The 113835-nt window shown below is 46.9% G+C and carries 112 protein-coding genes and 1 tRNA gene (2 of these 113 only partly in view); 75 read left to right on the forward strand and 38 right to left on the reverse strand.

Going from position 1 to position 113835, the window contains the following annotated elements:
* The 4 genes from lysS to ICN14_RS00920 form a co-directional block, all read right to left on the reverse strand.
* Positions 1-1186, reverse strand: the 5' portion of a protein-coding gene (gene lysS / locus ICN14_RS00905) for a lysine--tRNA ligase (protein WP_216224178.1). It extends 371 nt beyond the left edge of the window; only the first 1186 of its 1557 coding nucleotides appear in the window; its start codon is at positions 1184-1186; the stop codon falls past the left edge of the window.
* A gap of 34 nt (positions 1187-1220) precedes the next feature.
* Positions 1221-2325 (reverse strand): peptide chain release factor 2 gene (prfB, locus tag ICN14_RS00910; protein WP_216180522.1). Its coding sequence is split into 2 segments (ribosomal slippage): positions 1221-2243 and positions 2245-2325, totalling 1104 coding nucleotides; the frame shifts between segments, so codons are not numbered across the junction.
* 28 nt (positions 2326-2353) lie between these two features.
* A complete protein-coding gene (gene recJ, locus ICN14_RS00915) occupies positions 2354-4099 on the reverse strand; it encodes a single-stranded-DNA-specific exonuclease RecJ (RefSeq protein WP_216224180.1) in 1746 nt (581 codons plus the stop codon).
* On the reverse strand, positions 4096-5055 hold the full coding sequence (locus tag ICN14_RS00920) for a hypothetical protein (RefSeq protein WP_255535909.1): 960 nt from the start codon (positions 5053-5055) through the stop codon (positions 4096-4098). Before ICN14_RS00920 ends, recJ begins: the two co-directional genes overlap by 4 nt.
* Positions 5056-5125: 70 nt before the next feature.
* Between ICN14_RS00920 and ICN14_RS00925 the strand changes: the two genes are divergently transcribed.
* The 6 genes from ICN14_RS00925 to ICN14_RS00950 all read left to right on the forward strand — a co-directional run bounded on the left by ICN14_RS00925 (position 5126) and on the right by ICN14_RS00950 (position 11470).
* Positions 5126-6385, forward strand: a complete 1260-nt coding sequence (locus ICN14_RS00925) for a lipoprotein-releasing ABC transporter permease subunit (RefSeq protein ID WP_216224943.1) — start codon at positions 5126-5128, stop codon at positions 6383-6385.
* Positions 6378-7073 carry an ABC transporter ATP-binding protein gene (locus tag ICN14_RS00930; RefSeq protein WP_216224184.1) on the forward strand — a complete coding sequence of 232 codons (696 nt, stop codon included), beginning with the start codon at positions 6378-6380 and terminating at the stop codon, positions 7071-7073. Before ICN14_RS00925 ends, ICN14_RS00930 begins: the two co-directional genes overlap by 8 nt.
* Entirely contained in the window at positions 7070-7930 is an 861-nt protein-coding gene (locus ICN14_RS00935) for a TatD family hydrolase (protein WP_216224186.1), read from the forward strand. Before ICN14_RS00930 ends, ICN14_RS00935 begins: the two co-directional genes overlap by 4 nt.
* A 4-nt stretch (positions 7931-7934) precedes the next feature.
* On the forward strand, positions 7935-10424 hold the full coding sequence (locus ICN14_RS00940; RefSeq protein ID WP_255535910.1) for a DNA internalization-related competence protein ComEC/Rec2: 2490 nt from the start codon (positions 7935-7937) through the stop codon (positions 10422-10424).
* Positions 10425-10503: 79 nt separating this feature from the next.
* Positions 10504-10776 (forward strand): hypothetical protein, encoded by a 273-nt coding sequence (locus ICN14_RS00945; RefSeq protein ID WP_216224187.1) that lies wholly within the window; start codon positions 10504-10506, stop codon positions 10774-10776.
* 58 nt (positions 10777-10834) lie between these two features.
* On the forward strand, positions 10835-11470 hold the full coding sequence (locus ICN14_RS00950) for a DUF6803 family protein (RefSeq protein WP_216224189.1): 636 nt from the start codon (positions 10835-10837) through the stop codon (positions 11468-11470).
* Between the two features lie 62 nt (positions 11471-11532).
* On the opposite strand, the gene ICN14_RS00955 is transcribed toward ICN14_RS00950, so the two are convergent.
* Complete coding sequence (locus ICN14_RS00955) at positions 11533-11745, reverse strand: hypothetical protein (RefSeq protein WP_216224191.1); 213 nt, start codon at positions 11743-11745, stop codon at positions 11533-11535.
* A gap of 166 nt (positions 11746-11911) precedes the next feature.
* A tRNA-Met gene (locus ICN14_RS00960) sits at positions 11912-11988 on the reverse strand.
* Positions 11989-12246: 258 nt separating this feature from the next.
* Here ICN14_RS00960 and ICN14_RS00965 point away from each other — a divergent pair.
* Genes ICN14_RS00965 through radA form a run of 3 tightly spaced genes read left to right on the forward strand, consistent with a single transcriptional unit; the run spans position 12247 to position 16000 of the window.
* Positions 12247-14088 (forward strand): potassium transporter Kup, encoded by a 1842-nt coding sequence (locus tag ICN14_RS00965; RefSeq protein ID WP_255535947.1) that lies wholly within the window; start codon positions 12247-12249, stop codon positions 14086-14088.
* On the forward strand, positions 14085-14594 hold the full coding sequence (locus ICN14_RS00970; RefSeq protein WP_216224193.1) for a hypothetical protein: 510 nt from the start codon (positions 14085-14087) through the stop codon (positions 14592-14594). Before ICN14_RS00965 ends, ICN14_RS00970 begins: the two co-directional genes overlap by 4 nt.
* A 41-nt stretch (positions 14595-14635) precedes the next feature.
* Positions 14636-16000 (forward strand): DNA repair protein RadA, encoded by a 1365-nt coding sequence (radA, locus tag ICN14_RS00975; RefSeq protein ID WP_216224194.1) that lies wholly within the window; start codon positions 14636-14638, stop codon positions 15998-16000.
* 13 nt (positions 16001-16013) lie between these two features.
* On the opposite strand, the gene prmB is transcribed toward radA, so the two are convergent.
* From prmB to dapD, 3 genes are read right to left on the reverse strand one after another with little or no spacing between them, the layout of a single operon-like run.
* On the reverse strand, positions 16014-16910 hold the full coding sequence (gene prmB, locus ICN14_RS00980; RefSeq protein ID WP_216224195.1) for a 50S ribosomal protein L3 N(5)-glutamine methyltransferase: 897 nt from the start codon (positions 16908-16910) through the stop codon (positions 16014-16016).
* A 33-nt stretch (positions 16911-16943) separates the two neighbouring features.
* Positions 16944-18095, reverse strand: a complete 1152-nt coding sequence (dapE, locus tag ICN14_RS00985) for a succinyl-diaminopimelate desuccinylase (RefSeq protein ID WP_216224196.1) — start codon at positions 18093-18095, stop codon at positions 16944-16946.
* 9 nt (positions 18096-18104) lie between these two features.
* Positions 18105-18932, reverse strand: a complete 828-nt coding sequence (dapD, locus tag ICN14_RS00990; RefSeq protein WP_215333495.1) for a 2,3,4,5-tetrahydropyridine-2,6-dicarboxylate N-succinyltransferase — start codon at positions 18930-18932, stop codon at positions 18105-18107.
* Positions 18933-19106: 174 nt separating this feature from the next.
* Here dapD and smc point away from each other — a divergent pair, with 174 nt between their 5' ends.
* The 6 genes from smc (at position 19107) to ICN14_RS01020 (ending at position 29130) form a co-directional block, all read left to right on the forward strand.
* Positions 19107-22628, forward strand: coding sequence for a chromosome segregation protein SMC (gene smc / locus ICN14_RS00995; protein WP_216224197.1), 3522 nt, complete (start codon positions 19107-19109; stop codon positions 22626-22628).
* An 18-nt stretch (positions 22629-22646) separates the two neighbouring features.
* Entirely contained in the window at positions 22647-23699 is a 1053-nt protein-coding gene (locus tag ICN14_RS01000; protein ID WP_216224198.1) for a cell division protein ZipA C-terminal FtsZ-binding domain-containing protein, read from the forward strand.
* A gap of 9 nt (positions 23700-23708) precedes the next feature.
* Positions 23709-25724, forward strand: a complete 2016-nt coding sequence (gene ligA / locus ICN14_RS01005) for an NAD-dependent DNA ligase LigA (RefSeq protein ID WP_216224199.1) — start codon at positions 23709-23711, stop codon at positions 25722-25724.
* Positions 25725-25797: 73 nt separating this feature from the next.
* On the forward strand, positions 25798-27450 hold the full coding sequence (locus ICN14_RS01010) for an FAD/NAD(P)-binding protein (RefSeq protein ID WP_216224200.1): 1653 nt from the start codon (positions 25798-25800) through the stop codon (positions 27448-27450).
* Complete coding sequence (locus ICN14_RS01015; protein ID WP_216224203.1) at positions 27440-28657, forward strand: multidrug effflux MFS transporter; 1218 nt, start codon at positions 27440-27442, stop codon at positions 28655-28657. The genes ICN14_RS01010 and ICN14_RS01015 overlap by 11 nt, the downstream gene beginning before the upstream one ends.
* On the forward strand, positions 28657-29130 hold the full coding sequence (locus tag ICN14_RS01020; RefSeq protein ID WP_216224205.1) for an NUDIX hydrolase: 474 nt from the start codon (positions 28657-28659) through the stop codon (positions 29128-29130). Before ICN14_RS01015 ends, ICN14_RS01020 begins: the two co-directional genes overlap by 1 nt.
* Here the strand turns inward: ICN14_RS01020 and ICN14_RS01025 are convergent.
* Both ICN14_RS01025 and map read right to left on the reverse strand, forming a co-directional pair.
* A complete protein-coding gene (locus ICN14_RS01025) occupies positions 29127-31730 on the reverse strand; it encodes a [protein-PII] uridylyltransferase (RefSeq protein ID WP_216224207.1) in 2604 nt (867 codons plus the stop codon). The genes ICN14_RS01020 and ICN14_RS01025 overlap by 4 nt on opposite strands.
* Positions 31731-31752: 22 nt before the next feature.
* Positions 31753-32589, reverse strand: a complete 837-nt coding sequence (map, locus tag ICN14_RS01030; RefSeq protein ID WP_216224209.1) for a type I methionyl aminopeptidase — start codon at positions 32587-32589, stop codon at positions 31753-31755.
* A gap of 256 nt (positions 32590-32845) precedes the next feature.
* Here map and rpsB point away from each other — a divergent pair, with 256 nt between their 5' ends.
* The 17 genes from rpsB to ICN14_RS01115 all read left to right on the forward strand — a co-directional run bounded on the left by rpsB (position 32846) and on the right by ICN14_RS01115 (position 49266).
* On the forward strand, positions 32846-33595 hold the full coding sequence (rpsB, locus tag ICN14_RS01035) for a 30S ribosomal protein S2 (RefSeq protein ID WP_015421433.1): 750 nt from the start codon (positions 32846-32848) through the stop codon (positions 33593-33595).
* Entirely contained in the window at positions 33595-34473 is an 879-nt protein-coding gene (tsf, locus tag ICN14_RS01040) for a translation elongation factor Ts (RefSeq protein ID WP_046330462.1), read from the forward strand. Before rpsB ends, tsf begins: the two co-directional genes overlap by 1 nt.
* A 189-nt stretch (positions 34474-34662) precedes the next feature.
* Positions 34663-35373 (forward strand): UMP kinase, encoded by a 711-nt coding sequence (pyrH, locus tag ICN14_RS01045; RefSeq protein ID WP_015421431.1) that lies wholly within the window; start codon positions 34663-34665, stop codon positions 35371-35373.
* An 11-nt stretch (positions 35374-35384) separates the two neighbouring features.
* Entirely contained in the window at positions 35385-35945 is a 561-nt protein-coding gene (gene frr / locus ICN14_RS01050; protein WP_216224211.1) for a ribosome recycling factor, read from the forward strand.
* 30 nt (positions 35946-35975) lie between these two features.
* A complete protein-coding gene (uppS, locus tag ICN14_RS01055; protein WP_216224213.1) occupies positions 35976-36749 on the forward strand; it encodes a polyprenyl diphosphate synthase in 774 nt (257 codons plus the stop codon).
* A 17-nt stretch (positions 36750-36766) separates the two neighbouring features.
* A complete protein-coding gene (locus ICN14_RS01060; RefSeq protein WP_216224215.1) occupies positions 36767-37594 on the forward strand; it encodes a phosphatidate cytidylyltransferase in 828 nt (275 codons plus the stop codon).
* A complete protein-coding gene (ispC, locus tag ICN14_RS01065) occupies positions 37594-38784 on the forward strand; it encodes a 1-deoxy-D-xylulose-5-phosphate reductoisomerase (RefSeq protein WP_216224216.1) in 1191 nt (396 codons plus the stop codon). Before ICN14_RS01060 ends, ispC begins: the two co-directional genes overlap by 1 nt.
* 11 nt (positions 38785-38795) lie before the next feature.
* Positions 38796-39929 (forward strand): RIP metalloprotease, encoded by a 1134-nt coding sequence (locus tag ICN14_RS01070; RefSeq protein WP_216224218.1) that lies wholly within the window; start codon positions 38796-38798, stop codon positions 39927-39929.
* Positions 39930-39982: 53 nt separating this feature from the next.
* Complete coding sequence (bamA, locus tag ICN14_RS01075) at positions 39983-42274, forward strand: outer membrane protein assembly factor BamA (protein WP_370624807.1); 2292 nt, start codon at positions 39983-39985, stop codon at positions 42272-42274.
* A gap of 18 nt (positions 42275-42292) precedes the next feature.
* Complete coding sequence (locus ICN14_RS01080; protein WP_216224222.1) at positions 42293-42820, forward strand: OmpH family outer membrane protein; 528 nt, start codon at positions 42293-42295, stop codon at positions 42818-42820.
* Between the two features lie 5 nt (positions 42821-42825).
* Complete coding sequence (gene lpxD / locus ICN14_RS01085; protein ID WP_216224224.1) at positions 42826-43881, forward strand: UDP-3-O-(3-hydroxymyristoyl)glucosamine N-acyltransferase; 1056 nt, start codon at positions 42826-42828, stop codon at positions 43879-43881.
* Positions 43882-43930: 49 nt separating this feature from the next.
* On the forward strand, positions 43931-44380 hold the full coding sequence (gene fabZ, locus ICN14_RS01090; protein ID WP_015421422.1) for a 3-hydroxyacyl-ACP dehydratase FabZ: 450 nt from the start codon (positions 43931-43933) through the stop codon (positions 44378-44380).
* Positions 44380-45177 (forward strand): acyl-ACP--UDP-N-acetylglucosamine O-acyltransferase, encoded by a 798-nt coding sequence (gene lpxA, locus ICN14_RS01095; RefSeq protein WP_216224227.1) that lies wholly within the window; start codon positions 44380-44382, stop codon positions 45175-45177. The genes fabZ and lpxA overlap by 1 nt, the downstream gene beginning before the upstream one ends.
* 17 nt (positions 45178-45194) lie before the next feature.
* Complete coding sequence (gene lpxB / locus ICN14_RS01100) at positions 45195-46397, forward strand: lipid-A-disaccharide synthase (RefSeq protein WP_216224228.1); 1203 nt, start codon at positions 45195-45197, stop codon at positions 46395-46397.
* The gene (gene rnhB / locus ICN14_RS01105) at positions 46394-46987 is read left to right on the forward strand and encodes a ribonuclease HII (protein ID WP_216224231.1); all 594 of its coding nucleotides are present in this window, start codon (positions 46394-46396) and stop codon (positions 46985-46987) included. The genes lpxB and rnhB overlap by 4 nt, the downstream gene beginning before the upstream one ends.
* Positions 46988-47001: 14 nt before the next feature.
* A complete protein-coding gene (locus ICN14_RS01110; protein ID WP_255535911.1) occupies positions 47002-47820 on the forward strand; it encodes an RNA methyltransferase in 819 nt (272 codons plus the stop codon).
* 126 nt (positions 47821-47946) lie between these two features.
* Positions 47947-49266: an alpha/beta fold hydrolase gene (locus ICN14_RS01115; protein WP_216224233.1), complete on the forward strand. Its 1320-nt coding sequence runs from the start codon at positions 47947-47949 to the stop codon at positions 49264-49266.
* Positions 49267-49356: 90 nt separating this feature from the next.
* On the opposite strand, the gene ICN14_RS01120 is transcribed toward ICN14_RS01115, so the two are convergent.
* Positions 49357-50184, reverse strand: coding sequence for a pyruvate, water dikinase regulatory protein (locus ICN14_RS01120; protein ID WP_216224234.1), 828 nt, complete (start codon positions 50182-50184; stop codon positions 49357-49359).
* Positions 50185-50291: 107 nt separating this feature from the next.
* On the opposite strand from ICN14_RS01120, the gene ppsA reads away from it, so the two are divergent.
* Positions 50292-52694, forward strand: a complete 2403-nt coding sequence (gene ppsA / locus ICN14_RS01125) for a phosphoenolpyruvate synthase (RefSeq protein ID WP_216224235.1) — start codon at positions 50292-50294, stop codon at positions 52692-52694.
* Between the two features lie 80 nt (positions 52695-52774).
* Here ppsA and ICN14_RS01130 read toward each other — a convergent pair whose 3' ends face one another.
* The 5 genes from ICN14_RS01130 to smpB all read right to left on the reverse strand — a co-directional run bounded on the left by ICN14_RS01130 (position 52775) and on the right by smpB (position 57493).
* A complete protein-coding gene (locus tag ICN14_RS01130; RefSeq protein WP_216224237.1) occupies positions 52775-53656 on the reverse strand; it encodes a proteasome-type protease in 882 nt (293 codons plus the stop codon).
* 61 nt (positions 53657-53717) lie between these two features.
* Positions 53718-54515 carry a transglutaminase family protein gene (locus ICN14_RS01135; protein ID WP_216224238.1) on the reverse strand — a complete coding sequence of 266 codons (798 nt, stop codon included), beginning with the start codon at positions 54513-54515 and terminating at the stop codon, positions 53718-53720.
* Positions 54516-54523: 8 nt separating this feature from the next.
* Complete coding sequence (locus tag ICN14_RS01140; RefSeq protein WP_216224239.1) at positions 54524-55504, reverse strand: alpha-E domain-containing protein; 981 nt, start codon at positions 55502-55504, stop codon at positions 54524-54526.
* 15 nt (positions 55505-55519) lie between these two features.
* Positions 55520-56932, reverse strand: a complete 1413-nt coding sequence (locus ICN14_RS01145) for a circularly permuted type 2 ATP-grasp protein (RefSeq protein WP_216224240.1) — start codon at positions 56930-56932, stop codon at positions 55520-55522.
* Positions 56933-57040: 108 nt separating this feature from the next.
* A complete protein-coding gene (smpB, locus tag ICN14_RS01150) occupies positions 57041-57493 on the reverse strand; it encodes an SsrA-binding protein SmpB (RefSeq protein WP_046330447.1) in 453 nt (150 codons plus the stop codon).
* Positions 57494-57519: 26 nt separating this feature from the next.
* On the opposite strand from smpB, the gene ICN14_RS01155 reads away from it, so the two are divergent.
* From ICN14_RS01155 to ICN14_RS01215, 13 genes are read left to right on the forward strand one after another with little or no spacing between them, the layout of a single operon-like run.
* Positions 57520-57951, forward strand: a complete 432-nt coding sequence (locus ICN14_RS01155) for a type II toxin-antitoxin system RatA family toxin (RefSeq protein ID WP_216133814.1) — start codon at positions 57520-57522, stop codon at positions 57949-57951.
* Positions 57944-58294, forward strand: a complete 351-nt coding sequence (locus ICN14_RS01160; RefSeq protein ID WP_216224241.1) for an RnfH family protein — start codon at positions 57944-57946, stop codon at positions 58292-58294. Before ICN14_RS01155 ends, ICN14_RS01160 begins: the two co-directional genes overlap by 8 nt.
* Before the next feature lie 26 nt (positions 58295-58320).
* Positions 58321-59787, forward strand: a complete 1467-nt coding sequence (gene guaB, locus ICN14_RS01165) for an IMP dehydrogenase (RefSeq protein ID WP_216180643.1) — start codon at positions 58321-58323, stop codon at positions 59785-59787.
* A gap of 13 nt (positions 59788-59800) precedes the next feature.
* On the forward strand, positions 59801-61408 hold the full coding sequence (gene guaA, locus ICN14_RS01170) for a glutamine-hydrolyzing GMP synthase (RefSeq protein ID WP_216224242.1): 1608 nt from the start codon (positions 59801-59803) through the stop codon (positions 61406-61408).
* A 29-nt stretch (positions 61409-61437) separates the two neighbouring features.
* On the forward strand, positions 61438-62262 hold the full coding sequence (locus ICN14_RS01175) for a ferritin-like domain-containing protein (protein ID WP_216224243.1): 825 nt from the start codon (positions 61438-61440) through the stop codon (positions 62260-62262).
* Positions 62259-64154 carry a radical SAM protein gene (locus ICN14_RS01180; RefSeq protein WP_216224244.1) on the forward strand — a complete coding sequence of 632 codons (1896 nt, stop codon included), beginning with the start codon at positions 62259-62261 and terminating at the stop codon, positions 64152-64154. The genes ICN14_RS01175 and ICN14_RS01180 overlap by 4 nt, the downstream gene beginning before the upstream one ends.
* 46 nt (positions 64155-64200) lie before the next feature.
* Positions 64201-64899 carry a hypothetical protein gene (locus ICN14_RS01185; RefSeq protein WP_216224245.1) on the forward strand — a complete coding sequence of 233 codons (699 nt, stop codon included), beginning with the start codon at positions 64201-64203 and terminating at the stop codon, positions 64897-64899.
* Positions 64900-64922: 23 nt separating this feature from the next.
* Positions 64923-65603: a hypothetical protein gene (locus ICN14_RS01190; RefSeq protein WP_255535912.1), complete on the forward strand. Its 681-nt coding sequence runs from the start codon at positions 64923-64925 to the stop codon at positions 65601-65603.
* Between the two features lie 28 nt (positions 65604-65631).
* A complete protein-coding gene (queE, locus tag ICN14_RS01195; RefSeq protein ID WP_216224247.1) occupies positions 65632-66285 on the forward strand; it encodes a 7-carboxy-7-deazaguanine synthase in 654 nt (217 codons plus the stop codon).
* A gap of 37 nt (positions 66286-66322) precedes the next feature.
* Complete coding sequence (gene queD / locus ICN14_RS01200; RefSeq protein WP_216224248.1) at positions 66323-66787, forward strand: 6-carboxytetrahydropterin synthase QueD; 465 nt, start codon at positions 66323-66325, stop codon at positions 66785-66787.
* Positions 66788-66795: 8 nt separating this feature from the next.
* Positions 66796-67251, forward strand: coding sequence for a tRNA adenosine(34) deaminase TadA (gene tadA, locus ICN14_RS01205; protein ID WP_216224249.1), 456 nt, complete (start codon positions 66796-66798; stop codon positions 67249-67251).
* Positions 67248-68186 (forward strand): LD-carboxypeptidase, encoded by a 939-nt coding sequence (locus ICN14_RS01210; RefSeq protein WP_216224251.1) that lies wholly within the window; start codon positions 67248-67250, stop codon positions 68184-68186. Before tadA ends, ICN14_RS01210 begins: the two co-directional genes overlap by 4 nt.
* A gap of 9 nt (positions 68187-68195) precedes the next feature.
* Entirely contained in the window at positions 68196-68846 is a 651-nt protein-coding gene (locus ICN14_RS01215) for a heme-binding protein (protein ID WP_255535913.1), read from the forward strand.
* On the opposite strand, the gene ICN14_RS01220 is transcribed toward ICN14_RS01215, so the two are convergent.
* From ICN14_RS01220 to ICN14_RS01240, 5 genes are read right to left on the reverse strand one after another with little or no spacing between them, the layout of a single operon-like run.
* A complete protein-coding gene (locus ICN14_RS01220) occupies positions 68843-69709 on the reverse strand; it encodes a 23S rRNA (adenine(2030)-N(6))-methyltransferase RlmJ (RefSeq protein ID WP_216224252.1) in 867 nt (288 codons plus the stop codon). The genes ICN14_RS01215 and ICN14_RS01220 overlap by 4 nt on opposite strands.
* Positions 69710-69711: 2 nt before the next feature.
* On the reverse strand, positions 69712-70509 hold the full coding sequence (locus ICN14_RS01225) for a phosphatase PAP2 family protein (RefSeq protein ID WP_216224254.1): 798 nt from the start codon (positions 70507-70509) through the stop codon (positions 69712-69714).
* A 5-nt stretch (positions 70510-70514) separates the two neighbouring features.
* Positions 70515-71774 (reverse strand): glycosyltransferase family 9 protein, encoded by a 1260-nt coding sequence (locus tag ICN14_RS01230; protein ID WP_216224256.1) that lies wholly within the window; start codon positions 71772-71774, stop codon positions 70515-70517.
* Between the two features lie 18 nt (positions 71775-71792).
* Positions 71793-72836 (reverse strand): lysylphosphatidylglycerol synthase transmembrane domain-containing protein, encoded by a 1044-nt coding sequence (locus ICN14_RS01235; protein ID WP_216224257.1) that lies wholly within the window; start codon positions 72834-72836, stop codon positions 71793-71795.
* Positions 72837-72884: 48 nt separating this feature from the next.
* On the reverse strand, positions 72885-74384 hold the full coding sequence (locus ICN14_RS01240; protein ID WP_255535914.1) for a glycosyltransferase family 39 protein: 1500 nt from the start codon (positions 74382-74384) through the stop codon (positions 72885-72887).
* A 44-nt stretch (positions 74385-74428) separates the two neighbouring features.
* On the opposite strand from ICN14_RS01240, the gene ICN14_RS01245 reads away from it, so the two are divergent.
* A complete protein-coding gene (locus tag ICN14_RS01245; RefSeq protein WP_216224259.1) occupies positions 74429-75235 on the forward strand; it encodes a DUF3047 domain-containing protein in 807 nt (268 codons plus the stop codon).
* 1 nt (position 75236) lies between these two features.
* Here the strand turns inward: ICN14_RS01245 and ICN14_RS01250 are convergent, their stop codons facing one another.
* Entirely contained in the window at positions 75237-77525 is a 2289-nt protein-coding gene (locus tag ICN14_RS01250; protein WP_216224261.1) for a cation-translocating P-type ATPase, read from the reverse strand.
* Between the two features lie 73 nt (positions 77526-77598).
* Between ICN14_RS01250 and ICN14_RS01255 the strand changes: the two genes are divergently transcribed.
* The 12 genes from ICN14_RS01255 to ICN14_RS01310 all read left to right on the forward strand — a co-directional run bounded on the left by ICN14_RS01255 (position 77599) and on the right by ICN14_RS01310 (position 88596).
* Positions 77599-77793, forward strand: coding sequence for a heavy-metal-associated domain-containing protein (locus ICN14_RS01255; RefSeq protein ID WP_216224262.1), 195 nt, complete (start codon positions 77599-77601; stop codon positions 77791-77793).
* A 127-nt stretch (positions 77794-77920) separates the two neighbouring features.
* Complete coding sequence (apbC, locus tag ICN14_RS01260; RefSeq protein ID WP_216224264.1) at positions 77921-79009, forward strand: iron-sulfur cluster carrier protein ApbC; 1089 nt, start codon at positions 77921-77923, stop codon at positions 79007-79009.
* A gap of 6 nt (positions 79010-79015) precedes the next feature.
* Positions 79016-79555 carry a DUF3305 domain-containing protein gene (locus tag ICN14_RS01265; RefSeq protein WP_216224265.1) on the forward strand — a complete coding sequence of 180 codons (540 nt, stop codon included), beginning with the start codon at positions 79016-79018 and terminating at the stop codon, positions 79553-79555.
* The gene (locus tag ICN14_RS01270) at positions 79555-80115 is read left to right on the forward strand and encodes a DUF3306 domain-containing protein (RefSeq protein ID WP_216224267.1); all 561 of its coding nucleotides are present in this window, start codon (positions 79555-79557) and stop codon (positions 80113-80115) included. Before ICN14_RS01265 ends, ICN14_RS01270 begins: the two co-directional genes overlap by 1 nt.
* Before the next feature lie 10 nt (positions 80116-80125).
* Positions 80126-82216: a 4Fe-4S binding protein gene (locus tag ICN14_RS01275; protein ID WP_216224269.1), complete on the forward strand. Its 2091-nt coding sequence runs from the start codon at positions 80126-80128 to the stop codon at positions 82214-82216.
* A complete protein-coding gene (locus ICN14_RS01280; protein ID WP_216224271.1) occupies positions 82213-82857 on the forward strand; it encodes a molecular chaperone in 645 nt (214 codons plus the stop codon). Before ICN14_RS01275 ends, ICN14_RS01280 begins: the two co-directional genes overlap by 4 nt.
* Positions 82858-82982: 125 nt before the next feature.
* A complete protein-coding gene (locus tag ICN14_RS01285) occupies positions 82983-83204 on the forward strand; it encodes a formate dehydrogenase (RefSeq protein WP_216224273.1) in 222 nt (73 codons plus the stop codon).
* 62 nt (positions 83205-83266) lie between these two features.
* Positions 83267-86251 carry a formate dehydrogenase subunit alpha gene (locus ICN14_RS01290; RefSeq protein WP_216224275.1) on the forward strand — a complete coding sequence of 995 codons (2985 nt, stop codon included), beginning with the start codon at positions 83267-83269 and terminating at the stop codon, positions 86249-86251.
* A gap of 27 nt (positions 86252-86278) precedes the next feature.
* Positions 86279-86938 carry a formate dehydrogenase FDH3 subunit beta gene (fdh3B, locus tag ICN14_RS01295; RefSeq protein WP_216224278.1) on the forward strand — a complete coding sequence of 220 codons (660 nt, stop codon included), beginning with the start codon at positions 86279-86281 and terminating at the stop codon, positions 86936-86938.
* Positions 86935-87171, forward strand: a complete 237-nt coding sequence (locus ICN14_RS01300; RefSeq protein WP_216224279.1) for a hypothetical protein — start codon at positions 86935-86937, stop codon at positions 87169-87171. Before fdh3B ends, ICN14_RS01300 begins: the two co-directional genes overlap by 4 nt.
* A 47-nt stretch (positions 87172-87218) precedes the next feature.
* Positions 87219-88274, forward strand: a complete 1056-nt coding sequence (locus tag ICN14_RS01305; RefSeq protein ID WP_216224280.1) for a formate dehydrogenase subunit gamma — start codon at positions 87219-87221, stop codon at positions 88272-88274.
* Positions 88275-88284: 10 nt separating this feature from the next.
* The gene (locus ICN14_RS01310; protein ID WP_216224281.1) at positions 88285-88596 is read left to right on the forward strand and encodes a hypothetical protein; all 312 of its coding nucleotides are present in this window, start codon (positions 88285-88287) and stop codon (positions 88594-88596) included.
* Here ICN14_RS01310 and ICN14_RS01315 read toward each other — a convergent pair whose 3' ends face one another.
* Together ICN14_RS01315 and ICN14_RS01320 are read right to left on the reverse strand one after the other, a co-directional pair.
* On the reverse strand, positions 88597-89307 hold the full coding sequence (locus ICN14_RS01315; protein WP_216224282.1) for an ABC transporter ATP-binding protein: 711 nt from the start codon (positions 89305-89307) through the stop codon (positions 88597-88599). It abuts the gene before it with no gap.
* Positions 89300-89995 (reverse strand): ABC transporter permease, encoded by a 696-nt coding sequence (locus ICN14_RS01320; RefSeq protein ID WP_216224283.1) that lies wholly within the window; start codon positions 89993-89995, stop codon positions 89300-89302. Before ICN14_RS01320 ends, ICN14_RS01315 begins: the two co-directional genes overlap by 8 nt.
* 65 nt (positions 89996-90060) lie before the next feature.
* On the opposite strand from ICN14_RS01320, the gene ICN14_RS01325 reads away from it, so the two are divergent.
* From ICN14_RS01325 to cls, 3 genes are read left to right on the forward strand one after another with little or no spacing between them, the layout of a single operon-like run.
* Positions 90061-90261 carry a hypothetical protein gene (locus ICN14_RS01325; protein WP_215333433.1) on the forward strand — a complete coding sequence of 67 codons (201 nt, stop codon included), beginning with the start codon at positions 90061-90063 and terminating at the stop codon, positions 90259-90261.
* On the forward strand, positions 90261-91013 hold the full coding sequence (locus ICN14_RS01330; protein WP_216224285.1) for an endonuclease/exonuclease/phosphatase family protein: 753 nt from the start codon (positions 90261-90263) through the stop codon (positions 91011-91013). The genes ICN14_RS01325 and ICN14_RS01330 overlap by 1 nt, the downstream gene beginning before the upstream one ends.
* A complete protein-coding gene (gene cls / locus ICN14_RS01335) occupies positions 91010-92485 on the forward strand; it encodes a cardiolipin synthase (RefSeq protein ID WP_216224287.1) in 1476 nt (491 codons plus the stop codon). The genes ICN14_RS01330 and cls overlap by 4 nt, the downstream gene beginning before the upstream one ends.
* Here cls and ICN14_RS01340 read toward each other — a convergent pair.
* Positions 92482-93666, reverse strand: a complete 1185-nt coding sequence (locus tag ICN14_RS01340) for a CaiB/BaiF CoA-transferase family protein (protein ID WP_216224289.1) — start codon at positions 93664-93666, stop codon at positions 92482-92484. The two genes, cls and ICN14_RS01340, sit on opposite strands and share 4 nt — an antisense overlap.
* 42 nt (positions 93667-93708) lie before the next feature.
* Positions 93709-94878 (reverse strand): acyl-CoA dehydrogenase family protein, encoded by a 1170-nt coding sequence (locus tag ICN14_RS01345; protein WP_216224291.1) that lies wholly within the window; start codon positions 94876-94878, stop codon positions 93709-93711.
* Positions 94879-95075: 197 nt separating this feature from the next.
* Between ICN14_RS01345 and ICN14_RS01350 the strand changes: the two genes are divergently transcribed.
* From ICN14_RS01350 to ICN14_RS01365, 4 genes are all read left to right on the forward strand, one after another.
* Positions 95076-95570, forward strand: a complete 495-nt coding sequence (locus ICN14_RS01350; RefSeq protein WP_255535915.1) for a YqaA family protein — start codon at positions 95076-95078, stop codon at positions 95568-95570.
* 52 nt (positions 95571-95622) lie between these two features.
* Positions 95623-96399 carry a 3-hydroxybutyrate dehydrogenase gene (locus ICN14_RS01355; protein WP_216224293.1) on the forward strand — a complete coding sequence of 259 codons (777 nt, stop codon included), beginning with the start codon at positions 95623-95625 and terminating at the stop codon, positions 96397-96399.
* Positions 96400-96528: 129 nt separating this feature from the next.
* Complete coding sequence (sodB, locus tag ICN14_RS01360) at positions 96529-97107, forward strand: superoxide dismutase (protein ID WP_216224295.1); 579 nt, start codon at positions 96529-96531, stop codon at positions 97105-97107.
* Positions 97108-97144: 37 nt separating this feature from the next.
* The gene (locus ICN14_RS01365) at positions 97145-97738 is read left to right on the forward strand and encodes a urate hydroxylase PuuD (protein ID WP_216224297.1); all 594 of its coding nucleotides are present in this window, start codon (positions 97145-97147) and stop codon (positions 97736-97738) included.
* 100 nt (positions 97739-97838) lie between these two features.
* Here ICN14_RS01365 and ICN14_RS01370 read toward each other — a convergent pair whose 3' ends face one another.
* Together ICN14_RS01370 and ICN14_RS01375 are read right to left on the reverse strand one after the other, a co-directional pair.
* Entirely contained in the window at positions 97839-99008 is a 1170-nt protein-coding gene (locus ICN14_RS01370; RefSeq protein WP_216224301.1) for an NAD(P)/FAD-dependent oxidoreductase, read from the reverse strand.
* 71 nt (positions 99009-99079) lie between these two features.
* Positions 99080-99247, reverse strand: a complete 168-nt coding sequence (locus ICN14_RS01375) for a rubredoxin (RefSeq protein ID WP_216180761.1) — start codon at positions 99245-99247, stop codon at positions 99080-99082.
* A 138-nt stretch (positions 99248-99385) separates the two neighbouring features.
* Between ICN14_RS01375 and ICN14_RS01380 the strand changes: the two genes are divergently transcribed.
* Together ICN14_RS01380 and ICN14_RS01385 are read left to right on the forward strand one after the other, a co-directional pair.
* Complete coding sequence (locus ICN14_RS01380; protein ID WP_216224303.1) at positions 99386-100333, forward strand: hydrogen peroxide-inducible genes activator; 948 nt, start codon at positions 99386-99388, stop codon at positions 100331-100333.
* A gap of 77 nt (positions 100334-100410) precedes the next feature.
* Positions 100411-101511: an alkene reductase gene (locus tag ICN14_RS01385; protein WP_216224305.1), complete on the forward strand. Its 1101-nt coding sequence runs from the start codon at positions 100411-100413 to the stop codon at positions 101509-101511.
* A 43-nt stretch (positions 101512-101554) separates the two neighbouring features.
* Here the strand turns inward: ICN14_RS01385 and ICN14_RS01390 are convergent, their stop codons facing one another.
* From ICN14_RS01390 to ICN14_RS01405, 4 genes are all read right to left on the reverse strand, one after another.
* Positions 101555-101731, reverse strand: a complete 177-nt coding sequence (locus ICN14_RS01390; RefSeq protein ID WP_216224307.1) for a hypothetical protein — start codon at positions 101729-101731, stop codon at positions 101555-101557.
* A gap of 21 nt (positions 101732-101752) precedes the next feature.
* Positions 101753-101944: a hypothetical protein gene (locus tag ICN14_RS01395; RefSeq protein ID WP_216180772.1), complete on the reverse strand. Its 192-nt coding sequence runs from the start codon at positions 101942-101944 to the stop codon at positions 101753-101755.
* Positions 101941-102675, reverse strand: a complete 735-nt coding sequence (locus ICN14_RS01400; protein WP_370624791.1) for a hypothetical protein — start codon at positions 102673-102675, stop codon at positions 101941-101943. The genes ICN14_RS01395 and ICN14_RS01400 overlap by 4 nt, the downstream gene beginning before the upstream one ends.
* A gap of 67 nt (positions 102676-102742) precedes the next feature.
* Entirely contained in the window at positions 102743-103888 is a 1146-nt protein-coding gene (locus ICN14_RS01405; RefSeq protein WP_216224309.1) for an L-lactate dehydrogenase, read from the reverse strand.
* A gap of 148 nt (positions 103889-104036) precedes the next feature.
* On the opposite strand from ICN14_RS01405, the gene ICN14_RS01410 reads away from it, so the two are divergent.
* Both ICN14_RS01410 and ICN14_RS01415 read left to right on the forward strand, forming a co-directional pair.
* Positions 104037-104945 (forward strand): DMT family transporter, encoded by a 909-nt coding sequence (locus tag ICN14_RS01410; RefSeq protein ID WP_216224311.1) that lies wholly within the window; start codon positions 104037-104039, stop codon positions 104943-104945.
* Between the two features lie 104 nt (positions 104946-105049).
* Positions 105050-106198: an aminotransferase class V-fold PLP-dependent enzyme gene (locus ICN14_RS01415; RefSeq protein WP_216133639.1), complete on the forward strand. Its 1149-nt coding sequence runs from the start codon at positions 105050-105052 to the stop codon at positions 106196-106198.
* A 43-nt stretch (positions 106199-106241) separates the two neighbouring features.
* Here the strand turns inward: ICN14_RS01415 and ICN14_RS01420 are convergent, their stop codons facing one another.
* Complete coding sequence (locus tag ICN14_RS01420) at positions 106242-106892, reverse strand: FABP family protein (RefSeq protein ID WP_216224313.1); 651 nt, start codon at positions 106890-106892, stop codon at positions 106242-106244.
* Between the two features lie 81 nt (positions 106893-106973).
* On the opposite strand from ICN14_RS01420, the gene ICN14_RS01425 reads away from it, so the two are divergent.
* Complete coding sequence (locus tag ICN14_RS01425; protein ID WP_216224315.1) at positions 106974-107258, forward strand: protein tyrosine phosphatase; 285 nt, start codon at positions 106974-106976, stop codon at positions 107256-107258.
* Positions 107259-107269: 11 nt separating this feature from the next.
* On the opposite strand, the gene ICN14_RS01430 is transcribed toward ICN14_RS01425, so the two are convergent.
* Together ICN14_RS01430 and ICN14_RS01435 are read right to left on the reverse strand one after the other, a co-directional pair.
* Positions 107270-108250, reverse strand: coding sequence for a DMT family transporter (locus ICN14_RS01430; protein WP_216224317.1), 981 nt, complete (start codon positions 108248-108250; stop codon positions 107270-107272).
* A 6-nt stretch (positions 108251-108256) separates the two neighbouring features.
* A complete protein-coding gene (locus tag ICN14_RS01435; protein ID WP_216224319.1) occupies positions 108257-109138 on the reverse strand; it encodes an NAD(P)H-hydrate dehydratase in 882 nt (293 codons plus the stop codon).
* A 62-nt stretch (positions 109139-109200) separates the two neighbouring features.
* Between ICN14_RS01435 and ICN14_RS01440 the strand changes: the two genes are divergently transcribed.
* Positions 109201-110616, forward strand: coding sequence for an MBL fold metallo-hydrolase RNA specificity domain-containing protein (locus ICN14_RS01440; RefSeq protein WP_216224321.1), 1416 nt, complete (start codon positions 109201-109203; stop codon positions 110614-110616).
* Between the two features lie 145 nt (positions 110617-110761).
* On the opposite strand, the gene ICN14_RS01445 is transcribed toward ICN14_RS01440, so the two are convergent.
* Positions 110762-110962: a hypothetical protein gene (locus ICN14_RS01445; RefSeq protein ID WP_216224323.1), complete on the reverse strand. Its 201-nt coding sequence runs from the start codon at positions 110960-110962 to the stop codon at positions 110762-110764.
* Positions 110963-111171: 209 nt separating this feature from the next.
* Here ICN14_RS01445 and ICN14_RS01450 point away from each other — a divergent pair, with 209 nt between their 5' ends.
* The 3 genes from ICN14_RS01450 to ICN14_RS01460 are packed head-to-tail and all read left to right on the forward strand — an operon-like array spanning position 111172 to position 113801.
* Positions 111172-112029, forward strand: a complete 858-nt coding sequence (locus ICN14_RS01450) for an LOG family protein (RefSeq protein WP_216224325.1) — start codon at positions 111172-111174, stop codon at positions 112027-112029.
* Between the two features lie 35 nt (positions 112030-112064).
* Positions 112065-112580, forward strand: coding sequence for a hypothetical protein (locus tag ICN14_RS01455; RefSeq protein ID WP_216224328.1), 516 nt, complete (start codon positions 112065-112067; stop codon positions 112578-112580).
* Between the two features lie 3 nt (positions 112581-112583).
* On the forward strand, positions 112584-113801 hold the full coding sequence (locus ICN14_RS01460) for an aminoacetone oxidase family FAD-binding enzyme (protein WP_216224330.1): 1218 nt from the start codon (positions 112584-112586) through the stop codon (positions 113799-113801).
* A gap of 27 nt (positions 113802-113828) precedes the next feature.
* Here ICN14_RS01460 and ICN14_RS01465 read toward each other — a convergent pair whose 3' ends face one another.
* A protein-coding gene (locus ICN14_RS01465; RefSeq protein WP_216224332.1) for a group II truncated hemoglobin crosses the window boundary here: on the reverse strand, positions 113829-113835 show its 3' portion. 383 nt of this gene lie beyond the right edge of the window; the window shows 7 of its 390 coding nt (coding positions 384-390); its start codon lies off the right edge, out of view; its stop codon occupies positions 113829-113831.

The following is a 113835-nucleotide window of genomic DNA, read 5'->3' on the forward strand; positions in this document are numbered from 1 at the left end:
GGTGTGACTCGGCAACCAATTCAAATAAGGCTAATTGAAGGGCGCCAATACCAGCATTCTTTAAAGTAGGGGAATCTGGATTCTCACCACCTTTTTTCAGCTCAGCACGAATAAATGCTGCATTTTCTAATTGGGCTGGCTCATAGCTCTTATTGGACTGGCCGCAATACTTCAGAATTGCTTCGGTAATAGTTAAGCGCTGAAATGGCTTGCTCAAATCCAGTTCACGACCTTGGTGGGTCAATACAGCAGTGCCTTGGGCATCCATTGCGGCAGAACGAATTAAGCTTTCCGTAAAATCCATCAACCAACGGTAATCCGTATAGGCCGCATAGAACTCCATCATCGTGAATTCTGGGTTGTGACGTGGGCTAACGCCCTCGTTACGGAAATTGCGGTTAATTTCAAAGACACGTTCAAAGCCGCCAACTACCAAGCGCTTCAAATATAGCTCTGGTGCAATACGCAAGAACATCTGCATATCTAAAGCATTGTGGTGTGTGATGAAAGGTTTTGCTGTAGCGCCACCAGGAATCGGGTGGAGCATTGGTGTTTCGACTTCCATGAAGTCTGCATCCAGCATGTGGCGACGCAAGGAAGCGATCGTATTGCTACGCGCTCTGAAAGTATTGCGACTCTCGGGATTCACAATCAAATCAACATAACGTTGACGGTACTTGGTCTCTAAATCTGAGAGGCCATGAAATTTATCTGGAAGAGGGCGCAAGGATTTGCTTAGGAGACGTAGATTGCTACATTCAACTGAGAGCTCACCCTTATTGGTTTTAAATAGATTCCCTTCAGCAGAGATAAAGTCACCCATATCCCAGTGCTTAAAAGCACCATGGGTATCTGCACCACTGATTTCATCGTTGATGTAGAACTGAATCTGACCACTGCGATCTTGAATAGTCGCAAAGCTGGCCTTACCCATCACGCGCTTCAGCACCATGCGGCCGGCAACTTTGACATGTACCTTTTTGGCAGCCAATTCTTCTTTGGTGAGGCTGTCGTAGTGGGTGTGGAGATCAGCCGCTAAGTGGGTTGGCACGAAGTCATTTGGAAAGGCTACTCCGCCTTCGCGTAACTTGGCTAATTTCTCGCGACGCTCAGCAATGATGTGGTTTTCATCAACAGCTTCAGTAGCTGCAGCTTGGTTAGGATTGGAGTTCACTTGATCGTTCATATGGAATATTAATAACTGGAATAGAGGTAATGAATCAAACGCCTTGCTTCAGGCTAGCTTCAATAAAGGCATCGAGATCACCATCCAATACCTTTTGTGTATTGGAGATCTCAACGTTAGTACGCAAGTCTTTAATGCGACTTTGATCCAGAACATAGGAGCGGATCTGATGACCCCAACCCACATCGGTTTTGCTGGCTTCAAGCTTGTCCTGTTCAGCGCGACGCTTTTGCATCTCGTGCTCATATAGACGTGACTTCAACATCGTCATGGCTTCAGCTCTATTACGGTGTTGGCTTCGGTCGTTCTGACACTGAACCACAATTCCGGTTGGAAGGTGGGTTAAACGAACCGCTGAGTCAGTTTTGTTAATGTGCTGACCACCTGCACCGGAGGCGCGGTAGGTGTCGGTACGAATGTCTGCTGGATTAACGTCAATCTCAATCGAGTCATCAATCTCTGGATATACATAGATGCTGGCAAAAGAAGTATGTCGACCATTGGATGAGTCAAATGGTGACTTACGGACTAAACGGTGAACACCAGTCTCTGAACGGAGATGGCCGTATGCATACTCACCATCTACCTTGATAGTCGCGCTCTTAATGCCCGCGACATCGCCATCAGATTCTTCTAAGATTTCTGTCTTGTAGCCTTTGCGCTCGCAATATTTAAGGTATTGGCGCAGGAGAATGCTAGCCCAATCACAAGCCTCTGTTCCGCCAGCACCTGCTTGAACATCAATAAAGCAACTGCATGAATCCATTTCGTTATGGAACATACGGCGAAACTCAAGATCATGGATGATCTTGCTATAGCTCTCAACGTCTTGTTCGATCGCACCAATCGTTTCAAAATCACTTTCTTCTTTAGCCATGTCGAATAATTCGAGGGCACCAGTGATGTTGCTATTTAAATCGGTGAGGGTGGCAACAACGCCATCGAGCAATTTCTTTTCTTTGCCGAGGGCTTGTGCTTTCTTTTGATCATCCCAGATAGTGGGATCTTCAAGAATAGAGTTAACTTCAGTAAGGCGTCGTGACTTTACTTCGAAGTCAAAGATACCCCCGAAGTGCTTGCTCACGAGTGAGCAGATCGGACAGGGTATTTGAAATAATATTGAGTTGTTCGGCTTCCATCCCCTAATTATAAGGGGGTTATTGCGACTCAGCCCTCGTCGTGGGCCTCAATCATGAGTTGCACACGTGCCTGCCCTTGAAAGCGGTCTGTCACTAGGCGATAGGCCAGCTTGGCCTTGGCTGGTAAGGGCTGGGTCCGATTGAACCAAACCCCTGTAAATGGTTTGCTAGCCAGTTGACCATCTCCAATGGGGCGAAGCTGCAAACGCAGATGTTTTTCTTTCATGAGGCTTTGTTGCCCAACTTCGAATTCCCCATAAAAAATCGGCTGAGGAAAGCCTTGGCCCCAGATTTCTTCAGCAAGGAGGTCCCCAGTTTCGGGTGTGAATTCAGAAAGATCGAGCGAGCCATCATGAATGTGGCGACGCACTAACAATTCATCGTCCAGTAAGTCATTAGCAACTTGCTGAAACACCGTATCAAACTTTTCAAAATCGGCTTTTCTAATGCTCAGACCTGCCGCCATAGCATGACCACCAAATTTAAGAATCAGACCTGGCTCACGCTTGGAGACAATATCCAAGGCGTCGCGTAGATGAAAGCCTGTTAGCGATCTACCGGAGCCGCGTAATTCTTCTCCACTAGCGCCATCAGCGGGAGCAAAAACAATTGCAGGGCGATTGAAGCGCTCCTTAAGGCGTGAAGCTACGATGCCAACAACGCCTTGATGCCATTCTTTATTCCAAAGACAAATGCTCGAACGCTCTGCCATTGTTCCTGCCAACTGATCCTCAGCAAGGTGGGCGAGAGCGGCTTCTTGCATACCACCTTCAATCACGCGTCGCTCGCGATTAATGCGATCAAGCTCATAAGCCAGCTCGACGGCTTCTTCTGTCTTATCGCTCAGCAAGAGACGAATACCCAGAGTCATGTCCGCTAAGCGTCCAGCAGCATTCAGGCGAGGTCCAATAGCAAAACCTAAGTCAAAGGTATTAGCTTTGCGAGGATCTCGTACAGCCGCTTGAAACAGTGCTTGAATACCTGCTTGTGAAACTCCGGCACGAATGCGCTTCAAGCCATTGGAAACCAAAATGCGATTATTACGATCGAGCTGCGCCACATCTGCGACGGTTCCCAAGGCTACAAGATCGAGTAGGTTCTCAATTTTGGGTTGAGTCTCTGCAGTGAATTTGCCGCGCTGACGAAGCTCTGCACGCAGAGCAACCAATAAATAGAACATTACCCCCACACCCGCAAGCGCTTTGCTTGGAAAAGTGCAGCCAGGCTGATTAGGATTGACGATTGCAGTAGCTTTGGGTAATCGATCACCAGGCAGATGATGGTCAGTCACAATCACTTCCATTCCTAGCTCGCGAGCTCGATCTACACCAGCTTCACTAGCAATGCCGTTATCCACTGTGATGAGATATTTCGGTTTGGGGATTTGTTGAGCGGCCAGCTCTACTACCTCTGGAGTTAAGCCGTAGCCCATCGTAAAACGGTTTGGCACCAAGAACTGAATCGGGGTATCTACACCACCCAGCATCTTCAAGCCGCGGAGCGCAACAGCGCAAGCAGTAGCGCCATCGCAGTCATAGTCAGCCACTACCAGCATCGACTCCTTACGCTCCAGAATATCGGCTAGCAGGGCTGCAGTGCTGATGCAGTTCTTTAACTCCACTGGGGAGAGTAGTTGCTTCAGATCTAAAGAGAGTTCATCTGGTTTATCAATGCCACGGGCTGCATACAGCCTGGCTAGCAATGGATGTAGGCCACTTTGCTGTAACCAGCTAGCCGTCCTATCAGAGAAGGGGCGCTTGGAAAATATGCTCATGCTGAAATGATTTCTTTCCAAGTTAAAGGCTCTGATTTTTTCCAGAATGCCCATGACTTTTTATTCAAGTCTTTGGCCGTAAAGATTCTGTGGCGAGTCTGACCCTTAGGAAAATCGATGATTTCAATTTCTTCTAACTCACGACTCAAAAGAGTTCTTCTTAAGTCATCCCAAATACTTTCGGGTCGATCAATCCACGCAAAGGTATTTTGCAGTTTTGAAAAATCAATTTCATTCTGTTGTGGGACTTCAAGGTAATTAGCCAACCCAGTTAGGAGGGGATGATTTCCATATATCTGATTTACATTCTTCAGTAATGTAGGAATCTGAATATCAGCCAGCTTGCCAATACCGCTAATCCAAAGGGAGTTAATACTTGGCAGTCCGCGTTGTGCACGTTCTTCATTCACAGGATCAATGTGCCAGAGCATTTGAATTTCATTTTGAAGTTTGCGCCAAATCTTAGCGATACCAACTTCGCTAGTATCGCGCGGCATCCACCAATCAATATTGCGACCATGCGCCTGATCAATAGAGTGTGTTGCTAAGCTAACAAATGGCCCCGCTGGAATGAACCAATCACGTTGTCCTTGGAATATGACTTTGTTACCAAAATCCTCTTCGATAAAAGGGAGTGCAACCTCTAGCAACTTGGCGGATTCATTTGCTGTCAGATCAATCTGACTTTGAGCCATTAGGATTAAATGATCTCTGGTAGCGTGAAAATGGATCGGCTGGAGGCAGGCAATAGTTTCATTTGGGTTGACTGCTAAATCACTCTGACCTAAGAGCAAGACTGGGGCTATTGGTAAACGATCACCCAATAGAAAGCGCTCTTGCGGTAATCCGCTGGGCGGAGCATTCTGCTCAAATCCAGCGTCAAGAGCATCTTCCCCTGACACCATAAGGGTAAAGCGTCGCGAAGCGCTTGTTTGGGAGGTCAAATTAGCAGTCATTCCCCTGATTTTAGGTGGCATTTACAGAATCCATCGGTTTGCTCATTTAATTCACTAAACTGTAGCTATGTTGAGACTTCCTATTGAGCTAGAAATTGGCCTGCGCTATACCCGATCCAAGCGTCGTAAGACAGTGGGTAAGCGTGATGGCTTTCTCTCTTTTATTTCCGGAATCTCTACCGCAGGCATTGCTTTAGGCGTTGCAGCCTTGATTGTGGTTCTCTCAGTCATGAATGGCTTTCAGAAGGAAGTGCGCGACCGCATGCTGTCCGTACTCTCCCATATTGAAATTACCGCCCCAGATGGTTTGGCTAATTGGCAGCCGATTGCGCTGAAGGTGGCTGCTCAGCCCCACGTAGTTGGTGTCGCCCCAATGGTGAGTTCCCAAGGCTTGTTGAGCCGGGAGAACGTCATGCGTGGCGTGGCTATTCGCGGTGTATTGCCAAGTGAAGAGGGTAAGGTTTCTGATTTACCAAAGCAGTTCGTTGCTGGCAGTATTGAAGATCTCAAGCCGGGCGCTTTCGGGGTTGCCTTGGGTGCACAGCTTGCCAATATTGTTGGTGCGCGTGTGGGTGATCGTATTAATTTGATCGTGCCAGAAAGTGATCTCACACCTGCAGGGGCCATGCCCAGAATGCGAACACTGCAAGTGGTTGGCATTGTGGATAGCGGCCATTATGAATATGACAGTTCCTTGGCGATCATGCATTGGAAAGATGCCGCTGCTTTATTACGCTTGCAAGACCCATCCGGTTTACGAGTGAAGGTGGATGATATGCAGCGTGCCCCAGAAATTGCCGCTGAATTAGCCCAGGTAGTTCCGCAAGCTTTATGGGTCAGCGATTGGTCACGTTCTAACCGAAATTGGTTTGCTGCTGTTCAAACCGAAAGAAAGATGATGTTCATCATCCTCACATTAATTATTGCTGTAGCTGCATTTAATTTAGTCTCTACCTTAGTGATGACCGTAAACGAGAAGCAAGCCGACATTGCGATCTTAAGAACTATGGGTGCAAGCCCAGGACTTATTCAGCGGATCTTCTTAGTGCAAGGCTTAGCGATTGGCTTGCTAGGCTCTCTAGCAGGTGTTGGCCTGGGTCTTCTAATTGCATTAAATATCGATGTGATCGTTCCGGCCATTGAAGCGATCTTCCGCGTGCGCTTCTTGCCACGCGATGTGTACTTTATTAGTGAGTTACCTTCGGATGTTCGCTTGTCTGATGTGGTTACGGTTGGCTTGATGGCCTTTGGTCTCTCTGTATTGGCCACCTTGTATCCAAGTCGCCGTGCCGCCCAAGTTCAGCCTGCGGAGGCATTGCGCTATGAGTAATTCCAATCCAATCATTCTGAGTGCTTCAGGTCTAGCAAAGACCTATGGCAAAGGTACAACAGCGGTTCATGTCCTTCAGGAAATTGATTTGCAGGTGAGTGCTTCTGAGAAAGTTGCCATCGTAGGGTCTTCTGGTTCAGGAAAAAGCACCTTATTGCATCTATTGGGTGGTTTAGATACACCGAGCGCAGGCACAGTGATATTGGCCGGAGAGAATCTCCATAAGCTGCCCGTTAGAAAATTAGATCAACTGCGTAACCACAGTCTAGGATTTATTTATCAATTCCATCATCTCTTAGATGAGTTCAGCGCCGTTGAGAATGTAGCATTACCTTTACGTATTCGTGGACTGAGCAACGAAGAGTCTATGGAGCGAGCAAACACAATGTTGCATGCAGTTGGCTTAGCAAAGCGAGTTCAGCACACACCAGGTGAGCTATCTGGTGGCGAACGTCAACGTGTTGCAGTCGCCCGCGCATTAGTGGGAAATCCCTCTTGCGTCTTGGCTGATGAGCCAACGGGTAATCTCGATACTGAAACTGCCGATGGCGTATTTGACTTGATGTTGGATATTGCTCGTGAGCAGGGCACCGCTTTTGTGATCGTGACCCATGATCCTATTCGCGCAAAGCGTTGTGACCGGATTTTGCATTTAGAGCGCGGAGTATTAAAGACATTCGCGCAATGAGCGATGCCAGTACAGGGCTCGCATGGGTTGATACCCATTGCCATCTAGATGCGCCAGAATTCAGAGATACTCTTTCAGAAATCGTTTTAAGAGCATCGAGTAAGGGTGTTAAAGCCCTATTGATGCCCACGGTTCAAGCTTCTGATTGGGATCAAGCTAAAAAATTAGCAAACCAATACGGCAATCAAATTCCAGGTTTGGTCTATACGCTAGGCATTCATCCTTTGTATATCAATCAAGCCCAAGACAGTGATGTTGATATTCTTAAAAATCAAATCGAGCAATCATTGGATGATCCGCGATTTGTAGGTATTGGTGAGATTGGTTTAGATTATTTTGTTGAGGGCCTAGATCCTCAGCGCCAAGAGTATTTCTTCCACAAGCAACTCGATTTGGCTCAGCAATTTCAGTTGCCAGTGATTTTGCATGTGCGTCGTTCACAAGATGCCATTCTCAAGGCTCTGAGTAAAAGAAGAGTCCCCAGTGGCATAGCGCATGCTTTTAATGGTAGTCATCAGCAAGCTGAGCAATTTATTGAGCTAGGTTTCAAGCTGGGTTTTGGTGGCGCTGCAACCTATGATCGTGCGTTACAAATTCGCCGACTCTTACAAGATCTGCCATCGGACAGCATTGTTACCGAAACTGATGCGCCGGATATTCCGCCGGCTTGGCTTAAGGAGGAGGGCGGTCGATTTAATGAGCCAGCCTTACTCCCCAGAATAGCTCGGCAATTGGCTGGCATTCGGGGCATTGGTGAAAAAGAGTTTTCAAAGGCAGTTTGGCAAAATGCCATGCAAGCATTACCCCGTTGGTCATCTCTAATGACTGGCAACCCAAACCCACAATCCGCTTCCTAAGAACTTGCGCATCAATATTGCGGCGTTCATCGCCGGGGGATCGCTTCTTCTATTTTTGCCTGCCGTACCGGAGTATTGGGCTTGGCTATGTATAGCTAGCACTTTTATCTCCCTAGTCGGCGTTTACATCAACTACTCCGTAATCCAAAATCGCTATGCGAGCAGTGTATTGCTAGTGGTCTGTTGCTTCACTCTGGGATTTTCTTGGAATGCACACTACGCACAAAGTCGTTTAGCTCATATCCTGCCCACGGAATATGAAGGCAAAGATCTTATTCTTGAGGGCAGAGTTAATGCCTTGCCACAGAGCTCTCCCAGCGGTGCAAAGTTTTCTTTTGGGGTGGATAAAGCCTTTTTGGGTAAGGAACGGATTGAATCATTTCCACCGCAGGTGTATCTGAGTTGGCAGCCAGCATGGCGTAATCCTCAAGATGTTCCCGAGGTCATTCCGGGTCAGCGCTGGGAATTCAAGGTCAAAATCAAAAGACCTTATGGATCCCTCAATCCCTATACCTTTGATTTTGAGCGTTGGTCTTTTCATCAGGACTTTGGTGCCAGTGGATCGGTGCGATCTGGAATATTAATTACTGAGAAAGATATTCGTTTTACTGAATTTGCTTTAGCCATGGAGTATCAGCGCTGGAAATTAAGGCAAAAGATTCAGCGTTTACTACCAAAGGATGCGCGCTATGGCGGTGTGATTGCAGCGCTCGTGATGGGCGATCAGAATGCGATCGATCAAGAAGATTGGCGTGTATTTAATGCCACTGGTATTGGGCATCTTATTTCCATCTCAGGACTCCACGTAACCATGCTGGCTGGATTTGGTGCCATGCTTGCCTCATTTTTATGGCGTCGCAATACTCTCCCGCTATTAATCCCCGTCAGTAAGGTTGCTGCAGCTGTGGGATTCCTAACGGCATTTGTGTATGCCTGGTTAGCAGGATTTCAGATTCCGGCTCAGCGAACTATGTATATGGTGGGCGTAGTTGCCTTTGCACTTTGGTCTGGCAGAAATCCGCGGCCATTTGATATTTGGTGGTGGGCGTTAGCTTTTGTACTTCTCATCGATCCAATGGCGCCCTATACGCCAGGGTTCTGGCTCTCGTTTGGGGCGGTAGCAGCAATTTTGTATGCCATGCAGGAATCAGATGGTTTGTTGGGGCTACCTACTGGCAGGGAGCTAGAGCTTGATTGGCAACATAGAGTGACTCAAGCCCTAAGGGAGGCTTGTCGAGTGCAGGCGGTTGTTACCATCGCGCTTTTGCCGTTGACTTTGTATTGGTTTTATCAAGTCTCGGTAGCCTCTCCTTTGGCAAATGCTGTTGCTATTCCGGTGGTGAGTTATATCGTGACGCCACTAGCCATAGCTGGTGCTTTATTGCCTGACTTCATTGGTAAATGGTTGTTGATACCAGCGCATGCCACGATGGACTATTTAGCCATTATGCTCACTTGGATGGCGAGTTGGAAGTGGGCAATTGCCTGGTCAAGTCAGCCCGCTTGGTGGGCAGTAGCGCTATCCACGATCGGTATTGCAATAACCATTCGTCCGGGATCTATTCGGGAGAGTTGGCCATCCAGGGTGATTGGCCTTGTATTGTGTGCAACTTTATTTATTCAGCCGCTGAGCAATAGCAGTTTGGCAAAAGGCGAGTTTCGGGCAATTGTTCTTGATATTGGCCAGGGTACGGCAGTACTTATCGAAACCAAAACAAAACGATTGCTATACGACGCTGGACCGATTCAAGGAAAAGATAATGCTGGCCAAAGAATTATCTTGCCCTACCTGAGAGGGCAAGGAATCAGTCATGTTGATCGCATGGTAATTAGTCATAGTGACAGTGATCACATTGGAGGCGCTGCAAGCTTGCTGAAAGAAATTAGCTTCGATTCCATGATGGGGTCCTTGCCAAGCACTAATCCATTACTCGTCAACTTAGAGGAAAGAGGAGTCTCCGCCATTCCCTGTCGCTTTGGTCAGCAATGGGCATGGGATGGAGTGGAGTTTCATGTATGGCATCCAAATGAGCTGACAGTCTTTGAGGATCAGCACCCTAGAAAACCTAATGAGGGGAGTTGCGTACTGGAAGTCCGTAATCAATCAACTTCATTCTGGTTGACGGGGGATGTAGAGAAGCAAGGTGAGGCTGAGATCGTTGAGCGACTAACTCAAGATGCTCTCAATGGTTTAAAAGATAGAGCGCTGATATTCATGGCGCCACATCACGGTAGCAAAACATCTTCATCTCAAGAGCTCTTAACGGCATTAAGTCCTGATGAAGCATTTGCACAAAATGGGTATCGCAATCGATATGGTCATCCACATCCAACAGTCACAGCCCGATACGAAGGTATGGATATTCCGTTTTATCAAACACCAGCTACCGGCGCACAGGTTTGGGAATTTCCAGTCAAATCGGACCCGCAAGAAAGGAAGCCCCTATTTTGGCGACAGCACAGCAAGCGCTTATGGCATAGGAAGTCTCAATAGAGCGTAAACTTTAATTATGATGAAATTCATTACGCTACTTTTTTGCAGCCTCTTCGTCAGCCAAATTAATGCTGCGATGATGCCTGTCGATTTAAATGTGGCAAATAGCACGGCTTCTGTCGTTAGCCACGATCATTGCCAGGTGGTCGAGCCGGCCAGCCTAGCTGAAAATGGTAAGTTGAGCGGTAATGCAAGTACAACCCATTATTGCTGTGCTGTGTTGGCGATCTTGGCAATTTCACCCGCATTCTCAGTATCCAAACAAGTCGATATCTATTTGCAGGGCAATCTTTCAACGCCCGACTCTAATGTTCTCGAGTCTATTTATAAGCCCCCCAGAAATTATCTGTAATCAGTTTTGCTTGTGGCATCTAAATGCCCTTAGATAATTTTCGCTTTGGAGAATAACAATGAACATGACTCACTACATGCAGTTATTGGCTGATAACCAGCCCTGGAATTTATTGATTTTTATGGCTATACCAATAGTGCTAGCCGAGACTTTGGCAATCACAGAGTTGTACATTCTTTTTACCCGCAAGTTTGATGGCTTTGTTTATCACCTGAATCGATTTTCAGGAACGACAGTGGGTTTGTATTTCATTGGCGTCATTGTCTATTTAATGACAACTGCCGTGCTACCGATTACCAGAAATAATGAATGGCGCACTGCAATTGATGTGATAGCGGTTGGTAGTTATTTGATTGGCGGCCTGCCTTTAATTTGGATAGCCTTGCAGGAGTTTGGTTTTGTGAACAAGGCTTTAGACCAAATGGGTAAGCTCAGGATTCATGCGATCTGCGTTGCATTGTTTTTGGTGTTTGGGCATATCGCTATGATTGCCGGCATGCTTGACCCTTCGCTATTGGGTTATCAGGGTGCTGATACTCATCAAATGGGTAGCAGTAGCGCTAATCATGAGTATTGCGATCCAGCGATGCATGAAGGGATGAAGGCCATGCATCAGCAAATGATGAATGGCGGAAATATGCCCAACGGTAATCCCAATAAAATGCCAATGAACTCACAAGGCCATTCGCATTAAGTAAAAATTTAAGAGTGTAAAAAAACCGCCTCCGGGCGGTTTTTCATTGGGTGATTCAGAAGTTACTCTTCCCAGGGAAACCGTTCGCGACTTAACTCTTCCATAATTTCTCGCTTACTCTTAGCGGCATTTGTTGGGCGATTGGCCCCGTGCTTTTCACCTTCTGTCGTACATGAATCGGTATTACCCAGCCCATTGATTGAGTCATCAGTTAAAGAAGTTGGCTTCTCGGTCTCGACTTTTTCTAAGTGCTCTGGATTAGATTTATCTGTCATGGCTAAGTTCCTTGATTGGGCTTGCTCTGATTAGAGCATTTAGTCGTGACCAGTGAAAGCAGGGGGTTTGGAGAGCTCAAACTCATTAATTTGATGCTTATGCATATTTAATTGAAACCCAGAAAAGCAAAAAGCCCTTAAAAATAAGGGCTTAAAGCATAAATCTTGGTTGCGGGGGCAGGATTTGAACCTACGACCTTCGGGTTATGAGCCCGACGAGCTGCCAGACTGCTCCACCCCGCGTCTGAAGCTGAGATTCTACCATTTTTTAGGGGTCCCTGTCGAGGTATACCTTCAAATGGAGTTGAAATAAGCGGTTTTGAGAGGTAAATATCACTCCTGAGTCATGCTGCATAAGGAGTAACATATTGCCACGCAACATTGTTATGAGGCCCATTAATGTCAGTCAGTAACCAAGAGTTTTCCCAATCCTCTTTATTGAGGCCGGTTGAGATTTCTCGGCAAGAGCATGGTCACCCAAAGGGGGCCTCATTTTCTCTCATGCTTGCAGCAATTGGAGTTGTCTTCGGAGATATCGGAACAAGTCCGCTTTATGCGCTTAAAGAATGTTTCAGCCCAGAGCATGGCATCCCTTTTTCTAATGAGGCTGTCTATGGTGTGATTTCGATGGTTTTTTGGGCCTTCACCATTGTGGTTTCACTCAAGTACGTGATGTTTGTGATGCGTGCAAACAATCATGGTGAGGGCGGCATTCTGGCTTTGATGGCCTTAGCTTTGCGAACAGCACCTACTGGCTCGAAGCGTTCCCTGTTGATCATCATGGCTGGAGTTTTTGGCGCCTGTATGTTTTATGGGGATGCCATCATTACACCAGCGATCTCCGTTCTCTCCGCGGTGGAAGGTTTAGAGGTGATTTCACCGGAGTTAACGCGCTTTGTTATTCCGGGCACGATTATTATTTTGGTGGCGCTATTTTTCATTCAGAAAACGGGTACCGCTGTAGTGGGTAATTTATTTGGGCCGGTGATGTTGGTCTGGTTTTTGGCTATTGGTCTGATGGGGCTTTATCAAGTGATTGAGAATCCCCAAATTTTTGCAGCTATCAACCCTCTGTATGCCATTCGATTTATGGGGGAGCACGCGCTCCAGGGATTTATTGTTCTTGGCGCAGTCTTCTTAGTGCTTACAGGTGCTGAAGCGCTATATGCGGATATGGGGCACTTTGGTATCAAGCCCATCCGAATGGGTTGGTTCTTATTTGTGATGCCTTGCTTGCTTTTAAATTATTTCGGTCAAGGCGCAATGTTTTTGAGTCATCCCGAGAACATCACCAATCCATTTTTCTTAATGGTGCCTGATGCCTTTGTAATTCCCTTGGTGATCTTGGCCACACTTGCTACCGTCATTGCCTCCCAGGCTGTAATTTCTGGCGCGTTTTCTATGACGAGTCAGGCTATCTTGCTGGGCTTTGTACCGCGCATGAAAATTCGCCACACATCTGATCGTGAAATTGGGCAGATCTATATGCCGCTGGTGAACTGGACCTTATTGGTTTTAGTGATTGCCGTGGTTCTAGCATTTAAGCAATCCGCTAATTTAGCTGCTGCCTACGGTATTGCAGTGACTACCACCATGATCGTGACGACATTCTTGGCTGCTATTGTCATGCGCGTTGTGTGGCGCTGGAATACGCTACTCGTTACTCTAGTGATTAGTGCTTTTCTGATTGTTGACCTCGCCTTTTTGGCTGCCAACCTCTTGAAGATTATGGAAGGTGGTTGGTTCCCGCTGCTACTAGGCGCAGCTTGCTTCTTGTTGCTAATGACTTGGTATCAGGGAAGAAAGTTGCTGCGTCAACGCGCCATGGAAGAGGGTATTGAGCTCAAAGGATTCATTGATGTATTGATGAAAAATCCTCCTCATCGTGTTGAGGGTACGGCTATCTTTTTGACTGCTCATGTTGACTACCTGCCAGTTTCTTTCTTGCATAACCTCAAGCACAACCACGTTCTGCATGAGAGGGTTTTCTTTCTTAAGGTGAGTATTTGGGATGTCCCTTATGTCAAGGATGAAGAGCGCATCACTTTGCGAGACTTGGGAAATAATATTTTCGTAGTACGCGCGGTATACGGCTTTAATGAGACTCCAGATATGGGTAGGATCATTGAGTTGATTGAGAAATCATCCGGTCTTAAATTTAACTTGATGGACACTTCCTTCTTTTTATCTCGTGACACTATCGTTGCTACTGATGCTCCTGGAATGGCTTTGTGGCGCGAGCGCCTGTTCTGCTGGATGTATCAGAACGCGGGTCGCCAATCTGACTTCTTCAAGATTCCTGCCAATCGTTTGGTTGAGCTTGGTGCAAAGGTAGAGATTTGAGAAAGCCGATTACTTTTCGTTCACTGCTTTCATTGGGGGCATTCCTACTGGTTTGCTCCTTTAGCAGTCTGGTGCTCGCTACGCCTGCTGAAGAGGCGCAGCTAGAGCAACTGGACAAGATTGAAGGTGAATTAGAGTTACAGCGCGATTGGGCTAAATATCGTTGGGATAAAAAGAACTCTGAGTGTTATCAAAACTACTGGGTCAATAGCTGCCTCAGGGACTCTCGTGCTGAGTATCGTAAGGAGATAGATCCTATTCGTGTGCAAGAAGTAGAGTTGCATGAAGTGCAGCGTAAGTTACGCGCAAGTATTAAGGATCAACGTGATGCGGCGAAGATTGCTGAGCGGGCCTCTGCTGAAAAAGCAGCTGAGCGTATAGCCAATCAAAAAGAATTTGAAGAGAAGCAAAAGGCAGCCGCTGCCCGTGCAGCAGATGTTGAGCAACGCCGTAAAGATGCGCCTAAGCGTGCTCAAGAGAATAAAGCGGGCACACAGCTCGATTAACTGATTTTTACTGCTGCACTCACTAATTACTAGGTAATACTTTGGCCAAGATTAAAACAATCTATATCTGTCAGTCATGCGGTGGAACCTCTGCCAAGTGGCAAGGACAGTGCCCTTCATGCCAAGCATGGAATACGCTTGAAGAGGGCTTACCTGAGGTGAGCTCGAATACCCGCTTTCAAGGCCTAGCTCAATCTCTCCCACGTCAAAAGCTCTCAGCAATTAGCGCGGAAGATCTCCCACGTTTTAGTACTGGCGTAGAAGAGTTTGATCGCGTACTGGGTGGTGGATTAGTCCCTGGAGGCGTAGTGCTCTTGGGCGGTGATCCAGGCATTGGTAAATCCACTTTATTGCTACAGGCGCTCGCTGAAATGAGTGCTGCAGGTATGAACGTCCTCTACAGTAGCGGTGAAGAATCTGCTGCTCAAATTGCACTCCGAGCAAAACGTATTGCATTGGATGCTCCTCAATTAGAAGTACTGGCTGAGATTCAATTGGAAAAGCTGTTGTCCATTATGGATACGGTAAAGCCCCAGGTCTTGGTAGTCGACTCTATTCAGACTTTGTATTCAGAAGTGTTGAGCTCTGCTCCGGGCTCAGTTGCGCAAGTACGAGAGTGTGCTGCGCAATTAACTAGGGCTGCTAAATCTAGTGGTATTTGCGTCTTAATGGTGGGTCACGTGACGAAGGATGGTCACTTAGCTGGTCCTCGCGTGCTTGAGCATATTGTGGATACTGTTCTCTACTTTGAGGGTGATACCCATTCTTCATTTAGATTGGTGCGCTCGATTAAAAACCGTTTTGGCGCAGTCAATGAGCTCGGCGTATTTGCCATGACTGAAAAAGGTCTTCGTGGAGTTGCCAATCCTTCAGCTATCTTCTTATCGCAACATGCCGAGATGGTGCCTGGTGCTTGCGTATTGGTTACGCAAGAGGGCAGTCGTCCACTCTTGGTAGAGATTCAGGCGCTCGTAGATACTGCGCATATCCCCAATCCTCGACGCTTGGCTGTCGGCTTGGAGCAGGCGCGTTTGGCTATGCTTTTGGCGGTATTGCATCGTCACGCTGGTGTTGCCTGTTTTGATCAAGATGTCTTCTTGAACGCAGTAGGTGGCGTGAAGATCTCAGAGCCAGCTGCCGACTTGGCAGTGTTATTGGCAATCCAATCTTCGATTCGCAATAAGGCCCTACCAAAAGAATTGATTGTCTTTGGTGAGGTTGGTCTTGCTGGAGAGATTCGTCCATGCCCACGTGGCCAGGAGCGCCTGAAAGAAGCCGCTAAGCTTGGCTTCACAGTCGCAATTATTCCAAAGGCCAATATGCCGAAGACGAAGATTCCGGGATTAAGAGTGATACCAGTAGAGCGGATTGATGAGGCTATCTCTGCAGCAGCAGAGCTAAGCTAAGGCGACGCTAAACTTAGCGTAAGTCTTCCGCTTGAATCAGTAACACTTGCTCATCGCCCGCAGATACTTCCATCCAAATAACGGGGATCTGCGGAAACGCTCTTTTAAAGTGCTCATACTCGTTACCAATCTCAATCAGAATGGCACCACGTTCAGATAGGTAGTCAGGAGCACCAGCAATAATCTTGCGAATAAGATCCATGCCGTCATCGCCACCTGCTAATGCAAGAGCAGGCTCCGCATGATATTCAGCAGGAAGGACATTCATGGAATTAGCGTTGACGTAAGGCGGGTTGCAAATGATGAGATCAAAGAGATTATCTTCATGCGGTTCTGGAAGTGCATCCCAAAGATCGCCCTCAAAAAGTTCCACTTGAGAAGTAAGGCTATGTCGATCAAGATTGCGAGATGCCACTGCTAATGCGGGTAAGCTGATGTCACAAGCACTCACACGAATATCTGGGCAGGCTAAGGCCAGCAAAATCGCTAGAGAGCCGTTGCCGGTACAGAGATCTAGAGCTTTGCCATCTGCCGGCAGCCAAGGCTCGAGAGAGCCATCAACGATAAGTTCGGCAATCCAGGAGCGGGGAACAATGCTTTGCTCGCTGGAGAAAAAAGGCACACCCATTAGCCAGGCTTCACCCAAGATATAGGCCAAAGGCTTGCGTGAAGAGATGCGAATTTCTGCAACCTCAAATGCCTTCGCAATTTGCTCAGCACTCATTGTTTGTTCTAAGTGATCCAGCGCATCAGCAGGGCTGAGATCGAACTGTTTGCTGGCAATCCACAGAGCTTCACTCCGAGCATCGATGGCGCCATGGCCATAATGTAAATCTGCTGCTTCTAGTCGTTGTGCAATTTGATCAATACATTGATCAAGCGTCAGAGATTGCTGGGGCGAAGGGTCCATTAATTTTTAGGATAAGTAATTGGCTAAATATTCTTAAGCAACAAGTTGCTCGAGAGTCTTGCGGAAGATATTTTTGAGTGGCACAACATCATCCACAATCACGCACTCATCAATTTTGTGGCTGGTTGCATTGAGTGGGCCAAACTCAACCACCTCTTTGCAGATCTTAGCAATGAAGCGACCGTCGCTTGTGCCGCCAGTGGTAGACAGCTCTGTATCAATTTTGGTTTCAGCTTTGATAGCTTTGCGTAATGCGCCAGCAAGGGCGCCATCACCGGTAATGAATGGGCTACCGCCTAAGACCCAATCAATCTCAAAGTCGAGACCTGCAGCAGTGAGAATTCCCTCTAGACGACTACGCAACTCTTCTGGCTTGCTCTCGGTGGAGAAGCGGAAGTTGAAATCAATTGCCAGCTCGCCAGGAATGACGTTGTTTGCGCCAGTGCCCGCATGAATATTGGAAATCTGAAAGCTAGTAGGTTGGAAATACTGATTACCTTTATCCCATTCAGTCTCAACTAGCGCTTGAATTGCTGGTGCTGAAAGATGGATGGGATTTTTGCCTAGGTGAGGATAGGCGATATGTGCCTGAATACCTTTAACCCGAAGCTTGCCTGAAAGTGACCCACGACGACCATTCTTAATCATGTCGCCCAATTGGTCGACTGAGGTTGGCTCGCCAATGACGCAGTAATCTAAACGCTGCCCTTGTTTTTGCAAGCGCTCGCACATGATGACGGTGCCATCATTGGCTGGACCTTCTTCATCACTGGTAATCAAAAAGGCAATCGAGCCTTTGTGATTTGGATGGGTGATTACGAATTCTTCTGTAGCAACAACGAATGCAGCAAGAGAGGTTTTCATATCCGCAGCGCCGCGGCCATAGAGCATGCCGTCACGAATGGTTGGGGTAAATGGATCATTAGTCCATTTTTCGAGCGGGCCAGTAGGTACTACGTCAGTGTGACCGGCAAACACCAATACTTCACCTTGATCACCTGCTACACCTTTTTTAATAGCCCACAGATTGGTTACCTGAAAACTCTCAGGACCACTGACAACACTCTCAGTATGAAAGCCAATAGCTTGCAAGCGTTTAGCAATGAGCTCCTGACAGCCCCCGTCCGCTGGGGTTACCGAGCGGCAGGAGATAAGGGCTTCAGTAAGCTCAAGGGTAGCGCTCATAAATTCAGCTTAATCGCGTAAGAGTTCGTTAATGGCAGTCTTGGCTCTAGTTTGAGCATCGACCTTTTTCACGATGATCGCAGCGTACAGGCTGTACTTGCCACAAGCAGAAGGGAGTGAGCCGGGAACCACAACAGAGCCTGCTGGTACACGTCCGTAATGGATCTCACCAGTTTCACGGTCGTAGATCTTGGTGCTTTGACCAATGTATACGCCCATAGAGAGAACGGCGTTTTCTTCAATAACCACGCCTTCAACGACCTCAGAACGGGCGCCAATAAAGCAGTTATCTTCAATAATCACCGGGCCAGCTTGGATTGGCTCTAAAACACCACCAATACCAACACCACCAGAAAGGTGAACGTTTTTACCGATTTGGGCACATGAACCTACAGTTGCCCAGGTATCAACCATGGTGCCTTCGCCTACATAAGCGCCAATATTGACGTATGAAGGCATTAAAACGGCATTTTTGCCAATAAATGAGCCACGGCGAGCCATTGCAGGCGGAACTACGCGGAAACCGCCATTGGCGAAGTCTTCAGCGGTGTAGTGCTCAAACTTACTTGGCACCTTGTCGTAGAACTGGGTATAGCCGCCAGCACCCATGGGTTTGTTATCTTCCAGGCGGAAAGAGAGCAAAACTGCCTTCTTTACCCACTGGTTTACTTCCCATTTGCCGACGCTGCGGCGTTCTGCTACGCGAATACTGCCCGTATTAAGGCCTTCGAGTACGGCGTTGACGGCGTTGCGGATTTCCCCAGAAACGGCCTCAGGAGACAGGTTTGCGCGGTTTTCCCAGGCTTGTTCGATGATGCTTTGTGGTGATTGGCTCATGCTTTTCAGTTAACTATCAGATTGTTAAGGGGTTTTGCCCCTGGAAGTAGATTAGTCATTATATCGGTGGGGCAAAAACCCGTGTGAGGAGCCTTAAGCTTGCTATCATCTTCCCACTTTAGTAATAATTTTTACCCCCTTATTTGAACCCCTTTTTTCCCTGCAAAGTACGCCGTGCAACTGAAATCCATCAAACTTTCCGGCTTTAAGTCCTTCGTCGATCCAACCCACTTTGAAATGCCAGGTCAATTGATCGGTGTTGTGGGTCCTAACGGTTGCGGAAAGTCGAATATTATTGACGCTGTGCGCTGGGTTTTGGGTGAGTCTCGCGCTAGTGAATTGCGTGGCGAATCCATGCAGGACGTTATTTTTAATGGTTCTGGTTTACGTAAACCATCTGGTCGTGCCAGCGTAGAACTCATTTTTGACAATTCTGAAGGACGTGCTCAAGGTCAGTGGAGTGCTTTTACAGAATTAGGTATCAAACGTGTTCTGACGCGTGATGGCAATTCTAGTTATTACGTAAACAATCAAGTTGTACGTCGCAAAGATATTCAAGATATTTTCTTGGGTACCGGTATGGGTCCAAGAGGTTACGCGATCATCGGGCAAGGCACGATCAATCGCATCTTAGAAGCGAAGCCAGAAGAGCTACGTGTTTTCTTAGAAGAAGCTGCAGGCGTTTCTAAATATAAAGAGCGTCGTAAAGAAACTGCTTCCCGTCTTGAGGACACAAAAGAAAATTTAGTGCGCGTAGAAGATATTCTGCGTGAGCTTGATCAGCAGGTAACTCGCTTAGAGAAGCAGGCTACTGTTGCTGAGCGCCATGCTGAACTGTCTACTGAGATGAAGTCTCAGCAACAGTTACTCTGGTTCGTGCGTCAGACCGAGGCTGGTAAAGAGCAGGAACGTCATGCCAACGGTATTCGTGACACACAAGTGAGCTTAGAAGAGCAAACAGCCAAAATGCGTCATGTAGAGACTGAGCTCGAGACAATGCGCACTGAGCAATACGCTTTGCAAGATAAAGTTTCTCAAGCCCAAGGCGATTTGTATCAAACGAATGCTGATGTTAGCCAAGTAGAGTCACAGATTCGTTACGTGCAAGAAGCACGTCAGCGCCTACAACAGCAATCTCTAGATTTACAAGCTCAATTACAACGCTGGACTGTTCAAGAAACTGATGCTGCGCAAGCGCAGCGTACGGCAGAGCAAGAGCTCAGCCTAGCCGCAGAAAGAGAGCAAACATTAATCGCGGATTTATCTGGCTTGCAAGAGCAAATGCCATCTCGCGAAGAGGCTTATCAAATTCACGCACGTGAACTCAATGATGCCCGCGAGAACTTGGCCACGATTGATCAGCGCTTAGCTAGTTTAGGTGAGCGCGTTAAAGCCATCACTACACAAGTTGAAGAGCTCAAAGGGCGCGATAGCCGCCTTGAGGCTGAACTTGCTGGTATGCGCAGACCCGATGCCGAAGCTTTACAAATGGCGATTGATCGTCATGCGATGGCGCAACGCAAAGTAGATGAAGCAAGACAAAAAGCAGGTGAGGCGCAACAACGTGTACCGGCTGCCGATGAAGCTCGCAACACTGCACAACAACAGATTCAGTCGGCTAACCAAGAGTTAGCTCAAACCGAAGCAAAACTCACAGCGCTGACTGCATTGCAAGCCAGCGTTCAAGCCCAAGGAAAAATTGGTCCATGGCTTGAGAGTAAGGGCTTAAAAGAGAGCAAGCGTTTGTGGCAAGAGCTCAAGGTGGAGAGTGGTTGGGAAGCAGCCTTGGAGTCCGTCTTACGTGAGCGCTTAGCCGCGGTTACAGCGAAGAGCGTTCAAGAAACTTTAGCCTTGGCGAATGATGCCCCTCCAAGTCGTTTAGCGATTTTGTTAACGGAAGATATTTCTCCTGCGCACACGACTGTGCCAGCGGATTTCATTCCATTGTTGACTCGTGTTCAGAGCGCAGGCGCACCTCGCGTTGCCGCTGTATTACAAGAGTGGTTAGACAACATCTATATTGCTAATAGCTTGGAAGATGCATTGCATCGCCGTGAGAAGTTACCTGCTGGCGGTGCTTTTGTTACCCAACAAGGTCACTTAGTTAGCCGTGTAGGTGTGCAGTTATATGCAGCCGACTCTGAGCAGGCTGGTATGTTGGCGCGCGCTCAAGAGATGGAAGGTCTCGAGAAGCAATTGCGTGCACAGAAACTCATTCAAAGTGAGTTGCAAGGTGAGTTGGATCAATGTGCTGCCAACTATCAGGCCGCACACCAAACTGCTGAGCAAACTCGTATTGCTGCTGAGCAAGCCGTTCAAGAAGTGCATGGTTTTGAAGTAGAAAGAATGCAATTAACTCAGGCTGAAGAAAAGTACAGTCAACGCGCTGAACAAATTCAGGGTGAGCTAAGTGAGTTGCGTCAGCAAATGGAGCAATTGATTCAGACTCAGGAACAATCAGCAGAAGAGTTTGCTCAGTCAGAAGAGTCCAAGCAAGGTTTACAAGAAAACCTTGCCATCGCTCAGGAGAAGCTTGAGTTGGCTACCCAAGAGCGTGATCGCCTCCGTGAAGCCTTGCGTTCATCTGAGATGTCCGCTCAAGAAGCTGCATTTGCAACTCGCTCTCTACAGCAGCGCATTGCTGACTTACAGCGTGATCAAAGTACTGCACGTGTGCAGATCATGGAAATTCAGGATAAGCAGGCTACTTCCGAGCAAGAGCTTGAAACGCTTAGCGATGAAGAAGCGCAAGATAAATTACAAGGTCTCTTATTGGCCCGCAGTGCTCGTGAAGCCGCATTGGCTAATGCCCGTACTGAACAAGACGCTTTATTGCATCAATTGCGTGAAGCGGATGAAGTGCGTTTACAAATTGAGCGTAGCCTCCAGCCGATGCGTGACAAGGTTGTGGATTTGCAATTGCGTGAACAGGCTGCCCGTTTGAACTTTGAGCAATTTGCAACCTTACTCTCGGATGCCGAAGCAGACTTAACTGCATTGGAAGCAAGCTTTAGTCCTGACCTTAAGGTCGGTGCATTGCAAACTGAAGTCAATCGCCTCAACTCAGAGATTCAGTCTTTGGGTCCGGTCAATATGGCTGCCTTGGATGAACTTTCAAGTTCACGTGAGCGTAAGCAGTTCTTAGATGCGCAATCTGCTGACTTGAATGAAGCAATGCAGACTTTGACGGATGCCATTGCCAAGATTGATGCGGAAACCCGTGATCTCTTGCAAGGTACTTTTGATCAGGTCAATACCCACTTCGGAAAACTGTTCCCTGAGTTATTCGGTGGCGGTCATGCTGAGTTGGTAATGACTGGTGAGGAGATTTTGGATGCTGGCGTTCAAGTGATGGCTCAGCCTCCAGGCAAGAAAAATAGCTCGATCTACTTACTCTCCGGTGGTGAAAAGGCCTTGACTGCGATTGCCTTGGTTTTCTCTTTGTTCCTTCTCAATCCTGCACCGTTCTGTTTACTCGATGAGGTTGATGCACCGTTGGATGATGCGAACACCTTGCGTTATGCGCAGATGGTTGCCAAAATGTCTAACAAGACTCAATTTGTATTCATCTCACATAACAAGATCACTATGGAAATTGCTCATCAGCTGATTGGTGTCACCATGCAAGAGCAGGGGGTTTCTCGTATTGTGGCGGTGGATATTTCTTCTGCGGTATCTATGGTGGAGGCAGCTTAAGTGGATCTAGAGCAATTCATGACAATGTTAGGTTTGTCTGACTTGCAGTTCGCTTTGGCTGTTATTGGCCTACTGATTCTCATTTCAGTCGCCATTCTGAATCTCAAATACGCCCGCGCTCGCCGTAAGGCAAGAGCTGCTGGCGAATACTCTGCTGATGATCGTTTTACAAAGGAACCTTCTTTTGGCCCAGGCTTTGCTGAGGCTGAAGAGCGTTCGGAGCCATCTTTTGGTGACATTGTAGTTTTAACGCCATCTACCCCAGAAAGTTTTTCTATTGATCCCCGCATTGATTGCGTTATCACTCTGCGTTTTGACGAAGGCATTAGTGGCGCTGAAATCTTAGAAGAAATCAATGCTTGGAATGATGTACCTGCAACTTCAACAGCGCGTTGGATGTGCGAAGGCTTAAACGCCGATGTTAATGCTGCTGAAGATTGGGAAGCATTGCGCCCAGAAGCGTCTTATTCCGAGTTACAGCTGGCAATTCAGTTAGCTAGCCGCCGTGGCCCGATTGGTGTTTTGGAGTTATCCGATTTTTGTTCTCGCGCTCAAGCACTTGCAGAAACTTTGGGTTCTCAGATTGATATGCCAAGCGTAAGCACCATGCTTGATAGTGCTAAAGAGCTCGATGCCATGGCTGCGGAGAGCGATATTCAATTGAGTATCAACGTTCTATTTGACGAAGCAACTCCTGGCGCTAACTTTGATGCTTTGATGCGTAAGCGCGGTTTTAGACTTTCCCGCAATGGCCGCGCTTATGAATTCTTTAGTAATGGCGCCCTGATTTTTACTAGCGCAGAAATCGATCCTAATGCGCCTGTTAAGCAAGTGACCTTATTACTTGAAGTGCCTCTGGTATCTCAGGATGAGCGTGCTTTCGAGCGCATGCTGGGAGAGGGTATTGAGATTGCTCAAGCTGCCCACGGTCGCTTGGTCGATGACAACGGTATTAATTTGACTGAAGCTGCAGTGATTAGTATTCGTCAGCATCTCGATGTCTTGTATGCCAATCTTGAGAAGGGTGGCGTTCCAGCTGGCTCTTCTACTGCCAGCAGACTCTTTAGCTAAGGAATCGCTTTGTCGTCCTCTAGTCCGACAAATTTAGCGGATCGCTACGCATTCTTGCAGGCTGAGCTAGCTCGCTTAGAGCATGCTTACTATGTTCTTGATAATCCAATAGTTCCTGATAGTGAATACGATCGCCTCTATCGAGAGTTGCTCGATATTGAGGCTGTCCATCCCGAATGGGTAACTTCTGATTCACTCTCGCAGAGAGTAGGCGGCACCGCTCTCAAAGAATTTGATTCGGTAACTCATGCAGTACCGATGCTTTCCTTAAATAATGCATTTGAAGACACTGAGCTGATTGCCTTTGATCGTCGTTGTCGTGAAGGTCTACACGTTGACCAGGTAGATTACGCGGGAGAACTCAAATTTGATGGCCTAGCAATCTCACTACGCTATGAGCATGGCTCATTAGTGAGGGCAGCCACTCGTGGTGATGGTGCTAGCGGTGAAGATGTCACTGCTAACATCAAAACGATTCGGGCTATTCCACTAAAACTGATAGGTGAGAACATCCCAGCTGTATTGGAGGTGCGCGGTGAAGTCTTTATCTACCTCAAGGACTTCCAGAACATGAATGCACAAGCTGCTGCCCAGGGTGAGAAGGAGTTTGCTAACCCCCGTAATGCTGCAGCAGGTAGTCTGCGCCAATTAGATTCTAAGATCACCGCTAAGCGGCCATTGTCATTCTTTGCCTATGGCCTAGGGGCGCTAGAGCCACAATCTTGGCTTCCAAAAACCCATGAAGAGTTACTTAACGCGTATGCAAAGCTCGGCCTGCCAGTTTGCTCAGAACGCCGTGTTCTCAAATCAGTAGAAGAGATATTGGCTTTCTATAACGAGGTTGGTGCAAAGCGAGATTCTTTACCTTATGACATCGACGGCGTGGTCTATAAGGTCAACTCTTTTGCAGAGCAAGCTAAGCTGGGCTTTGTATCTAGGGCCCCACGCTTTGCTTTAGCCCATAAGTTCCCAGCGCAAGAAGCCTTAACTACTGTTCTCGGAATTGATGTCCAAGTAGGGCGCACTGGCGCCATCACTCCTGTTGCAAGACTCGCTCCTGTAGAAGTAGGCGGAGTAACTGTTACCAACGCTACCCTTCACAATGAAGACGAAGTAAAGCGTAAAGACGTACGTATTGGCGATACCGTTTCTGTTAGAAGAGCGGGGGATGTGATTCCGGAAGTAGTGTCGGTTGTTAAGGAGCGTAGACCAGCCAACACATCAGAATTTGTCATGCCAACAAATTGCCCCGTATGTGATTCCCATATTGAGCGCTTAGCTGATGAAGCAGTTGCCCGTTGTAGTGGCGGCTTGTTCTGCGGCGCACAGCGTAAGCAAGCCTTAATTCATTTTGCCCATAGAAGAGCATTAGATATTGAAGGTTTGGGTGAGAAGATCGTCGATCAATTAGTCGATCACAATCTGGTTCGAACACCTGCTGATCTCTATCGACTTGGCTTTGCGGCTATTGCGAACCTGGAACGCATGGGCGAGAAGTCTGCCGACAACCTTATCGCGGCAATCAATCAATCGAGAAATACCACGCTAGCGAGATTCATCTTTGCATTGGGCATTCGTCATGTGGGAGAGACTACTGCCAAAGACTTAGCAAATCACTACCAAACTATGCACGCCCTGATGGACGCCACTCTCGAAGACTTGCTGACAGTCAAAGATGTTGGCCCCGTTGTAGCCGACTCCATCACGAGCTTTATGGGAGAAGCCCATAACCGTGAAGTGATCGAGCAACTCTTAGCCTCTGGGATGCAGCTATCCGTTGAGGAAAAAGTCATCAGCGCAGCCGTAGCAGGAAAAACCTTTGTACTTACAGGCACATTCCCGACCCTGACAAGGGATGAAGCAAAAGATCTTCTTGAAAAAGCTGGCGCTAAGGTAGCTGGATCAGTCTCCAAGAAAACCGACTACGTAGTTGCGGGATCAGACGCCGGCAGTAAGCTAACTAAAGCTGAAGAGTTGGGTGTTCCAGTGATTGATGAGGCGGCTATGGTGGATTTGCTCAAGTAGGTCATTTCCTACACAAACATCAGGTAGGCATTTTTGTTTCCCGTCGATAAGCTTAAGGCTTTGAGAGGGAAGCATGCATCAAAATAGCGTAAGCAAGTTCTTGGAGATCTCGGATTGTTTGGAGGTGGAGAGCTATTTATACTCAAGTGAATCAATCACTAGCATCGCAATCATTGGGTGCGGAGCCTCGGGCGTTGCAACTCTAGCAAGCCTAATTGAATGCATAAAAAATTCAAATTATCAAAAATACAAAATAAATATTTTTGAGAAAAGTTCAAACTTTGGATCAGGACTGGCGTATCAATACGATAGCGATGATTTATTGATGAATATGGTGAGCTCAACTACTTCCATATTTGAAAATCGAGAAGCTGATTTTTGGGAATGGATAGTTGATAGGGGTCATGGGATAGGCTCAGGTCAAGTTATGCCTGGTTCTGGGGTTTCCCCCGATGGTTATATCTCACGACAATTCTTTGGTTTATATCTCAAAGACCGTCTTTATGATGCTATCTATGAAGCTAAAAAAATTAATGTGTCAGTCGAATTGGTAAATCATGAAGTGCTTGATATTAAGAATAAAAATCAACACTTTCAGGTGGTTGATTGTGCAGAACATGTAAGTCAGTTTGATTATGTAATTTTATGTACAGGAAACATTGACCCGCATGACATATTTAATCTTAAGGGAAAAAGCCAGTACATCAATAACCCATATCCGATTAATCGTTATGCCATGAGTATTGGCAAGAATGATTGTGTTGGCATTATTGGTGGCCAACTGACAGCAGCCGATATAGCTGTAGTACTGGTCCAGAAAGGACATGTTGGACCAATTCATTTTTTTACTAGAGGGTTAAATCACCCTTTGGCTAGATGTCCCAAGGAAAAATTTGAGTTGATGCATTTTAATCTTGAAAATTTAGAGGCTATAAGGTTCAGGCAGTTCGGAGAAATCTCTTTAAGGCAGGCCTTAAGACTTGCTAGAAAGGATTTTATAAGGACCGGAATTCAGTGGAAAAAGTTCTTTAATCCAGCTGAGCTCTCCTATGAAGATTGGATGTTGCATCTATTCTCAAAAGGCCATATGTATGCGGAATGGCAGAATTTTGCCGTTGCAAGTGATGCCGTTATTAGTAATTATTGGGACGCTCTGGATATGACTGGAAAAAAGGTGTTCATGAGTAAATACCACCGATTGTGGATGTCTAAGAGGGTTCCTCTCCCAGTACATACCTGCTTAAAACTATATTCACTCTTTAAAACTGGAATTCTTAAGCATCACGCACAATTAATAGATATTAACTTTAAAGCCCATAGCAATTTTGTTGCCTCAATTTCTGCTGATGGTAGCCCAGAAAAATCAACCCAAGTTGAATGCGATTGGATAATTAACGCAACAGGGCCAGCCCGCTCTATTGTTGGCAATACTGGATCGCCGCTGTTAAAAAAACTCATGAAATCGGGATTAATTAGAGCCAACTCATTTGGTGGCATTCAGGTTGATTATGAAACTTCGATGGTTAAAAGAGGCGGAGATAAAGTGGAAAATTTTTACGCCATTGGGCACCTTACTTCAGGTACCTACTACTTTGTCAGTTCCTTGGATATGGTTTCAATGGGAGCCAAAAGAGTTGCTCGGAATGTGGTTAATTCCTCGCAGCAGTCCATTAAACCAATAGAGTCTGTTAAGGAAAGGCAATTGGGAATAGAAAATGCAAACTAAAGCTCCTTTTCTAATCCCGCTTATGATGATTTTGGTTGTAATTCCTATGTTAGCAACAGACATATATTTGCCTGCCATTACATCCATGGGTGAAGATCTTCGTGCTAGTCACTCTGCGTTAATGTTGACCTTGACCTCTTATATGGCTGGCTACTCCATTAGCCTGCTGCTTTCAGGGGTGCTTTCAGATTTGCTTGGTCGAAGAATGATTGTTCTGTGCGGGATCTTTACATTTGCCTTAGCTAGCCTTGTGAGCTGTTTTGTAACTTCAGTCGAACAGCTAACCTGGTGTCGATTTTTTCAGGCTTTAGGTGGAGGGTGCAGTACTCTTTTGGCTAGAGTGATTGTTAGGGATTTGTATGACTTTAAATCTCAAGTACGAGTTTTAAGTTATTTGGCGGCAGGACTAATAGCATCTCCAATTTTGGGGCCAATAATAGGTGCCTTTCTGACCATTAATTATGGCTGGAGATCCATATTTTATGCCCTCACATTCTTTGCTTTCATTTCGTTTGGCCTTATGTATTTTTTTATGAGGGAGTCTCTTGCGAGCACTCTCCCTAATGATTCCATATCTTTTATTAATATCTTAAAGAAGTATTTAAAGTTGCTCACCCACCGAGAGTTTTTATTCCATACGCTAGTTATCAGTTTTGCTTGGACTGTGTACTTTTCTTTTATCTCTTCTTCTCCAGGATTAATTCAACAAATTTATAAATTGAGCCCTTTGGAATATAGCTACCTTTTCTCACTATCGATTAGTGGCTATATCTTCGGAACAATTTTCATTCGTCGAAATATTGAGCGCATGGATCTTAAGGACTTAATTTACTTTTCAGGGTTAATTATTTTAATTTCCACATCTTTTCTAGTGATGTTCTCTCTGTTGGGTATAGATTCTCTCTTTATGTTGTTACCTTGTATTTTTCTTTCATTATTTGGGGTTGGAGTAATTTTTCCCGCCACTCAAGCAGGTGTGACACGTTCATTTAATTCAGATATCGGGTTAATTTCAGGGCTTTTTTATTCCATTGAAATGATGTTCGGAGCATTTGCTAGCTTTATTCTTTCAAATTTTTCTAAAGCCTCGTGGGTTTCTACCTCTTTGCTTCTGTTGTGTGCTGCCGTTGCCATCTTTACTCTATCTTGCTTTGACAGGCTCTTTAGCCGTAGGCTTATTGATCGAAGGGCAAAGAGGTTTGTGTAATGAGCTCCCCATTAGCTTTAGTTTCACTCTCGCGGAAAATATTGAACTCAGAGAGCCCGCTTTCAAGATCTAACCAACTTGGCCACATCACGGCAAGTGGTTTAGTGATTCAAGATGACAGGGTTTTACTCATCTTTCACCCCTTCATTAAGAAATGGTTCCAGCCTGGTGGTCACATTGATGATGGTGAGTATCCTATTGATGCCGCAATAAGAGAGGTTTACGAGGAGACTGGAGTTCTTTGCAGGTCTATTGAGGGTCAATTAAATCCAATTGATGTTGATCTGCACGAAATTCCCGCAAATCTAAAGAAAGCTGAAGGCGTGCATTTGCACATCGATCTCTTGTTTGTTCTGAAGGCGCTGAAAGAGGAAGAATCTTCTGAAAAGATTGAAAAGGCATGGGTTCCTTTTGATCAAATTACCAGCCCTCGTATTCAGCGAGCATTGCAAAAGCTACAAGATCAGGCTTAAGCCCCTAGTGCCTCTAGCAAATCCGTCTCCAGCAAAATCTGCAGTTTTGGATTCTTGCTCAAGTTCGCCGCATCCAGTAGGAATACGTCTTCCACTCGTTCGCCTAATGTATTAATCCGTGCTGTATGTAATGAAACCTGATGCTTGGCCAAGACCCTGGAGATGGCATAGAGTAAGCCGGTGCGATCACTTGCCGATAGTGAGAGTGCGTAGTAGTGACCTCGCTCATCCGGAATCATGTGCACACGTGGCTGAATAGGGAAGGTGCGAGACTGTCTTGAGAGTCTTCCCATGCTTGGTGATGGTAAGGGATCATTGATTTGCAGTGCTGCTGTCAGCTCGTATTCCACTAACTGAATAAGGTCGCGGTAGCTTCCACCTTCATCAACTAAATTACTGCCTGAGATTTGGAACGTATCGAGTGCATAGCCATGTTTTGTCGTATGAATGCGGGCATCCCAAATTGAGAAGCCATGGCGTTCAAAGTAAGCGCAAATTCTGGCGAATAAGTCTTCTTGGTCTTTGACGTAGACCGCAATTTGCAATCCTTCGCCAACTGGGGAGAGTCGAGCGCGTACAACTGGCGTATCGCTATCCACTTTATTAAATAAATGCCGTGTTAACCAAGCAATATCAGCAGCATCTTGGCGCAGGAAGAAGGCAACGTCTAATTTCTTCCAGAGATTATCGTAAGCAGCATCTTCAATGCCATAAAGCCTTAGTTTGGCGCGGGATTCTTCTTGATGCTGTGCGAGCTCTGAAGAGGCGTCTGGCTTTGCACCACCTAATACACGCAAGGTTACGCGATAGAGATCTTCTAGTAGCTTACCCTTCCAGGCATTCCATACTTTAGGGCTGGTTCCACGGACATCGGCAACCGTTAATAGGTACAGTGCTGTGAGATGGCGCTCATCACCCACCTTATTGGCAAATGCTTGCACTACTTCTGGATCGGTAATATCTTTTTTCTGAGCAACTTGACTCATGTTCAGATGCTCTGCAACCAACCAAATCAAGAGCTCGGTATCCGCTTTGTCTAAACCATGGTCTTTTGCAAACTTGCGCATGTCTGCTTTGCCAAGTTCAGAATGATCACCACCACGTCCTTTGGCAATGTCATGAAAGAGTGCAGCAATGACTAATAGCCAAGGCTTTTCAAAATGGGCAATCAGACTGCTGCAGAAAGGAAACTCATGCGTATGCTCGACCACCATAAAGCGGCGCACATTACGCAGCACCATCAGGATATGTTGATCAACTGTGTAGACATGAAATAAGTCATGCTGCATCTGACCAACGATTTTTCTGAAGGCGGGTAGGTAGCGGCCGAGTACGCTCGTGCGATTCATAAGCTGGAAGGCGCGACTAACTCCTTCTGGCTCTTTCAGAATCTCAATAAAGAGTGCACGGTTCACTGGATCTTTACGCCATTTGCTATCCATCTTCTGGCGCGCGTTATACAAGGCTCTGAAGATCGTCGCAGATAGACTCTTGACGTTGGATGTTTGCGCAAACACTAAGAAGGTTCGCAAAATTTGTTCTGGGTGCTTCTGAAATAGCTCAGGATCAGTAATGTCCAAAACACCTTGGCGCTCGATAAAGCACTCGTTGCCTTCGCCGGCGATGGCATGAGTCGTTTTGGATTCTTGAGGAAAAAGTAGTGCTTCAATGTTTTGCAGTAGTACGTCATTTAATTGGCTGACGGCTTTAGCTGCCCAATAGTAGCGACGCATAATCGCTTCACTAGCTAGCCTGGAGGAGTCCTCTTTAACCCCCATTGCTGCGGCAAGCGGCGCTTGTAAATCAAAGGCCAATACATCTTGCCTGCGCTTAGCCAGCAAATGTAAGTTGGCGCGCAGGGTTTCTAAAAAACGCTGGTTGCGATTGAGTTCAGTTAACTCGCGTTGAGTTATGAGGCCAGCAAGACTGAGATCTTTAAATGTATTGCCTAGGTGCGCTGCTTTACTGACCCAGGAAATTACCTGTAAATCACGTAAACCACCCGGACTCTCTTTGCAATTGGGCTCTAAAGAGTAAGGGGTGTCTTGGTATTTGTAGTGACGCTGAATTTGCTCAGCCAACTTGGCTTGAAAAAATGACTTTGGATCCAAAGTCTTTGCATAAACAGATTCAAATTCTTTGAAGAGTGCCTTCTTGCCGCAGATCAGTCTAGACTCGAGTAGAGATGTGCGAACGGTAATATCCTGCTCCGCCTCAGATACACATTCGGCAACAGTGCGAACGGAAGATCCAATCTCTAAGCCAGTATCCCAGCATTGCGCTACAAACTTTTCAATCTTGCTTGCCAATACTTCTTCAAAGTATTTTTTATCCGCAGGCAGCAAAATCAAAATATCAATATCAGAATAAGGAAACAGCGCGCCTCTACCGAATCCGCCTACTGCTACCAGGGCGGCATCTGCGTTTAATTCACATGAGTTCCATAGGCTGATGAGGAGTTCATCACTGAGTTTGCTGAGTTGCTTGGTTAATCGCCCAACAACTTGATGCTCGCGAAAATCATCATAGGCCAATTCTCGCGCAGCTCTTAAGCTGGCAATATCTACAACAGGTTGAATAGCTGCGAGAGTTTGACCCATTGCGCTTGAACTAATTGAGTAATTAAGCGTTAGCTAGGTTTGGTCTAAATGAAAGACCTTTAACGCAATCTGGAATCGGATTGCTGCCCTCGGACCAAGTTAATACCTCAACGCCAGTGGCCGTTACCAAGAGCGTGTGCTCCCACTGTGCAGAGAGGCTACGGTCTTTAGTCTTCACAGTCCATTGATCCGGCATCGTGCGAATATCTCGCTTACCAGCATTAATCATTGGCTCAATAGTGAAGGTCATGCCTTCTTTTAATTTCTCACCGGTGCCAGGTCGACCATAGTGAAGAATCTGTGGATCTTGATGAAACACTTTGCCAATGCCATGTCCGCAATATTCACGAACAACGGAGTAGCCAGCTTTTTCAGCATGAGTCTGAATGACGTGGCCAATATCACCTAGTGATGCACCAGGTTTCACTTGTGCAATGCCAAGCCACATACATTCAAAAGTAATTTGAGTCAGGCGCTTCGCCAATACCGAAACTTCACCAACCATAAACATACGGCTGGTATCACCGTAGTAGCCATCTGGGGTAATGACAGTGATATCGAGGTTTACGACATCACCGGTTTTCAGAATCTTCTCACCAGGAATGCCATGACAAATCACATCATTGACCGAAGTGCAGATGGATGCTGGAAAGGGTGGGTAACCGGGCGGCTGGTAATTGAGCGGGGCGGGAATGGTTTTTTGGACATCACGCATGTATTCATGGCAGATGCGGTCCAACTCAGCTGTACTGACGCCAGCTTTGACGTGCGGAGCAACGTGGTCAAGAACTTCGCTGGCTAAGCGGCCAGCTTCGCGCATCCCTTGGATGTCTTTTTCGGCGGTAAATACACTATTCATGCCTTGATTATCAACGACTTGGCAGTTTTTGGCAGATCTGTAATGCTCAAAAATTGGGCAAATAGCCTATTTGAAGGCATTTCCCAGGGGATCTAGACTGCTTGAGTGGGGTGTGAAGGGTCTAGGTGATTGATATTTAAGCTATAATTTCGTTCTCAGGTCAATTTTGATCTGAAATCGCGGGTTGAGCCTTCCAGGGTGGCGCTTTTTAGCGCAGCTAGGACTCAATCTTAGAAATTAACCCTTAGGAGAAGTTATGTCAGTAACTATGCGTCAAATGCTGGAAGCCGGTTGCCACTTTGGTCACCAAACCCGTTTCTGGTCCCCAAGAATGGCCCCTTATATTTTTGGCCATCGCAACAAAATTCACATCATCAACTTAGAAAAAACATTGCCAATGTTTCAGGACGCCCTGAAATTTGCAAAACAAGTTGCTGCTAATCGTGGAACTATCTTATTCGTTGGTACTAAGCGTCAATCACGCGAGATCATTGCTGAAGAAGCTGCTCGTGCTGGTATGCCTTACATCGATAGCCGCTGGTTGGGCGGTACGCTCACCAACTTCAAAACTGTTAAAGGCTCCCTTAAGCGTTTGAAGGATATGGCAGTTGCTAAAGAAGCTGGTGACTGGGAAAAGCTTTCTAAGAAAGAAGCTTTGACTAATGATCGCGATCTCGACAAGTTGCAAAAAGCGCTTGGCGGTATTCAAGATTTGAACGGCGTTCCTGATGCGATTTTCGTGGTGGACGTTGGCTATCACAAGATTGCTATTACCGAAGCTAACAAGCTTGGTATTCCTGTTATCGCTGTAGTGGATACCAACCACTCACCAGAAGGTGTTGATTACATCATCCCTGGTAACGATGACTCCAGCAAAGCTGTTCTTCTCTACGCTCGTGGTATTGCTGACGCAATCCTCGAAGGTAAATCAAACTCTGTTCAAGAAATCTTGACCGCTGTTAAAGAAGGCGAAGAAGAGTTTGTTGAAGAAGGGAAAGCTGAATAATGGCCGCTATTACCGCTGCAATGGTTGGCGAGTTACGCGCCAAGACTGATGCTCCGATGATGGAGTGCAAAAAAGCATTGACTGAAGCTGATGGCGATATGGCTCGTGCAGAAGAAATTCTGCGTGTAAAGCTCGGTAGCAAAGCTGGTAAAGCTGCATCCCGCGTTACTGCTGAAGGTATTGTTGCTTCAGCGATCAATGGCACTACAGGCACTTTGCTTGAAGTGAACTGCGAGACTGACTTCGTTTCAAAGAACGATGATTTCTTGGCATTTACACAAGCCTGCGCAAATCTGATTTCTGAAAAGAATCCAGCTGACGTTGCAGCATTACTTGCATTGCCGATGAATGGTCAAACTGTTGATGAAGTTCGTAGCGCCTTGATCGGTAAGATCGGCGAGAACATCATGCCGCGTCGCTTCAAGCGTTTCGCTGGTAGCAACAAGTTAGTTTCCTACCTCCACGGTACTCGTATTGGCGTTATGGTCGAGTTCGAAGGTGATGAGACTGCAGCTAAAGACGTAGCAATGCACATTGCTGCAATGAAGCCAGTGGCTTTATCGATGGCTGATGTTCCTGCTGAAGCAATTGCTGTTGAGCGTAGTGTTGCTGTTCAAAAAGCTGCTGAATCTGGTAAACCACCAGAAATCGTTGAGAAGATGGTTGAAGGTTCTATTCAGAAGTACCTCAAAGAGGTTTCTTTGTTGAACCAAACTTTCGTTAAAAACGACAAGCAATCTGTTGAGCAAATGCTCAAAGCTGCAAATACAACAATCAAGGGTTTCACCATGTTTGTTGTTGGTGAGGGCATTGAGAAGCGTCAAGACGACTTTGCGGCTGAGGTTGCTGCTCAAGTGGCTGCTGCCAAAGGCGCTTAATTAGCTCCAAAACTGCTGGGCTTGCCCAGTAAGGCTGTAATACCCAAAAGGGCATGGAAATCTCGGTTTCCGTGCCCTTTTGTTTGATCTTTCCCAAGCCCTTTATAATTTGGGCAGGATATTAAAAAGTACTTAAAGATCAATAAGCTAAGCAAGTAAATTGCTTAGCAAATTACGGAAAATAAAACGATGCCAGCCTACAAACGTGTTCTCTTAAAACTCTCTGGTGAAGCCCTCATGGGGGATGATGCTTTTGGCATCAATCCAATCACCATTGATTCCATGGTGAAAGAAATTGCCGATGTAGTGAATAGCGGCGTTCAGTTAGCCATCGTGATCGGCGGCGGAAATATTTTCCGCGGTGTAGCAGGCGGGGCAGCTGGTATGGATCGTGCAACAGCTGACTACATGGGAATGCTAGCCACCATGATGAATTCACTGGCACTACAAGATGCTTTGCGTCAAAAAGGTGTTGAAGCTCGTGTTCAGTCCGCCTTAAGAATGGATCAAGTGGTTGAGCCTTACATTCGTCCTCGTGCGATTCGTGCATTGAGCGAAGGCAAAGTCGTCATTTTTGCCGCAGGTACTGGTAACCCGTTCTTTACTACTGATACCGCTGCTGCCTTGCGCGGTGCTGAGATGGCGGCAGAGATCGTTTTGAAGGCCACCAAGGTTGATGGCATTTACAGTGCCGATCCAATGAAAGACCCAACAGCCACTCTTTACAAAACAATTACTTTTGATGAGGCAATCATCAAAAACTTGCAAGTGATGGATGCAACTGCTTTTGCATTGTGTCGTGATCGCAAATTACCAATCAAAGTGTTTTCGATTCTCAAGCCAGGCGCTTTGATGCGCGTAGTGCAGGGTGAATCTGAAGGTACTTTAGTACACGTTTAATAGGAGGCTTGATGTCCGCAGCAGAAATTAAAACCACTACCGATCAAAAGATGCAGAAGTCTCTTGAGGCTTTGAAAACTAATTTGGCGAAGATTCGTTCTGGTCGTGCAAATCCAGGAATTTTGGAGCACATCCAGGTTGATTACTACGGCAACCCAACACCATTAAGCCAAGTGGCTAGCCTAGGTTTGGCTGATGCCAGAACGATTAACGTCCAACCATTCGAAAAGACCATGGTTGGCGCAATTGAGAAGGCGATTCGCGATTCTGATTTGGGGCTTAATCCAGCATCCCAGGGTACTGTGATTCGCGTACCAATGCCTGCGCTGACTGAAGAGCGTCGTCGTGATTTAACTAAGGTTGTTAAAAACGAAGGTGAAGAAACTAAGATCGCTGTGCGTAATTTACGTCGTGATGCAAATGAGCACCTCAAGCGCCTTACTAAGGATAAAGAAATTTCCGAGGACGATGAGCGTCGTGCAACGGATGACATCCAGAAGATGACTGATCGTGCAGTGGTTGATATCGACAAGATCGTCTCTGAAAAAGAAAAAGAGATCATGACGGTTTAATCGTCAGGTCGATTTCTTATCATTCGATTTATGTCACAGCACACTAGCTCTACCTTAGTAGTTCCAGAGGTTAGCGCTGTTCCTCGCCATGTTGCCATCATCATGGACGGCAACGGGCGCTGGGCAAGTAAGCGTTTCATGCCGCGAGTAGCGGGGCACTCAGAGGGATTGGGTGCCGTGCGTAAGATTGTTCAAGAGTGTCGCCGTCTTGGCGTCGAATACCTCACTGTATTTGCATTCAGCTCAGAAAATTGGCGCCGCCCACCAGAAGAGGTGGGCTTCTTAATGAAGTTATTCCTCAAATCATTAAAGAGCGAAGTTTCTCGTCTTGCCGAAAACGATATCTCTTTACGCCTTATCGGTGACCTCAGTCGCTTTGATTCTGCGATTCAGGAGATGGTGCAATTCTCTGAAGAAAAAACTGCTGGCTGCAAAGGACTCACTTTTACGATTGCAGCTAACTACGGTGGCCGTTGGGATATCTTGCAGGCAATGCGCCAATGTTTAGCCGCTAATCCTGGCTTGCAGCCGGAGCAAGTATCTGAAGAGTTATTGCAGTCACATTTATCGATGTCCTATGCACCAGAGCCTGATTTATTTATTCGTACGGGTGGTGAGCAGCGCGTAAGCAATTTCTTATTGTGGCAACTAGCCTATACCGAGTTGTATTTCACGGATACCCTCTGGCCTGATTTTAATGAGGCCGAACTACACAAAGCGTTTGACTGGTTTAGCCAGCGCGAGCGTCGCTTTGGACGCACAAGTGCTCAGTTGGCCTCCGAGCCTTTGAGCGACGCAGTCTAAGTACTTCAGACCCCCATATGCTAAAAACTCGAATCATTACTGCCGCTATTTTGATGGCAGTGCTATTGCCAATCTTGTTTCTATTGCCACCAATCTATTTAGGCGGATTCTTTCTGGTGGCATTAGTTGCTGCTGCTTGGGAGTGGAGTCGTATGATTGCCCCAGAAGCTAAGAAGGCTGCATGGCTCTATGCTGCATTTTGCTTAATGATCATTTTATTTTTATTGGGTATGCAGGCGATTTCATGGCAGTTCTCTTTACTCATGATGGCCGTCTTGTTTTGGTTTTTCTTGGCTCCATTCATTTTGGCAAAGGGCATGAATCTTTCCCTTCAAAAATTCAAACCTTTTTATAGCATTCTGGGCTTAATCATTCTGCCAGCAACTTGGTTTGCATTGGTTTTCTTGCGTGAGCTTGGCCTCATCTTTTTATTAAGCAGCATGGCCCTAGTTTGGGTTGCCGATATTGGCGCTTACTTTGTTGGCAAAGCCTTTGGCAAGCATAAGCTGGCCGTGAACATCAGCCCTGGGAAGTCGATTGAAGGAGCATTGGGCGGTCTAGTGCTTTGCTATCTGTACGCATTCTTATGCGTCATGTATTTACCTCTTGGTGACACGCTCTTTGGTGCTTGGGCTATTCGTTTTGGTTGGGTGCCCATGTTCTTAATGGTTACTGTATTGGCTGCGTTTAGCGTCTTTGGTGATTTGTTTGAGTCTCAGTTGAAGCGCTTAGCTGGCGTTAAAGATAGCAGTCATTTATTACCCGGTCATGGCGGCGTACTCGATCGGGTTGATGCTCTCATACCAACGATGCCGATTGCCGCATTATTAGCTGGATTGATTTGATGTCTGTTAAGCGGGTTGCCATCTTAGGGTCTACGGGATCGATCGGTGTTAATACCTTAGATGTAATCCGCGCACATCCTGACCGTTTTAAGGTGGTGGCGCTAACTGCCGCAAAACAAATTGATCGTTTAGCTCAGCAATGTATTGAGTTCAAGCCGACTATTGCAGTGGTGGCTGACGCTGATGGCGCCGCCCAACTGACGCGCCTCTTGCAAGAAAAAAAGATTGTTACTCAGGTGCTCTATGGGCCACAGGCCTTAGTTAGTGCAGTAACTGAATCTGGATGCGATACCGTGATGGCGGCGATTGTTGGTGCAGCCGGACTAGTTCCAGCTTTGGCTGCAGCGCAAGCTGGAAAGAGGGTATTGCTAGCTAACAAAGAAGCGCTAGTGATGTCAGGCAATTTATTTATGCAGGCTATGAAAGTGGGTGGCGGTGAGCTACTCCCAATCGATAGCGAGCACAATGCGATTTTTCAATGTCTCCCAGATCGCTTTGCAAAAAATCCATCCGACCATTTAGGCGTTGAAGAGCTTTGGTTAACTGCTTCAGGTGGACCCTTCAGAGATAAACCGCTTGCCGATTTAGCGGGCATTACTCCGGAACAAGCTTGCGCCCATCCAAACTGGGTTATGGGTAGAAAGATATCTGTTGATTCGGCAACGATGATGAATAAAGGTCTTGAGGTGATCGAGGCTTTTTGGTTGTTTGGCTTACCGCTAGAAAAGATTAAGGTGCTAATTCATCCGCAGAGCGTAGTGCACTCTATGGTGCGCTACCGGGATGGCTCAGTGCTGGCACAAATGGGTCAGCCTGATATGCGTACACCGATTGCTTATGGCCTGGCTTGGCCTGAACGCATTGATGCTGGTGTCGCCCCCTTGAATCTGACGCAATTAACCGGTCTGAGTTTTACAGAGCCCAATTTCATCCAATTTCCTTGTTTGAGTTTGGCCTTTGCTGCCGCAAAAGCAGGGGACACTGCTCCAGCCGTACTAAATGCTGCTAATGAAATTGCTGTTGCCGCTTTCTTGGATGAAGGCTTGCCTTACTTAAGTATTCCAAATGTAGTGGAGCACTGCTTAAATGCTCTGCCTCCAGTAGCGGCCGATTCGCTTGAAACGATTCTTGAGGCTGATGCTCGAGCTCGTCAGGCCGCGAATCAGTTCATTCACGCAATTCAGAAATAGATCGGTAGATTTTGCAGGCTTTAATAACTCTTGGCGCATTCTTAGTCACGCTAGGTGTGCTGGTTAGCTTTCATGAATATGGCCATTTTCTGGCGGCTCGCTTGTGCGGGGTCAAAGTCCTTCGCTTTGCTCTTGGATTTGGCAAGCCGCTGTTTACTTATCACGCCAGCAACGGTACTGAGTGGGTCCTAGCTTCCATTCCTCTAGGCGGCTATGTCAAATTATTGGATGGTCGCGATAGTCAGCAAACTATTTCGGCAGAAGATCGCCCCCAGTCTTTTGATGTAAAGCCACTATGGCAGCGTTCTTTGATTGTGGCTGCAGGACCATTTGCTAATTTTCTATTAGCCGTTATTTTATTTTCAGTGATTTATGTCTCGGGTGTGCCTCAATTGCCGGCTCGACTCCAGGCTCCCCCCGAGCAATCGATTGCTGCAAAATTGGGGATTGCGGCAGGTGATCAGGTTGTTGGTTGGCAATCTTTATCATCCGACTACAGCGCTACCCCAGTTCTCGAAGAGTTTGACCCCGTTCCGAGTTGGAATGCCTTACGTTGGCTCCTCTTGGATGCGATTACTGGAGAGGAGGGATTTGCTCTGGAGATGCAGGATGCTTCTGGTGCTCGCCTTATTAAATCCTTCCGAAAGGGCGATTTACCCCTAATTTCACCAGAATCCGATCCATTTCAAGCTTTGGGCCTGCTTCCGCAACTTAGCCCACCCTCAGAGTGGAAAGAGCTCAAATTAGGCCCTATGGATGCACTGGGTTTTGCAACCCAGAGGGTCTATTTGATAACCAAGGTCTCCACCAGGCTAATGCTTGGTTTGTTTACCGGTAAAACGACCCTAAAACAGCTTGGCGGGCCATTGAGTATTGCGGATATGGCAGGGAAGTCTGCTCAGGTTGGTTGGCAGCCATTTGTAGCCTTCTTAGCTCTCATGAGTATCAGTATTGGACTCTTGAATTTAGTGCCTTTACCAATGCTAGATGGGGGTCAGCTCCTGTATGATGCATGGGAGTTGGTTGCTGGTAAGCGAATTTCTTTATCTCTGCAGGAAAAGCTCCAAAAAGTGGGTTTTTTGCTGCTGATATCTCTTTCCTTGCTAGCCTTGTTTAACGATTTGCAACGCTACCTTTCACCTTGAATTTTTTAAATCCATCTTTTCGCTCCTTAACTCGATTTGTTGCTCAAGTCGCCATCATTCTCGCGGCTGGTTTTTGTGTAAGTGCACAAGCAGCTGAATCCTTTGTCATTAAAGATATTCGCATTGAGGGTTTGCAGCGAGTAGAACCAGGTACCGTATTTAGTTACTTACCAGTTCAGGTTGGAGATACCTTTACCGAAGAGAAGAGTGCTGACGCTATTAAGGCTCTGTACAGCACTGGTTTTTTCCGGGACGTGCAAATTCAAGCGCAAGGTAACGTCTTAATCGTAATCGTTGAAGAGCGCCCCACGATCTCCCGTATTGAATTTACTGGGATGAAAGAGTTTGACCAGGAAACTATTCGTAAGTCACTGAAGGCAGTTGGCGTAGCTGAAGCCCGCTTTTATGACAAGGCCTTGGTTGATAAGGCTGAACAAGAGCTGAAACGCGCTTACGTTGGTAAAGGTATGTACGCTGCTGAGGTGGTTGCAACCGTTACTCCGCTTGAGAGAAACCAGGTTGCTGTGTATTTCAATATTGATGAAGGTCCTGTAGCCAAGATTCAAGAAATTAATTTTATCGGCAACAACGTGTTCAGCGACGGCACTCTTAAAAGTGAGATGCAACTAAAGACTGGTGGTTGGCTATCTTGGTATAGCAAAGACAATTTGTACTCAAAGCAAAAGCTCACAGCTGACTTAGAGAATATTCGCTCCTATTACCTCAATCGGGGCTACCTTGAGTTCGTGATTGAATCCACTCAGGTTTCTATTACCCCCGATAAAAAAGGTATTTACCTAACCATCAGTATTCGTGAGGGGAATAAGTTTACGGTTAAGGATGTGCGTTTGGCTGGTGATTTATTGGGTAAAGAGTCTGAATTGATGCAGTTGGTAACACTCAAGCCGGGAGATACCTTCTCATCTGCCAAGCTAACTGAGAGTACTAAGGCGATTGCGGAAATTTTAGGCTCCTATGGATACGCCTTCGCAAACATTAACCCGCAACCAGATATTCGTCGTGAATTGAGTGAGGTTGACCTTACTTTGGTTATTGATCCAGGCCGTCGTGTTTATGTGCGTCAAGTGAATATTTCTGGAAACGCTAAAACTAGAGATTTAGTGATTCGTCGTGAAATGCGTCAGTTTGAAAGTTCATGGTTCGACAGTGAGAAGATTGATTTATCCAAAAAACGTTTAGGTCGTTTGGGTTACTTCACGGAGACTGATGTCTCTACGCAAGATGTTCCTGGATCCCCAGATCAAGTGGATGTGGGTGTTAAAGTAACCGAAAAACCAACCGGCGCTGTGACTCTTGGCGCAGGCTTCTCTTCAACGGAAAAATTAATTCTCTCTGCGGGTATCAATCAAGAGAATGCTTTCGGTACGGGTACGGCTGTTGGCTTGAATATGTCGCTTGGTAAGATCAATCAAAGTTTGGCCTTATCCAACTATGACCCTTACTTCACGGAAGACGGTATTAGTCGCTACACCGATTTGTACTACCGTTCATCCAAGCCGCTCTACTATGTAGGCGACCCAGATTATCAAATTAAGTCTGTGGGCTCAAACATTAAATTTGGCGTTCCATATACCGAGGTGGATCGAGTCTTCTTCGGAACGGGCATTGAGGCATTCCAGATTAAATCTACCTCCAATACGCCACAGCCTTATCTGAATTACATGATTGATTATGGTGTTGCTGCCCCTGGCTACCCTTCAAGCCTAAATACTTACAATATTCCAGTTACTGTCGGTTGGTCGCGCGATGGCCGTGACAGTGCATTGATTCCATCTACTGGGTCATTGCAGCAATTGAACGCCGAGGTAGGAACGCCCCTTGGCAACATGATGTTCTACCGTATCTTTGGCCAATATCAAAAGTATCACTCCTTCTCAAAGGGCAACATCCTATCCTTTAACGGGGAAGTTGGTTATGGCGAGGCTTACGGAAAATATCCATTCCCGATCACTAAAAACTACTATGTTGGCGGTATCGGATCCGTTCGTGGTTACTCTCCAGGATCTCTTGGACCCACTTTCTATAATGCCAACACCGGTCTAAATCAGCCGACTGGTGGCCAATCCAAGATTGTTAGTAACGTTGAGTACACTGTGCCGGTTCCGGGATCTGGGGTTGATAAAACCTTGCGCGTATTTGGATTCGTGGATGGTGGTAATGTCTACGGTGAGAATATCAATCTCGTCTTGCGATATTCTTATGGCTTAGGTTTATCATGGATATCACCACTTGGACCACTAAAATTCAGCTACGGTATTCCGATCAAGTCGTTACCAACGGATAATATTCAGCGTTTGCAGTTCCAAGTTGGTACAGCGTTTTAATTGTTTAAGGAAAGTTTTATGAAGCTTCATCAATCTTCTAAATGGATTCAATACGGCTTAATTGCTGTTTCTTCACTAATCGTATTGCCACAGGCAATCGCGCAAGATGCTGGAACTCGGGTTGCAGCTGTGAACGTTGAAAAAGTTTTCAACGAATCCAATATGGCCAAAGCAAGTCAAACTAAATTGCAAAATGAATTCATGAAGCGTCAGAACGAAATTCGTGACAGCGCTCAAAAAATTAAGTCTGCCGCTGAAAAGCTAGACCGTGACTCAGCTGTAATGTCTGAGGCAGATCGCGTTCGTCGTCAACGTGAGTTGTCGGATCAAGATCGCGAACTGCAACGCAAACAACGTGAATACACTGAAGACCTGAACCAGCGCAACTTTGAAGAGCGTGCGAAGATTGCTGAAAAGGCAAATCAAGCCCTCAAGCAAATTGCTGACCAAAGAAAAATTGATGTCATTATTCAAGATCCAGCCTATGCCAATCCAAAGGTTGACGTTACTGATGATGTCATCAAGGCTTTGAATAGTCTTAAGTAAGTTTTATGCCCACCGCCATCGAGCTGGCCGAACAGTTTCAAGTAAGCTTGGTGGGGGATGGCTCCCTCGCGCTTCAGGGTCTCGCTCCTCTCGAGCGAGCTCAGTCAAGCCAGATCTCCTTTCTTTCTAATCCGCTATATCGTCAGCAAGCTAGCGATAGTTCCGCTGGTGGATTAATTGTTAGTCAGGCTGATCTCGATTTTCTTCAAGCAAATCCGAGTGTGAATTCTGCGCGGCGCGTATATTTCGTTTCTAAAAATCCCTATGCTATTTTTGCCAGAATGGCACAGCACTTTGCTAAGGCATCCGCACCTATCTATACCCCTGGTGTACATCCTAGTGCAGCAGTAGACCCATCCGTAATTATCCCGGCCTCATGTCATATCGGACCATTTGTGCAAATCGGCCCTGGTGTCAAATTGGGTGAGCGTGTAACTGTATTGGGCAATACCTCCATTGCTAGAAACTCTAGCATTAGTAGCGATACTTTGATTTATCCCAACGTTTCCCTTTATTCAGAAACTACCATTGGTGAGCGATGCATTATTCATAGTGGTGCCGTTATTGGTGCTGATGGTTTTGGTTTTGCTCCTGATTTTTCTGCTACTGGTGCCGAGTGGGTCAAGATCCCGCAAACTGGTGCCGTTGTTATTGGTAATGATGTTGAAATTGGCGCTTCAACCACAATTGATCGTGGCGCAATGAGTGACACCATCATAGGCAATGGAACTAAGATTGATAACCAAGTGCAAATTGCACACAACGTAGTAGTTGGCAATTGCTGTGTGATTGCTGGTTGTGCAGCGATCTCAGGAAGCACCAAGATTGGAAGCTTCTGCATTATTGGTGGCGCTGCTAACTTTGCAGGTCACCTCAGCATTGCTGACAGAACCACCGTGTCCGGAAATACTTCGATTATTCGCTCCATCACCGAACCAGGTCAGCACTACACGGGTGTTTACCCGTCAATGCTCCATAGTGCCTGGGAGAAAAATGCAGCTATTTTGCGTGGCCTCGATAAAATACGTCAACGCCTACGATTGTTAGACAAGTCTAAATAAATCATCATCACATTAAAAAAATTAGAAACTTTATTCAGCAGGTAAATACATGAGCAAACCTATCGCCATCGACATCAATCAAATTTTGAAGTTATTGCCACACCGTTACCCATTTTTATTGGTTGATCGGGTATTAGAGATTGAGCCTCGTCAAAGTATTACTGCTTTAAAGAATGTCACCATGAATGAGCCATTTTTCCAGGGGCACTTTCCAGATTTTCCAGTAATGCCTGGCGTCTTAATTATTGAGGCGTTAGCTCAAACTGCTGCCTTGCTAACATTCTCTGAGGTTAGAGAAGAGAATGCGATTTATTACTTTGCTGGTATTGATGGTGCTCGTTTTAAGAAGCCAGTATTACCTGGCGATCAACTTATCATGACCGCAAAGCTAGAGCGTGAGCGTGCTGGCATCTATAAATTTCAGGTGCAAGCTACTGTAGACGGTGAGTTGGCTGCAGAAGCCAATATCACTTGTGCTGTTCGTACGAAAGGTGCGTAATGACTCGGATTCATGCATCTGCAGTAGTAGATAGCAAAGCTGAGCTTGCTAGCGACGTAGAGATTGGTCCATATTCGGTTATTGGACCAAACGTGAAAATTGGCGCTGGTAGCAAGATTGGTTCTCATACTGTGATTGAGGGTTACACCACAATCGGTAAGGAAAATATATTTGCTCACTTTGCTGCAATTGGTGGCGCCCCTCAGGATATGAAATACCGCGGCGAACCAACTCAACTGATTATTGGCGACCGCAATACGATTCGTGAGTTCACGACTATTCATACTGGTACATCTCAGGATGAGGGTATTACCCGGATCGGTAATGACAACTGGATCATGGCTTATGTGCACATTGCACATGACTGCCAAATCGGTAACCACACGATTTTCTCAAGCAATGCACAAATTGCTGGCCACGTACAGGTGAGTGACTGGGCAATTATGGGCGGCATGTCAGGCGTTCATCAATTTGTTCGTATTGGCCAACATGCCATGCTGGGTGGTGCCTCTGCATTAGTGCAAGACATCCCACCATTTGTGATTGCAGCGGGAGATAAGGCTTCTCCACACGGCATTAATGTGGAAGGCCTCAAGCGTCGCGGCTTCTCAAGCGAAACGATTTCAGCATTGCGTCAGGCATATAAAGTCCTTTATAAAGACGGTCTCAGCTTCGAAGAGGCTAAGGTAGAGATTCAGAAGATGGCGCAAGCTAGTACATCTGATGCTGCTACCGCAGAAAAGCTGACAGAGTTTCATGACTTTATTGCCGCTTCCACGCGCGGCATTATTCGATAGAGTAGATCGAGTGTCTAGTGTCTAAGCTTGCTTGTGTTGCCGGAGAGCCTTCGGGCGACTTGCTGGCAGCGCCAGTACTCAGTGCGCTAAAGCAGATTCTGGATACTTCTAATTTGGAGGTTTACGGCATTGGCGGTCCGCGTATGCAGGCGGAGGGTCTAAGGTCTGATTGGCCTATGGAGACCCTCAGCGTTCGTGGTTACGTTGAGGCCATCAAGCAGCTGCCCGCTATTCTGAAGCTGCGCAAGGAGCTCATTAGCAATCTTACAGGTGACGGGCGTCCGGATGTCTATCTCGGTATTGATGCCCCTGATTTCAATTTAGGTGTCGAGTTAGCTTTGCGTAAAGCGGGCATTCCAACCCTGCATTTTGTTTCTCCATCAATTTGGGCCTGGCGAGCAGGGCGCATTACCAAGATCAAGCAAGCAGTTGAACGCATGCTCTGCATCTTCCCCTTTGAAACCGAGATCTATGAGCGCGCCGGGATTAGTGCGACTTATGTTGGGCACCCACTGGCTAGCGAGATTCCGCTTGAGCCAAATCCAGCCACAGCCAAAAAAAGAATCGAGCAAGTATTAAATCTATCTACCAATGCATTAAATGGAATTGTTGTCTCCGTCCTGCCGGGCAGTCGTGGTTCAGAAATTGAACTAATTGCACCAGTCTTTTTTGAAACCATGGCCGAGCTTGTGAAGCGCATGCCAGGCCAGCCTCTACATTTTGTGATCCCAGTAGCAACCCCACGCTTGCGAGCACCGCTTGAGGCTTTACTGAAAAACACGCTAGAGAAAAATCCAAACCTGAATATTAATTTGATCGATGGTGAGGCCGATGCAGTTCTTGAGGCTGCAGACGTTGTGCTGATTGCCAGTGGTACTGCAACCTTGCAAGCTGCACTCTGGAAAAAGCCCATGGTGATTTCCTACAAGGTACCTTGGTTGACCGCGCAGATTATGAAACGACAGGGCTATTTGCCTTATGTAGGTTTGCCGAATATCCTCTGCGGCGAGTTCGTTGTCCCAGAGCTTCTTCAGGATGATGCGACTCCAAGTAAATTGGCTGATGCTTTATTGACTTGGTTAAATAACCCCAACAAAGTTTCCCAATTAAAAACACGCTTTGCAGAAATGCATGAGACCTTGCGCAGACCAACCGGTTTATTGGTTGCGCAAGCTGTGGCACAAACGATTACTGCTGCTAAAAATCGGACTACTGTGTGAGTGTGATTTGGGTATGCGGTGTTGATGAGGCAGGCCGCGGTCCATTAGCGGGGGCGGTTGTTGCCGGTGCTGTCGTTCTTGATCCCGACAATCCTATTGCTGGTTTAAAAGATTCTAAGAAGTTATCAGCTGCCAGACGCGAGTTTCTGTTTGAGCAAATTCAGCTTAAAGCAAAAGCCTGGGGTATCGGCGAAGCGAGCCCAGCAGAGATCGATGAAATCAATATTCTGCAGGCGACAATGTTGGCAATGCGTCGTGCAATTGAGGATCTGACTACACGTTTAGGCGGTTGGCCAGACAAGGCATTGATTGATGGGAATCGCTGCCCAGAGCTCCCGATTTCTGCAGAAGCTATTGTCAAAGGTGATACCAAAGAGCCTGCTATTTCAGCGGCATCGATCTTGGCTAAAGTCACGCGAGATCGTCAAATGATGGCTTTACATGAATTGCACCCACAATATGGATTTGCTCAACATATGGGATATCCAACAGAGGCGCATTTTTCTGCCTTAAAGGAATTTGGTGCCTGCGACCAACATCGCCGCAGCTTCTCACCAGTTCGCAATGTCTTAGCTCTGCATAGTCGATAATCCCAGCTATGAAGATGGAATTTATCAGCTCAAAAGACAATTCCTTATTTAAGGAAATTCGTCAATTACAAGCTACTGGCCCTAAAGGCCAAAAGGCGAGATTTGCTTGCGGCCAGGCTTTGCTGGAAGGTATTCATTTAGTGCAAACTTGGGTTGGCAATTCAGCGCTCAAGACCTTGATTACCTCTGAATTGGGTTTGCAGAATCCTGAGATCGCCCAAGCCGTCTACGACCATATAGAAATTTGTCCGGAGACTCGCGTTTATCAATTGGATAAAGGTCTTTGGGATTTGCTATCTGATTTGGTGAATGCTCCGCAAATTGCGGGATTGCTAGATCTTCCTGAATCCGCCTTAAACCCACAAAAGTCGTTTGCGACGATTTCTGGGGATGTGATTATTTTGGATCGCATTCAAGATGCCGGTAATGTTGGCTCTATCTTGCGCACTGCAGCTGCAGCCGGCTTTACACAGGTGATCGCATTATCTGGTTGCGCTCACCTGTGGTCAAGCAAGGTATTGCGTGCTGGCATGGGTGCCCACCGCTTACTAGATCTTTACGAAGGGTGGTCAAGCTCACAAGTACTCAGTGCCGTAACGGCGCCTTTACTGGCCGCTACTGCTGATGGAGAACGAGATCTCTTCAATATGCCCAAGGTATTGATTCATCCAGTTGCTTGGGTAATGGGAAGCGAAGGGCAGGGTGTTTCTGAAGACCTCATGGCTCAAGCTAAAGGCGTATCAATCCCAATTGACCCAAGAGTGGAATCACTCAACGTATCTACTGCAGCGGCAGTATGTTTGTTCGAGACACTCAGGGTGAGGCGCGCTTAGATAGTAGTTTTTTCACGAGGGGCCGCTTTCGGCCATTTAGAGGCGTTCAACTTATTCAATGCATTGGGTTAAGCCCCTGAAAAATGGTGTTTAATATGACTTTTATAACCAAAATTCAACTAGACCATGCAAAAAACTCCCAGCCTTTTAGCATTCGTTCTCGGCGCAGTCCTAAGTATTCTTTCTGCGGCTGTATATGCTGAGCCGCCCGTAGCTCCTTTTTATGAATCAGTTGCAAAGATCAGCCCAAATGGCAAGCTGGGACAAATTGTCAAGCAAGAGAAAATCAATACACCTATAAAAGGTGCTCAGGCATGGAAGATTGCCTATGTTTCATCTGATGTACTTGGCAAGAAAACGATCTCAACTGGATTGTTGGTTGCTCCAGTGGGTTCGGCACCTAAAGAGGGTAGACCAATCATGGCATGGTCTCATGGTACTACAGGGGCTGCGCAAAATTGTGGGCCATCTCAAATTATTAATCCAGCCGTACCTCTAAATGAATACTTTCTAGTTGGTGGAAATTCTTGGACCGATTACGGCATACCGAGGGTGCAAGAATTTATTAATGAGGGATATGTAGTAGTTGCAACCGATTATCAGGGTCAAGGTGGTGGCGGTGTTCATCAATATGCAGTTGCAGTTACACAGTCGCACGACCTTATTAATTCTGCTCGTGCTGCAAGCTCGGCGAAAGAGGTTGGCGCAGGTAAAAAGGTGGTTGCCTATGGATGGTCTCAGGGTGGCGGCTCAGTTTTAAATGCCGCCGGTTCACCCGAATATATTTCCCAAACTGGAACAGCCGCAGATGGCATTACATTTGCAGGTTTTGTGGCTTTGGCTCCTTACGATATGGCGGCAAGTTTGCCAAAGGGCGATATTGACCAAGCTACGGCAGACAAAGTGATGGGTGAACTTCAGAAATCATTCTCTACAGATATTCTGAGCTTTGCTCATTTCTCAATGGCTTTATATGGAACTCAGTCTGCATATTCCAATTTAAAACTTTCTGATTTGTTGACGGATGAAGGAGTGAGAGTAGTTCAAGAGGTTTATGGAAATAAATGTGTACATGCTGCCGCTGACACCATTGTTTTTTCGTACGGCAAAGATTTTACAAAGTTGCTAAAACCAATGCCGACAAATACACGCGCTTGGGTACAGGCATTCGTTAAGAGTTCTGTACCTCCAGTCAATCCAGTTGCGCCTGTAGTAATCTATTGGGGAACTAAAGATACAACACAGCCACCTATTCAGGGCAAGCTCTATCAGATTCAAATGTGCAAGTCTGGTGCTAACGTGACACGAGTGCAACTGCCAGGTGAACAATCTCACTTCACCACACCTGGGACGGCCGGACCCTTCTTTCAGGAGTGGATTAAGGATCGCCTGGCTGGTAAGCCTGCAACAAATAATTGCGCGGAAGCAGCGCAGTTACCGAGTTAATTAATCAAATCTATTTAAGAAAACCACCTTCGGGTGGTTTTTCTTTGAGTGTCCGCTTTGGGTCGAAAGCAGACCCTGAAGGTGACTTTTCTAGCCTAAGATTGTTTTATCTGACTTAATAGATTGCAATACAGTTGTAGCAATCTCTTCAATCGATTTGCTGGTTGTTGCCACCCAAGGAATAGATTCCTTTTTCATCATGGCGGTGGCTTCATTAATCTCGTAGCGACAGTTTTCCAACTTCGCGTAATTGCTACCAGGACGACGCTCGTTACGAATCTCTGACAAGCGCTCAGCATCGATCATGAGGCCAAAAATCTTGCTGCGGTAGGGGATTAAGTCTTTTGGAAGTTGGCCACGTTCAAAGTCCTCTGGGATAAGAGGGTAGTTGGCTGCTTTCATGCCATATTGCATTGCCAAATACAGGCTAGTTGGCGTTTTACCCACTCGAGATATTCCAACTAGAATGACATCCGCTTCCGCTAGATTGCGGTTGGACTGGCCATCATCGTGGGCCAGGGAATAGTTGATAGCTTCAATACGGTTTTTATAGGCCTCAGTATCCGCATTATGGTGCAGGCGGTTCATGGCATGGGTTGACTTAACCCCAAGGGCTTGCTCTAAAGGCGCCACAAAAGTCTGGAACATGTCCAAAATTAAGCCATTAGCCTTACCGACAATCTTATTGAGTTCTGGATTCACCAAAGTGGTGAAAACGATGGGCTGAACCCCATATTTGGTGGCTGCCTGATTGATGCTAGAAACGGCGTCATGGGCTTTTTCAGGGCTATCCACAAAAGGCACCCGAATGTGCTTAAAAGTGGCCTCAAATTGGGCCAAAATCGACTGGCTGAAGTTCTCGGCGGTAATTCCGGTGCCATCAGAAACGATAAAAACAATGCGGGTTTGGGTAGACATGAGATTGGCCTAAAAAATCGTGGTCAGCACTACAATATGTAGTTAATGAAGTATGCCGTATTTTATTCGGCCGCTCGACCAGTTTCCTTATCTTTAGAGAGTATTTTATGTCCAACCAACAGCAACAAAGTAACGATGTAGCAAATGCCTATGTTTTGCCTTTTGAGCAACTCCGAATGACTGATGTTGAGTCCGTCGGCGGTAAAAATGCTTCACTTGGTGAAATGATTTCTCAGTTGTCGTCCACAGGTGTACGTGTACCTACTGGATTTGCAACTACATCATTGGCGTTTCGTGATTTCTTAGAGCACAACAATTTGACTGAGCGCATTCAAAAGCGCTTGGAAAATCTCAATATTGATGATGTGCGCGCTCTAGCTGAAGCTGGCAAAGAAATTCGTGGCTGGATTGAGACCGCTCCATTTCAAGCACGTCTTGATGAAGAGATTCGTACAGCGTTTAAAAAATTAGATGACTCTGGCAAAGGTTCTTTTGCAGTGCGTTCCTCTGCAACTGCAGAGGATTTGCCTGATGCCTCATTTGCCGGACAACAAGAAACCTTCTTGAACGTTGAGGGCATTGACGATGTTTTAAAGAAGATTCGTGAAGTATTTGCCTCCTTGTATAACGATCGTGCGATTTCTTACCGCGTTCACAAGGGCTTTGCCCATGCTGAAGTAGCCTTGTCTGCTGGTATTCAGCGTATGGTCCGCTCAGACTTAGGTGCAGCTGGCGTAATGTTTACCTTGGATACCGAATCTGGCTTTGAAGATGTCGTGTTTATTACCTCAAGCTATGGCTTGGGTGAGACAGTGGTGCAGGGTGCAGTGAACCCGGATGAGTTCTATGTATTCAAAACAACTTTGGCCCAAGATAAGAAGGCGATTATTCGTCGCTCCTTAGGTTCCAAGTTAATTCAGATGCAATTCGCCCCAGCAGGTTCTGCTGAGAAAGTAATGACTGTAGATGTTGCTCCAGAGAAACGTAATCGTTTTTCATTGGAAGACGCAGACATTACTGAATTAGCAAAATATGCCGTCATCATTGAGAAGCACTACGGTCGTCCAATGGATATCGAGTGGGGTAAGGATGGTCAAGATGGCCGTATTTACATCCTGCAAGCACGTCCAGAGACAGTAAAGAGCCAAGCTGCTGGCCAAGTGGAAATGCGTTACAAGCTAAAGGGCACATCCAAGGTTCTTGCTAAAGGCCGTGCGATTGGTCAAAAGATTGGTGCAGGCCCGGTTCGCGTGATTCGCGACCCAAGCGAGATGGATCGCGTACAGCCAGGCGACGTATTAGTAGCCGATATGACTGACCCTAACTGGGAGCCAGTAATGAAGCGCGCTTCCGCGATTGTGACTAACCGTGGTGGACGTACTTGTCACGCGGCGATTATTGCTCGTGAGTTGGGTGTTCCTGCAGTGGTCGGTTGCGGTGATGCGACAGAGCATCTACAAGACGGCATGATGGTTACCGTCTCTTGCGCAGAAGGCGACGAAGGTCATATTTATGATGGCTTGATTGAGACTGAAGTGACTGAAGTTTCTCGCGGCGTATTGCCAGAGATTCCAGTGAAGATCACCATGAATATTGGTAATCCTCAGTTGGCATTTGATTTCTGCCAAATCCCAAATGCTGGTGTTGGCTTAGCCCGTCTCGAGTTCATCATCAATAACTATATTGGTGTGCATCCACGCGCTGTGTTGGAGTACCCAAATATTGATCCTGATCTCAAGCGCGCTGTAGAAAGTGTTGCTCGCGGTTATGCAAGCCCACGTCAGTTCTACGAAGATAAATTGGTTGAAGGTGTGGCAACGATTGCCGCCGCTTTCTATCCAAAACCAGTGATCGTTCGCTTGTCTGACTTTAAGTCGAATGAGTACAAGAAGCTTATTGGCGGTTCACGCTATGAGCCGGATGAAGAGAATCCAATGCTCGGTTTCCGTGGCGCATCCCGTTACGTATCGGCAGATTTCGGCGAAGCTTTTGCCTTAGAGTGCGCTGCGATGAAGCGTGTTCGTGAAGATATGGGCTTGGATAACGTTGAGATCATGGTGCCATTCGTGCGCACCATCAAACAAGCTGAGCGCGTGATCGACATGATGGCGAAGTTCGGTCTCAAGCGTGGTGAAAAAGGCTTGCGCCTGATCATGATGTGTGAGATTCCTTCAAATGCTATTTTGGCTGATCAATTCCTCGAGCATTTCGATGGATTCTCAATCGGCTCAAACGATATGACCCAGCTCACTTTGGGTCTGGATCGCGACTCCGGCATGGAATTGCTGGCAATTGACTTTGATGAGCGCGACCCTGCGGTTGAGTTCATGATTGCCCGCTCTATTGATGCTTGCCGCAAACAAAATAAATACGTTGGTATTTGCGGTCAAGGTCCTTCAGATCATCCAGACTTCGCACGTTGGTTGGTTGCCAAGGGTATTACTTCAATCTCCCTCAATCCAGATAGCGTAGTAGCTACTTGGGAAATGTTGGGCAAGAAAGAAGCTTAATTAGCTCCCGCTAATCACTAGCAAGATGTGAAAAAGGCCTAGAGAGATCTAGGCCTTTTGTCTTTTAATGACTATCTAAACTAGCGCTTAGCTTTGGTAACTATTTTTTTCTTTGGGCTAGCTTTAGCTGCAGTCTTAAGCGGCGCAGCTACTTTCTTTACGGCTTTGCTAGCGCGATGAATGGGCACCGCACCCATCTTCTTGGCGGGTAAAGCAATTGCACGCGAAGGGGTCGCTCCAGACCAGCTTGGCTCCGCAATAGAGTTAAATGCTGAGCGTAATTTCTCACCCCAGAGCTGATGAATCATCTGGAAGTAGGGGTTGGACTCATCCATCGTCACCAGCTTACTGGCTTGCAATGAGTTCTTTTCATAGACCATCAAGTCCAGCGGTAGACCCACGGAAATATTACTGTTGAGGGTGGAGTCCATTGAGATCAGGGCGCACTTGGTAGCTAAATTTAGCGGGGTATCAAAGGTAATGACCCTATCTAAGATTGGCTTACCGTATTTAGACTCCCCAATTTGAAAGTAACAAGTCTCAGGTGTTGCTTCAATAAAGTTGCCGGCTGAGTAGATATTGAAGAGTCTTGGGCGCTCGCCCTTAATTTGCCCACCAAAGATCAGGTTGCAATTGAAATCAATGCCTGCTTTTTCTAGTGCTTTGTGATCTCTGTCGTAAACCTGCTTAATTGCATCGCCAATGACAACGGCTGCATCGTGCGTGCTATCTACATTCCATAGGTTCTTACCATTCAAGAGTTGGCCTTGCAGCAAGATCTCTTTCACAGCCTGGGTGATGGCAAGATTGCCAGCGCTCATGAGGGTGAAAAAGCGATCTTTATCCTTTTGGAATAAGGACATCTTTCTGAATGTGCCAATCTGATCGACGCCCGCATTGGTGCGAGTATCGGATAAAAATACCAAGCCATCTTTTAGGCAAAGCCCAACGCAATACGTCATCCTGCAACCCCTTTAATTATTTCTTTGGATTATCTCTTACTTGGCTTTACTGAGGGCTGTATTAGCTCGGTTGAGTGATGGAGATGGTCGCACTTAACTCTTCACCGCCTCCACCAGAGCGTACCCCCTTAACGGGTGCTGCCGAGTAGTAATCCCTGCCTATCGCTAGGCGAACATGGCGCTCATCAGTGAAGCAGGCATTGGTGATATCAATGCTTGTCCATAGACCCCGTTCAATGTCAATGCAGAAATCAACCCAGGCATGGCTAGCCAGGTTTGGTGAATCTTCGGCAAAGAAATAGCCGCTCACATAACGTGCCGGAATGTTTGAGGCGCGACACAGGCCTAACATGATGTGGGCATGATCTTGGCAGACACCAGCTTTCATGGCAAAAGATTGGGCAGCAGTGGTGGCGGAATTCGTTTGCCCTGGGAAATACAGAATAGTTCCCTGTACTGCGGCAGCCAACTCTAAAACTTCATCAATGGTATTTTTCTTTGGGAGTGATGCCGAGAAGAACTCCAGCATTTCAGCTGTGGGTTCAGTCAAATTCGTTTGTTGGAGCAAGTGGTAAGGTGAAACCGCCTTAGGATCATCAATAAACTCAAAAGCATCTTGAGTATGAACATCACCCTCAGCTTCAATCATCATTGAGGTGTAGGAGCTCTCTTGAACAAAAACGCTGTAGAGATTTCCAAAGGCATCGAGTGAAGTGCTTGCCTTAATCGGCGTGCTGACTTTCCACTTTTCAATAGCTTGGCCAGCCACATTAGGTGGCGTGAGGCGTAACTCTTGAATGGAGTAACGCACCGGCGTTTCATAGCGGTATTCTGTGCGGTGACGAATCTTGAGGTGCATAAGGATCTTTAGGCTACAGCTAATGGTATGAGATAAGCATTACTGAATTCATCAGCAATATGATTGATGCGCTCCAGGAACTCTTCAATAAATTCTTCTAATCCTTGAGAAAAGACTTCATCAATATCGGAATAATCTAAGCTTGCTTTGAGCTTGCCAAGTAGGCGTTCAATTTCTTTAGATTGCTGATTCTTCACTTCTGAAATCAATGGAATCAGTTCATTGACACAGCTCACCAAAGAGCGAGGCATTTGCTTATTGAAAATCAAGAGTTGTGCGACTTGCTTAGGAGTCACTTGATCTGAATAGATTTGGCGATAGATTTCAAAGGCAGAAACTGAGCGAAGCAGCGCAGCCCAGTGATAGAAGTCAAAGAAATCACCATCTGCTCCATCAGCGTCCACCTTTTTATCCGTGCGCAATACTTTAAGCGTCGCCTGATCTTCGTATTTGGTTTCTAGGATACGGGCAGTGTTATCAGCGCGCTCTAATAAGGTGCCTACATTCATAAAATAGAAGGCTTCATTCTTGAGCATCGTACCGTGCATCACACCCCGAAATAGATGGCAGCGATGCTTTACCCATTCGAGTAGTCGACTAGGGTCTGCTTGATTTCTAGCTTCCAGAATGCGTTGTAACTCTAACCAAGTGGTATTTTGTGTTTCCCATGCTTCTGAGGTAATTCTTCCGCGAATGACGCGGGCATTCTCACGGGCAGCAAATAAACAAGACACGATACTGGATGGATTGCTAGTTTCATAAATCATGAAGTCCAAGACATTCTCACGAGTCACTACATCGTATTTCTCCAAGAAGGATTCTTCGAGCTTGGAGATGGTGAGCAACTTCTTCCAGCTCTGCTCTAAAAACTCTGCCGGCTGCGGGAGTAGAGAGGTTTGGTGGTTGACGTCCAGCATACGGGCAGTGTTTTCTGCGCGTTCTGTATAGCGGGCCATCCAGTACAAGCAATCAGCGGTACGACTCAACATATTTACTTATCCCTTTTATTCTTCTAGAACCCAGGTGTCTTTAGTGCCGCCACCCTGTGAGGAGTTCACAACTAAAGATCCTTCTTTAAGGGCAACACGAGTCAGGCCGCCTGGAACCATCTTGATTGTTTTGCCTGATAGTACAAATGGACGCAAATCAATATGGCGTGGCGCAACGCCAGATTCAACAAAGGTTGGGCAGGTAGACAGTGCAAGTGTTGGCTGTGCGATGTATTTATCTGGATTGGCAATCAAATGACCGCGGAATTCTTCAATCTCTGCTTTAGTGGATGCTGGTCCAACCAGCATGCCGTAGCCGCCAGCACCATGCGTTAACTTCACTACCAACTTGTCTAAGTTAGCCAAGGTGTAGGCGAGATCATCGGGTTTGCGACACTGGAAAGTCGGCACATTATTCAGGATGGGTTTTTCACCCAAATAGAACTCAATCATGTCCGGTACGTAAGGGTAGATGGACTTATCATCCGCAATACCAGTACCAATTGCATTGGCTAAGGTTACATTGCCTGCACGATGCGCAGAGAGTAATCCAGCAACGCCTAAGGTTGAATCGGAGCGAAATGCAAGGGGATCTAAGAAGTCATCATCGACACGGCGGTAAATTACATCGACCCGCTCAGGGCCTTGAGTGGTCCGCATAAAGACTTGCTCATTCTTCACAAATAAATCTTTACCTTCCACCAATTCAACGCCCATTTGTTGAGCAAGGTAGCTGTGTTCAAAATAAGCGGAGTTGTACATACCTGGTGTGAGTACTACGACATTGGGTTTCTTGACGTCATCAGGCTTGACTGACTTCAGGCACTCCAATAGAAAGTCGGGATAGTGCTCGACAGGGGCAACCCGATACTTTTGAAATAGATCCGGGAAGAGTCGCATCATCATCTTGCGATCCTCAACCATATAAGAAACGCCAGATGGAACACGCAGGTTATCTTCTAGTACGTAGAACTCGCCTTCACCAGCGCGCACGATATCAATCCCGGCGATCTGAGCATAAATATCTCGCGGCACGTTGACATTGCGCATCTCAGGACGATATTGCGCGTTGTTATAAATCTGCTCAGCAGGAATAATTCCGGCTTTGATAATTTCTTCTTCGTGATAGACGTCATAAATAAAGCGATTGAGTGCTTTAACCCGTTGACGCAGACCAGCCTCCAGCTGCTCCCACTCCTTAGCGGTAAAGATGCGAGGCACTTGATCAAACGGAATAGTTCTCTCAGACCCAAGATCATCTCCATAGACGGCAAAGGTAATGCCAACTCGTCGAAAAATCAGGTCAGCCTCGGCCCGCTTGAGACCCATGAGGGTGTCACTCTGCTGCTTAAGCCAGTTATGGAAAATTTGGTAATGGGGACGCGCTTTTCCGCTGGCGTCGAGCATTTCGTCAAAAGGCAATTTCATAGTTACAAACTAATGCCTTTGGCTTAACTGCGCTAGTGGATATGGGGCAGCATGGTGCCAATATGCACTATATTGGTGCATAAATGGCTTGGGAGCATGCTGCAGGACTCAGGCGTTGAGGTCGCCTCGAGCAATTCGACCTTTTTGCACTTCCCATTCACGCTCCTTAGTGGCTGCACGCTTGTCATGCTGCTTCTTACCTCGGGCTAGCCCAATCTCGCACTTCACATTACCTTTGGAGAAATGCAGATTCAATGGAACGAGGGTGTAGCCCTTTTGTTCAACTTTGCCGATGAGTTTTTTAATCTCGATCGCATTGAGAAGAAGTTTGCGGGTGCGGGTGCTGTCTGGGACGATATGAGTTGAGGCTGATAGCAGTGGGGTGATGTGACAGCCGATCAGGAATAGCTCCGCCTGACGGATGACGACATACGCTTCTTTGACGTGGACTCGACCAGCGCGGATGGCTTTTACTTCCCAGCCCTCCAGAACTAGTCCTGCCTCGAACCGTTCCTCGATAAAATAATCGAAGAAGGCTTTTTTGTTATCGACGATACTCATATTTATTTAGCTTCTCAAGATCGATTATGGCAGACGTCTACAAGACCGTTTTAATTGGCCAATCAGCCGACCGCATGTATGGCTTGGTAACTGACGTTGCGCGCTACCCAGAATTCTTACCGTGGTGTGGCGGGGTGGAAATTTTTGAGCAAACTGAGACTGTTTTGGATGCCAAAATCAATATCCACTTCAAGGGTATTAATCAGTACTTTCATACCCGGAACATCAATCACCGCCCTGAAACCATTGATATGGTCTTTGTAGATGGGCCATTCAAGCATTTTTCTGGGCAGTGGAACTTCATTCCTCTTAAGGAAGATGCCTGTAAGGTCGAGTTCAAGCTCCATTGGGAGTTTAAAAGCGTCATCCTGGATAAGATCATTGGCCCAGTATTTGGCCATATTGCAGGCACCTTTGTGGATTGCTTCGTAAAGCGAGCCGAAGACCTCTATGGCTAATCAGTCCATGGAGATTTGGATTTGCGATGCCCGCCTAGGTGAGGCCAAACTAAACCCCTTCACGCTCCATTTATCTTCATCCGAGGCCCCTACAGTGGGTCTAGCCTTGGTGAAAGCCGGTATCGCCCAAGGCTCCGATGATCCTATCTTGGCAAGAAAGGGCTGTTTTGGCGTCTTTGGCAAGCGTAAGGACTGGGATAGCCCTATTTACGAGGGTGATCGTCTGGAGTTGTATTCAGTACTCCTAGTGGACCCCAAAGCCGTTCGCCGCAAGAAGGCCAACCAGAACCAAGATGCTAAATTCCAGGCTGCCGCAGCTAAAAGAAAGGCTAGGAGGCTATAATCGGTTTTTGCGACTAGGGGTTTTGCATGCGACTCATTCAAAAAGCACTCACTTTTGACGATGTGCTCCTCGTACCGGCTTATTCTTCGGTACTCCCTCGAGATGCCAGCTTGGCAAGTAAGTTAACTCGAGATATTTCACTAAACACACCGTTGGTGTCCGCAGCTATGGATACCGTCACCGAAGGCCGCTTGGCAATTGCCATGGCCAGTGAAGGTGGTATTGGTATTGTTCATAAAAATCTCAAGCCTGCTGAGCAGGCTAGGGAAGTGGCCAAGGTCAAACGTTACGAATCCGGCATTTTGCGCGATCCGATTACAGTCGGCCCTGATGTCACGCTTCGTCAAGTTATTCAACTTTCCCGTGAGCATGGCTTTTCTGGTTTCCCAGTTCTGACTGGCAAAGAAGTGGTGGGCATTATTACCAACCGCGACTTGCGCTTTGAGGAAGACTTGGATGCGCCAGTGAAAACAAAGATGACTCCGCGTGAGCGCTTGATCACGGTAAAAGAAGGTTGCTCCCTTGAAGAGGCGAAGCGTTTGATGAGTCAGCATCGCTTAGAGCGCGTGCTGGTAGTTAACGACAAGTTTGAATTACGCGGCTTAATTACCGTAAAAGATATCTTGAAAGCTACCGAGCATCCAAATGCTTGTAAAGATAGCGAAGGTAAGTTGCGCGTTGGCGCTGCCGTTGGCGTAGGCCCTGATAACGATGAGCGTATTGAACTCTTGGTTCGCGCAGGCGTTGATGTGATTGTGGTGGATACCGCTCACGGGCATAGCCAAGGTGTATTGGATCGCGTTAAGTGGGTTAAGAAAAATTATCCTCACGTGCAAGTGATTGGCGGCAACATTGCCACTGGCGATGCTGCTAGAGCATTGGCTGACCATGGTGCTGACGGCGTGAAAGTCGGCATTGGTCCCGGCTCTATCTGCACAACCCGAATTGTTGCTGGTGTAGGCGTTCCGCAGATTAGTGCGATTGTGAATGTGGCTGCTGCACTCAAAGGCACAGGTATTCCGTTAATTGCTGACGGCGGTGTGCGTTATTCCGGTGACGTTGCTAAGGCCTTAGCTGCTGGCGCAAGTTCCGTCATGATGGGCGGTATGTTTGCTGGTACTGAAGAAGCTCCTGGTGAAGTGTTCTTATATCAAGGTCGTTCATACAAGAGCTATCGCGGTATGGGTTCTTTGGGCGCGATGGCGGATGGTTCCGCTGATCGTTATTTCCAGAGTGATATCAGCGCTGCAAACGCAGAGAAGTTGGTGCCTGAAGGTATTGAAGGTCAGGTGCCTTATAAAGGTAGTGTCCTTGCCATCTTGCATCAACTGACTGGTGGTATTCGTTCTTCAATGGGCTATCTTGGTTGCAAGACGATTGATGAACTTCATGAGAAAGCGAATTTTGTGGAAATCACTTCAGCGGGCGTACGCGAGTCACACGTTCATGATGTGAAGATCACTAAGGAAGCACCAAATTACCACATTGATTAAGGCTGTTCCTTTCGTGCACGACAAAATACTGATTCTCGACTTTGGTTCACAAGTCACCCAATTAATTGCTAGACGCGTGCGTGATGCTCGCGTCTACTCTGAAATTCATCCTTACGATTGCGATCCAGAGTTCATTCGAAAATTCATTCAAGAGCAGGGTGGTAAGGGAATCATTCTTTCGGGTGGACCAAGTTCCGTTACCGAAGAGGGAAGTCCTCGTGCACCGCAAATCGTTTTTGAACTAGGCGTTCCTGTTTTGGGCATTTGCTACGGCATGCAAACCATGGCTACCCAACTGGGTGGAGCTGTTGCTTCCGCTGAATCCTTGGGTAAAGCCCGTGAGTTTGGCTACTCTGAAGTACGTGCCCATGGCCATACTAATTTGCTGAAAGGCATTCAGGATTTTTCCACTAGTGAAGGCCACGGCATTCTGAAAGTATGGATGAGTCACGGCGACTCCGTAACGAGGTTGCCACCATCATTTAAGTTAATGGCTTCAACAGAGTCTTGTCCGATTGCCGGCATGGCTGACGAAGATCGTCGTTTCTATGCATTCCAATTCCACCCTGAAGTAACGCATACCCTGCAAGGTGAAGCGATCTTGGCTCGCTTTGTGCATGAGATCTGCAAGTGCAAGCCAGACTGGGTGATGGGCGACTACATTAGCGAAGCTGTTGAGCATATTCGCAAGCAAGTTGGCGATGAAGAGGTCATCCTTGGTTTATCCGGCGGTGTTGACTCGAGCGTAGCTGCGGCATTAATCCATCGCGCGATTGGTGAGCAACTCACTTGTGTATTTGTTGATCATGGTTTGCTTCGTTTAAACGAAGGCGACATGGTCATGGAAATGTTTGCCCGAAACCTCGGTGTCAAAGTCATTCGCGTAGATGCTAAAGAGAAGTTTATGTCTGAGCTTGCTGGTGTTGCTGACCCAGAAGCCAAGCGCAAAATTATTGGCAAAGAATTCGTTGAGATTTTCCAAGTTGAGTCTGGCAAGATTCAAAATGCTAAGTGGCTTGCTCAAGGCACTATTTATCCAGACGTCATTGAGTCTGCTGGCAAAGGTAAAAAGGGCGCCCATACGATTAAGAGTCACCACAATGTGGGTGGCTTGCCTGAAGACATGCATCTCAAGCTGCTTGAGCCATTGCGTGAATTATTTAAAGATGAAGTGCGCGAACTCGGCGTAGCCTTAGGATTACCGCGCGAGATGGTGTATCGCCATCCATTTCCAGGCCCGGGTCTTGGAGTTCGCATCTTGGGTGAAGTCAAGGATGAGTTTGCAAGTCTTTTACAGCGTGCTGATGCGATCTTCATTGAAGAGTTGCGCAACACGATTGATGAAGCAAGTCAAAAATCTTGGTATGACCTCACTAGTCAAGCCTTTGCAGTGTTCTTGCCAGTGAAATCTGTAGGCGTTATGGGTGACGGTAGAACCTATGAGTATGTTGTCGCTCTCAGAGCCGTTCAAACTCAAGACTTTATGACTGCGCATTGGGCTCACTTGCCCCATGATTTGCTAGGCAAGGTATCGAATCGAATCATCAATGAAGTGCGTGGCATCAATCGCGTGGTCTACGACATCAGCGGAAAACCTCCAGCAACTATCGAGTGGGAATAGGCGACTTCGGCTCGCCTTTGCCCCTAACCATGCTTGAGTTACGAGAAACTTCACTCGCAATACTGGCAAATACCGATGTGCAGTCTAAGGTTAGCCGGCTAGCTAACTTATTCGATGAGTATCAGGCTAAACGAGTCACTTTAAATCTCTCTAGCAAACTCGATAGTCACGATCTCCAACTTCCCGGCAGGCCTGCTAAGCCAGAGTTGGTTGCACCGAAGTTTGTTCCCAAAAGAAAAATGGATACGGTTGATGGCAGAGCTATTCTTTGGCACTCCTTAGCCCATATTGAATTTAATGCCATGAATTTAGCGCTAGATGCGATCTGGCGTTTTCCAAATATGCCTAAGGCGTATTACGAAGACTGGTTAAAGGTTGCAAAAGAAGAGTCATACCATTTCGGCTTGATCAATACTCATCTACAGTCCTTTGGATTTAGTTATGGTGATTTCCCGGCGCACAATAGTTTGTGGGAGATGGTTGAGAGAACCACAGATTCAGTGATTGCACGAATGGCTTTGGTTCCGAGAACTATGGAAGCAAGAGGTCTTGATGCAGTTCCAGAGATTCGGGATCGGTTTAAGCAAATCAAAGATGATCGCGCAGTAGAAATTCTAGAAATTATTCTCCATGATGAGATTGGACATGTGCTTGTTGGCAATCGTTGGTTTAACTTTCTATGCGCCAATGACAACTTATCCCCAATTACGACTTATCGAGAATTGGCCGAGAAATACCATGCGCCCACTTTGAGGGGGCCGTTTAATTTTGATGCGCGCGAGCAAGCTGGCTTCACTTCAGAAGAACTGGAGTTACTGGAATCTCTCAATGAGAAACGGACTCAAGAAGCATGAAGATTCTGAGCCTCATTCCGCCGATGACGCAGCTTAATACGCCGTATCCTTCAACGGCCTATCTCACTGGCTTTTTGCGCTCACGTGGCTTTGATGCGGTTCAAGAAGATTTGGCATTAGCCCTAGTCCTGGGTTTCTTTACTCCGCAGGGTTTATCGGAGATTCAAGAGCAAGCATTAAAACTCCCCGAAGAAAACCGTAGTGCGAGCGTCAACTTCTTTCTAGATTATTTTTCAGATTATCAAAGCACCATCGCCTTAGCGATTGCATTTTTACAAGGACGCGATAGCACACTTGCTCATCGCATCAACAGCCGTACTTTGCTACCTGAGGGTCCACGATTCGCATCCTTGGAGGCTTATGATGAGGAAGAAGGTGCTGACTCATTGGCGTGGGCGTTCGGCGCACTCGGATCTCAGGATCGTGCGCGTCATTTAGCCACTCTCTATCTTAATGATTTATCTGATGTACTCCGTGATGCGGTAGATGAGCGTTTTGAGTTTGTTCGCTACGCGGAATCCTTGGCAGGTAGTCAGCCTACCTTTACACCTTTGGCGGATGCCTTAGCAGCAAGTCCAACACTAATGGATTTGCATTTACAAGACTTAACCAGGTCTTCCATCGAAAAGCATCAGCCTACCTTAGTGTTGCTCTCGGTGCCTTTCCCTGGAGCTATGTACGCCGCATTACGAATTGCCCAAACTATCAAGCAGCAGTACCCTAATATCAAGATTGGGCTTGGTGGCGGCTACGTGAATACTGAGTTACGTGAGCTCACCGATCCACGCATATTTGATTTCGTGGACTACATCACCCTAGATTCAGGTGAGCGACCCTTACTTGCACTTCTAGAGCACTTGAATGGCAAGCGCTCGGCAGAGAGATTGGTACGCACATTTATCCGCAATACCAATAATGAAGTTCGGTACATGAATTGGCAAGAGCCGGATGTGCCGTTTGAGGAAGTCGGAACTGCTACCTGGGATGGTTTGCCGCTGAATTCCTATTTATCTTTGCTGGACATGCTTAATCCTATGCATCGTCTATGGAGTGATGGGCGTTGGAATAAGCTCACTGTAGCCCATGGCTGCTATTGGAAAAAATGCAGTTTCTGCGATGTCAGTCTAGATTACATTTCCCGCTATGAAACGGCCTCTGCCACCCTGCTAGTGGATCGCATTGAGAAAATTGTTGCAGAGACTGGCCAGACTGGATTTCATTTTGTAGATGAGGCAGCGCCACCCAAAATTCTGAAGGCACTTGCTGAGGAACTCATTCGTCGCAAGGTGGTGATTTCTTGGTGGGGAAACATTCGTTTCGAAAAAACATTTACCCCAGACCTATGTGAGCTATTAGCGCAAAGTGGGTGCATCGCTATGTCGGGTGGATTAGAAGTCGCATCTGACAGACTTCTTGATCTCATGAAAAAGGGCGTTTCAGTCGAACAGGTGGCCCAAGTGACCAAAGGGTTCTCAGATGTTGGAATCTTAGTACATGCTTATTTGATGTATGGATTTCCAACGCAAACCGTTCAAGAAACCGTTGATTCTCTCGAATACGTTCGACAGCTTTTTGAAAATGGCTGTATTCAGAGCGGCTTCTTTCATCGCTTCACTTGCACAGTACATTCTCCGGTGGGTCTTGACCCGGCAGCTTATGGGATTGAACTCGTGCCATTGCCTCCCATTAACTTTGCCAAGAATGATGTTGCCTTTATCGACCCTACGGGAGTAGATCACGATCTGCTTGGCGTTGGTCTTAAGAAGGCGATTTACAACTTTATGCATGGCGTTGGCTTTGAAGAAGATGCGCATCAATGGTTTGATATGCCTAATACTCCAAAGGCCTCGGTAGGCCGCAATAAAATAGCCAAAGCATTAAGGCATGTATAAACTTGAGCAATCTCGGTTGCTTAATTAATTCACTATGGGGAGCAATATGAATCTATCTCGCCGCACCTTCATTGCATCGGCCGCTTTGGCTCCAGTAGCCTGTGGCAGCCTCTCATATGAGCATGGTATTCCTGTGGCTCAACCAAAGCCACTCCCTGTGGTTCGTCCACCGCAAGTGGGTCAAGAGTGGACCTACATCAAGAAAGATATCTTTGATGGAAAAACCTTAGACGTGATTACTGAGCGTGTTTCCAATATTGGCTCAACTATTGTGATTGATCGCATGACTGCTGATGGCGCTCGCTTACCTAGTGAAATCCAGACTACATGGGGAATGGTTTCTACGGACACCCAGTGGTCACGTTTACTTAACTTCAGCCCATCTCTCCCGCTTTGGCCGGAACAATTCTCAAGTACTTGGGCAAAACAGTTCAATACTAAGTACAGCATTGCCGGCTATTCTGACTCTAGATTAAATTGGCAGGAATATATGAGCGTGCAGGGCTGGGAAAAAATTACTGTCCCTGCTGGAGAATTCGTGGCACTGCGCTTTCAGACCCTAATTAATTATGAGAGTGATGATCCAAATAAGATCGATTGCATTCGTAAAGAAACAGTTTGGTTTGCGCCGCAGATTGGCCGCTGGGTTGCGCGTGAGGCATCTGGCTCCTACCAAATTCAAGGGCAGATTGGTGCAGTAATACTAGAGGGTAGTTATCAATGGCAACTCAGTTCATACAAATAAGCACTGTTCGTAGACTGCTTGTAATGCTGTCACCAGCTTTACTGGTGGCGTGCATAGCTAGTCAGCCTTACCCAGCATCAACACCTCTGCCGCAGCCTGTCAATCCTCCGAAGGTAAGGGCTCCACAGATTGGTCAGCAGTGGGTCTACAACGTACGCAATGTCTTCAACCAAGAGCTGGTGGATGTTGTTACGGAGAGAGTGGTTTCTATTGCACCCCAGATTCGAATTCAACGAAGCGGTCTAAAAGCAGGGCCTCTCCCGGATGAAATCCAAGACCCTTGGGGTTACATCCTCCAGGACCCGCACTGGAATCCTCCTCAAAAATTTCAACAAGCACTCCCCGCATGGCCCGAGCAACTTGTTCCGGGTTGGTCTGGTTTCTATCGCACGCGTTATCAAGTCGTTGGTTATCCCGATAGCAGTTATTACTGGGGGCTAAATGTATCAGCGCTGCAGTGGGAAGGTGTGAGCGTTCCCGCCGGTCAATTTCCAGTATTGAAATACCAAAATGCGGCTCCTTATTTTGAGAGCAATGATGTGTTTCGAATTGCTAACTATCGACAGGAAGATGTGTGGTTTTCGCCAGAAGTGGGTCGTTGGGTCATCCGACGTGGTTACGGACGATATCTTTTGGGGGGTATGTCCTGGAATAACGCCATGTGGGAAGACTACTTAGAGTGGGAGCTTGTGTCCTGGAAGTAAGTAAAGCGCTTAAAATCAGCACATAGCTATGTATACCGTAAAAGAACTCTTTCCAACCCTCCAAGGTGAGGGCGCCCACGCTGGTCGTGCGGCCGTGTTTTGTCGCTTTGCTGGTTGCAATCTGTGGAGTGGCCGCGAAGAAGATCGCGCTACTGCAGTATGTCAATTTTGCGATACTGACTTTGTTGGTGCTGATGGTGCTGGTGGTGGCAAGTTTGAAACTGCTTCACTATTAGCTGACACCATAGAGGAGGTTTGGAATAGCACCTCTGCTGGGCCTCAGCAGCGCTATGTTGTTTTCACAGGTGGCGAACCATTGTTGCAACTCGACACTGCTTTAATCGACGCTTTGCATGCTAAAGGCTTTGCTGTTGCTATCGAGACTAACGGGACGATTAAAGTCCCCAAGGGTGTTGACTGGGTATGCGTCAGTCCTAAGGCCGGCTCCGATCTGATTGTGCTTCAGGCCGATGAGATTAAGTTGGTGATTCCCCAAGCAGGCCATAACTCCCTAGAGACTCTATTGGCCAGATTTGAGAAAATGGATTACCGCAATCGCTTCTTACAGGCTATGGACGGCCCAGACCTCCAAAAAAACCTCGCATTAGCCGTTCGCCTATGTCAAAAGCGGCCTTTATGGCGTTTGAGTGTTCAGGCCCATAAAATGATCGGTATTCGATAGTAGTTGTAGCTATATTTAAGTATTCAGAAGAGCAATTATGACCACTAAGCAAGAAGCCATTTCAATTACCCGCCGCCTTGAGTTTGACTCAGGCCATCGTATTCCGAACCATGATGGGCAGTGCCGTCATTTGCATGGCCATCGTTATGCGATTGAGGTCACTCTGACTGGTGTGATTGCAGATCATCCTGGTAAGGCGGACGATGGGATGGTCTTAGATTTTGGTGATATCAAGCGCCTCACTAATCAATATGTAGTTGAGCCTTGGGATCATGCGTTTTTAGTCGCCAAGGAAGATGCTGGATTAGTAGCTTATTTAAATTCCATTCCGAATCACAAGACTGTAGTGATGGAGCATGTTCCCACTGTTGAGAATTTGGCCAGCGCAGCCTTTCGAGTGCTGCAGCCTGTTTTTGAAAAAGCCTTTGATGGCCGACTCGCGCTTGCATCTATTCGTCTTTATGAAACACCCAATTGTTGGGCCGACGTTTCTCATTCATAAGAAGCAACATGCAAGCTGAGCTTGATCGCCAATTTATGCAGCAAGCCTTGAGTCTAGCTAAGCTTGCTGCCGCTGCTGGTGAGGTGCCTGTGGGTGCTGTATTGGTTCGAGATGGTCAAATTATTTCAACTGGCTTTAATCAACCGATTACTAATAGCGATCCAAGTGCCCATGCGGAAATGATGGCATTGCGTGCTGCAGCTCAGAGTGAATCCAATTACCGCTTACCTGGCACTACTCTTTATGTCACATTAGAGCCTTGCACTATGTGTGCTGGAGCAATGCTGCATGCCAGAGTGGAGCGCGTAGTATTTGGTGCGACCGACCCTAAAACAGGCGCCGCAGGTAGCGTGCTCAATGTATTCTCAGAAAAACAGATTAATCACCAGACCCAGGTTGAAGGTGGCATCATGGGCGAAGAGTGTGGTCAGGTACTACGTGATTTTTTTAAGGAGCGGCGTTGAAGAAAATTCATTTGATTGCTCCTTCAGGAGCGAGCTTAGATGCACGTAGCCCATTAGCTGGAATCGAGTGGCTTCAGAAGCAGGGCATTGAAGTTCTTAATAGAGATTGCATAAAGCGAGTTGAGCAACGTTTTGCCGGTTCGGATAATGCGCGTTTAGCTGAAATCAACCAACTCGCTAATCTGTCCCCTGATAGCGCGGTTGTAACGATGCGGGGTGGCTATGGATTACATCGCTTACTCCCAGATATTGAGTGGACCGCAATTGCTAAAGCTATTGAAAATGGCCTACAGATTTGTGGACACAGTGATTTCACAGTCTTTCAGATGGGTCTATTGGCAAAGACTGGTGCAGTAACTTTAGCCGGCCCCATGCTCAATTTTGATTTTGCTTGCCAGGGAGAGCAGGATTCTGCTCCCAATGCATTCATGTGGGCGCATTTTCAAAAAGCTATCAACGAGCGCAAATTAGATTGCACTATTCAGGCAGCGCAGCCCTTCTTAAGTCAGTCTGCTCCAGGTAAGGCATCAGGAATGCTCTGGGGTGGAAACTTAACTGTGCTGGCGGGCCTGATTGGCACGCCTTATATGCCAACGCAAGAACAAACCCGTGGCGGAATTCTGTTTCTAGAGGATGTCAATGAGCATCCCTATCGAATCGAGCGCATGCTCATGCAATTGCTGGATGCTGGGGTGCTAGAAAATCAAAGCGCTATTCTTTTGGGCGGATTTTCAGCCTATCGTCTTTATGACAATGATCGCGGTTACACCTTAGAAAGTGCTATTGAGGTCGTTAGCAAACGTCTTCCTGGCAGCATTCCCGTGTTAACCGGTTTGCCATTTGGTCATCAAGCCGAGAAATTGACATTGCCAGTAGGTGCGAAAGCGCACATTCAATATGATGAATCGGGATTTAGTATTCAGTCTCAGTGGTAGTAAACCATCATGAAGGATTTCTCCATGCGAGTTTTAACATTTTTAACCTGCATATTGATTGCGAGCGCTGCAATGGCAACAGAAGAACCGAAGTATGCCCTCTTGGAGAAATCCGAGCCATTTGAATTGCGTGCCTATGCCCCCCGCATAGTTGCAGAAGTAAAGGTGGATGGGGACTTAGACGCTGCTTCGAATCAAGGATTTCGCTTGATCGCAGCGTATATCTTTGGGAAAAATCAGGTATCCGAAAAGATCTCCATGACTGCACCCGTTGGAATTGAATCTACCGATCAAAATAAGGGTGCCAAGATTGCCATGACTGCTCCCGTAGGGATCGAGAGTGCCAAGTCTTCTGAGAATGCGGGCAATCAATGGACGGTATCGTTTGTGATGCCTGCAGAGTACACCCTAGCTAGTTTGCCAAAACCATTAGATCCGCAAGTCAAAATCAGAGAAGTTCCTGCAGAGAAAAGGGCAGTAATTACTTTTTCTGGTTTTTATAACGCAGAGAAGGTTCAGGAAAAAACCCAGGCATTGCGTGATTGGATAAAGCTCAAGAATTTAAAGCCAGTCGGTGAACCTCAGTTTGCACGCTACAACCCGCCTTGGACATTGCCTTTCATGCGTCGCAATGAAGTCATGATCCAGGTCTTGGATTAAACCTCAAAACTCTTTAATACAAACCCGGCACCACTATCTTGGCCAAGTGCTTTCACAAGAATAGGTAAGCTTTCAGCCAATTGCTTTTCTAGCGTCCAGGGTGGATTGATGATGAACATACCGCTAGCCTGAAGTCGGCGTTCCTTAGGGGCATTCTCAACCCGCAACTCAACCTGTAACCAAGAGCGATTATGAGTTGCAGCAATCTTTTTCATGTGATCGGGTAGGGATGCTGACTCTCTTCTAGAGAGGCATGGGTACCAAATTGCATAACAACCAGTAGCGAAGCGGTGCAGGGCTTCTTCCATCGCAGTTTCGAGATAGCGGTAGTCTTGCTTATCTTCGTAAGAAGGATCAATTAAAACAAGCCCACGCCTACTAGGTGGCGGCATCAATCCTTTTAATCTTGCAAAGCTATCTTCTGCATAGATATCGATTTGTTTTGATTGCTTTAGCTCGCCAATATTGTGGCGCAAGATATCAATCTCTTTAGGGTGCAGCTCAAAGAGCTTCAAACGGTCTTGCGATCTCAATAATCGCGCCAAAATAAATGGGGATCCGGGGTAGATGGTGATCTCATCTGCGGCATTCTCAGCGTGAATGTATTCGAGATAATTGGCAATTCCCGGGCTGACGGGATTAGCATCTGCAAATTTGGCTAAGCGATAAATACCTTGGTCTGCTTCTTTGCTAACCGTAGCAAAGCCGTCTATTAGGCTATAAATACCAGCGCCAGCATGAGTATCAACAATGGTGAGGGCGCCTGGTTTTTCTTGAAGGTATTCGACTAAATGAATCATCACGAGATGCTTCAGAATATCGGCGTGACTGCCAGCATGAAAAGCATGGCGATAGCTAAACATCTCTATATGCCTCTAGGTTTTTGCGCTTTAATAAATAAAGCCAGGGTGATGCTAACTAATACCGCACAAGCATATTGCAAAGATTGGTTGAGCTCTGAGTCTAGAGTTTGGGTCAGAAGTACATAGATCGTCGCAAGGCCTCCGAGAGCAAGCAAGCGAGGCCCAATCTTATTGGGAGCTAGCTGCGCTTCCGGAATCAGTCTGGCTAATATTGCCCCAAGCATTCCTGACCAAATTCCAATGGCGCAACCGGCTAGAACATCAGTAAGCCAGTGGGCACCAAGTGCATTGCGGGAGATGCCGGCAAAGCTTGCAATGATGAATATCCACCATAAGGAGCTTCTCTTTTCGTGATCGCTAGCAAAGTAGATCCCAGAAATTACTGCAAAAGCCGTTAGTGTGTGTCCTGATGGCATTGCTCTTTGCAATATGGGATCGCCGATGCGATAAAAGTCTTCTAAAGCCAAGACTCCAGCAGGGCGAGGGAGGTTTAAGAAGGGTTTAATAATTAGGCTAATGGTGCCGCCAATCAGGGATGCTAATAGTCCGGCAGTCAGTAATCGAGGTGCTAGTAATAAAAGCGGAAAACACAGAGCAAATATTCCCCAGCCATTACCAATGAAGGTGAGCCACACCCATAGCGTGTCAGGCAGAATTTGGGTGTAGCGATTAATGAATAAAAATGTCGGGGTCTGTAGTTCGCCAAAGTAAATGGCGATTGCTAGACCAAGCGGTAGCAGGGGGATGCACCAAACCCAAAGAGAGGCAATTGCTAATGCGGATTTGCGCTGCTCAGTCATGCGAATTAACGAACTCGCTCTTGATCGGCTTCGCTCAATTGATGCACCATCTTGTCTAGTACCTGAGGGACGGTGATTGCCTGCATGCAGACATTGTCATGACATGGTGTCTTGCGATGATTGGCTGCACTGACGCAGGGAGAGCACGCTAAATTAGCTGTAATTGAAATGGACTTACCAACGGAACCATAGAGCGCTGGAGTTTCTGGTCCGAACAAGACGACTGTGCGCAATGGCGTAACAGCAGAGAAGTGGCCTGGCCCAGAATCATTCGTCACCATCACATCAGACAGGGTGTAAAGGGGTGGTAGTTCTGCGAAGCTAACTTGGCCTGCAAAGTTCAGAGCATTTTTAACATTAGCAACCGCACGCACTTTTTCAACATACTCAAATTCTGCTGGGGAGCCAGTAATCAGAATGAGATCATTTGGGTAGCGTTGGTTTAATCCCTGAATAAGCTCGGAGAAGCGTTGCTGTGCCCAACGTCTTTGCGGTAACAAATCGCTTGCATTGGGATTTACCAAAATCAGGCGTTGCTGACCTTGCTTAAATTCAATGCCAGCATCTGCGGCGAGCTTTTCAATACGCTCGCGTACTTTGTTTAAAGCTATGGGATCAATCACTGCCTGCTCTAAGCGAACTTCTGAATCTGCAATATGAATTTTGCTAAATGGCACTTCAATCTCTTTAGCAAATGCCGCATGGATAAGAGAAAGAAAATTCTTAGTAATGTGAATATGCGGGTTGTAATGCACTTTACGAGTCAGCATGAAGCCGCGCCACAAGCCTTCACCATGAAAGATGTGATAACCCACACGGCGACGCGCACCACAGAGGCCAGTTAGTAGGGCAGTGAAACGAGAGAACAACTCCAAGTCAATGACGGTATCGATGCGATGCTTACGTGCTACCAGTAAAAATTTAAGCGTGTCTTTAATTAAGCCACCCAAGCTTGAAGAGTCAATTGTGAAAATGTTTTCAGGCTTAACCGTATTTAATAAAGTAAGGCTGGCACGATTGCTTTTAAAGATCAGGAAAAATAATTCGGCGCCTCGAGCTTGCGCATTTCGCATGGCTGGATCAACCAGGATTGCGCTACCCATTTCTGATAACTCAATAAAGAGGAGTTTGCGTGGCGCATCTGGGCCACGACTAAAGACATTTTTGATGCCATCAACTAGTGCGACTATTGGACTTGCTACCGCGCAGAGTGGTACACCAACCCAGTGGTCGATGGCGCGCATGGTGTTGACGCTAATGCTCATAGTGTGGCTCTAAAAGAATTACTTCCGTTTTAATAAAAAGTAAGCGCCGGGCAATACCGATAAGACGGTAATGGCGCCATAGCTAATCGATGCTAATACCGTCATGGAAGGACTTACACCCCACAATGCCAGTACAGAAGAGAGTGTTGCCTCGCGCAAGCCCCAGCCAGAAATGCTGATTGGTAACATTAGCAAGAGACTCAATGCAGGCAAGCCAATCATGAGGGCTTCAATCGGCGCATCTACTCCATAGGCCTTGAGGCAGAAGAGCAGCGTCAAAATCGTGAGCGAATGAATGCCGATCGCAAATGCGGCTTGAGCCACATTCATGGGCCAAGAAAAAGCCAGCTTAATGCCAGGCAGTGCGTGATTCATTTGCAGGCGATCCAGTAACTTTTGCAAGAGATTGCAGCTAGGGCCCCAAGCTAAAATCGCTGCAAGCAATAAACCCGACAAAATCATGATGCCAGTGACGGCATAGCCCAAGTCTGTTCCCCAGGCGGCTAAGGTAGCGCCACCCAAAATAAGTCCCAACCCACCGAGTAAATTATTTCCAGCTAGGCCAAGCAGTCGGTCGACTAGAACCATGGAAAAACTCAAGCGCAGTTTAGGAGTGGCATGCTCTAAGTCAACGGAGTGATGAAGTTCTGCGTCAAGCTCTTTTGCTTCACTTAATTTGCCACTGCTATTTAAATGGGTCGCAGTAATAGCGCGATAGCTATCACCACCAAGCGTACTCGGCAATCCTTGATTGATCAGTCCGCCAGCAAAGTAGAGTGCTACAAAATTGATGAGGCTTCCCTGAAACCCAACTTTGCGCATTAAGAATCCCCAGCGCAGGCCACCGCAAATAAATGCTGAGAGCATCATCAAGCCAGCCGCTAAAAACCACCAAGGCTGCATCTGAATATCAGAATCTAGGAGTGCGTGCCAATCAATTCCGCTTGTAGCTTTCCAAAGGAGGGCTACTGATAGCAAAATGCGAATCGTGGGCCAAGTACGTTTGAGAATTGCTTTCCATCCTGGTGTGGCTTTTGGGGTAGCTTGGGGTTGTGAACTCATAGGCGTAAGGATAATGCCTTGAGAGTCTAAGGTCTTGAATTTGGGGAATTAACGTGCCATCCCAGCATCCTGCCAGTTGCGGCAAAGGCTATAGTCAAATTTAGACAAAACCTGCCCAAATCGGATGATTTCTAGGCTATCTAAGGGCTCACATGCCTCAAAGGCCAGATTGCCTCCAATTGGGGGCTTAAATGCCATTCCTGACCAGTTGATTAGCAAGACGCTTGCTCCGGCTGGCAATTGCCCAAACCAGAAATCAAATTGATCCTGGCGTTGGTCCAGCACAAAGACTGGGAGTGGTTGTGTATACCAAGCGGCACGGCTAGCCAAAGTCCAGTTTTGTACTGCGATACCGTTTGCTTTGGTCGCTTCTGCTAATTGAGCAGCTTTCTGACCGGCAAGCTTCCACCCATAGAGATCGGCAATTGGATTGGATTTAATGGCAGCAGTATTCACGCCCCCAGTCAAAACGTACCCAAAGCCTAGCAAGCAAATCAGTATCTGCCCAACAAGCAAAATGCGAATGGCCATGCGTTGTTGCAAAGCCCAGGCCTTGGCTAGACCAATGCCGGCAAATGGCGCCAGACAAAACCAAGCTGGTGTAGTCCAGTGTGGCAGGCTGCCGCCCCCGGATAGTGCGGTAAAAATCATGAAGGGAATTGCGAAGAAGCTAAGTAAAGCAATAAGAACGAACTTGTGCGAGTGGAGACAATTCCTCAGAAATGTATAGCTACCTAAAAGCAATAGAGGGCCAAAGCACGCAATCTGAATACCCACAAAAGCGGCAACTCTGCGCCATGCCCAGGTGCCGCCACTGCCATGAGCAATTTGATATTTGAACGAGATCCAATCATTGACCCAGTTCCAATACAAGACCGGAGTAATTAAGATCAAGGCGATGACTACAGCAATCCAGAAACCAGCTTTGGTGATCCAGGCTTTTTTGGGTGAGGCTAAGAAAACGAAGAGCAAAGCAAATGCAGTAAATGCAGCGGTGTACTTGCTCAGTCCTGCCAAACCTAATAGCAAGCCGGTAACGATCCAGTCCGTAATGGAGAAGTGATCTTTTCGAGTCCAACGCAAAGCCATCAACATTAGCCCAAGACTTAAGGGGGCAAGAAGGGTATCGGGCAAAAGACCAATTGCTAAAACATGGGGTAGTGGCGCTGCAATGATTCCTAAAACGGCCATGAGCCCACAAAGGTTGGCTGATGGAAGGGTGGTGGTTAAGTAGCCAGCATTACGCCCCTGAATGAAGCGATGAATTTCTAGCGTGACTTGATATACCAAGAAAGCAGAAAGAACCCATAGCAATTCCGGAATGAGACGAATGATCCCTTCGGATGAGGTCAGGGTAACCAGTGGCCACTGTATCCAGCCCACTAGTGGTGGATGATCAAAGTAACTCCAGGCAAGGTGTTTGGCATATAAAGCGTAATGGGCTTCGTCGACAGAGAATTCAATCGAGAAGCCGAGAGCAAAATGCACCACTGCAGCAATGCAGATGCTGATAGCGGCCCAGCTAGAGGGTGATTGATGGCGCATCATCTGATTTTAGACTTAGGACCCCATTCTTTGGGACAATTCAAGTGATGTTTATAAAAAACCGCTTTCGATCCCTGCTGCTGTTGACGGCTATAGCCACCTTATTGTCAGGTTGTGCTGGCTTGACTGGGAACTCGATTGAGAATGAGGCGGGTCAAGCATTTAATGCTGATCAGTTGCCCGCCCAAGAGGACTTACCGAAATTCTCCGCTGAGAAGCCGCGAGATGGCATGCCAGATGGTTGGCACTTCTATCGCATTGCCCCTTATAAGAAGAACACCATTTACCGTCTTGAGAAATATCAAGGCCGTACAGTACTGGCCGCTAATTCCAAAACATCAGCATCTGGTCTGGCAGTAAAGCTTCGCCCGCGCTCCGCACAAAATTTATGGCTTCAGTGGGAATGGAAGGCGGTAGGTGCAATGCCGCAAGCGGACAATGCTGACAGTCAGAGTGACGATGCACCACTTCGTATCTTGGTAGCTTTTGATGGCAATAAATCCAAACTTCCTTTAAAAGAAAAACTCACCTTTGAGATGGCCAGTTTAATTAGTGGTCAAGAAATGCCGTATGCCACAGTGATGTATATCTGGTCAGGCAAAAATTCAGTCAACACGGTTTTAAACAATGCTCACACCTCACGCGTCAAGATGATTGTGGTTGACTCGGGCTGGGATAACTTGGGTGAGTGGCGCAAGCACGAACGAGATTTAGCGGCGGACTACAAGTTGGCCTATGGGGAAGTACCAGGCAATGTCATTGGCATTGCACTCTTGACTGATACCGATAACACCAAATCAGAAACTCGCGCCCTTTATGGCGATATTGAGTTAGTGCGCAAGAACCCCAAATAACTTAAGAGTGCTGAGGACGCCAACGCTTCAGAAGCAGGGCGTTACTCAAAACGCAAAAGCTAGAAAGCGCCATTGCACTACCAGCTAGCATGGGGGATAGGTAACCCAGGGCTGCCATCGGGATACCAATCGTATTAAATGCAAACGCCCAAAATAAATTTTGACGAATCTTGCCCCAAGTCTTTTTGGAGATATCAATTGCATCTGCAACTAAAGTGGGATCGCCGCGCATTAAGGTAATGCCAGCAGCTTGCATTGCTACATCGGTCCCGGTAGACATTGCCATACCAACATCTGCCATCGCTAAGGCTGGAGCGTCGTTAACACCATCGCCAACCATTGCAACAAAGTGTTTTTTACCAGTAGCTGGACCCTGCAGTTTTTGAATAATCTCTGCTTTATTGCCTGGCATGATTTGGGCAAAGACTTCATCAATGCCGATTGTTTTTCCTACTCGGGTAGCTGCAGCCAAGTTATCACCAGATAGCATCACCGTCCGAATATGCAATACGTGAAGCGCATCGACTGCCGATTTAGCGTTTGCCTTAAGCTCATCCCCAAAAGCAATGACGGCAATTGGGGTCGGCACATCTCGATCCTTAATGCCTAAGCTCATCAAAACTGAAACAGTCTGACCCTGCTCAAAACAGGCCTGGGCTTTTTGTAAAACAATATCGTGCTGAGAACTTCCCTCGAGGGAGGCTACACTCTGCAAGCGCAGCGTCTGATTGGCAAAGGGGCCGGAACTTGGAGCGCCTTCAATGCCAATGCCGGGCAATCCTTTGCTGGATGAAGTTGCAATAGGTACGACACCTTTTGCTTTTGCGGCATCAAGTAGAGCTTTAGCCAAGGGGTGCTCACTTCCCAATTGCAAGCCCGCAGCAGTCGCGAGGATTTGGTCTTCGTCGGCAAATGACTGATTAAAAGGAAGTAGAGCCAGCATGCGTGGCTTGCCAATCGTTAATGTCCCGGTCTTATCAAACGCAACGATATCGAGTCGGTGTGCCAACTCCAGTACCTGCGGATCCTTAATCAGAATGCCAAAGCGTGCAGCTATGCCAGTGCCTGCCATGATTGCGGCTGGAGTAGCCAGACCAAGTGCGCAAGGGCAAGCAATGACCAGAACGGATACGGCGCGCAAGATGGCGATGGAGATGGAGTCTAAGTAAAGCCAGTTGCCGATGCCAGTGATGAGCGCAAGAATAATCACGGTAGGAACAAAGATTGCACTCACCCGATCAACTAACTTTTGAATCGGCGCTTTTTGAGTTTGCGCTTCCTCTACTAAATTAATGATTTGTGAGAGTACGCTTTCAACGCCGACTGCTTCAGCTTTTACAACCAGGACGCCTTCACCATTTAAGGCTCCCCCAATAACTTTTGAGTCCAATCCCTTTTTAACGGGCGCACTTTCGCCTGTGAGCAGGGATTCATCTACATGGCTCGCACCAAACAGAATGAAGCCATCAACTGGAATGCGTTCACCGGGGAGTATCAAAACTCGATCACCTGGAAGTACTTGACCCAAAGGTAGGTCGCGGTATTGATTCGTGCCGACACCTAGATTCATTTGGAGATCAACATCAGCACTCAAAACTTTTGCATGCTCAGGCCAGAGTTTTTGCAGGGCGCGAATGGCTTCGCTGGTTTGTTGCTTAGCACGTGCCTCCAACCATTTACCTAATAAGACCATGCAAATAATGACCGCTGATCCCTCAAAGTAAAGTTCATGTGCGTGACTGGATGTGAGCAAGATGTAGAGGCTGAGTCCGTAGGCTGCGCTAGTACCGAGTGCCACCAGTAGATCCATATTGCCCGCGCCAGCCATCAAGGATTTGAAACCGGCCTTGTAAAAGCGCCATCCCAAGACAAATTGCACTGGCGTCGCCAAAGCCAATTGCCACCAGCCAGATAAAGACCAATGAACGCCAAAGGGCATCACAAACATGGGGAAGAAGAGGGGCGCGGAAAGCAAAAAGCTCAAGATGACGCGACCCAATCCATCGGCAGCCCAAAATGACTTGGTCATCTTCTGGTCTAAATTACCTTTAGCTGAACTCTCTTTAGCCTCGTACCCCGTTTTTTGAACCAGCGCGATGATCTCAGCTAAGCTGGATGAGCCGTTTTTTATTCGAACTCTTGCCTGTTCGGTAGCCAGATTGACGGAAGCTGCCTCAACTCCGGGAATCTTATCCAAAGCCTTCTCTACCCTGCTGACGCAAGAGGCACAGGTCATGCCACCGATATCGAGGCTAAAAAACTCTGAATTACTGGATTCTGAGGGGGTCATGTAGAAGATAATCTACCGTAAGGTGAAAAAAGGCCATCAACAACCGTATTTTGACAGTTTTTAAGGGGTAGCTATGTTTACTTTGAAGGTATCAGGCATGACTTGTGGTGGCTGTATCAATGCAGTCACACGCGCAGTTCAAGCTCAGGATCCCCAGGCTCAGGTTCAGGCGGACTTGGCGACCCAGCAAGTGACGCTTGAAACAACCCTTTCTCCCGAATTAGCTGCTGGGCTCATAACAGAAGCTGGATTTCCAGTATCTCAATAAGCCTAAAATCCGGCTTTAGCAATTTTTTGCATGTGCGGTTAACCTACCCACTATCCCATTTTTCGCAATAAGACTAAATAAAAGATTGAGTGCCCATTAGTGGGTTAGCTCTTCATAGGAGGAAGTTGTGGCACTTACTGTTGAGGCTGTACAAGCAGCATTAAAGGGTTTAATTGACCCAAATACACAAATCGATTTTGTGTCGGCCAAGAGCGTCAAAAATCTAAAAGTAGATGGCGGCGATATTAGCCTGGACATTGTTTTGGGTTATCCAGCAAAAAGTCAGTTCGACTCCATTCGTAAATCCGTGATTGCTGTGCTCCGTGAGTTACCTGATGTTAAAAATGTCAGCGTCAATGTCAGTAGTCAAATCGTTGCGCATGCCGTGCAACGCGGCGTCAAGCTATTGCCAAATGTAAAAAATATTATTGCTGTTGCCAGTGGTAAGGGCGGTGTTGGCAAATCAACTACCGCAGTCAACCTAGCTTTGGCCTTAGCTGCTGAAGGTGCACAAGTCGGTATGTTGGATGCGGATATCTACGGCCCAAGTCAGCCGATGATGCTAGGTATTACTGGCAGACCAGAATCCATTGAAGAAAATACGATGGAGCCAATGGAAGGCCACGGCCTTCAAGCAAGCTCTATTGGTTTCTTAATCGATGATGATGCGCCGATGGTGTGGCGTGGCCCCATGGTGACATCTGCTTTAGAGCAATTGCTGCGTCAAACTCGTTGGCGTGATCTGGATTACCTGATTGTGGATATGCCCCCAGGTACTGGCGATATTCAGTTAACACTGGCCCAAAAGGTGCCCGTCACCGGCGCCGTCATCGTGACCACTCCTCAAGATATAGCTTTGCTGGATGCGCGTAAGGGCTTAAAAATGTTTGAGAAGGTTGGTGTGCCGATCGTGGGCATCATCGAAAATATGAGCACCTATGTCTGCCCAAGTTGCGGTCATGAGGAGCATGTGTTCGGTACTGGCGGTGGTCAAAAGATGTGCAAAGAATACGGCGTTGATTTCTTGGGTGACTTACCACTGAATTTATCGATTCGTGAGCAAGCGGATGCAGGTCGTCCAACAGTGGTAGCGGATCCTGATGGCGCGATCAGTGCAATTTATAAGACGATTGCAAGACGAGTGGCTATCAAAGTGGCAGCGCTTTCAAAAGACATGAGCAGTAAATTTCCTAACATCGTGGTTCAGAACACCTAAGGCCTTATGCGTTTTGCAGTTCTCATGCGTAAGCAGTTTATTGATAACCCCTGGATTTCATATCGGTGGGCGCCGCAGGAGGTGTTGCCGGATTTTGGGCAATTTAATAATGCACTCGGCGAAGAGAACAAAATCACTGGTCAGTTTCTAGGGCGCGATGATCAAGGTGAGTCTTGGTTATTTACCGGCTATGAACTCAGTCTTTTCCCTGACGAGGGTGAAGGCTATTACCTAAATCTCTCGGCTACTCAACCCTGTTGGTTTGTAATGTGGCGTTTAGAGGAAGATATCGAACGCTACATTGATGCTCAGTCTATCGAGCTAGCTAAATCTGAAGTGACCATGGCGGTTCCTCACCGCATTAGTGTTAGTTACAACGAAGCAGGGCGTTTATTAGATGGTGGTGAGTCAGTGGACAACATTCCTCTGTCTTCAGAGCATGCATCTTGGTTGCAAGAATATGTTAACGAGAATTATCGCCCTGAGCCTAAAAAGCGTCATCGCCCTGAATCATTCAAGGGTGCCAATCGCGGGACGGAAGACTAATGGCTGGCGGATTTCTGAATCGTTGGTCGCGCCTCAAGTCTGGAGAGCAGATTGAGCCTGCGAAAAAAACAGCTGATCATGCGAAGCAAGAATTAGCATCAAGCCCAGAGGTAAAAAAGCCTGATGCAGACATTCAAGATGCTCCCCCATCTGCAACCCTAGATGATGTAGAGAAGATAGATCGTCTTGCTCCAGACTTCTCCGCTTTTATGAAGCCGGATGTAGATCCTGCAGTTCAGCAGGCAGCCATGAAAAAGATGTTCTCTGATCCACACTTCAATGTAATGGATGGCCTCGATATCTATATTGATGATTACTCTAAGCCGGACCCTATTCCACTGGAAATGCTCAAGCGTATGGTGCAATCCGACATGCTCAACATTTTCCGTAAAGATAATGCCGATGAAGCCCCGGGCACTCAAACTACTGCCAATAAAGAATCCGAACCAGAAGAGCAGGCTTTACCCCTAAGTCCTCAGACTGATTTAACATCCACACCATTGCCTATTCAGGAAGTGGGGGATAAGGATCCCTTGCCCGTGGATAAGAAAACCAGTTAAGAAGAAATCAATGAGTCAAAAATTAGTCTGTAATTGCAATGGAACGATGCCTTTGGATGCAAAGGCCTTAGGCCTCAATATCCATACCTCTTTATGTAGGCAGGAAGTGGGCTCGGTTATTAAAGCGTTCGATGGCAGTGACTCGATTGTGATTGCTTGTACTCAAGAGCGCGCTTTATTTGGCGAGTTGGCCGAGCAATCTGCAAAGCCTTTGTTAGCACCATTACGTTTTGTGAATATTCGTGAAGTAGCTGGTTGGACTCAGGACGCTAAAGCCTCCACACCAAAGATCGCTGCATTACTTGCTTTGGCCGATATGCCTGAAGCGGAGCCCGTACCTGCTGTGAATTATGAAAGCCACGGCCGCTTATTGATAGTTGGATCTGGCGATCAAGCGTTACCTTGGGCTGAAAAACTAAGCGACTCGCTCGACGTTTCTGTTTTATGTACTGAGCCAGGTTCATTACCAATCGCAAGAAACTTTCCGATCTATACAGGTAATGTCACTAAGTTAGATGGTTATCTTGGTAACTTCAACGTAGATTGGGATTTGCAAAATCCGATTGATCCAGAGATGTGTACTCGCTGTGGCGCCTGTGTTGAAGTTTGCCCTGAAGGTGCGATTGATGATTCGTTCCAAATCGATTTAGATAAATGTAAATCCCATCGCGCTTGCGTCACAGCTTGTGCTGGTATTGGTGCAATTAATTTCGATCGGGTAGAGCGTCAGCGCAGTTCTGAATTTGATCTCATCATGGATCTACGCGCTGATCCGCAGATGCGTATGAGTCAAACGCCGAAAGGTTACTTTGCGCCTGGTGGGGATCCATTTGAGCAATCACTGGTTGCAAACCAATTACTTGGTTTAGTTGGCGAATTTGAAAAGCCTAAATACTTTGCCTACAACGAGAAAGTCTGTGCCCACGGCCGTAACGGCAAGGTAGGTTGCAATGCTTGTATCGACGTGTGTTCAACAGGTGCAATTTCTTCCTTATTTAAAAATGGGCAGGGCACCGTAGAGGTGAATCCCAATTTATGTATGGGTTGTGGAGCTTGCTCGACAGTGTGTCCGTCGGGCGCAATGCGCTACAACTACCCAAGCGTGACTCATCAGGGTAAAGAGATCAAAACTCTTGCCAATGTATTTACTGCAGAGAGCTCTAAGGCAAAACAATCGCAAGCACCTGTTCTGCTATTGCATACACTCAAGGCTGGAACTCAGGCCTTGGATTCTTTGGGGCGCTCAGCTCACTTAAGATCAAAGCAGTTTGAAGGATTACCTTCTTTTGTATTGCCTTACGGTATTGAGCATATCGCCTCCACCGGCTTAGATTTGTGGCTTGGTGCGCTGAGCTATGGTTTTGGTGAGGTGATTCTGCTCCTAACCGGCGATGAAGATCCGGCTTACCGCGCTGCACTTGAAACGCAAAGCGAATTAGGTAATGCGATTTTGGCAGCCTATGGATTCGATGCCAGATTCTCACTAATACAACTTGAATCTCCAGAAGACCTGCAACCATTGTCGGCTGCTATGGGTAAGCTTCGACAGCGCGGCGCTTTAGCAGCGCTTTGCTCGCCTGCTAGTTTTGGCCTAGGCAATCAAAAACGCGAAACCATTGAGATGGTATTGGAGCATTTACAAAAGCAAGCTAAAACACCGCTTCCAGCAGGTGGGGTGGCTTTGCCGAAATCTTCCTTCTTGGGCGGATTGAATATTAATCAAGATGCCTGCACGCTCTGTATGTCTTGTGTGGGCAGCTGCCCTGAAGGGGCTTTACTAGATAACCTGGATGAACCCAAGCTTTCCTTTATTGAAAAGCAGTGCGTTCAATGTGGCATTTGTGTAAAAACTTGTCCAGAGCAAGCCTTAGCTTTGGCACCTCGTTTACAGACCGTAGAGGAGCGTAAGCAAAAAGTAGAGATCAACGAGACTAAGCCGTTTCATTGCATCAGCTGTGGAAAGGTATTTGGAACCGCCAAGATGGTGGATTTAATGTTAATCAAGTTAGGTGCGCATGGAGCCTTTGCTGGTGAGGCGCTAGATAGACTCAAGATGTGCGGCGATTGCCGTGTTGTTGATATGGTGAAAAAAGAAATATGAGCGAGCAGATAAAAGAGGGCGCCTCAACTGAGGTCGGTGATGTAGGTCTGCCAGAGGATTTGGCGAGAGCAGACTTATATGGCTTGATTGCGAGACTCCTTCATCAGCCGCCTGATCAAGAATTATTGGATCAAATAGCCGCCTCCATCCCAGATGGTCAGGAAGGCCAGGCAGAAGATGCACCGCTAGCCAAGGTTTGGCATAGCGTTGTTGAAGTTGCTAAAAATAATCCTGCCAAAGCTTGGCATGAGGAGTTTGATCGCAATTTCATTAGCGTAGGGCGTCCCAATGTGATTCTGAATGGTTCCTTTTATATGGCCGGCCATTTAAATGAGAGGCCATTGGTGGAAATCCGTCGCTCCTTAGAGAATTTTGGCTTGGAATCAGCTGAAGAGATTACAGAGACTGAGGATCATATATCGGCACTGTGTGAGGTGATGCGTTACCTCATAGCTGGAGACGATGTTGAAATCTCAAACCTTACAAATCAAAGGGTCTTTTTCAATGACCACATTCGCCCTTGGTATGACGAGTTATGCGATGCAATGGAAGGTATTCCAGATATGCATCTTTACCATCCGGTAGCCGCCTTAACCAGAGAATTCCTAGCTATCGAGGGGCAAAGTTTCGACATGATTTAATGCTGCAATGCATCATTTAATACTAGGTGTTTTTGCCTAGCAAGTTTTTTTGACGGGAATATGTCAAAAATGCAATTACCAATTACACTTGATCCAAATCAATTTGCACCAAAAGGGAGTTTGTGATGAACGCTAAAACCAACACTGTAGTTGCTGAAGAAAATAAGCCTTCACGCCGTAAGTTTTTCATTGGAGCAGGTGCCACTGTTGGTGCCGTAGCCGTAGCCTCCCAAACGCCACTAGGCAAAGCAGTTATTCAAGAAATTGGCAGTACTGTTCAAGGCAAAGATGACGGCTATCAGTTGTCTGCGCATATTCGTAAGTACTACGAAACCACCATGCTTTAAACCCAGTTGTTAATGAAGTCGTTTCCAAATAATTAAATAAAAATATTTCTCAGGGACAACATATGAGTCTGACTCGTAAATCCAATACCCCACAAAGCGGCCGTGCTACGCCCGCATCACGTCTCATCGGCAGCCTGTCACGCGGACTTCAATCTGCGGTGCCAACGATGGATCGTCGTACTTTCCTCAAGCGCTCTGGAGTAGGTGTTGGTGCTGGGATTGCAGCAAGCCAATTGACCTTAGTGCAAAAAGCTGTTGCTGAACCAAGCAAGGCGATGTTGGACGGTAAGGGCAAGATTGAGGTCAAGAGAACCATTTGTACCCATTGTTCCGTAGGTTGCGCAACTGACGCTACTGTTGAGAATGGTGTTTGGGTTCGTCAGGACTCTGTGTTCGATTCCCCAATCAATATGGGTTCTTACTGTGCCAAAGGTGCCGCCTTACGCGAACACGGACACGGCGACTTCCGTTTGCGTTACCCAATGAAATTGGTGGACGGCAAATATCAACGTATTTCTTGGGATCAAGCTTTAACTGAGATTACTGCGCAGATGAAAGATTTGCGTAGTAAGTACAGCCCAGATTCACTGTTCTTCATTGGTTCATCAAAGCACAATAACGAGCAAGCCTATTTATTACGTAAGTGGGTTTCTTTCTTCGGAACTAACAATACAGACCATCAGGCTCGTATCTGTCACTCCACTACGGTAGCGGGTGTTGCAAACACCTGGGGTTATGGTGCGATGACCAATAGCTACAACGACATGATGAATGCCAAGGCTGCTTTGTACATTGGCTCCAATGCTGCAGAAGCTCATCCAGTGTCAATGCTCAGCTTGTTGCATGCAAAGGAAAACGGTTGCAAAGTGATCGTGGTTGATCCACGTTACACCCGTACTGCTGCAAAGTCTGATCAGTACGTTCGCATTCGCTCTGGTTCTGATATTCCATTCCTATTTGGTGTTCTGTATCACATCTTCAACAATGGTTGGGAAGATAAGAAGTACATCAATGACCGCGTCTACGGTATGGACGAGATCCGCAAAGAAGTGATGGAAAAGTGGACTCCTAAGAATGTAGAAGAGGCTTGCGGCGTTCCAGAAGCTCAGGTTTATAAAGTTGCTGAGACTATGGCTAAGAATCGTCCAAGCACCTTAGTCTGGTGTATGGGCCAAACACAACACACCATTGGTAATGCCATGGTGCGTGCATCTTGTATCGTGCAGCTCGCCCTAGGAAACGTTGGTAAATCTGGTGGCGGTACAAACATCTTCCGCGGTCACGATAACGTTCAAGGCGCAACAGACGTAGGACCTAACCCAGATTCATTACCTGGTTACTATGGTCTTGCAGCAGGATCATGGAAGCACTTCTCAACTGTATGGGGTGTTGACTACGAGTGGATCAAAGGTCGCTACGCTCCCGACATGATGGAGAAATCCGGTACTACGGTTTCTCGTTGGGTTGATGCAGTCCTTGAGAAGAATGACATGATCGATCAACAAACCAATGTAAAAGGTTTGTTCTTCTGGGGTCATGCTCCTAACTCACAAACTCGCGGCTTGGATATGAAGCGCGCGATGAATAAATTGGATTTATTGGTTGTTGTTGATCCATATCCAAGTGCTACAGCAGCAATGGCAGCGATGCCACCCGCTGAAGGCGATGTAGTAAATAAGAATCGTAATGTTTACCTCTTGCCAGCAACGACTCAATTTGAAACAACGGGTTCAGCTACCGCCTCAAACCGCTCATTGCAGTGGCGTGAGAAAGTCATCGATCCTTTGTTTGAGTCTGTACCTGACCACGTCATCATGCAAGCATTTGCTGATCGCCTTGGCTTCGGTGAAGAGTTGTCTAAGAACTACAAGATGCAGAGTTCAAAGTTTGCCGGTAAGCAGTGGAGAGAGCCGCAGATTGAGGACATCTTGCGCGAAATTAACCGTTCCGTTTGGACGATTGGTTACACCGGTCAAACTCCTGAGCGCTTGAAGGCGCACATGAGAATGGTTGGTACCTTCGATCCGAAAACATTGAAGTCACGTGGCGGAGTTGATCCGGTTACTGGTTACGACACAACAGGCGACTACTATGGCTTGCCTTGGCCTTGCTACGGCACCGCTTCCATCAAGCACCCTGGTTCACCAAATCTTTATGACACTAGCAAGAGTGTGATGGAGGGTGGTGGTAACTTCCGCGCTAACTTTGGTGTGGAAAAAGATGGCGTTAATTTGCTTGCTGAAGATGGTTCTTACTCTAAAGGTTCCGCTATTAAGACCGGTTACCCTGAGTTTGATCATGTCCTCGTGAAGAAGCTCGGTTGGTGGAATCAGTTAACTGAAGAAGAGCAGAAGCTTGCTGAAGGTAAGAACTGGAAGACTGACTTATCCGGCGGTATTCAGCGCGTGGTGATGAAGAATGGTTGTCATCCATTTGGTAATGCCAAAGCCCGTGCAGTTGTATGGAACTTCCCGGATGCTATTCCAACTCACCGCGAGGCGCTCTACAGTACCAATGAGCCAATGATGCGTAAGTACCCAACATCTGCGGACAAGAAGAATTTCTGGCGCTTGCCGACTCTCTACAAAACAGTTCAGGATAAGAACTTGAATGAGAAGCTCTACGAGAAGTTCCCAATCATTCTGACCTCAGGTCGTTTGGTTGAGTACGAGGGTGGAGGTGATGAGACACGTTCTAACCCATGGTTGGCTGAGTTGCAGCAAGAGAACTTTGTGGAGATCAATCCTAAGGCCGCAGAAGCTCGTGGCATTAAGAATTGGGATTACGTATGGGTTAAATCTCCGACTGGAGCCAAGATCAAAGTTCGCGCAATGGTGACTGAGCGCGTCGATCAAGATACCGCGTTTGTACCATTCCACTTTGCTGGCTGGTGGCAGGGCAATGACTTGCGTAAATACTATCCTGAGGGCGCAGCCCCAGTAGTTCTGGGTGAGGCAGTGAACACTGCAACAACCTACGGCTATGACCAGGTAACGATGATGCAAGAAACTAAAACCACCATGTGCCAAATCGAAAAATTTGCCTAAGTTAAAAAATATAGTCAGGAGAACACCATGGCAAGAATGAAATTTATTTGTGATACAGAGCGATGCATTGAGTGCAACGGCTGTGTCACTGCCTGTAAAAATGATAATGAGGTACCTTGGGGCATTACTCGTCGCCGTGTTGTTACGGTCAACGACGGTATTGTTGGTAAAGAAAAATCAATCTCAGTTGCTTGCATGCACTGTTCGGATGCGCCTTGCATGGCGGTATGTCCAGTTGACTGCTTCTATCGCACTGATGAAGGCGTTGTCTTGCATGACAAAGACATCTGTATCGGTTGCGGCTACTGCTCTTTTGCTTGCCCATTTGGCGCACCTCAGTTCTTGAGCAAGGGCGCTTTTGGTTCCCGCAGCAAAATGGATAAGTGCACATTCTGTAGCGGCGGTCCTGAGGCAAATGGTAGTGTTGCCGAGTTCGAGAAGTATGGTCGTAATCGCTTGGCAGAAGGCAAGTTGCCGTTGTGCGCAGAAATGTGCTCAACCAAAGCATTGATTGGTGGTGATAGTGAAGTGATCTCTTCCATTTACGCTAAACGTGTTGCAGTTCGCGAAGCTAATGGTAGATATCCAAGCAATGAGATTTTTGGCTGGTCGACTGCTTATGGTCCATCAGGATCCCCGGCACCTACACCAACACCTGCTGACAAAATTCCAGGAGCAAAGTCATGAAATTGAATTTCAAAACTCTCGGTTTATGTTTAGTGGCTGGCGTTTTGCTAGCTGCTTGCTCCGAACCTCCTGAGATTGCAGCAAAAGCTGCAAAGCGTCCTGATGTAGCCCCTTATATGGGAGCTGACAATGGATTTATGACTAAAGGTTGGACTCCAGGCGATCAGGCAAGTTGGACGGAAGCGATTAACAAGCGCAATCAGAGGCAATCTGAATACTCACGCGTTAAGTGATCAGTTAAACAACAATAAATAAAACGAAAACGTTTAAGGATATTTGTATGAATCGATCATTCTCTAGTGTTAGTCGCTCATGGGTTCTAGCCCTAGGCGTATCGCTAAGTTTGCTTAGCGGTGTCTGTCTAGCAGAGCGCGCTCCAATGCAACCTCTGCCATCCCCAAGTGGTATTGATTTTCCAAAAAATCTCAATTCCATTCCTAATGGCACGCAAGCACAATCTCAGCCAGCAAATACTGCCCCTAAAGAGGGTGCAATTTGGGATACAGCCAATAGTGACCCTTACAACTTTGTCAGCATCCCTGATAAAGAGGCGAGTGTTCTAATTCAGCGTGCTGGTCAGCAATGGCGCTTGATTCGCAATGGCATCATCACTGTTTACGGCGCTTGGTTGCTCGCAATTGCTTTCTTCGGTATTGCTGCGCTCTTCCTGATTAAGGGTCCAATTAAACTTCATGCCCCGATGTCTGGCGTAAAGATTAAGCGCTTTAACGGCTTTGAGCGGTTCACTCACTGGGTAATGGCTTTCAGCTTTATCGGCCTTGCTGTCACTGGTAGTTTGATTTTGTGGGGCAAGTACTTTGCAATGCCATTGATGGGCGGCGCTGCTTATGGCTCATTCTTGATGGTTTGCAAAAATATCCACAATTACTCCGGACCATTGTTTACATTGAGCGTTGTGATCTTCTTCCTACTCTTCGCTACTCGTAACATTCCAGGTAAGGGTGATCTCACTTGGTTAATGACACTAGGTGGGGCATTGACCGGCAAGCATCCTCCTGCAGGATTCTTCAATATGGGTGAGAAAATCTGGTTCTGGTTTGGTATGGTTATTTTGGGCCTCACCATTTCAGCTTCTGGCTTCGTACTCGATATGATCGTACCGTTCATGGATGTTCAGTACCTCCGCGGCACTATGCAGTTGGCCAATATCATTCATAGCTCAGCAGCTATCTTGATGACAGCCATGGCAATGGGTCATATCTATATCGGTACGATTGGTATGCAAGGTTCTATCGATGGCATGAAGGATGGTTACGTAGATGCAACCTGGGCCAAAGAGCACCATGAGATCTGGTATGACAAGGTTAAAAAATAAGGACATGGCCATGAAAAAAATCATTGCTTTCACACTCGGTGCATTTGCAACTTCAGTTGCATTTGCTGCACTACCACCGCTGTCGCCTGAAGCTCAGGCGGCTGCCGATCTAGCAAAGGCAAAGACTGCTTACGCCGGTAGGGTTGATGGTTTTAAGTTATGCCAAGCTCAAAACAAAGTGGCTGATCAATATAGGGTTTCTGGTACTCCGGCACCAGCAGCCTGTGTTGCGCCACCTCCATTTGTTGCACCAGGCACTGCAGCGGCGGCTCCAGCTCCGGCTCCAGCACCAACTGCAGCGGCGCCAACTGCAGCGAAGTAATTAGTCTGAGAGTAACTCTTGATGTAAGTAGCGTTTAGCTGCTTGTGTTTGAGGATTAGCAAAGAAAGGACCTACGGGTCCTTTTTCTTTTATCTGGCCCTGATCAATAAAGATGATGTATTCCGCTAGCCTTTGCACTTGTGCAAGCTGATGAGACGTGAAGATCACATCTGAGCCTTGAAGCTTAAATTGACGAATCATTTCTTCAACTTGTTCCGTCGTATTGGGATCGAGGTTGGCTGTAGGTTCGTCTAACAAAACCAAATTCGGCTTTTGCAAAATGGCTCTACCCAAGCAAAGCTTTTGTCTTTCACCTGCCGACAGTTTATGGGCGGGGCTGTTCGCAAGCTGGCTTAAGCCGATCTGCTCAATAACTGCATCAATCTGGATTGAATCAATAGACGAATCTGAATCTTTGACCATGGCAAGATTGGTTCTTGCTGAGGCTTTGATCATTGGTGTGTGGTGGAGCACTAGTGATGAGCGTATGCCTGCAGTTGAATAAGTTACCGTTCCTGAATCAGGCTTAATTAAGCCATCCAGTAGCTTTAGTAGCGTCGTCTTTCCGGCGCCATTAGGGCCAATGCAGGCGCAAATTCGATCCGCTGGAATGACTGCATGAGGAACGTCCAAGATGATCCGACCATCACTTTTGACAATGACGCCTTTGAGCTCAATGAACTGCTGAAATTGTTCCAAACTATTAACCATAGCGACGCTCTGCAATTTGGCGAACTACAAATGTAAATAGGTTAGCTAGCAATACAATGCCGAGCAAAATAATGCCTAAAGCTAGGGCGAGGGGCAGATCCCCTTTGCTAGTTTCCAGGGCGATTGCCGTAGTCATAGTGCGAGTAGAGCGGTCAATATTACCGCCCACGATCATGACTGCGCCCACCTCAGATATCGCTCTGGCTAATCCCGCTAGGACGGCAATCGTCAGGGAGAAGCGGCAGTCCCAAATAAGCCATTTCAGGGCAGAAAGCCTGGGAAGTCGAAGCGCTCTAAACGAATCCCGATGAATTCTCCAGGAATCCTCGAGGATTTGGCGGCTTAGAGCGGCAATGAGAGGGGTTGTCAGCAGTGTTTGGGCTAGGATCATGCCCTTGGGTGTAAAAAGCCATCCCCACACCCCTAATGGCCCCGTGCGGGAGAGTAAAAGATAGACCACTACGCCAACAATGACCGTTGGAACGCCCATTAAGGTATTTAAGGTGACTGTAATTGTCTTTTTGCCCTTAAATTCTTCTGTTGCTAACAGTGCACCTAGCGGGAGTCCGATGAGGGTGCCCAGAAGAAGCGCAGTCAGGCTGACCTGAAGCGAGACGAGGACGATGCCCATTACCCCCGCATCTAAATGCGCAAGCAATCCGAAGGCATCTTGGAAGGTCGTAAACATGGGCTTGATTCTAGCAAGGCGGTGGCAAAATGGAAGAAATGCAAACAATTTCCCTTTTTTAACTCATGGCTGAAGTCATTTGCCTCTGTAATGAGGTCCTCGATGTTGATCTTCGTGAATATCTCGATGAGCATCCGATCGACTCCATTGATGAGTTGCGTGAGCAGGCCTCCATTTGCAATAAGTGCATGCAATGCCAGGACTTAGTTGAGGGTGAAATCTATTTGGCGCGTGTAAGACGGCAACGCGCTGCAGGACAGTTTTAATGAGCAAGGTTCATTTAGGTCGCTTTAGCGTCATGACGATGAATGTGCACAAGGGCTTATCTCCCTTGCACAGAAAATCTACCATCTACGAGCTGCGTCAAAAAATGCGTAGCCACCATCCTGATTTACTTTTTTTGCAAGAACTTCAACAAGAGCATCGGGGTCGAATCAGGCGATTTGGTCAATGGCCCTTGATGGAGTTAACCCATTTTTTGTCCGAAGATTTTTGGCATGATTGGCACTACGGTAAAAATGTCGAGTATCCCGATGGCCACCATGGCAATGCCATTCTTTCTAAAAGACCATTGCACAAGGGTGAAAACTACGATATCTCTGCTTATCGATTTGAGCGGCGTGGTTTGCTTCATAGCATTACTCAATTAGAGGATGTGCCTACACCGATCCATTGTTTCTGTGTGCACCTGGCTCTATTTGAAAGAGGGCGAGAGCGTCAATTAGATGAGATCATTCGTTACATTGATACTCTTGCGGGTGGCGGCCCAACTATTGTGGCGGGCGACTTTAATGATTGGCGCAATCGCGTGAGCGCTCCAATGCAAGCGGCCGGCTTTAATGAAGTATTTGAGGTTCTTACCGGCTCTCCTGCAAAAACCTTTCCTAGCGTGAAGCCAATGCTTCCGATGGATCGGATTTATGTGCGAGGTCTAAAAATCCATTCTGCAAATGTCTTGTATGAATGGCTGAAATTATCTGATCACCTAGGTATTACGGCGGAACTGGAAATCTTATGAGTCTATTGAACTTTCTATTGGGATCTATTTTTGGATTTTCATTGATTTGGGTTCCTATCGTTCACGCGATCATCGTTATTCTGTTTGGATTTCGCTTAATCTCCGTAAGAAGGCCAGTAGGCGTTGCCATTGCCTGGTTTCTGATCGTCGTCCTCTTTCCGCTGGTGGGAATCAGCCTTTATATTCTTATTGGAGAGCGCCCAGTTGGTCGCAAGCTGACCCGAAAAATTATTCGCATGGATAAAGAATATGCGGCCATCACTGAAAATATGCGACAGCACTACCAGGCTGACAAGCAGTTACTGCCAATTGAGGGTAGAGCGCTAAGTCTATTGGCGGAGTCGAATAATGGCTCGCCGGTCATTGCTGGTAACAAGATTGAATTGTTTACGAGTTCTCTAAAGATCTTGCAGCTATTTATTGATGAGATTAATCAAGCGAAAACAACGCTGCATTTGGAATTCTATATATGGGCTCTCGGTGGTGATGCTGATCGTGTTGGCGAGGCCTTAATTGCAGCCGCTAAGCGTGGGGTAGCTTGTAAAGTGCTATTAGATTCCTTAGGCAGTAAGGACTGGTTTAAATCGAATTGGCCTAAACGTTTCAGAGATGCTGGAATTGAAGTGACTGAGGCCTTACCAATTCAGATTGGCCGTTTCCAATTTCGCCGCGCTGATCTTCGGCTGCATCGAAAAATATTTGTGATTGATAACGCCATCGTTTGGACTGGCAGTATGAATATGGTCGATCCGCGCAGCTTTAAGCAAGACTCAGGGGTTGGTGAATGGGTTGATGCGATGGTCAGAATTGAGGGTCCGGTGGCATCTCAATTTGAACTGACCTTCTCATTTGACTGGAGTGTAGACAATCCGAAGATTAAACACTTCAATGATGTAGCGCCAGCCGCAAACCCAACAGAGGGTCGAGCGCTAGCTCAAGAGTTTTCCTCTGGTCCGGTATACCGTGACGATATCTTGTATCAGGTACTGCTATCCGCAATCATGGATGCACGTAAAGAGCTCACCATTACGACACCTTACTTTGGTCCAGATGATGGCTTGATTCAGGCATTGATGGCTGCAGCGGGTCGGGGAGTGAATGTCACCCTCATTGTTCCGAAATTAAATGATTCCACACTGGTCGCCTGGAGTAGCCGCAGCTTCTACGCCGACCTCATGAATGCTGGCGTCAATATTGCTGAGTTTCATGGTGGTCTATTACATACGAAGAGCTTATTAATAGATAAGCGTGTAGCAATATTTGGTTCAGTTAATTTTGATCAACGCAGCTTGCGTCTTAATTTTGAAATCAGCTTAATCGTGTACAACGATGAGTTCTGCGCCAAGCTTGAGACTTTGATTGACTCCTACTTGGCTCAATCAGATATGGTGAATCCAGTAAGTTGGGCTAAGCGGCCACGTTGGCGTGTCTTGCTAGAGAACGCGGCACACTTAACTTCACCCTTGCTTTAAATAGCCCCTTGCGCGCGCATGGCCTCAATTTCGCTCGCAGTAATACCAAGCCCACCTAGGATTGCATTGGTGTGCTGGCCTACTGATGGGATTTCATCGATGCGGTAGTCGAAGCTACTATTGCTACCTGGGGGTAGCATGGCTGGAATAGGGCCCACAGGTGAACCGACTTGCACCCAACGATCACGCGCTTTGAGTTGTTCGTGATTCCATAAGCCCTGCATATCATTGAGACGGGCGTTAGCAATTTGAGCTTCATCTAATTTCGCAATCACTTGTTCGGTTGTTAGTTTGCTAAAACAGGCGTCAATGATCGAGAGTAGTTCATCTCGCTTTTCATTGCGCTTGAAGTTTTTATCAAAACGTTCATCTTTGGCAAGCGCCTGATTCCCGAGCACCACTTCGCAGAATAAAACCCATTCACGGTCGTTTTGGAGGCCCAACATGACAGTGCCGCCATCACCTGCTTTAAACGGGCCATAAGGGTAGATCGTGGCATGTGATGCGCCATTGCGAGGAGGGGGAGTTGCGCCTTCATAAGCATAGTAGAGCGGGTAGCTCATCCATTCGCCGAGTGATTCAAGCATGGATACGTCGATCGTAGATCCCTTGCCTGTTTTGCCTCTTTGTAAAAGAGCTGCCAGAACGTTGGTATAGGCATACATGCCTGCGGCAATATCGGCAATGGAGTTTCCTGCTTTGCTGGGAGTGTCTGGAGTACCAGTAACAGATAAGAATCCAGCCTCACTTTGAATCAGTAGGTCATATGCTTTTTTATCGCGATAAGGCCCATTATTTCCATAGCCGGAGATGTCGCACAAAATTAAGCCTGGATTATCTTTCTGCAGGAGTTCTGCAGTCAGTCCCATGCGTGCTGCAGCACCGGGTGCCAAGTTTTGTACTAGCACGTCAGCTGTTTTTAGAAGTGTCTTGAGTGCTGTAAGTGCAGATTCTTGTTTGAGATCTAGGGTCAAACTTTCTTTGGAGCGATTCACCCAGGTGAAGTGAGATGACATGCCATTCACGCGTTCATCGTACGCACGCGCGAAGTCACCAGCACCAGGCCGCTCGACCTTAATGACACGTGCACCTAAATCTGCTAATTGGCGCGTACAAAAAGGAGCGGCAATGGCATGCTCCAGGGAAACCACGGTGATGCCATCTAAAGGGCGAATGCTCATGTAATTACTTACCCAGCTGAATAAATGAAAAGGCCTAAAGAATTAGAAGGAGCGGGGGAGTCCAAGGACATGCTCAGCTACATAGGAATAAATTAAGTTGGTTGAGATTGGCGCCACTTGGTAGAGGCGGGTTTCTCGGAACTTGCGCTCAACATCGTATTCATTGGCAAATCCAAAGCCACCATGGGTTTGCAGGCATACGTTAGCAGCCTCCCATGATGCTTTTGCAGCCAGGTACTTGGCCATATTGGATTCAGCGCCACACGCTTGCTTGGCATCAAAAAGCTCACAGGCTTTAAAGCGCATCAGGTTAGCTGCTTCTGTTTCAATATAAGAATCCGCAATCGGAAACTGAATGCCTTGGTTCTTGCCAATCGGACGATCAAATACCACGCGCTCATTTGCATAGCGACGTGCTTTATCTACAAACCAGTAAGCGTCGCCAATACATTCGGCAGCGATCAGTGTGCGCTCAGCATTAAGTCCATCAAGAATGTATTTAAACCCTTGGCCTTCTTCGCCGATCAAATTCTCAGCAGGAATTTCTAGGTTGTCAAAGAAGACTTCGTTGGTTTCGTGGTTCACCATATTGGCAATCGGCTGGATCGCCATACCTTTACCAATCGCATCCTTAAGATCAACGATAAAAATCGACATACCTTCTGATTTTTTCTTTACCTCTGCTAGAGGAGTGGTGCGTGCCAGCAGAATCATTAAATCAGAATGCTGAATACGGGAGATCCAAACTTTCTGGCCATTGACCACATACTTGTCACCCTTTTTGACGGCAGTAGTTTTGAGTTTGGTGGTATCGGTGCCGGTAGTAGGTTCAGTGACAGCCATGGTCTGAAGACGCAATTCGCCTGTGGCGATTTTGGGGAGGTAGAGCTTCTTCTGGGCATCAGAGCCATGGCGTAATAAGGTGCCCATGTTGTACATCTGACCGTGACAAGAACCCGCATTACCGCCTGAGAAATTAATCTCTTCCATGATGACTGAGGCTTCAGCTAGGCCTAAGCCAGAGCCACCGAATTCTTCCGGGATTAAAGCTGCCAGCCAACCTGCCTGTGCCATTGCATCAACAAAGGCCTCTGGGTAGGCTCTTTCATGATCTACCTTTTGCCAATAAGCGGAGTCAAAACTGCCGCAAAGGTCGCGCAAGGCTTCCCGCATATCTTGGTATTGGTCTGGCTTGGGGATAGGGTGATTCATTTGGCGATCTAACAATAAAAAAGGATTATCGAATTTACGAATCCCTACAGTTTAAGCAAGAATCTAAAAGTGTGGGCAACTCAAAAAGGACCCCAGCTTCGCCTATATAGCTGATCTCAATGCCTATTGGGGCATACTTGAGGAATGGTCGCAAACTTACTTTCTAGCCCACTTGGAGTCTTTGCTTAATGGAGCAAATGCTGAGTCAGTTTTTTGACTTCTTTGGGATGCCATCGGTTGGTTTGCCGGCAGTATTTATCAGCGCCTTTATTTCAGCAACCTTGCTGCCCGTGGGATCTGAGCCAATACTTTTTGGTTACGTATCCGTCAACCCCCATCTATATTGGGTCGCCATCATGGTGGCCACTATTGGTAATACCTTGGGGGGTATGTTCGATTGGTGGCTTGGGCTACTGAGTCGAAACAGCTTTGAATCCTTAAAAGGACCTACGAACGGCAGAATGCAGCGCTGGCTGCAAGAGCGGGGACCGAAGATGCTGATTTTGTCGTGGTTGCCTGGCTTTGGTGACCCCCTTTGTTTGGCTGCGGGGTGGCTCAGACTACCTTGGGTTCCTTGCCTAATTTATATGTTTATTGGCAAGCTACTGCGCTATCTCACGATGACCTGGCTGTTAACCCTGGTGCCCAGCAGCGTTTGGCATCAATTGGGGCATTGGCTCCATCTAATCTAAATTCTTCCGTTGTATCCTATATTTTTCTTGTCAATATCCCGAGAGGACAATCATGTCTCATTTAAAAGGTAAAACAGCTTTGGTCACCGGCTCAACTAGCGGTATTGGTCTAGTAATGGCGATTGGATTGGCAAAGCAGGGCGTCAATATTATGGTGAATGGCTTTGGCGAGAAAGATGCTGCTATTGCTGCCATCAAAGCTTGTGGTGTTGAGGTTGACTATCACGGTGCCGACATGAGCAAGCCTGCTGAGATTGAAGACTTGATTCAGCAAACTGAAAAACGCTTTGGCTCACTCGATATATTAGTAAACAACGCGGGCATTCAGTACACGGCTAACGTTGAAGACTTTCCATCTGATAAGTGGGAATCGATCATTGCCATTAACTTAAGCTCGGCGTTCTATACGTCTCACCATGCTTTGCCTGGAATGAAGAAGCGTAATTGGGGTCGCATTATTAATATTGCCTCAGTACATGGTTTGGTTGGCTCTACCCAAAAATCCGCTTATGTAGCTGCTAAGCATGGCATTGTTGGATTAACTAAAGTAACCGCCCTTGAGAATGCAAAATCCGGCATTACCTGTAATGCAATATGCCCAGGCTGGGTCCTTACCCCTCTGGTTCAGAAGCAGGTGGATGCCCGCGCAGAACGCGATGGGATTTCCAATGAGGAGGCCAAAAAAGCCTTGGTTTCTGAGAAGCAGCCTTCAGGTGAATTCGTGGCTCCAGAGCAATTAGCCGCACTGGCCGTTTTCCTATGTGGTCCCGATGCCTCCGAAGTGCGCGGAGTGGCCTGGAACATGGATGGCGGCTGGACAGCCCAGTAATCCTTGGTAAGGGGGGATTCAAGGTAATCCCCCGGCCTAGCGCCCAAACAAAATCACCAGAATCGTCTATAGTTAGTGCAAATATGGCTGCTAGAGCTATTTGTTAACTTGATTTACAAGGAAAAAATGATGGAACATACATTACCTCAATTACCTTACGCACTAGATGCGCTTTCACCATTTATCTCAAAAGAAACTCTCGAGTTTCACTATGGCAAACATCACCAAACATACGTAACCAATTTAAATAATCTGATTAAAGGTACCGAGTTCGAAAATGCTTCTCTAGAAGAGATCGTTAAAAAATCTGCTGGTGGTGTTTTCAACAACGCTGCTCAAGTATGGAACCATACTTTTTACTGGAATAGCATGAAGCCAAATGGCGGCGGTGCTCCAACTGGCCCATTGGCTGATGCCATTAATGCTAAGTGGGGCTCTTTTGATAAGTTTAAAGAAGAGTTCGCAAAGTGCGCAGTAGGTACTTTTGGATCTGGTTGGGCTTGGTTGGTTAAGAAGGCTGATGGCTCACTTGATTTAGTTTCAACCAGCAATGCAGCTACACCACTGACTACCGATGCCAAGGCTTTGATGACTTGTGACGTTTGGGAGCACGCTTATTACATTGATACTCGTAATGCTCGTCCAAAGTACGTAGAAAACTTCTGGAATGTAGTGAACTGGGATTTTGCTAGCAAGAATTTTGCTTAATTACCCCTGAGATATTCATTTTTATTAGAAAGTATTTATGTCATCTATTTTTACCTCATTAGGGCGTACAGTTTTAGCTGGTTTTGTGCTCCTCGTTTTAATTGTTTTGGCATTAGGTGCAAACCTCAGCTCTATTGAATTGCCATTCTTGTTCCGCTGGATTCACGTGATGGTTGGTGTGATGTGGATTGGCTTGCTTTGGTACTTCAATTTCGTGCAGATTCCTTCCATGCCAAAAATCCCAGATGAGCAAAAGCCTGCGATTGGAAAAGTAATCGCTCCAACAGCCTTGTTTTGGTTCCGCTGGGCAGCCTTATTCACCGTTGTTAGCGGTTTGATCTTATCCGTTTTGAATGGTTACGCTCATCAGGCGTTTACCTTGCAAGCTCCATTCCGCGCTATCGGTTTAGGTATGTGGATTGCCTTGGTAATGGCCTTTAACGTTTGGTTCATTATTTGGCCAAATCAAAAACGTGCCCTAGGCATGGTTGCGGTTGAGCCGGACGTTAAAGCAAAGTCAGCACGTGTTGCGATGTTGACTTCACGCCTGAACACAATGCTTTCTGTACCAATGTTGTTTTTGATGGTTGCTCAATCACATAACTCAACTTGGTTTGTAATCGTTTCATAAACAGACCGCTGTAGATGATGAAAAAGGCCCGCAGATGCGGGCCTTTTCTTATTGCTAAATCTAGTTTGGATTATTGAGAATAGCCCACGAAGACTTGTCTTTATTGCAATATTGGGGGCAATTCTTTTGTGAGAGCGCCGCGTTGGGCTGTCGCAGACCCAAGTAAAGCAAAGCCAAGCAATTTTCCATCGCTTGATTCAAAGCGGGCTTCAAGGCCGCCTTCCACTGTAATAATCTTCCAATCGCCAACCGCACCCTTTGCTGGTGGCGAAACAATAGTCGGTAGTGAAGGGGTCTTCACCATCACTGGCATAGCAGGGTAGGTCAGGGCAGCTGCCTGTCCAAGTAGGCTTGGTGCCAAAGCCCGTGCTGCCTGCATGATAGGCATGACATAAGGCAAAACCAAACCATCTACTTCAGCGCAGTCACCAATAGCAAATACATTTTTAGCGCTAGTTTCTAATTGGCGATTAACAGTAATACCCGTGCCTGTGGCAATTCCAGCAGCCTTAGCTAAATCCAGTCGCGGCTTCAAACCAACGGCCGATAGAAATACATCGCTAGTAATGGTTGATCCATTGGCTAAGGTGATTGTCAGTGAGTCGGCATTGCGATCGATCGATTGCACGGTAGTAGCAAAGTGCCAGCGCACACCAGCTTCACTAAGCTTCTCTTGCAAAGCTAGTGCTGCAGCCTCGGGAAGGAGTCGACCCAAAGCTTGCGGTGCCAAGTCAATCACATCAATTTCATAGGACCCCAAGACCAGATCGTTGGCAAACTCACAGCCAATTAATCCCGCCCCTAAAATGGCAATGCGTTTTTTACCTTCAATCGTTTTACGAAATTGGGCATATTCCTCTAGATCGTTAACGGTGATGACTTCATTGGCCGCATTACCTTGTAAAGGTAGGCGGATTTGATCTGCGCCCAATCCAAGCACTAGCTTCCAGTAAGGAATACTCCCTTTGGAAGTGGTAATTGTCTGTGCGGCAGTATCAATTGCAGTGACATTAGCATCACTCACAATCGTCATTTCTAGTTGAGCTGCCATGCCTTCAGCATTTGTGGAAACCAATTGCTCTGCTGATTTATTGCTGGCAAGGGCAGTTGAGAGCATAGGCTTTGAATAGAAGTAGCCTGGCTCCCGAGTCACTAAAGTCACGGGGATAGCTTTATCTAGCTTACGAAGCTCGCGAATAACGGTAAACCCAGCTAAACCACTGCCGATAATGACAATGCCCGATTGAGATAAATTGTTCTGATGATCCAAGGCAGAGTTTCCTATTGATAAGCTGTATTACGTTAATTGATGTACTTCAAAGCAGCTGAAGCTTTGAGTAATTACGATGTCTGAACCATTTCAAAATCAGACTTAGCTACGCCGCAGTCAGGGCACTCCCAATCATCAGGAATGTCGGCCCACGCGGTGCCAGGGGGAATCCCTTCTTCAGGCAAACCTTTTGCTTCGTCATAGTTAAAGCCGCACACGATACATTGCCAAGTTTTCATAGGGATTCCTTGCTAAAAGAGATTACAAGCAGTTTAAATTTAATTTCAAATTCAGTTGTAAGTCAGGTAATGATTTATAGGGTGAATAGAAATGATATTATTTATCTAATAAATTGATTATAGGAACATCTACAAATTATGGCTGCTCTACCTTCATTACGTCAGCTTCGCTATTTTGTGGCAATTGCTCAAGAGCTTAATTTCACCCGAGCAGCAGAAGTCTGCTTCGTAGGCCAATCTACCTTGAGTGCGGGCTTAAAAGAGCTTGAGGACGGCTTGGGCATCCGCCTAGTGGAGCGAGACCGTCAAAATGTAGCGATTACCCCCATTGGCCTCGAGATTCTGGAGAGGGCGAAGACGATCCTAGCTTCGTCCCAAGATTTAGTGGAATACGCAGATGCTGCAGGTAAGCCTATGGCTGGGACTATTCGCCTTGGTGTAATCCCAACCATTGCACCATTCTTACTTCCAAATGTGATGCCGGATATTCGGACCCGTTTTCCGAGTTTAAAAATTGCCTTGCGTGAGGACCTGACCGCCAATCTCTTAACTAGATTGGCTGAGCATCAATTGGATTTCATTCTGATTGCGTTGCCATATGAGACCTCGGGTTTACTGGTAAAAGAATTATTTGATGACGAGTTTTGGTTGGTTGCCAGAGAGGATGACCCAGCCCTCAAGGGTAAGGAAATTCACCTACCGGCAAAAATGGCGGAGAGGCTGCTGCTGTTAGAAGAGGGCCACTGTTTGCGCGAACACACGTTGCAAGCTTGCAAGCGCTCTGATATTCGCAAAGCGGATGGCATGGAAGCCACGAGCTTGCTCACGTTGCTACAAATGGTGGACTCCGGAATGGGAATTGCATTACTGCCAGAGATGGCGGTAAGAGGTGGCTTGTTAAATGGTACTAGCTTAGAAGCTCGTCCATTAGCACCTCCAGCGCCTAAGCGAGTGATTGCCTTAGTAGCCCGTTCCTCTACCGCTCACGTGGAAGAGTTCCAAGCATTCTGTGATTGCATTCAAGAAAGATTCAAGAAGGGCGCCAAGAGCGGTCGTGGTGCTGTGAAGGGCTTACGCAAGGATTAAGCTAGACTCAGCAGGAATGCCCCATTCTTGCTACAGTCCATCATTAAATAATTTATCAGTAAAAAAGAAAGAGTCTCATGTCCGGAAAAGAAATCATGTTTACCCCCGTCAAGCTTGGCTCTATTGAGTTAAAGAATCGCTTGGTGATGGCACCGCTAACTAGAATGCGCGCTATCGATGGGGATGTGCCAAACCCCTTGGCAAAAACATATTATGAGCAAAGAGCAAGTGCTGGCCTCATCATTAGCGAGGCAACGCAAATTTCTCCAATCGGAAAAGGCTATCCAGGCACCCCCGGAATTTATTCTGCTGAGCAAACTGCTGCGTGGAAAGAAATTGTGAATGCTGTTCACGCCAAGGGTGGCAAGATGGTTGCTCAACTCTGGCATGTAGGCCGCATTTCTCATTCCTCATTGCATCCTGAGCAGGGTGCTCCTGAAGCACCTTCCGCTATTGCACCCGCTGGTCAAACCTACGGCGCTGATTGGAAGTTACATGACTATGAAACCCCTAAAGCAATGACGACCGAAGACATTGCACGCCTGTTAAAGGCTTTTGAATTGGCTGCAGCTAATGCAAAAGCAGCAGGTTTTGATGGTGTAGAAATTCACTCTGCAAATGGTTATTTGCTTGATCAATTTTTACAAGATAAAACCAATCAACGCACCGATGAGTATGGTGGCTCTATCGAAAACCGTGTGCGCCTATTAGGTGATGTGATTGAGTCGGTTGCGAAGGTATTCCCAAGCGAGCGTATCGGTGTGCGCCTATCGCCTTACGGTAGTTTTAACGATATGGCTGATAGTGATCCTATCGCTTTGTTTAATGCCGTAATTCAAAAGCTCAATGGTTACCAGTTGTCCTATGTGCACATGATTGAGCCGCGCTCAACGACTGCGGGCGGTAATGATCAGATTGATGCGGGCGCCCCAATCACTTCAGAGATTTTCCGAAATGCATACAAAGGCAAATTTATTAGTGCTGGTGGATATGACCAAGCCATGGGAGAGGCTGTTCTTGAGGCCGGTTTAGCTGATGCAGTGGCTTATGGTCGTTTGTATATTTCTAACCCGGATTTAGCTGAGCGCTTCGAGCAAGGTGCGGCACTCAATGCTTACAACCGTGCAACGTTCTACGGCGGGGCGGAGGTAGGGTATACCGACTACCCAACGCTCTAATCTACAAAAATATTGATAAGGCCTCTATCGAAAGATAGGGGTCTTATTTTTTGTCTTCAGGATCTTTCAATAGATCGTAGTGGTTCGCAACGAGTAGTAGTGCAATTGATGCGCAACCCATGGCGAAGAATTGCCATTGATGCAACATGGCAGTACCGATGACTGTCATGAGGATAGTCCAGCCAATAGCCATCTTGGCTTTTTTAGTTAAGGGTTTCATATATCGGAATTCAAGTAAAAATTATCTAACGGAAAGCCTGGCTCTAGCGCTCAGCTCATTTGGGGCTCCGCGCTTATCAATCTGAGAAAGTCTAAGAGCCTCTTGCTCAAAATCAATTTGAGCTGGATGAAATTCAATATTGCCAAGGTGAATAACGTAAGTCCATACCAATTCACGGCCTCTATCTTTATATACATCTACAACACGCTTCATTTTTTACCGCCTGTGGTGACTGCCGAGCTATGCGCGGTGTTCATATTGTGTTTTAAATCAATCAAATTTCGTGGATCGATGCGAATCACGCCACCACGAGGACTATCAATATCTGCAATCAAAAAGAAAGAGATGGCAATCATCATTGGAAAAATCATAAACAGGCCAACATTGCGCTTAAAGTTTCTTGCGCCAAAGCCTACCAACATATTGGCACCAATTGCGATTGCTGCCATTAGCCACCAGGCAGCTGTTGGGATGCGATTCCACCACGCAGCCTGAGTGTAGCCTTGCGAGTTAATCACATCATTCATGCCGGAAATCACTAGAGCAATGGTGGGGGTTGATTGTGTTCTTGCAGCAGGGAGTAGCTCATTCCACATGGCGTTTTCTAGTGCAATCGTACGCTGTGTAATTTGCTTAGCAGTCTCATGATCTTGCTTGGAGTAGAACAAGATACGCTGATCCAAGTATTCGTTGAGCAATCCTTTGATGGACTCTGCAGTTTTGCTGGGCAAAAGATCCGCCCTTAAAAACTCAGTACCAATGGCATTTGCTTCGGCCTCTTCATAAGTCTGCCTTAAGTCATATCGAGCAATGGCCATGGAGAAGGTGAAACCAATGATTAAACCAAGCAGAGTGAGTGTGGCGGTCTGGATGATTCCTAAATCTGTAGAGGTCTCGGTGTCCTTGGTGCGGTACTTACTCAGGATGGCATTACCAAACCACACTGAGCCCGAAAGGGCTGCAGCGGAAATAGCAAATACTAATTCAGGGGAGTTGGCTAAGTATGAAATATTAAAAAGTTCCTGGATACAAAATATCTTTAGTCACATTCTGAATGTCACGGTGCCCTGTAAACGCCATCGTGATATCCAATTCATTGTGAATAATTTCAAGGCATTTGGTAACACCAGCTTCGCCCATGGCACCCAAGCCATAGAGGAAAGGGCGGCCAATCATCGTACCGCGTGCACCAAGTGCCCAAGCTTTCAATACGTCTTGTCCAGACCGGATGCCGCCATCCATCCAAACTTCAATATCTTTACCAACCGCATTGACGATCCCAGGCAAAGCTTTGATGCTGGAGATGGCACCATCTAATTGACGACCACCATGATTGGAAACAATTAAGGCATCTGCACCAGAGTTTGCAGCAAAGCGAGCATCCTCTTCATCCAGGATGCCTTTAATAATTAACTTACCACCCCAGAGTTTTTTGATCCACTCCACATCATCCCAACTCAGGCCTGGATCAAACTGTTCAGCAGTCCAAGAGGAGAGGGATGACATATTGCCAACACCAGTGGCGTGACCAACAATATTGCGAAAGGTTCTGCGAGGAGTCATTGCCATGCCCATGCACCAACGTGGCTTGGTCATCATGTTGATCATATTGGCAATGGTTAGCTTAGGAGGTGCAGATAGACCATTTTTTAAATCTTTATGACGCTGACCTAAGATTTGCAAATCTAAAGTAAGAACTAGAGCAGAGCATTTGGCAGCTTTGGCGCGTTCAATGAGACGCTCAATAAAGCCACGGTCTTTCATGACATAGAGCTGAAACCAAAACGGTTTCGTGGTGCGTTCTGCCACATCTTCAATCGAGCAAATGCTCATAGTGGATAAACAGAAGGGAACGCCAAACTTTTCTGCTGCACGGGCAGCCAAAATTTCACCGTCGGCGTGTTGCATGCCAGTTAAACCAGTTGGCGCAAGTGCTACCGGCATTGCAACCTCTTGACCCACCATGGTTGTTTTGGTGGTGCGGTTGGTCATATTTACAGCAACGCGCTGGCGCAGTTTGATCTTCTGAAAATCGGATTCGTTGGCTCGGTAGGTAGATTCAGTCCATGACCCGGAGTCTGCATAGTCATAGAACATCTTAGGGGTGCGTTTTTGATGCAGAACTCGTAAATCTTCAATATTGGTGATGATTGCCACTAAAACCCCTTTGTATATTGCCAATGCCAGATGTCTGGCGCTAATTTAAGCTCTATCTTAGCAATACCAGGCAATTTGTTTCTACAATGCGTAGGCAAAGCCCTTCTTGGGGCTCAAAATACCCATTTATTCACCTAAATCCATCTGAATGCCTCAAATTCCCCTGTCGACCGTCTTTTATTTAACGCTAGCTACTTTGCTTTGGGCGGGTAATGCGATCTCTGGGCGGGTATTGGTGGGAAGTATTTCTCCAATCACCTTAAGTGCAGTTCGGTGGGGGCTGGCGGCTCTCATATTGCTCCCTTTAGGTTGGAAAGTGTTCAAGCCGAGCAGCGCCCTCTGGCAAAACAAAGGCCGCTTCTTGGTCTTGGGCCTTTTGGGTGTGGGTAGCTATAACGTGTTGCTTTATCTTGCCTTACAAACCTCAACCGCAATTAATGTCACGCTCATCGGTGCCAGCATGCCGATTTGGATGCTCTTTATCGGCGCCGTCTTTTATAAGGTGAGGCCAACGCTGTTGCAGATGGTAGGTGCAGTTGTTTCTTTAGTGGGTGTCACTGTTGTCCTAACGCGTGGCGAACCTACTAGCTTGCTGAGCATGGAAGTAGTAATGGGTGATTTACTCATTATGTTGGCCACGATTCTTTGGGCTTTCTATAGCTGGATGATTAGTCGCCCAGGGGAGAGCACTGAGCGGCAATGGCCATGGGCTGAGTTTTTAATGGCTCAGGTCTTCATTGGTTTTATGTGGACGATGTTATTCGAGGGTGCGGAGATTGCCACGGGACATGCCTTTATTGATCTTAATTACTGGACTGGGGCATTGATCATTTTTGTAGCAATCGGACCATCATTAATTGCTTATCGATGCTGGGGCTTGGGGGTCAATGGTGCCGGCCCAACCGTAGCGGCATTCTTTGCCAATCTCATTCCCTTATTCACCGCATTACTCTCAGCGGCTATTTTGGGCGATCCACCCCAGCTTTTTCATGGCCTTGCTTTTGCCCTGATTGTTATCGGAATACTGGTCTCCTCTACGGCTAAAAAAGGCATCTAACCCGCCTCATTTGCTTAAAAAGCCCGTTTTCAGAGGCTGAGTACCCAAACAGCGCTAAATCAGTATCATTTAGGGCTAATCACACGATTTACTAGGAAATTACTATGCCAGGCTTACTCCCAAACGTTGATCCGGACGGTTTATTAGAGTTTTCGGTTGTTTACACAGACCGCTCGCTGAACCACATGTCTGAAGAATTCAAAAAAGTCATGGTGGATATTTCTAGTGTCCTGAAGGATGCTTATAACGCTAGCTCGGCTGTCATCGTTCCGGGTAGCGGCACTTTCGGTATGGAAGCAGTTGCCCGCCAATTTGCTAACAATGAAAAATGCCTTGTATTACGCAACGGTTGGTTTAGTTATCGTTGGACTCAGATTTTTGATCTGGCCAATATTACTCAGGACGTTACTGTCATCAAAGGTAAGCAGTTAGAAGATACTGCGCAGGGTGTTTTTGCTCCGGCGCCGATTGAAGAAGTAGTAGCCTTCATTAAGAAAGAAAAGCCAGCAGTTGTTTTCGCTCCTCACGTAGAAACTTCTGCCGGAATTATTTTGCCGGACGACTACCTCAAAGCAGTTGGTGAAGCTGTTCGTTCAGTCAATGGTTTGTTTGTGCTCGATTGCATCGCTTCAGGCGCAATGTGGGTCGATATGAAGGCTTGCAATGTTGACGTGGTGATTACTGCACCTCAAAAAGGCTGGAGCAGTTCACCTTGCTGCGCTTTGATTGCAATGGGCGACAGAGCACGCGAGCGTATTGAATCCACTCAAAGCAGCAGCTTCTCAATGGACCTCAAGAAGTGGCTCCAAATTATGGAAGCCTATGAAAAGGGTGGTCACGTGTATCACACCACCATGCCAACGGATGCACTCAAAATCTTGCGCAATGTAATGAAAGAAACTCAGGCCTTGGGCTTTGCCGCACTGAAAGCGAAGCAACAGGAGTTAGGTGACAAGGTTCGCGCTTTATTGGTATCGAATGGCTATCACTCGGTTTCAGCAAAAGGCTTTCAGTCTCCTGGCGTGGTAGTGAGCTACACCAAGGATCCAGAAATTCAATCGGGTAAGAAATTTATTGCGCTGGGTTTGCAAACTGCTGCTGGTGTACCGCTGCAGTGTGATGAGCGCCCAGACTTCCGCACTTTCCGAATTGGTTTATTTGGTCTAGAGAAGTTGGCTCATGTTGATCGCACTGTTGGTCATCTTGCAGCGGCTCTTGAAAAGATTACTGAGACTGAAGCGCAGCCAGCTTAAGCGGCAAAAAAGAGTAAGAAACAAGAGTAATTAGAAAGCCGTCTTAGGACGGCTTTTTCATTGCCTCAAGCGCGAGAGGATTGGGGGTTGCTTCTCCAACCTTCGTTAATACATTGGTATCGAGATGGTGAAAGGGCGCATCCTGGCCTTTGATCATCATCACTGTGTCTTGCTCGTAAGACCAAGTGCCATCTTCCAATATGGTTACCATGATGCGGTACTCAATGGTTTTAAATGCATAGTCCAAGAAAGGGCTTGAAGAAATCCCAGCAGTTGGATCATCGATTTTGGCAACGCATTCAAATTGGGTTGCGGTAGCAGAGGCTTTACCTGTTGCCATCGTGATCATGCCGCGAGGAATCGTGAGGGTATGAACAATGGATCCGGTCGCAGGCTCCCAAAGCCAATAGCCAACTTGATCATGATAGGTTTTGACTTGTTCTGGCTTGGTGATGTGTAGGTGATAGCGCAAGCCATAAAATAACTGCGGCCCATTGGTTTGCGGATCAATTGGCTGCATCTCAATACGCTCGGTATAAACCTGTTTCTTTGGACCTTCGGCCTTGGGCTTAATGTCCAAGCCCCGTTGACCTTCCCAGATCCCAGCAAGGCGGGTAAGGGGACCTAGGTTTTCTAGGGTGTTAATTGAGTATCCCTGGGGCTCTGTATAGATATCAGCGGGAAAAGAGTTCATGCGGACGCCTTGGTTAAATGAAGCATTAATGGCAAATAATTGAGTATTATCAAATTATCCACAAACCTTATGGAGTCTTAAATGAATACTCGCTTTGCAAAACTCACTTTGGCCACACTCATTTCCGCCTCTATTGGTTTATCACCGCTAACTGTGATGGCAGCTGATCCAGCGCCAGCTCCTGCTCCAGCGGCGGCTCCTGCAGCAGTGCCTGCTACTCCAGCACCTGCAGCTCAGCCAGAGAAGGCCGCTAAGAAGTCTAAGAAGCAGGCCAAGAAAGATAAAAAAGCAGAGAAAAAAGCTAAGAAAAAAGCCAAGAAAAAAGCAAAAGCAGCACAAGAGCCTGCAGCAGCTCCTCAGCAATAAATTCGTAGTAATTAAGTTAGGGGGTCGGATCCCTCAAGGTCTAAGGGCTTTGTGGAATTCAACCCCTTTTGCTTTTCTGGCGCATTGTTGCGTACCAGCAGCCACATCGCTCCCATCACCAAACTCATTCCTCCAACCTGAATCCAGGTAATTGGTTCGGATAACACGAGCCAGCCCATAAACAGTGTTGAGACGGGACCCAGTATTCCGGCTTGCGCAACGAGGGGTGAGCCGATGCGATTGATCGCAATCATGATTAACAGCATTGGAATGACAGTGCACAGACTGGCATTGAGTAGGCTGAGCCAATAGATCTGATGCACCTGTACAAATACAGCCGCGGGATCGTAAATCAGAATTTGAATAACACTCAGAAGCGCAGATGCAGAACTGGCGTAGACCACTAAGCGTACGCTACCCACACGCTTCACCATTTCTCCGGAGCCAATCATGTAAATTGCGTATGAGCATGCGCTAGCAAAGACTAGCAACATGCCAAGTACAGCCAAAGAACCAGTAGAGCTGGCATCCTGAACGAACACCACAATCACACCAAGATACCCAACAATCAGTGCATACCATTGCAAGCGACTAATGGATTTATTCAATACAAAATAAGAAATCAATAAGACGATGGTTGGAGTGAGGTAAAGAACAATTCGCTCTAAGCCAACGGAAATATATTGCAGCCCCAGAAAGTCTAGATAGCTTGAGAGAAAGTAGCCCATAAATCCCAGGGCAAATATCTTTACCTTATCCCTACGGGATAGCGGGCTCATGGCCTGCCTACGTGCTTGCCACCAATAGATCCCCCAAAAAAGGGGAAGGGCCATCAGCATCCGCAAGGCAATTAAAGTCTCTGCATTTGCGCCATAGCCAAATGCAAGCTTGATCAGAATAGCTTTCCCGGAAAACAGGACTGAGCCCAAGCCGGCCATAAAGAGGCCGTACACATAACGACGATGTTGCAGAATTCCGCTAGCTGATTGCATGCTGTTTTATAACAGCTTATTTAGAAGACTCCGCATCTCCAAAATGACCTCTGATGGAGTGAGCCCAATCGGACCAATTTGCTTGGCTACCAAACTATCTGCAGCGGATGCATGGAGCTGTACCCCAATACAGCCCGCTTCCCACAGATTGAGATTGTGATGCAGTCCTTGTGCAGCGATCGCTGCAATAGTGCCGGTTAACACGTCGCCCATTCCGCCGACGGCCATGCCGGGATTACCTTCAGCGCATTGCACTGCTAAATGAGTAGGGGAGGCAATGAGCGTATGTTGGCCTTTGAGAACAACAATGGAGTTGGTGAGCCTCACTAACTCAGATAGCGCATCAAGGCGGTTTGCTTGTACATCCGAAGCCGTCGTATTGAGAAGATTTGCGGCTTCACCAGGGTGTGGGGTCAGAATACTCATACCAGGAAGCGCTATATTTCGCTCCTTCAGTAGATCTAAATATTCAGGGGTATCAGCCATTAAATTGAGTGCATCGGCATCGATGACTAGGGGAACTTTTGGATATCGCAGTGCAGCTACCAGCCAATCTCGAGCTAGCTCAGAAAAACCTAAGCCTGGTCCAATCGCAATCACATCAGGTGCGGTAGCCTCTAATTGTTCTTGGGCATTGAAGCTAGCTAAGCGAACCATGAGCTCGGCCTGTTCTGGCATGGCATGAGCAGCTGTTGGATCGAGCATTTCCAGAATGGTCCAGCCGGCTCCTAAGTGAAGTGCCGCGCTACCAGATAGCATCAGGGCGCCAGCCATGCCAGGTGCGCCACCAACTAGCAGCACCTTGCCAGCATTCCCCTTATGCTCTGAGGGCGCTCGCTTAAGACGAGTGATTAACTCGAGAGATCTCAGTTCGGTGGGTGGATTCATTCGAATAGTATCGCTCTAATGACTGACTTAACAATGGATTTTATCGGGAGTATCCTTTAAGAATGAAAATACAATTTCTTGGTGCTGCAGGTGAGGTTACTGGTTCAAGGCATTCTGTTGAGGCCCTTGTGGGTGGGCGTGAAGTTCGCTTCATGGTGGACTTTGGGATGTTTCAGGGTGGGCGCGAGGCCACCGCAAAGAATCTAGAGCCCTTACCATTTCCTCCTAAGGAAATTGATTTCGTCGTCCTAACGCATGCGCATATTGACCATAGTGGTTTATTGCCCAGACTCTGCGCCCAAGGTTTCACTGGCCCCATTTATTGCACTGAGGCGACATTTGAGTTGTTAAAAATTATGCTGCCCGATAGCGCGCATTTGCAGCACTCGGATGTAGAGCGGGCAGAGCGTAGACAAAAGGCGGGTAAGTGGCGCGGTGAGTTACCAGTGGCCTTGTACTCCATGGAGGAGGCTGAGCTTACCCTTACCCAATGCCAAATACTTGCTTATGGAAAAACATTAGAACTTGGCCAAGGTATTAATCTCGAGTTTCTGAACGCAGGCCATATTCTGGGGTCGGCAATTGCCGTGATCGATATTAGCGAAGACCATGCCAAGAAAAAGCGCTGTGTTTTCTCTGGGGATATTGGTATGAAGGGTAAGTTATTGATGCCCGATCCCACTAGGATTGAGCAGGCAGATGTAGTGGTAGTGGAGTCAACCTATGGCGATCGACTGCATAAAACTTTAGCGGATACCGAGTCTGAATTAATTGATGTCGTAACTAGCACCTTGAGTGCGCATGGCAATATTGTGATCCCTGCATTTGCTGTGGGTCGCACACAAGAGATTTTATTTTTACTGATTGATTTGGTGAAGCGCAATTTATTGCCTCATCTCAGTATCTGGGTTGACTCTCCAATGGCAACCGCCGCCACCCATTTGACTCAGCATTTCTTTTCGCAGTTAGACAAAGAGTCACAGTCAACTTTTGAGTGGTTCAAAAAGAACCCAGGTGCGGTGGATCTGAGATTTATAGCAGATGTAGAAGAATCCAAGGCTTTGAATAAGGTTAAGGGCGGGGCGATTATTATTTCAGCGAGCGGTATGTGTGACGCAGGGCGCATTGTTCATCATCTGCAGGCTAATTTGCCGCGCGCACAAAATGCAATTGTGATTACTGGATTTCAGGCTTATGGCAGCTTAGGTCGTCGCTTGGTGGATAAGGCGGCTAAGGTGCGCCTCTTTGGTGAAGAGATTGTGGTTCGCGCTTCGATTCATACAATTGGAGGATTATCAGCCCATGCAGATCAGGCTGGACTGTTGGATTGGTTGCAGGGTTTTCAATCTGCACCGCAATCCGTGTTTGTAGTTCATGGAGAGCCAGAGGCTTCCGCTGTCTTGGCTCAATCCATTCGGGAAGAGCTTGAGTGGAAGAATGTCATCATTCCAGAGCGCTTACATACCTATGTTTGCTAATATTTAATCCGCTACTTTAGCGCTCTGAACCTGGCAGAGGAGCATTACTTCTCCAATGGATTTAGAGGTTCTTAGCAAAAGAGGGTGAATAAAAAAGATATAAAAAAACCGCGGCGAACCGCGGCTTATTTTTCTCGAGGAGAGATTACTTCTTAGCGTCAGCTGCTGGCGCTGCTGCAGGAGCAACTGGAGCTGCAGGGGCATCTTTCTTTGCATCTTCCATGTGAGCAGCTTCAGCACCATGCTTCTCGCCACCCATATCAACGTCGCCATCGCCTTTGATGAGTAAATAGGCTGTAGCAGAAATTAATACTAGTACCATGATGATGATTGAACGGTTGCTCATTGCATTTCCTTCGGTTTGGTTAATATCTTCTAATATTAACGCCTGAAGCGTTGTTGGTATATCCGAATAAGCCCCTAGATGCCAAATTAATGCAATATTCTAGGTAGTAATACTGATTCTGAAGCCCCGTCCCACGGCATCACCCGCTTAACGATAATGGGCAAGATTCAAAGTAGACCATTTTTAAAGCTTGGAACAAAGGTGCAAATATGAGCCCAAATCTCCCCGTAAATAACTCTCAAACAATTACTGATTTTCTAAATCTTCATCAGAGCCAAATGGCGGAAGATAATTCTGAAGACTCCTATCGATTTGCCTTTGATGATCAGGCCTTTTTATCTCGCCGTGAAACTTTAGGTCTGCGCTTTCAGTTGGAGTTATTAAAGCCAGAAATACTCTTACATGAGCGTGGCATTGAGCATACGATCACTGTCTTTGGCTCAACTCGCTTTGTAAGCTCTGAAAAAGCGCAAGAGTTAGAAAAGAATGCGAAAACACCAGAAGCCATAGCTGAGGCTAAACAAGCATTGCTTCACTGCAAGTACTACGATTCCGCAAGAGAATTCGGAGCAATCGTTGCGGGTTATAACGCCACTCAATCTGAAGATCGAAATAAATTACATATTGCTACTGGTGGTGGCCCCGGAATTATGGAGGCTGCCAATCGCGGTGCTTTTGAAGCTGGGGATCAGAGCATTGGTTTTAATATCAGTTTGCCGCGAGAGCAGCAGCCGAATCCCTATCTCACGCCTGGTTTGAGTTTTCGCTTCCACTATTTTGCTATCCGCAAAATGCATTTCATGCTCAGGGCGAGAGCGATAGTTGCCTATCCAGGAGGCTTTGGCTCGTTTGATGAGTTGTTTGAGGTTTTAACCTTGATGCAAACCAAAAAGGTAGAGCGCTTTCCAATCATTTTGGTTGGAAAGACATTCTGGCAAGAGGTTATTAGCTTCAATCAGATGCTTAGCTATGGGGTAATAGACCAGGTAGATATGAATTTAATCCACTTTGTAGAAACCGCCCCAGAGGCTTGGACGGTGATCCGCGACTGGTATCAATTGGCCTAAATCTGCCCGAGAACTGTAAAATAGGCCCTCACACCATGGCTATCTCTAATACCGTCACCCTCACTTCCGAACTGGATCTACCAGCCTATTTGTTTGGTATTGCCATGCTTCTCGTTGTGATGCTGGTGCATGGCTTGGCCTTGCTCCAGATTGCTAAGCGCTATGAGGTGAAGTCATTTCTATATCTTTCAGAGCATAAATACTCTTCTGTAGCTTTTGTGTTTTATGTCAGCGTGTTGTGTTTATTTCTAATCCATATTTTTGAGATCATTCTCTGGGGAATTTCCCTAAGAGCCTTTAATCTTCTGCCGAATTTGGGAGAGAGTATTTTATTTGCGGGTAGCACCTATACCGCAATGGGCTTTATGGATGACCTCCTGCCAAGTGGCTGGAAGATGCTAGCGGTCATTATTGCCTTCTCAGGTATGTTTGCGTTTGCTTGGACAGCATCTGTCATGATCTCCATGACCAAGAATTTCCGTCAAGCCTATACCCGATTGCATATGCAAAAACTCAAGCTTCCGTCCGAAGTCATTGAGCGCTTTAAGTAAGTTATGACTAAATCTTGGGATACCATCATTATCGGTGGTGGTGCAGCTGGATTATTTTGTGCGGGTGTTGCTGGTCAGCTCGGTAAAAAAGTATTAGTGCTGGATCATGCTGACGTCTTATGTGAAAAAATTCGCATCAGTGGCGGGGGGCGATGTAACTTCACCAATCTGCATAGTAGCCCAGCTAATTTTCTCTCTTTAAATCCAAACTTTGTAAAAAGCGCTTTAGCTCGTTACCCCGCAAAAGAATTCATTAAGCTAGTCCAGTCTTATCGCATTGCTTATCACGAGAAACATCAAGGACAGCTATTCTGCGATGACTCTGCCAAGCAGATTATCGAGATGTTGCTGGGGGAGTGCGATAAGGGGCATGTTGATATTTGTCACCCAATTACGGTGGAGTCAATATCCAATGAAGCCGGCGCATGGATTGTAAGGACTAGTGCTGGCACTGAACGATCAAAATCTATCGTGATGGCAACGGGCGGCTTACCGGTTCCCGCAATTGGTGCAACGGCTTATTCCTTGGATATTGCTAAGCAATTCGGATTAAAGGTGGTTGATCCACGTCCTGCATTGGTGCCGTTGTCATTTACTTCTGGTGAGTTCGATAATCTGATTGAGTTGTCTGGTCTGAGCTTGCCAGTGCGCATTGCCTCTGGATCGAAGGGCAATCGTTATGGCGCTTGTCGCTTTAATGAGGACCTACTCTTAACGCACAAAGGGCTTTCAGGCCCCGCAGTCCTGCAGGCCAGCAGCTATTGGGCTGAGGGTGAGGCCATTCATGTTGATTGGTTGGGTGCAGTTGAAGCCAATGGACGATTTACCTGCGATGAGCTGTTTGATAACGAAGATAACCGCCTCAAACTGACTGAAAATATCTTGGCCTCGGTGATGCCACTACGTTTAGCAAAAGCATTTGCTGAGCAAAAAAATCTCTTAGGCAAAAAGTGGGCTGAGGTTTCTAAAAAAGATCGTCAAGCCCTCAAAGAGCTCATCACGAATTGGTCGGTAAAGCCCGCAGGAACGCTAGGCTGGAAAAAGGCTGAAGTGATGTTGGGTGGCGTCGACACCAAAGAGTTGGATGGACAAACCATGATGGCTCGAAACCAATCTGGTTTGTATTTCATTGGCGAGTGCGTTGATGTCACCGGGCACCTTGGGGGCCATAACTTCCAGTGGGCCTGGGCTAGTGGTTTTGCTTGCGCTCAATCAATCTAGAGATTTCATACCAAACCAATTAGTGTTTTAGTTA

Origin of the sequence: Polynucleobacter sp. MG-27-Goln-C1 (assembly GCF_018881905.1) — a bacterium.
In the GTDB taxonomy this organism is placed as follows: Bacteria; Pseudomonadota; Gammaproteobacteria; order Burkholderiales; family Burkholderiaceae; genus Polynucleobacter.

Excerpts from the sequence above, each read along its gene's own strand:
- recJ (WP_216224180.1), bottom strand. The coding sequence starts at position 4,099 with ATGAGCATATTTTCCAAGCGCCCCTTCTCTGATAGGACGGCTAGCTGG.
- ICN14_RS00920 (WP_255535909.1), bottom strand. The coding sequence starts at position 5,055 with ATGACTGCTAATTTGACCTCCCAAACAAGCGCTTCGCGACGCTTTACC.
- ICN14_RS00930 (WP_216224184.1), top strand. The coding sequence starts at position 6,378 with ATGAGTAATTCCAATCCAATCATTCTGAGTGCTTCAGGTCTAGCAAAG.
- ICN14_RS00935 (WP_216224186.1), top strand. The coding sequence starts at position 7,070 with ATGAGCGATGCCAGTACAGGGCTCGCATGGGTTGATACCCATTGCCAT.
- ICN14_RS00945 (WP_216224187.1), top strand. The coding sequence starts at position 10,504 with ATGCCTGTCGATTTAAATGTGGCAAATAGCACGGCTTCTGTCGTTAGC.
- ICN14_RS00950 (WP_216224189.1), top strand. The coding sequence starts at position 10,835 with ATGAACATGACTCACTACATGCAGTTATTGGCTGATAACCAGCCCTGG.
- ICN14_RS00955 (WP_216224191.1), bottom strand. The coding sequence starts at position 11,745 with ATGACAGATAAATCTAATCCAGAGCACTTAGAAAAAGTCGAGACCGAG.
- ICN14_RS00965 (WP_255535947.1), top strand. The coding sequence starts at position 12,247 with ATGCTTGCAGCAATTGGAGTTGTCTTCGGAGATATCGGAACAAGTCCG.
- prmB (WP_216224195.1), bottom strand. The coding sequence starts at position 16,910 with ATGGACCCTTCGCCCCAGCAATCTCTGACGCTTGATCAATGTATTGAT.
- dapE (WP_216224196.1), bottom strand. The coding sequence starts at position 18,095 with ATGAGCGCTACCCTTGAGCTTACTGAAGCCCTTATCTCCTGCCGCTCG.
- dapD (WP_215333495.1), bottom strand. The coding sequence starts at position 18,932 with ATGAGCCAATCACCACAAAGCATCATCGAACAAGCCTGGGAAAACCGC.
- ICN14_RS01000 (WP_216224198.1), top strand. The coding sequence starts at position 22,647 with ATGACAATGTTAGGTTTGTCTGACTTGCAGTTCGCTTTGGCTGTTATT.
- ICN14_RS01010 (WP_216224200.1), top strand. The coding sequence starts at position 25,798 with ATGCATCAAAATAGCGTAAGCAAGTTCTTGGAGATCTCGGATTGTTTG.
- ICN14_RS01015 (WP_216224203.1), top strand. The coding sequence starts at position 27,440 with ATGCAAACTAAAGCTCCTTTTCTAATCCCGCTTATGATGATTTTGGTT.
- ICN14_RS01020 (WP_216224205.1), top strand. The coding sequence starts at position 28,657 with ATGAGCTCCCCATTAGCTTTAGTTTCACTCTCGCGGAAAATATTGAAC.
- ICN14_RS01025 (WP_216224207.1), bottom strand. The coding sequence starts at position 31,730 with ATGGGTCAAACTCTCGCAGCTATTCAACCTGTTGTAGATATTGCCAGC.
- map (WP_216224209.1), bottom strand. The coding sequence starts at position 32,589 with ATGAATAGTGTATTTACCGCCGAAAAAGACATCCAAGGGATGCGCGAA.
- rpsB (WP_015421433.1), top strand. The coding sequence starts at position 32,846 with ATGTCAGTAACTATGCGTCAAATGCTGGAAGCCGGTTGCCACTTTGGT.
- tsf (WP_046330462.1), top strand. The coding sequence starts at position 33,595 with ATGGCCGCTATTACCGCTGCAATGGTTGGCGAGTTACGCGCCAAGACT.
- pyrH (WP_015421431.1), top strand. The coding sequence starts at position 34,663 with ATGCCAGCCTACAAACGTGTTCTCTTAAAACTCTCTGGTGAAGCCCTC.
- frr (WP_216224211.1), top strand. The coding sequence starts at position 35,385 with ATGTCCGCAGCAGAAATTAAAACCACTACCGATCAAAAGATGCAGAAG.
- uppS (WP_216224213.1), top strand. The coding sequence starts at position 35,976 with ATGTCACAGCACACTAGCTCTACCTTAGTAGTTCCAGAGGTTAGCGCT.
- ICN14_RS01060 (WP_216224215.1), top strand. The coding sequence starts at position 36,767 with ATGCTAAAAACTCGAATCATTACTGCCGCTATTTTGATGGCAGTGCTA.
- ispC (WP_216224216.1), top strand. The coding sequence starts at position 37,594 with ATGTCTGTTAAGCGGGTTGCCATCTTAGGGTCTACGGGATCGATCGGT.
- ICN14_RS01080 (WP_216224222.1), top strand. The coding sequence starts at position 42,293 with ATGAAGCTTCATCAATCTTCTAAATGGATTCAATACGGCTTAATTGCT.
- lpxD (WP_216224224.1), top strand. The coding sequence starts at position 42,826 with ATGCCCACCGCCATCGAGCTGGCCGAACAGTTTCAAGTAAGCTTGGTG.
- fabZ (WP_015421422.1), top strand. The coding sequence starts at position 43,931 with ATGAGCAAACCTATCGCCATCGACATCAATCAAATTTTGAAGTTATTG.
- lpxA (WP_216224227.1), top strand. The coding sequence starts at position 44,380 with ATGACTCGGATTCATGCATCTGCAGTAGTAGATAGCAAAGCTGAGCTT.
- ICN14_RS01110 (WP_255535911.1), top strand. The coding sequence starts at position 47,002 with ATGGAATTTATCAGCTCAAAAGACAATTCCTTATTTAAGGAAATTCGT.
- ICN14_RS01115 (WP_216224233.1), top strand. The coding sequence starts at position 47,947 with ATGCAAAAAACTCCCAGCCTTTTAGCATTCGTTCTCGGCGCAGTCCTA.
- ICN14_RS01120 (WP_216224234.1), bottom strand. The coding sequence starts at position 50,184 with ATGTCTACCCAAACCCGCATTGTTTTTATCGTTTCTGATGGCACCGGA.
- ppsA (WP_216224235.1), top strand. The coding sequence starts at position 50,292 with ATGTCCAACCAACAGCAACAAAGTAACGATGTAGCAAATGCCTATGTT.
- ICN14_RS01130 (WP_216224237.1), bottom strand. The coding sequence starts at position 53,656 with ATGACGTATTGCGTTGGGCTTTGCCTAAAAGATGGCTTGGTATTTTTA.
- ICN14_RS01135 (WP_216224238.1), bottom strand. The coding sequence starts at position 54,515 with ATGCACCTCAAGATTCGTCACCGCACAGAATACCGCTATGAAACGCCG.
- ICN14_RS01140 (WP_216224239.1), bottom strand. The coding sequence starts at position 55,504 with ATGTTGAGTCGTACCGCTGATTGCTTGTACTGGATGGCCCGCTATACA.
- ICN14_RS01145 (WP_216224240.1), bottom strand. The coding sequence starts at position 56,932 with ATGAAATTGCCTTTTGACGAAATGCTCGACGCCAGCGGAAAAGCGCGT.
- smpB (WP_046330447.1), bottom strand. The coding sequence starts at position 57,493 with ATGAGTATCGTCGATAACAAAAAAGCCTTCTTCGATTATTTTATCGAG.
- ICN14_RS01155 (WP_216133814.1), top strand. The coding sequence starts at position 57,520 with ATGGCAGACGTCTACAAGACCGTTTTAATTGGCCAATCAGCCGACCGC.
- ICN14_RS01160 (WP_216224241.1), top strand. The coding sequence starts at position 57,944 with ATGGCTAATCAGTCCATGGAGATTTGGATTTGCGATGCCCGCCTAGGT.
- guaB (WP_216180643.1), top strand. The coding sequence starts at position 58,321 with ATGCGACTCATTCAAAAAGCACTCACTTTTGACGATGTGCTCCTCGTA.
- ICN14_RS01175 (WP_216224243.1), top strand. The coding sequence starts at position 61,438 with ATGCTTGAGTTACGAGAAACTTCACTCGCAATACTGGCAAATACCGAT.
- ICN14_RS01180 (WP_216224244.1), top strand. The coding sequence starts at position 62,259 with ATGAAGATTCTGAGCCTCATTCCGCCGATGACGCAGCTTAATACGCCG.
- ICN14_RS01185 (WP_216224245.1), top strand. The coding sequence starts at position 64,201 with ATGAATCTATCTCGCCGCACCTTCATTGCATCGGCCGCTTTGGCTCCA.
- ICN14_RS01190 (WP_255535912.1), top strand. The coding sequence starts at position 64,923 with ATGCTGTCACCAGCTTTACTGGTGGCGTGCATAGCTAGTCAGCCTTAC.
- queE (WP_216224247.1), top strand. The coding sequence starts at position 65,632 with ATGTATACCGTAAAAGAACTCTTTCCAACCCTCCAAGGTGAGGGCGCC.
- queD (WP_216224248.1), top strand. The coding sequence starts at position 66,323 with ATGACCACTAAGCAAGAAGCCATTTCAATTACCCGCCGCCTTGAGTTT.
- tadA (WP_216224249.1), top strand. The coding sequence starts at position 66,796 with ATGCAAGCTGAGCTTGATCGCCAATTTATGCAGCAAGCCTTGAGTCTA.
- ICN14_RS01215 (WP_255535913.1), top strand. The coding sequence starts at position 68,196 with ATGAAGGATTTCTCCATGCGAGTTTTAACATTTTTAACCTGCATATTG.
- ICN14_RS01220 (WP_216224252.1), bottom strand. The coding sequence starts at position 69,709 with ATGTTTAGCTATCGCCATGCTTTTCATGCTGGCAGTCACGCCGATATT.
- ICN14_RS01225 (WP_216224254.1), bottom strand. The coding sequence starts at position 70,509 with ATGACTGAGCAGCGCAAATCCGCATTAGCAATTGCCTCTCTTTGGGTT.
- ICN14_RS01230 (WP_216224256.1), bottom strand. The coding sequence starts at position 71,774 with ATGAGCATTAGCGTCAACACCATGCGCGCCATCGACCACTGGGTTGGT.
- ICN14_RS01235 (WP_216224257.1), bottom strand. The coding sequence starts at position 72,836 with ATGAGTTCACAACCCCAAGCTACCCCAAAAGCCACACCAGGATGGAAA.
- ICN14_RS01240 (WP_255535914.1), bottom strand. The coding sequence starts at position 74,384 with ATGATGCGCCATCAATCACCCTCTAGCTGGGCCGCTATCAGCATCTGC.
- ICN14_RS01245 (WP_216224259.1), top strand. The coding sequence starts at position 74,429 with ATGTTTATAAAAAACCGCTTTCGATCCCTGCTGCTGTTGACGGCTATA.
- ICN14_RS01250 (WP_216224261.1), bottom strand. The coding sequence starts at position 77,525 with ATGACCCCCTCAGAATCCAGTAATTCAGAGTTTTTTAGCCTCGATATC.
- ICN14_RS01255 (WP_216224262.1), top strand. The coding sequence starts at position 77,599 with ATGTTTACTTTGAAGGTATCAGGCATGACTTGTGGTGGCTGTATCAAT.
- ICN14_RS01265 (WP_216224265.1), top strand. The coding sequence starts at position 79,016 with ATGCGTTTTGCAGTTCTCATGCGTAAGCAGTTTATTGATAACCCCTGG.
- ICN14_RS01270 (WP_216224267.1), top strand. The coding sequence starts at position 79,555 with ATGGCTGGCGGATTTCTGAATCGTTGGTCGCGCCTCAAGTCTGGAGAG.
- ICN14_RS01275 (WP_216224269.1), top strand. The coding sequence starts at position 80,126 with ATGAGTCAAAAATTAGTCTGTAATTGCAATGGAACGATGCCTTTGGAT.
- ICN14_RS01280 (WP_216224271.1), top strand. The coding sequence starts at position 82,213 with ATGAGCGAGCAGATAAAAGAGGGCGCCTCAACTGAGGTCGGTGATGTA.
- ICN14_RS01285 (WP_216224273.1), top strand. The coding sequence starts at position 82,983 with ATGAACGCTAAAACCAACACTGTAGTTGCTGAAGAAAATAAGCCTTCA.
- ICN14_RS01290 (WP_216224275.1), top strand. The coding sequence starts at position 83,267 with ATGAGTCTGACTCGTAAATCCAATACCCCACAAAGCGGCCGTGCTACG.
- fdh3B (WP_216224278.1), top strand. The coding sequence starts at position 86,279 with ATGGCAAGAATGAAATTTATTTGTGATACAGAGCGATGCATTGAGTGC.
- ICN14_RS01300 (WP_216224279.1), top strand. The coding sequence starts at position 86,935 with ATGAAATTGAATTTCAAAACTCTCGGTTTATGTTTAGTGGCTGGCGTT.
- ICN14_RS01305 (WP_216224280.1), top strand. The coding sequence starts at position 87,219 with ATGAATCGATCATTCTCTAGTGTTAGTCGCTCATGGGTTCTAGCCCTA.
- ICN14_RS01310 (WP_216224281.1), top strand. The coding sequence starts at position 88,285 with ATGAAAAAAATCATTGCTTTCACACTCGGTGCATTTGCAACTTCAGTT.
- ICN14_RS01315 (WP_216224282.1), bottom strand. The coding sequence starts at position 89,307 with ATGGTTAATAGTTTGGAACAATTTCAGCAGTTCATTGAGCTCAAAGGC.
- ICN14_RS01320 (WP_216224283.1), bottom strand. The coding sequence starts at position 89,995 with ATGTTTACGACCTTCCAAGATGCCTTCGGATTGCTTGCGCATTTAGAT.
- ICN14_RS01325 (WP_215333433.1), top strand. The coding sequence starts at position 90,061 with ATGGCTGAAGTCATTTGCCTCTGTAATGAGGTCCTCGATGTTGATCTT.
- ICN14_RS01330 (WP_216224285.1), top strand. The coding sequence starts at position 90,261 with ATGAGCAAGGTTCATTTAGGTCGCTTTAGCGTCATGACGATGAATGTG.
- cls (WP_216224287.1), top strand. The coding sequence starts at position 91,010 with ATGAGTCTATTGAACTTTCTATTGGGATCTATTTTTGGATTTTCATTG.
- ICN14_RS01340 (WP_216224289.1), bottom strand. The coding sequence starts at position 93,666 with ATGAGCATTCGCCCTTTAGATGGCATCACCGTGGTTTCCCTGGAGCAT.
- ICN14_RS01345 (WP_216224291.1), bottom strand. The coding sequence starts at position 94,878 with ATGAATCACCCTATCCCCAAGCCAGACCAATACCAAGATATGCGGGAA.
- ICN14_RS01350 (WP_255535915.1), top strand. The coding sequence starts at position 95,076 with ATGCTGAGTCAGTTTTTTGACTTCTTTGGGATGCCATCGGTTGGTTTG.
- ICN14_RS01355 (WP_216224293.1), top strand. The coding sequence starts at position 95,623 with ATGTCTCATTTAAAAGGTAAAACAGCTTTGGTCACCGGCTCAACTAGC.
- sodB (WP_216224295.1), top strand. The coding sequence starts at position 96,529 with ATGGAACATACATTACCTCAATTACCTTACGCACTAGATGCGCTTTCA.
- ICN14_RS01365 (WP_216224297.1), top strand. The coding sequence starts at position 97,145 with ATGTCATCTATTTTTACCTCATTAGGGCGTACAGTTTTAGCTGGTTTT.
- ICN14_RS01375 (WP_216180761.1), bottom strand. The coding sequence starts at position 99,247 with ATGAAAACTTGGCAATGTATCGTGTGCGGCTTTAACTATGACGAAGCA.
- ICN14_RS01380 (WP_216224303.1), top strand. The coding sequence starts at position 99,386 with ATGGCTGCTCTACCTTCATTACGTCAGCTTCGCTATTTTGTGGCAATT.
- ICN14_RS01385 (WP_216224305.1), top strand. The coding sequence starts at position 100,411 with ATGTCCGGAAAAGAAATCATGTTTACCCCCGTCAAGCTTGGCTCTATT.
- ICN14_RS01390 (WP_216224307.1), bottom strand. The coding sequence starts at position 101,731 with ATGAAACCCTTAACTAAAAAAGCCAAGATGGCTATTGGCTGGACTATC.
- ICN14_RS01395 (WP_216180772.1), bottom strand. The coding sequence starts at position 101,944 with ATGAAGCGTGTTGTAGATGTATATAAAGATAGAGGCCGTGAATTGGTA.
- ICN14_RS01410 (WP_216224311.1), top strand. The coding sequence starts at position 104,037 with ATGCCTCAAATTCCCCTGTCGACCGTCTTTTATTTAACGCTAGCTACT.
- ICN14_RS01415 (WP_216133639.1), top strand. The coding sequence starts at position 105,050 with ATGCCAGGCTTACTCCCAAACGTTGATCCGGACGGTTTATTAGAGTTT.
- ICN14_RS01420 (WP_216224313.1), bottom strand. The coding sequence starts at position 106,892 with ATGAACTCTTTTCCCGCTGATATCTATACAGAGCCCCAGGGATACTCA.
- ICN14_RS01425 (WP_216224315.1), top strand. The coding sequence starts at position 106,974 with ATGAATACTCGCTTTGCAAAACTCACTTTGGCCACACTCATTTCCGCC.
- ICN14_RS01430 (WP_216224317.1), bottom strand. The coding sequence starts at position 108,250 with ATGCAATCAGCTAGCGGAATTCTGCAACATCGTCGTTATGTGTACGGC.
- ICN14_RS01435 (WP_216224319.1), bottom strand. The coding sequence starts at position 109,138 with ATGAATCCACCCACCGAACTGAGATCTCTCGAGTTAATCACTCGTCTT.
- ICN14_RS01440 (WP_216224321.1), top strand. The coding sequence starts at position 109,201 with ATGAAAATACAATTTCTTGGTGCTGCAGGTGAGGTTACTGGTTCAAGG.
- ICN14_RS01445 (WP_216224323.1), bottom strand. The coding sequence starts at position 110,962 with ATGAGCAACCGTTCAATCATCATCATGGTACTAGTATTAATTTCTGCT.
- ICN14_RS01450 (WP_216224325.1), top strand. The coding sequence starts at position 111,172 with ATGAGCCCAAATCTCCCCGTAAATAACTCTCAAACAATTACTGATTTT.
- ICN14_RS01455 (WP_216224328.1), top strand. The coding sequence starts at position 112,065 with ATGGCTATCTCTAATACCGTCACCCTCACTTCCGAACTGGATCTACCA.
- ICN14_RS01460 (WP_216224330.1), top strand. The coding sequence starts at position 112,584 with ATGACTAAATCTTGGGATACCATCATTATCGGTGGTGGTGCAGCTGGA.